This window comes from Nocardia brevicatena NBRC 12119 (assembly GCF_000308495.1).
In the GTDB taxonomy this organism is placed as follows: Bacteria; Actinomycetota; Actinomycetes; order Mycobacteriales; family Mycobacteriaceae; genus Nocardia; species Nocardia brevicatena.
Genome location: NZ_BAFU01000015.1, coordinates 1 through 87,353 on the forward strand (window position 1 = coordinate 1; position 87,353 = coordinate 87,353).

At 67.5% G+C, this 87,353-nt stretch carries 77 protein-coding genes and 3 pseudogenes; 48 read left to right on the forward strand and 32 right to left on the reverse strand.

What is annotated here, in order from left to right; all coding sequences use genetic code 11:
- A partial coding sequence (locus tag ON20_RS37755; RefSeq protein WP_218002418.1) for a hypothetical protein occupies positions 1 to 525 on the reverse strand: 525 nt, incomplete at its 3' end.
- Positions 526 to 938: 413 nt separating this feature from the next.
- Between ON20_RS37755 and ON20_RS02935 the strand changes: the two genes are divergently transcribed.
- From ON20_RS02935 to ON20_RS02950, 4 genes are all read left to right on the forward strand, one after another.
- The gene (locus ON20_RS02935) at positions 939 to 1,352 is read left to right on the forward strand and encodes a roadblock/LC7 domain-containing protein (RefSeq protein WP_040788536.1); all 414 of its coding nucleotides are present in this window, start codon (positions 939 to 941) and stop codon (positions 1,350 to 1,352) included.
- A 7-nt stretch (positions 1,353 to 1,359) separates the two neighbouring features.
- Entirely contained in the window at positions 1,360 to 1,734 is a 375-nt protein-coding gene (locus tag ON20_RS02940; protein ID WP_040833327.1) for a DUF742 domain-containing protein, read from the forward strand.
- Complete coding sequence (locus tag ON20_RS02945) at positions 1,715 to 2,317, forward strand: GTP-binding protein (protein ID WP_174361847.1); 603 nt, start codon at positions 1,715 to 1,717, stop codon at positions 2,315 to 2,317. The genes ON20_RS02940 and ON20_RS02945 overlap by 20 nt, the downstream gene beginning before the upstream one ends.
- Before the next feature lie 108 nt (positions 2,318 to 2,425).
- Complete coding sequence (locus tag ON20_RS02950) at positions 2,426 to 3,934, forward strand: carboxyl transferase domain-containing protein (RefSeq protein ID WP_051161517.1); 1,509 nt, start codon at positions 2,426 to 2,428, stop codon at positions 3,932 to 3,934.
- A gap of 342 nt (positions 3,935 to 4,276) precedes the next feature.
- On the opposite strand, the gene ON20_RS02955 is transcribed toward ON20_RS02950, so the two are convergent.
- A complete protein-coding gene (locus ON20_RS02955) occupies positions 4,277 to 4,828 on the reverse strand; it encodes a hypothetical protein (protein WP_040833331.1) in 552 nt (183 codons plus the stop codon).
- Positions 4,825 to 5,100, reverse strand: coding sequence for a helix-turn-helix transcriptional regulator (locus tag ON20_RS02960; RefSeq protein WP_174361848.1), 276 nt, complete (start codon positions 5,098 to 5,100; stop codon positions 4,825 to 4,827). The genes ON20_RS02955 and ON20_RS02960 overlap by 4 nt, the downstream gene beginning before the upstream one ends.
- Positions 5,101 to 5,200: 100 nt before the next feature.
- Here ON20_RS02960 and ON20_RS02965 point away from each other — a divergent pair, with 100 nt between their 5' ends.
- From ON20_RS02965 to ON20_RS02985, 5 genes are all read left to right on the forward strand, one after another.
- A complete protein-coding gene (locus ON20_RS02965; RefSeq protein WP_040833333.1) occupies positions 5,201 to 6,058 on the forward strand; it encodes an aldo/keto reductase in 858 nt (285 codons plus the stop codon).
- 129 nt (positions 6,059 to 6,187) lie between these two features.
- On the forward strand, positions 6,188 to 6,913 hold the full coding sequence (locus ON20_RS02970) for an enoyl-CoA hydratase (RefSeq protein WP_040833334.1): 726 nt from the start codon (positions 6,188 to 6,190) through the stop codon (positions 6,911 to 6,913).
- Positions 6,910 to 8,049: an MBL fold metallo-hydrolase gene (locus ON20_RS02975; protein WP_040833335.1), complete on the forward strand. Its 1,140-nt coding sequence runs from the start codon at positions 6,910 to 6,912 to the stop codon at positions 8,047 to 8,049. The genes ON20_RS02970 and ON20_RS02975 overlap by 4 nt, the downstream gene beginning before the upstream one ends.
- A 125-nt stretch (positions 8,050 to 8,174) precedes the next feature.
- The gene (locus ON20_RS02980; RefSeq protein WP_040833336.1) at positions 8,175 to 8,408 is read left to right on the forward strand and encodes an antitoxin; all 234 of its coding nucleotides are present in this window, start codon (positions 8,175 to 8,177) and stop codon (positions 8,406 to 8,408) included.
- Positions 8,409 to 8,539: 131 nt separating this feature from the next.
- On the forward strand, positions 8,540 to 8,725 hold the full coding sequence (locus ON20_RS02985) for an antitoxin (protein WP_040833337.1): 186 nt from the start codon (positions 8,540 to 8,542) through the stop codon (positions 8,723 to 8,725).
- Between the two features lie 106 nt (positions 8,726 to 8,831).
- Here ON20_RS02985 and ON20_RS02990 read toward each other — a convergent pair whose 3' ends face one another.
- The 3 genes from ON20_RS02990 to ON20_RS03000 all read right to left on the reverse strand — a co-directional run bounded on the left by ON20_RS02990 (position 8,832) and on the right by ON20_RS03000 (position 12,631).
- Positions 8,832 to 9,479 carry a DUF8020 domain-containing protein gene (locus ON20_RS02990; protein WP_040833338.1) on the reverse strand — a complete coding sequence of 216 codons (648 nt, stop codon included), beginning with the start codon at positions 9,477 to 9,479 and terminating at the stop codon, positions 8,832 to 8,834.
- Positions 9,480 to 9,740: 261 nt separating this feature from the next.
- Entirely contained in the window at positions 9,741 to 10,475 is a 735-nt protein-coding gene (locus ON20_RS02995) for a CbiQ family ECF transporter T component (protein WP_040833339.1), read from the reverse strand.
- Positions 10,472 to 12,631: an ABC transporter ATP-binding protein gene (locus tag ON20_RS03000; protein WP_218002421.1), complete on the reverse strand. Its 2,160-nt coding sequence runs from the start codon at positions 12,629 to 12,631 to the stop codon at positions 10,472 to 10,474. Before ON20_RS03000 ends, ON20_RS02995 begins: the two co-directional genes overlap by 4 nt.
- A 110-nt stretch (positions 12,632 to 12,741) precedes the next feature.
- Here ON20_RS03000 and ON20_RS03005 point away from each other — a divergent pair, with 110 nt between their 5' ends.
- The 3 genes from ON20_RS03005 to ON20_RS03015 all read left to right on the forward strand — a co-directional run bounded on the left by ON20_RS03005 (position 12,742) and on the right by ON20_RS03015 (position 15,646).
- Complete coding sequence (locus ON20_RS03005; protein ID WP_040833392.1) at positions 12,742 to 13,650, forward strand: cation diffusion facilitator family transporter; 909 nt, start codon at positions 12,742 to 12,744, stop codon at positions 13,648 to 13,650.
- Positions 13,651 to 13,692: 42 nt separating this feature from the next.
- The gene (locus tag ON20_RS03010) at positions 13,693 to 14,742 is read left to right on the forward strand and encodes an AraC family transcriptional regulator (RefSeq protein WP_040833340.1); all 1,050 of its coding nucleotides are present in this window, start codon (positions 13,693 to 13,695) and stop codon (positions 14,740 to 14,742) included.
- 283 nt (positions 14,743 to 15,025) lie between these two features.
- Positions 15,026 to 15,646 (forward strand): pyridoxamine 5'-phosphate oxidase family protein, encoded by a 621-nt coding sequence (locus ON20_RS03015; protein ID WP_040833341.1) that lies wholly within the window; start codon positions 15,026 to 15,028, stop codon positions 15,644 to 15,646.
- 46 nt (positions 15,647 to 15,692) lie between these two features.
- On the opposite strand, the gene ON20_RS03020 is transcribed toward ON20_RS03015, so the two are convergent.
- The 5 genes from ON20_RS03020 to ON20_RS03040 form a co-directional block, all read right to left on the reverse strand.
- On the reverse strand, positions 15,693 to 16,472 hold the full coding sequence (locus ON20_RS03020) for a metallophosphoesterase (protein WP_040833393.1): 780 nt from the start codon (positions 16,470 to 16,472) through the stop codon (positions 15,693 to 15,695).
- A 297-nt stretch (positions 16,473 to 16,769) separates the two neighbouring features.
- Positions 16,770 to 17,501, reverse strand: coding sequence for an RluA family pseudouridine synthase (locus ON20_RS03025; protein ID WP_040833342.1), 732 nt, complete (start codon positions 17,499 to 17,501; stop codon positions 16,770 to 16,772).
- 92 nt (positions 17,502 to 17,593) lie between these two features.
- On the reverse strand, positions 17,594 to 18,592 hold the full coding sequence (locus ON20_RS03030) for an adenylate/guanylate cyclase domain-containing protein (protein ID WP_040833343.1): 999 nt from the start codon (positions 18,590 to 18,592) through the stop codon (positions 17,594 to 17,596).
- 538 nt (positions 18,593 to 19,130) lie between these two features.
- Positions 19,131 to 19,835, reverse strand: coding sequence for a CocE/NonD family hydrolase (locus tag ON20_RS03035; RefSeq protein WP_051161489.1), 705 nt, complete (start codon positions 19,833 to 19,835; stop codon positions 19,131 to 19,133).
- A gap of 167 nt (positions 19,836 to 20,002) precedes the next feature.
- Positions 20,003 to 20,599: a class I SAM-dependent methyltransferase gene (locus ON20_RS03040; protein WP_040833344.1), complete on the reverse strand. Its 597-nt coding sequence runs from the start codon at positions 20,597 to 20,599 to the stop codon at positions 20,003 to 20,005.
- Between the two features lie 84 nt (positions 20,600 to 20,683).
- Here ON20_RS03040 and ON20_RS03045 point away from each other — a divergent pair, with 84 nt between their 5' ends.
- On the forward strand, positions 20,684 to 21,265 hold the full coding sequence (locus ON20_RS03045; RefSeq protein WP_040833345.1) for a helix-turn-helix domain-containing protein: 582 nt from the start codon (positions 20,684 to 20,686) through the stop codon (positions 21,263 to 21,265).
- Positions 21,266 to 21,510: 245 nt separating this feature from the next.
- On the forward strand, positions 21,511 to 22,074 hold the full coding sequence (locus ON20_RS03050) for a C40 family peptidase (protein ID WP_040833346.1): 564 nt from the start codon (positions 21,511 to 21,513) through the stop codon (positions 22,072 to 22,074).
- Positions 22,075 to 22,104: 30 nt separating this feature from the next.
- On the opposite strand, the gene ON20_RS03055 is transcribed toward ON20_RS03050, so the two are convergent.
- The 4 genes from ON20_RS03055 to ON20_RS03070 form a co-directional block, all read right to left on the reverse strand.
- Positions 22,105 to 23,271: a thiolase family protein gene (locus ON20_RS03055; protein ID WP_040833347.1), complete on the reverse strand. Its 1,167-nt coding sequence runs from the start codon at positions 23,269 to 23,271 to the stop codon at positions 22,105 to 22,107.
- 181 nt (positions 23,272 to 23,452) lie between these two features.
- A complete protein-coding gene (locus ON20_RS03060) occupies positions 23,453 to 23,944 on the reverse strand; it encodes a nuclear transport factor 2 family protein (RefSeq protein WP_040833348.1) in 492 nt (163 codons plus the stop codon).
- Between the two features lie 20 nt (positions 23,945 to 23,964).
- Positions 23,965 to 24,792 (reverse strand): TIGR03619 family F420-dependent LLM class oxidoreductase, encoded by an 828-nt coding sequence (locus ON20_RS03065; RefSeq protein ID WP_040833349.1) that lies wholly within the window; start codon positions 24,790 to 24,792, stop codon positions 23,965 to 23,967.
- On the reverse strand, positions 24,789 to 25,601 hold the full coding sequence (locus tag ON20_RS03070) for an SDR family NAD(P)-dependent oxidoreductase (RefSeq protein WP_040833350.1): 813 nt from the start codon (positions 25,599 to 25,601) through the stop codon (positions 24,789 to 24,791). Before ON20_RS03070 ends, ON20_RS03065 begins: the two co-directional genes overlap by 4 nt.
- A 174-nt stretch (positions 25,602 to 25,775) precedes the next feature.
- Between ON20_RS03070 and ON20_RS03075 the strand changes: the two genes are divergently transcribed.
- From ON20_RS03075 to ON20_RS39770, 12 genes and pseudogenes are all read left to right on the forward strand, one after another.
- Positions 25,776 to 26,393: a TetR family transcriptional regulator gene (locus ON20_RS03075; protein ID WP_083864541.1), complete on the forward strand. Its 618-nt coding sequence runs from the start codon at positions 25,776 to 25,778 to the stop codon at positions 26,391 to 26,393.
- Positions 26,394 to 26,513: 120 nt separating this feature from the next.
- Positions 26,514 to 26,795: an acyl carrier protein gene (locus ON20_RS03080; RefSeq protein ID WP_051161493.1), complete on the forward strand. Its 282-nt coding sequence runs from the start codon at positions 26,514 to 26,516 to the stop codon at positions 26,793 to 26,795.
- 74 nt (positions 26,796 to 26,869) lie between these two features.
- Positions 26,870 to 27,907, forward strand: coding sequence for an acyl-CoA dehydrogenase family protein (locus ON20_RS03085; RefSeq protein WP_281032838.1), 1,038 nt, complete (start codon positions 26,870 to 26,872; stop codon positions 27,905 to 27,907).
- Between the two features lie 14 nt (positions 27,908 to 27,921).
- A complete protein-coding gene (locus ON20_RS03090; protein ID WP_083864566.1) occupies positions 27,922 to 28,890 on the forward strand; it encodes a 3-oxoacyl-[acyl-carrier-protein] synthase III C-terminal domain-containing protein in 969 nt (322 codons plus the stop codon).
- A complete protein-coding gene (locus ON20_RS37760) occupies positions 28,887 to 31,718 on the forward strand; it encodes an amino acid adenylation domain-containing protein (protein WP_083864543.1) in 2,832 nt (943 codons plus the stop codon). The genes ON20_RS03090 and ON20_RS37760 overlap by 4 nt, the downstream gene beginning before the upstream one ends.
- 12 nt (positions 31,719 to 31,730) lie before the next feature.
- Positions 31,731 to 33,203, forward strand: coding sequence for a polyketide synthase (locus tag ON20_RS32740; protein ID WP_051161496.1), 1,473 nt, complete (start codon positions 31,731 to 31,733; stop codon positions 33,201 to 33,203).
- A complete protein-coding gene (locus ON20_RS32745; protein ID WP_157228656.1) occupies positions 33,109 to 36,087 on the forward strand; it encodes a condensation domain-containing protein in 2,979 nt (992 codons plus the stop codon). Before ON20_RS32740 ends, ON20_RS32745 begins: the two co-directional genes overlap by 95 nt.
- The gene (locus ON20_RS03110; RefSeq protein ID WP_040833352.1) at positions 36,084 to 36,926 is read left to right on the forward strand and encodes a 3-hydroxyacyl-CoA dehydrogenase family protein; all 843 of its coding nucleotides are present in this window, start codon (positions 36,084 to 36,086) and stop codon (positions 36,924 to 36,926) included. Before ON20_RS32745 ends, ON20_RS03110 begins: the two co-directional genes overlap by 4 nt.
- Positions 36,913 to 42,189: a non-ribosomal peptide synthetase gene (locus ON20_RS03115; RefSeq protein WP_051161501.1), complete on the forward strand. Its 5,277-nt coding sequence runs from the start codon at positions 36,913 to 36,915 to the stop codon at positions 42,187 to 42,189. The genes ON20_RS03110 and ON20_RS03115 overlap by 14 nt, the downstream gene beginning before the upstream one ends.
- 40 nt (positions 42,190 to 42,229) lie before the next feature.
- Positions 42,230 to 46,675, forward strand: a pseudogene (locus ON20_RS03120) (amino acid adenylation domain-containing protein); the annotation flags it as partial.
- Between the two features lie 83 nt (positions 46,676 to 46,758).
- Entirely contained in the window at positions 46,759 to 47,307 is a 549-nt protein-coding gene (locus ON20_RS39765) for a condensation domain-containing protein (protein ID WP_157228657.1), read from the forward strand.
- Complete coding sequence (locus ON20_RS39770; protein WP_040833354.1) at positions 47,268 to 51,152, forward strand: non-ribosomal peptide synthetase; 3,885 nt, start codon at positions 47,268 to 47,270, stop codon at positions 51,150 to 51,152. Before ON20_RS39765 ends, ON20_RS39770 begins: the two co-directional genes overlap by 40 nt.
- Here the strand turns inward: ON20_RS39770 and ON20_RS03135 are convergent.
- The 7 genes from ON20_RS03135 to ON20_RS03160 all read right to left on the reverse strand — a co-directional run bounded on the left by ON20_RS03135 (position 51,136) and on the right by ON20_RS03160 (position 56,041).
- Positions 51,136 to 51,393, reverse strand: coding sequence for a hypothetical protein (locus ON20_RS03135; protein WP_040833355.1), 258 nt, complete (start codon positions 51,391 to 51,393; stop codon positions 51,136 to 51,138). The two genes, ON20_RS39770 and ON20_RS03135, sit on opposite strands and share 17 nt — an antisense overlap.
- Positions 51,394 to 51,440: 47 nt before the next feature.
- Positions 51,441 to 52,028 (reverse strand): hypothetical protein, encoded by a 588-nt coding sequence (locus tag ON20_RS03140; RefSeq protein ID WP_157228658.1) that lies wholly within the window; start codon positions 52,026 to 52,028, stop codon positions 51,441 to 51,443.
- 187 nt (positions 52,029 to 52,215) lie between these two features.
- A complete protein-coding gene (locus ON20_RS03145) occupies positions 52,216 to 53,085 on the reverse strand; it encodes an SDR family oxidoreductase (RefSeq protein WP_040833357.1) in 870 nt (289 codons plus the stop codon).
- Positions 53,082 to 54,560 carry a carboxymuconolactone decarboxylase family protein gene (locus ON20_RS33930; protein WP_083864549.1) on the reverse strand — a complete coding sequence of 493 codons (1,479 nt, stop codon included), beginning with the start codon at positions 54,558 to 54,560 and terminating at the stop codon, positions 53,082 to 53,084. The genes ON20_RS03145 and ON20_RS33930 overlap by 4 nt, the downstream gene beginning before the upstream one ends.
- 40 nt (positions 54,561 to 54,600) lie before the next feature.
- Positions 54,601 to 55,038, reverse strand: a complete 438-nt coding sequence (locus tag ON20_RS03155; RefSeq protein WP_040833358.1) for a DoxX family protein — start codon at positions 55,036 to 55,038, stop codon at positions 54,601 to 54,603.
- 266 nt (positions 55,039 to 55,304) lie between these two features.
- Positions 55,305 to 55,427 (reverse strand): hypothetical protein, encoded by a 123-nt coding sequence (locus tag ON20_RS39775; RefSeq protein ID WP_281032835.1) that lies wholly within the window; start codon positions 55,425 to 55,427, stop codon positions 55,305 to 55,307.
- On the reverse strand, positions 55,403 to 56,041 hold the full coding sequence (locus ON20_RS03160; RefSeq protein WP_157228659.1) for a hypothetical protein: 639 nt from the start codon (positions 56,039 to 56,041) through the stop codon (positions 55,403 to 55,405). Before ON20_RS03160 ends, ON20_RS39775 begins: the two co-directional genes overlap by 25 nt.
- A 275-nt stretch (positions 56,042 to 56,316) precedes the next feature.
- On the opposite strand from ON20_RS03160, the gene ON20_RS03165 reads away from it, so the two are divergent.
- Both ON20_RS03165 and ON20_RS39780 read left to right on the forward strand, forming a co-directional pair.
- Complete coding sequence (locus tag ON20_RS03165) at positions 56,317 to 56,661, forward strand: hypothetical protein (protein WP_040833360.1); 345 nt, start codon at positions 56,317 to 56,319, stop codon at positions 56,659 to 56,661.
- A complete protein-coding gene (locus ON20_RS39780) occupies positions 56,658 to 56,783 on the forward strand; it encodes a hypothetical protein (protein WP_281032836.1) in 126 nt (41 codons plus the stop codon). Before ON20_RS03165 ends, ON20_RS39780 begins: the two co-directional genes overlap by 4 nt.
- A gap of 87 nt (positions 56,784 to 56,870) precedes the next feature.
- Here ON20_RS39780 and ON20_RS03170 read toward each other — a convergent pair whose 3' ends face one another.
- Positions 56,871 to 57,812, reverse strand: coding sequence for an NADP-dependent oxidoreductase (locus tag ON20_RS03170; RefSeq protein WP_040833362.1), 942 nt, complete (start codon positions 57,810 to 57,812; stop codon positions 56,871 to 56,873).
- Positions 57,813 to 57,948: 136 nt separating this feature from the next.
- On the opposite strand from ON20_RS03170, the gene ON20_RS03175 reads away from it, so the two are divergent.
- Positions 57,949 to 58,458 carry a MarR family winged helix-turn-helix transcriptional regulator gene (locus tag ON20_RS03175; RefSeq protein WP_040833363.1) on the forward strand — a complete coding sequence of 170 codons (510 nt, stop codon included), beginning with the start codon at positions 57,949 to 57,951 and terminating at the stop codon, positions 58,456 to 58,458.
- Between the two features lie 445 nt (positions 58,459 to 58,903).
- Positions 58,904 to 60,859 carry a GMC family oxidoreductase N-terminal domain-containing protein gene (locus ON20_RS03180; protein ID WP_040833364.1) on the forward strand — a complete coding sequence of 652 codons (1,956 nt, stop codon included), beginning with the start codon at positions 58,904 to 58,906 and terminating at the stop codon, positions 60,857 to 60,859.
- 22 nt (positions 60,860 to 60,881) lie between these two features.
- Here ON20_RS03180 and ON20_RS03185 read toward each other — a convergent pair whose 3' ends face one another.
- The 3 genes from ON20_RS03185 to ON20_RS03195 are packed head-to-tail and all read right to left on the reverse strand — an operon-like array spanning position 60,882 to position 64,001.
- Positions 60,882 to 61,256: a DUF742 domain-containing protein gene (locus tag ON20_RS03185; protein WP_040833365.1), complete on the reverse strand. Its 375-nt coding sequence runs from the start codon at positions 61,254 to 61,256 to the stop codon at positions 60,882 to 60,884.
- On the reverse strand, positions 61,253 to 61,669 hold the full coding sequence (locus tag ON20_RS03190) for a roadblock/LC7 domain-containing protein (RefSeq protein WP_040833367.1): 417 nt from the start codon (positions 61,667 to 61,669) through the stop codon (positions 61,253 to 61,255). The genes ON20_RS03185 and ON20_RS03190 overlap by 4 nt, the downstream gene beginning before the upstream one ends.
- Positions 61,647 to 64,001 (reverse strand): sensor histidine kinase, encoded by a 2,355-nt coding sequence (locus ON20_RS03195; protein WP_245546983.1) that lies wholly within the window; start codon positions 63,999 to 64,001, stop codon positions 61,647 to 61,649. Before ON20_RS03195 ends, ON20_RS03190 begins: the two co-directional genes overlap by 23 nt.
- Before the next feature lie 1,043 nt (positions 64,002 to 65,044).
- Between ON20_RS03195 and ON20_RS39785 the strand changes: the two genes are divergently transcribed.
- The 9 genes from ON20_RS39785 (at position 65,045) to ON20_RS03230 (ending at position 70,209) form a co-directional block, all read left to right on the forward strand.
- On the forward strand, positions 65,045 to 65,167 hold the full coding sequence (locus ON20_RS39785; RefSeq protein ID WP_281032837.1) for a hypothetical protein: 123 nt from the start codon (positions 65,045 to 65,047) through the stop codon (positions 65,165 to 65,167).
- Between the two features lie 45 nt (positions 65,168 to 65,212).
- Positions 65,213 to 65,389 carry an MHYT domain-containing protein gene (locus ON20_RS33940; RefSeq protein WP_281032839.1) on the forward strand — a complete coding sequence of 59 codons (177 nt, stop codon included), beginning with the start codon at positions 65,213 to 65,215 and terminating at the stop codon, positions 65,387 to 65,389.
- Positions 65,386 to 65,592, forward strand: a complete 207-nt coding sequence (locus tag ON20_RS32750) for an MHYT domain-containing protein (RefSeq protein ID WP_051161506.1) — start codon at positions 65,386 to 65,388, stop codon at positions 65,590 to 65,592. The genes ON20_RS33940 and ON20_RS32750 overlap by 4 nt, the downstream gene beginning before the upstream one ends.
- 14 nt (positions 65,593 to 65,606) lie before the next feature.
- Positions 65,607 to 65,768 carry a hypothetical protein gene (locus ON20_RS32755; protein WP_157228662.1) on the forward strand — a complete coding sequence of 54 codons (162 nt, stop codon included), beginning with the start codon at positions 65,607 to 65,609 and terminating at the stop codon, positions 65,766 to 65,768.
- A gap of 446 nt (positions 65,769 to 66,214) precedes the next feature.
- Positions 66,215 to 66,616 carry a TOBE domain-containing protein gene (locus ON20_RS03210; RefSeq protein WP_040833403.1) on the forward strand — a complete coding sequence of 134 codons (402 nt, stop codon included), beginning with the start codon at positions 66,215 to 66,217 and terminating at the stop codon, positions 66,614 to 66,616.
- A 5-nt stretch (positions 66,617 to 66,621) separates the two neighbouring features.
- Positions 66,622 to 67,407, forward strand: coding sequence for a molybdate ABC transporter substrate-binding protein (gene modA, locus ON20_RS03215; RefSeq protein ID WP_040833369.1), 786 nt, complete (start codon positions 66,622 to 66,624; stop codon positions 67,405 to 67,407).
- Between the two features lie 13 nt (positions 67,408 to 67,420).
- Positions 67,421 to 68,254 carry a molybdate ABC transporter permease subunit gene (gene modB / locus ON20_RS03220; protein WP_083864552.1) on the forward strand — a complete coding sequence of 278 codons (834 nt, stop codon included), beginning with the start codon at positions 67,421 to 67,423 and terminating at the stop codon, positions 68,252 to 68,254.
- Positions 68,251 to 69,300 carry an ABC transporter ATP-binding protein gene (locus ON20_RS03225; protein ID WP_040833371.1) on the forward strand — a complete coding sequence of 350 codons (1,050 nt, stop codon included), beginning with the start codon at positions 68,251 to 68,253 and terminating at the stop codon, positions 69,298 to 69,300. The genes modB and ON20_RS03225 overlap by 4 nt, the downstream gene beginning before the upstream one ends.
- A 459-nt stretch (positions 69,301 to 69,759) precedes the next feature.
- Entirely contained in the window at positions 69,760 to 70,209 is a 450-nt protein-coding gene (locus tag ON20_RS03230) for a hypothetical protein (protein WP_040833372.1), read from the forward strand.
- Between the two features lie 502 nt (positions 70,210 to 70,711).
- Here ON20_RS03230 and pgi read toward each other — a convergent pair.
- The 3 genes and pseudogenes from pgi to tal form a co-directional block, all read right to left on the reverse strand.
- Positions 70,712 to 72,396: pseudogene (gene pgi, locus ON20_RS03235) on the reverse strand (glucose-6-phosphate isomerase).
- Positions 72,393 to 73,412, reverse strand: coding sequence for a phosphogluconate dehydrogenase (NAD(+)-dependent, decarboxylating) (gnd, locus tag ON20_RS03240; RefSeq protein WP_040833374.1), 1,020 nt, complete (start codon positions 73,410 to 73,412; stop codon positions 72,393 to 72,395). Before gnd ends, pgi begins: the two are co-directional and overlap by 4 nt.
- Positions 73,324 to 74,550: a transaldolase gene (gene tal / locus ON20_RS03245; RefSeq protein ID WP_083864554.1), complete on the reverse strand. Its 1,227-nt coding sequence runs from the start codon at positions 74,548 to 74,550 to the stop codon at positions 73,324 to 73,326. Before tal ends, gnd begins: the two co-directional genes overlap by 89 nt.
- A 49-nt stretch (positions 74,551 to 74,599) precedes the next feature.
- Here tal and ON20_RS03250 point away from each other — a divergent pair, with 49 nt between their 5' ends.
- The gene (locus tag ON20_RS03250; protein ID WP_245546985.1) at positions 74,600 to 75,577 is read left to right on the forward strand and encodes a DeoR/GlpR family DNA-binding transcription regulator; all 978 of its coding nucleotides are present in this window, start codon (positions 74,600 to 74,602) and stop codon (positions 75,575 to 75,577) included.
- A 186-nt stretch (positions 75,578 to 75,763) separates the two neighbouring features.
- Here ON20_RS03250 and ON20_RS03255 read toward each other — a convergent pair whose 3' ends face one another.
- From ON20_RS03255 to ON20_RS36035, 3 genes and pseudogenes are all read right to left on the reverse strand, one after another.
- Positions 75,764 to 76,930, reverse strand: a complete 1,167-nt coding sequence (locus ON20_RS03255) for a M20 family metallopeptidase (protein ID WP_040833377.1) — start codon at positions 76,928 to 76,930, stop codon at positions 75,764 to 75,766.
- A 39-nt stretch (positions 76,931 to 76,969) separates the two neighbouring features.
- Positions 76,970 to 77,985: pseudogene (gene fgd / locus ON20_RS03260) on the reverse strand (glucose-6-phosphate dehydrogenase (coenzyme-F420)).
- Positions 77,986 to 78,406: 421 nt separating this feature from the next.
- Entirely contained in the window at positions 78,407 to 78,697 is a 291-nt protein-coding gene (locus ON20_RS36035; RefSeq protein WP_157228663.1) for a hypothetical protein, read from the reverse strand.
- A gap of 22 nt (positions 78,698 to 78,719) precedes the next feature.
- Here ON20_RS36035 and ON20_RS03265 point away from each other — a divergent pair, with 22 nt between their 5' ends.
- The 8 genes from ON20_RS03265 to ON20_RS33945 all read left to right on the forward strand — a co-directional run bounded on the left by ON20_RS03265 (position 78,720) and on the right by ON20_RS33945 (position 87,125).
- The gene (locus ON20_RS03265) at positions 78,720 to 79,715 is read left to right on the forward strand and encodes an LLM class flavin-dependent oxidoreductase (protein WP_040833379.1); all 996 of its coding nucleotides are present in this window, start codon (positions 78,720 to 78,722) and stop codon (positions 79,713 to 79,715) included.
- Positions 79,716 to 79,836: 121 nt separating this feature from the next.
- The gene (locus ON20_RS03270; RefSeq protein ID WP_040833382.1) at positions 79,837 to 80,298 is read left to right on the forward strand and encodes a YybH family protein; all 462 of its coding nucleotides are present in this window, start codon (positions 79,837 to 79,839) and stop codon (positions 80,296 to 80,298) included.
- 1 nt (position 80,299) lies between these two features.
- Entirely contained in the window at positions 80,300 to 81,133 is an 834-nt protein-coding gene (locus ON20_RS03275; protein WP_083864556.1) for an alpha/beta fold hydrolase, read from the forward strand.
- On the forward strand, positions 81,130 to 82,038 hold the full coding sequence (locus tag ON20_RS03280) for a DUF1028 domain-containing protein (RefSeq protein WP_040833383.1): 909 nt from the start codon (positions 81,130 to 81,132) through the stop codon (positions 82,036 to 82,038). The genes ON20_RS03275 and ON20_RS03280 overlap by 4 nt, the downstream gene beginning before the upstream one ends.
- A gap of 203 nt (positions 82,039 to 82,241) precedes the next feature.
- Entirely contained in the window at positions 82,242 to 82,523 is a 282-nt protein-coding gene (locus tag ON20_RS40410) for a hypothetical protein (RefSeq protein ID WP_368853916.1), read from the forward strand.
- A 605-nt stretch (positions 82,524 to 83,128) separates the two neighbouring features.
- A complete protein-coding gene (locus ON20_RS03290) occupies positions 83,129 to 84,214 on the forward strand; it encodes an S-methyl thiohydantoin desulfurase family protein (RefSeq protein ID WP_157228664.1) in 1,086 nt (361 codons plus the stop codon).
- 47 nt (positions 84,215 to 84,261) lie between these two features.
- Entirely contained in the window at positions 84,262 to 85,527 is a 1,266-nt protein-coding gene (locus ON20_RS03295; RefSeq protein WP_157228665.1) for a hydantoinase/oxoprolinase N-terminal domain-containing protein, read from the forward strand.
- A 119-nt stretch (positions 85,528 to 85,646) separates the two neighbouring features.
- Positions 85,647 to 87,125, forward strand: a complete 1,479-nt coding sequence (locus ON20_RS33945) for a PucR family transcriptional regulator (RefSeq protein ID WP_218002420.1) — start codon at positions 85,647 to 85,649, stop codon at positions 87,123 to 87,125.
- Positions 87,126 to 87,353 lie beyond the last annotated feature (228 nt).

An 87,353-nucleotide genomic window follows, 5' to 3' on the forward strand; every position in this document is an offset into this window, starting at 1 on the left:
CCGTTGTCCGGTCCGTTGCCGCGGATGGATGCCGGGTCCACCGGCGGCTTGCCTCGACGCGACCAGGGAACGGGCGGACTGCCCCGACGGGAGTCGGGCACGAACGGCATCCCGGCGCGCGATACGGGCGCGGCCGGCCTGCCGCAGCGGGATGCGGGCAGTGCTTCGCAGCCCCGCGAGCCGAGTGGCGGAATTCCTCGCCGCGAGCCGGCCCCGGGAGGCCTGCCGCAGCGCGGTCCCGGTGGCGGTCTGCCACAGCGTGGCGGAAGCGGTCTGCCGCAGCGTCCACAGTCGGCCGCCGCGGAGGCATCCACACCCTCCCAGGAGCTTCCGCCTTGGGACGTGCCGCAGGCAGGACCGAGTGGTCTGCCGCAGCGCGCGCCGGGTGCCACCCGAATGCCGGCACGTACCGAGAACGCGCCGGGGGTCGCTCTGCCGCGGCGGAGCGCCGAACCGGCGGCCGGTGATCGGGCCGGAACCGAGAGCGATGCCGGCGCGGCACGCGAACGGGGTCGGCACAGCCACCGGTCCAATCCGGCGAAAACGGCCTCGTTCTTCCAGACCCGGCTACAGCCGGCCGAGGAAAACGACGGTGTGATGGGCGGGACACCCATCTTCGCCGAAATGATGTCGGCCTGGCTGGCCGATCCGAACGCGGATCGGTCCCAGATGGCTGCCTCCTTCGAAGCTCCTGGTGACGAAGGATGGCAGGCGGCCCGACGAGCCAGCGAGGAGAAGCCGGAGACCAGGACGGCTGCCGGTCTGCCGCAGCGTAATCCGGGTGGTCGGCTGATTCCCGGCGGCGTCAGCGGTGCCGCCGAGCGCACGCCGACTCGAAATCCCGAACTCATCCGGTCAAGCTTGAGTCGTCACCAGCAAGGCGTTCGGGATGGCCGTGCAATGAGAGCAATGAACCTAACCGGAGACAAAGGAGACCGATGAGCCCCGATCTAGGTGGTACGAACCGTCAGCTGGATTGGCTGGTTTCAAACTTCGCCAATGAGGTTCCGGGTGTAGCCCATGCCGTGTTGGTGTCGGCCGACGGCCTGCTGATGGCTGCCAGCGCGCAGCTTCCGGTGGACCGGGCCGAGCAGCTATCGGCGGTTACGGCCGGATTGGCCAGTCTCTCCGTCGGCGTGTCGAACCTTTTCGAAGGTGGGACCGTGTTGCAGTCCGTGGTCGAGATGGAACACGGTTATCTGCTGCTGATGGCTGTCGGTGACGGGTCATATCTCGCTGTGCTGACCAATACGTCCTGCGATATCGGGCAGGTCGGCTACGAGATGGCGTTGTTGGTCGAGCGCGTAGGCCAGACCGTTCAGGCCACTCCACGCGTCACGATGGGTTCCTGATGGTGGGATGGACATAGAAGATCACCGTATGGGCAGCGCCGAGCCCAGTCTCGTTCGGCCTTACTCGCTGACCGCGGGCCGCACCAGACCCAAAGTCGAACTGGCGCTGGAAGCGCTCGTCGCATCGCATCCGACGGCCTTCGAGCGCCAGTTCGAGTTGTCCAATATCGAGACATCCATAGTCGAGTTGTGCAGGGAGTCGCCGTCGGTCGCCGAGCTGGCGGCTCGACTGGAGTTACCGATCGGGGTGGCGCGGGTACTCGTAGCGGACCTCATCGAAGCCGGGCATGTCCGCGTTTCGGCGACATTGAAAGACGATTCCAGCGACGATGAACGTCGCGAGCTGATCGAAAGGGTTCTCAGTGGACTCCGGCGTATATGATTCGACGGCGAATGTCGATACGCGCACGAGTAAGCCGACTTCGGCAAAAATCGTGGTAGCAGGGGGTTTTGGTGTAGGTAAGACCACGTTGGTGGGGGCGGTGTCGGAAATTGTTCCGCTGCGCACCGAGGCTCTGGTGACCAATGCCAGCGCCGGTATCGACAGCCTTGCCGGTATCGAGAGCAAGTCCACCACCACAGTGGCCATGGACTTCGGTCGGATCAGCCTTGCCGAGGACCTGGTGCTGTATCTGTTCGGTACCCCGGGTCAGTACCGCTTCTGGTTCATGTGGGACGACCTCATCCGCGGTGCCATCGGTGCCGTGGTGCTGATCGACACCCGCAGGCTGGAGGACAGCTTCGCCGCGGTCGACTACTTCGAAGCGCGTAATCTGCCGTTCCTGGTGGCGCTCAACGAATTCGACGACGCTCCGCGCTATCCGATCGAGGACATCCGTCAAGCGTTGGCGGTGCCTGCCGATGTGCCGATCATGTCCATCGACGCGCGGCGGCGGGAGCCGGCCAAACAGGCGCTGGTCGCGCTCACCGAGTACGCGCTGCGCAAGGTTACCCAGGGCTACTGAGACGGAACCCGGCCCCGGTAACGGCGGGCCGGACACTGCGTCGATGGTGAGGGGGCGGTGTCGTTGAGCAGCGCACCACGGCGGATCTCCGCTCGGGAGCTACTGTCCATGCTTCTGGACCCGGATACGTTCGTGAGCTGGGACCGGCCGCCGCTACCGGTGGCCGGGACCGAGCGTTATCGAGCCGAGCGGGTGCAGGCGGCCGAGGCCGCGGGCGCCGACGAGGCGGTGCTCACCGGCGAGGGGCTGCTACGCGGTCGGCGGATCGCGGTCATCGCCTGCGAGTTCGGCTTCCTCGCGGGTTCGATCGGGGTCGCGGCGGCGGAGCGAATAGTCGAGGCGGTTGAACGCGCGACCGAGCGGGGACTGCCCCTGGTCGCCTCGCCGACCTCCGGTGGTACCCGAATGCAGGAGGGCACACTCGCTTTCGTGCAGATGGTGAAGATCGCCGGAGCCGTAGCCGAGCACAAGGCGGCCGGCCACCCCTATGTGGTGTATCTGCGCAATCCCACCATGGGCGGAGTATTCGCCTCCTGGGGATCGCTGGGGCACATAACCTTCGCCGAACCCGGCGCGCTCATCGGGTTTCTCGGTCCGCAGGTGTACCGGGCGCTCTACGACCGACCGTTTCCGGAAGGGGTGCAGACCGCGGAGAACCTGTACCGCAACGGCGTGATCGATGGTGTCGTCGGGGTGAAGATCTTCCGGCGTATCGCCCACCGTGCGCTGAGCGTGTTCAGCGGGGTAGCGGACACCACCGTGGCTCCCGGATGGGAACGGTTCGACGCGGAGACCGCCCGGACACCCGATGCCCCCGCTCCCACCGTGGACGAATCCGTCGAGGCCTGGGATTCGGTGGTGATCTCCCGGCGTCCGGATCGTCCGGGGCTGCGTGACCTTCTCCGCCACGTGACCTATCGGGTCCCGCTCAGCGGTACCGGACAAGGCGAATCCGATCGCACGGTGGTGTTGGCGCTGGCCCGGTTTCGCGGTCAACCCTGTGTGGTGTTCGGGCACGACCGTTCGGGGCAACACGGTGAACACACCATGGGTCCGGCGGCGCTGCGCGAGGCCCGACGCAGTATGCAACTCGCCCGCGAGCTGCGGTTACCACTGGTGCTGGTGATAGATACCGTGGGCGCCGCCCTGTCCAAAGAGGCCGAAGAGCGCGGCCTGGCCCCCGAAATAGCCCGTTGTATCGCGGATCTGGTGACGCTGGATACGCCGACCGTCTCGGTGCTGCTCGGGCAGGGAACCGGCGGCGGTGCCCTGGCCCTGCTTCCGGCCGACCGGGTGCTGGCCGCAGCCCACGGGTGGTTGGCGCCGTTACCACCGGAGGGGGCGAGCGCGATCGTGTATCGGGACACCGATCACGCGCCGGAACTCGCGCAGGCGCAACGTATTCGGGCGGTCGACCTGCTCGCCGACGGAATCGTGGACCGGATCGTCGATGAAAATCCCGATGCGGCAGCGGAACCGGTGGAGTTCACCCGCCGCATGATCGCCGCGATCGCCCGGGAACTGGCCGACCTGCGCGGCCGGCCGGCCGCCGAACTCCGCGCGGCACGCTCGGCCAAATGGCGCCGCCTTCCGGTGGTGTTGTCGGAGCCATCCTGACCCGAGTCGCCCATCTCTGCGCGACTCCGTATCGGGCAGGGACGCTCCGACGAGCCCCACCGGTCGCTGACGTGGGCCTCACCGGCGTGAGACAGGGCCCTCGGCCTCGGCCTTCTTTCCGGCCCGCCCGCGCCGGCGCCGATCGGCCACGGCTCGAGCGGGTTGCGGCCGATGGCGCCGTGTGGTTGCTTTGCTCGCGGCTCTTGTGGCCGTGAAGCCCTCCGTCACCGTGATTCGGTGGCAAGTCGAGACAGGGGTTCGGTCTCGGAAGCGACCGGCACCGACACCTCGGGTGCGCTCATGTTCGGTCCCGCCATGAGGAGGGATGAACGGTGGCGGTGATCAGCTTTCCGGTTCCGGGTCGGGTTTGTTCCAGGCGAGGATCATGGCCGGTGCGCAGCCGCCGGCCAACAGGGTCGCCAGGAGCATCGTCCCGCCCGCGTAGGCGGTGTGGAAAGCGTCCGCCTCCGGCATGAGCGCGCCCGCCCATACCAGATAGAGCATCGGCGGTAAGCAGAGCGCCTGGGTGACGGTGAGGCCGATCGAGCGTGCGGTATCGCGCTGGGCGATCTCCAGTTCGTCGAGGGTTGCCGAAGGTGCGTGGTCCTGGCCTCGAGAGGCGATCCGCAATATGGTCCACGCGGGTAGGAAGACCAGCACGGCGGGCAGGGTGAGCAGCGCGGCCCACGCCAGGTCGAAGGCGCACAGCACACCGGCCACGAAAAGTCCCGCAACGGAGGCCGCCACCGCCACCACCAGGGTCCGTCGCCGGGCACGGGTACGCCAACCGGGCAGCATCCCGGACATCCGTTGTTCATGGGCCGGCCAGCGGCGTACCCGGTAGTCCTGGTAGCGGTCGAGCAGTGTGCCGCCGGTCTTGGTTGCCGTCGTCATATCGTTCCTTTCCCGCGGGAGTAGATCTCGGCCGAGAGCGGGGTGAATTGGGTACGGGAGAACACCGCCTCCACCGGCAGCCCGAACACCTCGCAGATACGCAGGGCCAGGTCCAGGCTGGGATAGTGGTCGCCGCGTTCGAGAGCGCCGATCGTCTGCGGATTGACGTTCACCGCCTCGGCCAGGGCCGCCCGGGACATTCGGTGCTCCGCCCGCAGTACCGCGATTCGGTTGTAAATCGGGAGGGTTTTCCCGCGTCGCACTGGGCTCACCTAATGGATCGTTGTAAAAACACAACAGTCTGTCAATCTCTGTCGGACACGTCACACCCTGTCGTTGACCTGCTGCGAAACCGCTTCTACCTTCGGAACGATGACCTTCAGAAGCGAGACCGGCGCAGTCCCCCCGATAGTGCTGAACGACGGGAACCTGATCCCGCAGCTCGGGTTCGGGGTCTTCCAGGTTCCGCCCGACGATGTCTTCGACGTGGTCACGGCCGCGCTGCGAACGGGGTACCGCAGTATCGACACCGCGGCCGCCTACAACAACGAGGAAGGGACCGGTCGCGCCATCCGAGAGTCGGGGATTCCGCGTGACGAGATATACGTCACGACCAAACTGTGGAATGCCGATCAGGGCTACGACTCCACCCTGCGCGCTTTCGATGCCAGTATGCGGCGGCTGGGGCTGGACTATCTGGACCTCTACCTCATCCACTGGCCGGTGCCCACCGCCGATCGCTACCCGGACAGCTTCCGGGCCTTCCGGGCGCTGCGCGAAGAGGGAAGGGTGCTCTCGATCGGCGTCTCGAATTTCCGCATCCCCGACCTGGAACGGTTGATCGGCGAGGTCGGTGAGGCTCCGGCGGTCAACCAGATCGAGTTGCATCCGCGGCTTATCCAGCGGGAACTGCGGGAGTACCACACCGAACACGCCATCGCGACCGAGGCATGGAGCCCGCTCGGTCAGGGCACTCTCCTGAACGACCCGGTCGTCACCAAGATCGCCGCCGATCGGGGGCGCACCCCGGCACAGGTACTCATCCGCTGGCATCTGCAACTCGGCAATGTGGTGATCCCCAAATCGGTGACACCCTCTCGGATCGCCGAGAACTTCGACGTTTTCGGTTTCGAACTGGCGCCGGAACAGATGCAGGCGATCCTCGCGCTCGACAAGGGGGAGCGCATCGGACCGGACCCGGCGACGTTCGCGTTCGGACTGGAGGACTGAGCGGCTCCGTGTGAGCGGTGGGCCTGCCCCTGCGTGGTCACGCTCCGCTGCCGCCTTCGGCGCTGACGGCCCACCGCTGTGGCAGAGTGAACGGTGACCATCGAAAACGTTCAGCTGGGGAGAGGGCACATGCTCGGTGTCAGCCGGGACGGCGACGTCGTCACGATCGAACTACAGCGCGAACAGCGGCGTAACGCTTTGAACCAGGAACTGGTCGAGCAGTTGCGTGAGGCGGTGATCGAGGCCGCCGAATACGCCCGGGCGATCGTGCTCACGGGCCGAGGTCCGGTGTTCAGTGCGGGCGCCGACCTGGACGGCGTGTACTCCACCGAGTTCCTCGAGGCACTGCTGGAGATGCTGCACACGGTCGAATCGACGCCGGTGCCGGTGATCGCCGCCGTCCACGGCGGAGCCATCGGTGCGGGCGTGCAACTGGCCATGGCGGCGGACCTGCGGGTTCTGAGCCCCGATTCGTATATCGCGATCCCCGCCGCCAAGCTCGGTGTCTCGGTGGATCTGTGGACCACTCGCCGGCTGGTATCGCTGATCGGCGGCGGTCCGGCGCGCACCATCCTGCTCGGCGCGGAACCCGTGGCCGCCGCCGACGCCTACACCTTCGGTTTCGCCAACAAACTGGGCACGGTGGCCGATGCCCAGGGATGGGCTAAGTCGATCGGCCGGCTCGCCCCGCTGTCGCTGCGCCATCTGAAGTTGATGCTCAACGACGACGGAACCCGGCAGCCGGAGAACGCCCAGCAGCGGGCCGCGCTGGAGGCCGCTTGGGCCAGCACGGACGCCCAAGAGGGTCGGCTGGCTCGCCAGGAGAAGCGGGCAGCGAAGTTCGTGGGCCGATGACCCGGCCGCGTACCGCGCTCGCCACCGCGGCCGGCGTCCTCGGACTAGGCTGGGTGGTGCGGGCGCTATGGGGTCTGCCGTCCTCGCTCGGCGCGCCCATCTCGGCCATTGCGCCGACCGCGGCGGGCGCCACCGGCTATCGCAACAGACAGTTTCACAACACCGAACCCGAGACGCCGATCGCGCCGAGTTCCATGCTGTCGCTGCTGTTCTCGGCGGCCACCCGCACCCGGGTCGGCCGGCCGGTGCGACCGGTGCCGCTGGTGAAACCGCAGCAACCCGCCGTGGCGGGTGATCTCGCGGTCACCTGGTACGGCCATGCCAGCGCGCTGGTCGAGGTGGACGGTTATCGGGTGCTCACCGACCCGGTGTGGAGCAAGCGGGTATCGCCGTCACAGTTGGTGGGACCGGCGAGGATGCATCCGGTGCCGATCCCGTTGACCGGGCTGCCGCGGCTGGACGCGGTGATCATCTCGCACGATCACTACGACCATCTGGACTCGGACACCATTCGGGCCTTGGTGCGGTCACAGCGGGCGCCTTTCGTGGTTCCGGTCGGGATCGGTGCCCATCTACGGGAATGGGAGGTGCCGGAGGATCGGATCGTCGAACTGGACTGGGGCGGCTCGACAACCATCGCGGCGCCCACCGCCGATCAGAGCGATCTGGTGATCACCTGCGCCGAGGCCCGGCATTTCTCCGGGCGCGGTCTGGCCCGCAATGCCACACTGTGGGCGTCGTGGGCGCTGCGGGGCCCGACTCGGCGGGTGTATTTCGGTGGCGACACCGGCTACACCAAGGCATTCGCCGCCGCGGCGGCGGAGTGGGGCCCTTTCGATCTGACCCTGCTGCCGATCGGCGCCTACGACGAGCATTGGCCCGATATCCATATGAACCCCGAGGAAGCGGTACGTGCCCACGCCGAGCTGTGTGGGGGCGATGCCGGTCACGGGCTGCTGGTGCCGATCCACTGGGCGACCTTCAACCTGGCCTTCCACGGGTGGTCCGAACCGGTGCGGAGGCTGGTCGCGGCGGCCGGAGAGGCCGGTACTCCGATCGCGGTTCCGAAGCCGGGAATGCGGGTAACCCCGATAGATCTCCCACCGGCGCGGCCCTGGTGGGAAGATGTGGGATAGCACTTTCGCAGCCGGTGGCCCGGCCGTGCGTCGACGCCGGAGGAGGTAGTGCGGCGTGACCGTGTCGCGGCACGGCGTCCCATCGACACTGCGATCGTTTACTCCGATACGGAAGGATCTGTGCGATGAGTCTGATGGACACTCTGAAGGGCCTCGTGGGCAAGGGCCAGGAGATGGCGGCCAAGAACTCGGGCAAGATCAACCAAGCGGTTGACAAGGCGGGCACCTTCATCGATCAGAAGACCGGTGGCAAGTACACGGACAAGATCGAGAAGGGCAAGGAGGCCGCACGCAAGGTGGTTCCCCCGGAACAGCCGGGACAGTCCGGCCCGGGCCCGGCGCAGGGGCCACAGGCCTGAATCGGACCGGCCGGGCGCCGGCACCCGTCTGGTCGGGTGAGTCGTGACGATCCGCCGAAGTTCGTGCGGTCGCCGGGATGTGGCTGTCGGTATGGTGATCCCGGTTACCGCTCGAGCGAGGAGTTTTCGACATGGATTTCAAGGGCTTGGCCGATAAGGCGCTCGGCATGGTGCGCAAGAACGCCGACAAGGTGGACCCGCTTATCGATAAAGCGGGCGACATCGTGGACCAGAAGACCGGTGGAAAGTACGCCGCCCAGGTGGACGCGGCGCAGAACGCGGCCAAGAAGGCGGTGCGTGACCGGACGCAGCAGTGAGCGGTCGGCGCCGGCCCGTTGTGTGTCCGGGTTCGTCTCTGTCCGGGCACGAAAAGGCGGCGGTGCCCCGGTTTCCGGGATACCGCCGCCTTCGGCTATCGGGTGATCAGTTGGCGTCCGTGCTCGCCCACTTGGTGGTGCCAGGGGGAGCGTTGAGGGTGTTGATCAGTTCGATTCCGGCGACGACCAGGGTCGGCCCGCCGGCGACGATCGTGCCGATGATGCTACCGATCGACGCCCCCAGGACCACGCCCGGAAGTGCCCCGACTCCGCCGGCGGCCGCTCCGACCAGCAGGCCGATCACACCGCCCAGCGCGAGTCCGATGAAGCCACCGACCGCCGTCGCCAGGCCGAACTGCGAGAGGAAGTCGTTCTGCGCCCGCTGGTTCTCCAGGGGGGAGGCGACCGGGGCCGCCGGTGCCGGGTGAGCCTTGGTGTGATCGCGGACCGCGGTCAGTTCCAGTACTCGTCCGGAGTCCCGAACGGTATGGGGGATCGGGAATTCCAGTCCGTTCTCGCGGAAGGTCAGCGGCAAGCTGACGAGGGTGTGCCCGGCCGAGTCGTTGATGTGCACGGTATCCCCGGCCACCTGGAAGGTGCCGTCGGTGAGCGTGGTGACGATACGGTCGCCGACCAGTGCCGCCTCGTACCGCACGTCGGGTGCCGGCGCCGGCTGCGCGTGCGAGATACCGGCGGTCGCCATGAGTGCGGCGGCCACGGCCAGCGCCGGCCCGGCGAGCTTGCGGAGAATCATTGTGGTGCTCTCCCATTCGTAGAGTTGCTGCGGGTGTGTCGTACAACAGCGGAAAGCTCCACGCCGATCCGGATGAAGGGCGATTGTGACCTATCTCATGGTTTGAGGGTCTGATATACGCCAAATCCCCTGATTTGAGGGCTTTTTCGGAAACGAATTTCGAGAAAAGGGAACTCCGGTCCTTGAAAAGGACGCTTCCTCTGCGTTTTCCCGGGTTGTCGCTGGTCGGCGACGTGTAAAGCTCGTTCGCCGAACATGATTTCAGAGGGCGAACTCCACCGCCACCGCCCCGAGGCAGACCAGGAGCACCACGCCCAGCGCCACCGCGTCGCGCCGGCCGGGCGAGGTGGGTTTTGCGGTCAGCTGGCCGGTGCCGCCGCGCGCGGTGATGGCCTCGCCCAACTCGCCTGCGCGACGGGTGGATACCGCCATGGCGGCGGTCAGGATATCGATCAGCGGATCGGTGGTGCGGTGCAGCAGATCGGGTTTAGGGCGCAGCCGTCGCGCCGCCCGCAGGATACGGATCTCCTCCAGCAGTAGCGGAAGCCCGCGCAGGGTCAGCGCGACGACCACCGCCAGTTCGTCCACCGGAACCCGCAGTCTGCGCAAGGGGGCGCCGAGAGTGGCCAGCGCCGGCGCGATCTCGCCCATCGGTGTGGTCCAGGCGATGAGCATGGATGCCGTCAACAGGACCAGGGTGAAGACCACCACCTGCAGATAACGCAGTATTGCCCCGCCGCTCACCACCACATTGACCACCCCGCCGAGCACGATGAGCGCCCAGAACACCCACGGAAGCCGGGGCAGGGCGCCCAGCGGGAGCCGGGCCAGGGCGCCGATCAGGATCAGAAAGCCCACCGTGATACCGAGGACCGGCCAGGTCGGCAGCAGCATGAGCAGCACACTGATCAGGAATGCGCCGATCATCTTGGTGCCGGCCCACAGGCGGTGCACCGGGCTGTCCACCGGCACCTGGCGCAGCAGAACCGCGCTCATTGTCGACCTCCGTGTTCTCCGGCGCCTGGGACGCCGTTGTCGAGGCGCCAGGCCGTGCCCGGCCGGGAGAATCGCGGCGGGTCCGGCGGGCGGACGGGTATAGGTTCCGTATCGGGCTCGGGCTCCGGTAGTGGTAAGGGGCGGGCGTCGGGAATGACGCCGGCCTTCAGGTAGACGGTGCGGTCGCAGATGGCGGCCACATCCTCGATATCGTGCGAGATGACGATCAAGGTCAGGCCCGAATCCCGGAGTCGGGCGAGCAACTCGACGATATCCGCCCGGCCCCCGGGATCCAGGCCCGCCAGGGGTTCGTCGAGTACCACGACATGCGGTCGACTGGCGACAATGGCGGCGAGCACCACGCGTTTGGCCTGGCCGCCGCTGAGCTCCTCGATGGAGCGCACGGCTATCTCCCGGTCCAGTCCGACCGCGTCCAGGGCTTGGCCGACCGCGCCGGAGCCGGTGCTCTGGCCGCCCCAGTCGGCGATCTCCTCGCCGACGGTGTGCCGCTGCAGTTGCAGGCGCGAATGCTGGAAGGCCAGTTCGACGCGGCCGATCTGTGCGGTGACCGGTTTGCCGGCCAGTTCGCAGCGGCCGGTGGTGGGGTGGACGAGCCCGGCCATGATCCAGGCCAGGGTCGATTTGCCGGAGCCGTTGCCGCCGACGATCAGCAGTGCCTCTCCGCGGCGCACCGACAGGTCGACACCGTGCAGGGCGGGGGCCTCCCACGGGGTGCCGCGGTTGTAGGTGTGGCGGATGTTGCGCAGTTCCAGAATTGGCTCGCCCATCGCCTGTCGGCGGGTATCGCGGACGGGCTTCGGCCAGGCGGGTAGGCGTTCCACCATCCGGCCGCCCTCCAGGTGCACCACGCGGTCGGCGGCTTCGGCATCGGCCTCGTGATGGGTGACCAGGACGACGGCCATCGGATAGCGGCGCGGTAGTCCGGCGAGCAGCGCCACCAGTTCCCGGCGCCCGTCCGGGTCGATCATCGATGTCGCTTCGTCCGCGATGAGCAGCGCGGGACGTCGGGCCAGGGCGGCGGCGACGGCCAGCCGCTGCTGTTGGCCGCCGGAGAGGGTGGCGGTTTCCCGGCCGCCCATACCCGCCAGGCCGACCTCCCCGAGCAGGCCGTCGATATCGACGTCGGCGGCGATGTCGGCGGGCAGACCCCAGACGACATCGTCGGCGACCAGGACGCCGAGGGTCTGGCTTTCCGGCCGCTGCAGCACCAGCGCGGTCCCGCCCAGATGGCCGAGCCCGGCCGAGCCGGGGCGTTCGGCCGTGCCCGTGGTCGGGGGCAGGCCGGCCAGCAGGCGGGTGAGGGTGGATTTGCCGGAACCGTTGTGGCCGACTACGGCCACGAATTCGCCGAGCGTGACGGACAGGTCGATATCGGCCAGCGCGTCGGTGTCCGTGCCGGGGTAACGGTAGCCGGCGCCGTGCAGGGTGACCGGGAGCGGCGCGATGGGGCGCGGATCGAGCGGGGCGTCGAGGCGGTCGCTACCCGGTAGCCACGCGAGACGGTCGAGCACCGAGCCGAGGACGAACCAGGAGCACAGGGTGGTGAGCACCGTGCCGAAGGCCACCGAACCGCCGATGTAGAGCCACCACCAGCCCAGAACGGTATCGGTGAGGTTCGTGATGCCGTGGCCGAGCGATTCCAGTCGCAGGTGGTTATCGGCGATCTCGGCCACACCGGCGGCGGTGTTGCGCAGCGCGTCGAACATGAGGGTGCGGGTGGCGGAGAAGAGCAGCAGGAATCCCACCGAGAACGCCGCCCACGCCGCGGCGGCCGGCAGGGACAGTCCGAAGACCGCGGCGATACCGCGGCCGCGGCGCTTCACTCCGCCGACGATGCCACCGATCGTCGCCGTAGCCACCATGGCGGTCGCCGGCAGCAGTCCGGCCGCCACGAAGGTGACCAGGGCCGCGGCGATGGCGGCGGTGAGTACCACGCGGAATCGGTAGCGGTGGGCGAGTAGCCCCATCGGTACCGCCGCGACCAGTTGCAGCGCCGCCGCGAACGGTACGACCGCGCCGACGGTGACCAGTCCGACGGTGACCCCGCCCAGTACCGCGCCGGTGGCCAGTTCGATGGGGCGCAGCGGCCCGTGTTCGGCCGGACCGCCGCGCGCCGGCGCGCCGGCACCGTGCACCGTGGCGCCGCCGGGACCGGTGGATTCGGACAGATCACTCACGGGCTCAAGTCTGCCGGCTTAATCCGATACGGGTTGCATTCATGCGCATCTGCGCATATGTTAGGCGGGTGGCACACGATCATTCACACGGGGTGAGTCCGGAGAGCGCATCCGGGAAACACCTGGCTCGGCTCGCTGCGGCGCTGGTCATCGGCGCCGGGTTCATGGTGGTGGAATTCGTCGTCGCGGTCGCGACCGGATCGCTGGCGGTGCTCTCGGACGCCGCCCATATGCTCACCGATGTGGTCGGCGTGGGGATGGCGCTGTCGGCGATCCTGCTGGCCCGCAAAAGCCGACCCACCTACACCCGGACCTTCGGCTACTACCGTGCCGAGGTGATCGCCGCGCTGGCCAATGCCGTCCTGCTGTTCGGGGTGGCCGGCTATGTACTCGTCGAGGCGGTGGTCAGATTCGGGGATCCGCCTGCGGTGCCGGGGGTGCCGGTGCTGGTGGTCGGCGTGGTCGGGTTGGTGGCGAATCTCGTCTCGATGCTCCTGCTGCGCGACGGGGCGCGGGAGAGTCTGAACGTGCGCGGCGCGTATCTCGAGGTGCTCGCCGACGCGGTCGGCTCGTTCGGTGTGCTGCTGTCGGCGGTACTCACCCTGACCGCCGGCCTGCACTACGCGGATATCGTCATCGGTGTCGCCATCGGGCTGTGGGTGTTGCCCCGGACCTATCTGCTGGCCAAGCGCTCGCTGCGCATTCTCTTCCAGCACAGCCCGGAGGAATTGGATGTCGAACAGGTGGCCGCCGAACTGGGCGCCATCGAAGGCGTGACCGATGTGCACGATCTGCACGTGTGGACACTGACCTCCGGTATGGAGGTGGCCTCCGCGCATATCACCGCCGAGTCCGCGAGTGAGGACATACTGCGCGCCGCTCAGCACATCCTGGCCGAACGTTTCCACATCCACCACGCCACTTTACAGGTGGAGACCCCCGACGCCGCGCGTCGTTGCGCGGAACTGTCCTGGTGAGATCCCGGCCGCCGGATCGACATATTCGGCCATAATGACGGGGTGGTGGTGGAGAATCCGGTAATCCGGGACTGGGATTTCCCGCGCGGAATCGCCAGTGTTGCCCTCATGGTCGGATATGGCGTCGAGCACGGCGCCACCACTGCCGATCTGCTCGCCGGTACCGAACTGACCGAGGAACTGCTCCGCAATCCGGACGTGCAGATCGATGCGCACACCGAACTCGCGGTGATCCGGAACCTGGTCCGGGCACTGCCCGACCGGCCCGCCATGGGTGTCGAGGTGGGGCGCCGCTACCGGATCACCACCTTCGGGATCTTCGGGTTCGCCTGTGTGAGCAGCCCCACCCTTGCCGAGGCCATCGACTTCGCGCTGCGCTACCTGGATCTGAGCTTCACCTTCTGCCTGCCGGTGGCCCAGCTGCGGGACGGGGAATTCGTCGGCCGGATCCACGACGAATCGGTACCCGTCGATGTACGGCAGTTTCTGGTCGAACGCGATGTGATGGCCATGCACCAGGTGATGAGCGATCTGCTCGGTCGACACCTCGCCCTGACCCGGGCCGAATTCCGATTCCCGGAACCGCCCTACGCGGACCGGATCGCCGAGGTCACGGTGGTACGGCCGCGCTTCGGACAGCCGCGTAACCTGGTCGCGCTCGATCCGGCCATCCTGGGCCGGCCGTTGCCGCAGGCCAATGAGCACACCCTCGCCATCTGTCTGGCCCAATGCCGGGACCTGGTGCATCGGCGGCACGCGCGCACCGGTATCGCGGCCGAGGTACGCGCCCGGCTGGTACCGCGCGGTGGCGCCGCTCCACCGCCGATCGACGTGGTCGCGGCCGATCTCAATATGAGCACCCGCACGCTGCGCCGCCATCTCGAGGCCGTGGGCCCCGGTTATCGGGCGCTACTGGACGAGGTGCGCCAGGCGCTGGCCGAGGAAATGCTCACCACCACCCCGCTGTCGGTGAGCGATGTCGCGATCCGGCTCGGCTACGCGGAGGCTTCGACCTTCATCTACGCGTTCAAGCGGTGGACCGGCCGAACGCCCGCCGCCTACCGTCGGGCATGCACCGGGCGATATCAGTAGTCGGGATGGCCCGGGCGAGACCGAGACGGTTGCCCGCATCGGTTCGTCGGCGGTCGCGTGGACGGAAGGGTCGTATCCGATCGGCCCGGCTGCCTGGTCATGGGCGACCTGTCCTGCCCGTTGGTTGCGTGGAACGGCCGCTGCACGCCAGGAGCAGGACGAGCTGTTCGCTGGTGGGAAGTGTCGGGCATTGCGAGTCCTGAGGGCACCGATTAAATTGCAGAAAAATTCGGTAAATCAGCCCGTCGCGTGGCGGGCCGGCGGGTTCTCGCCGACTGATGGGATGCGCATGTCGGTTATGGGTAGCGATGGCGAGCACGCCTTACAGGAACGTTTCGGCTCGGATGAGCGAGCGCAGCGATTCTACGACCAACAGGTATTGGACCGGCTCAATTCGCGGATGATCGATTTCGTGCGCCGGATGGAAATGGCGTTCATCGCCACCGCGGACCGGCGCGGAAATTGCGATTCGAGCTTCAGAGCGGGACAGCCGGGCTTCCTGCAGGTGATCGACGACCGCACCCTCGCCTATCCCGAGTACCGCGGCAACGGAGTAATGGCCAGTCTGGGCAACATAGTGGAAAATCCCCACATCGGTATCCTTCTGATCGATTTCGTTCGGGACCTGATCGGATTGCACATCAACGGCTCTGCCCGCATCGTCGAGGACGTGACGCTGCGGGAGCGGGTGCCCGCTCTACCGAGCGCGCACCACGCGGCACGGGGCGAACCCGTGTGGGTGGTTGTCGAAGTCGACGAGGCATATATCCACTGCCGTAAACATATTCCCCACCTGGTACCCGCGCCCTACTCCACGCGAGACTGGGGCACCGACAACGTGCGAGCCAAGGGGGGCGACTATTTCGCCGCCAAGGCGACGAAACACCTGCGGCCGCAGCCGTGAACAGTGGAAAGAGCACGACCAGGTGGTCGCACCCCGCAGGGTGAAGCTAGTAGTGCGGTGTGTTGATCCAACCGCCCATCGGGACACTGCGGAAATGTGTGGTCATGCGGTGGTCGGTATCGATGACGTGCAGGGCTATCGCCGGGTCCGGTGCGTAGTCCATCACCCGGTCGGGCAGTCCCAATTCCCATGCCCCGCCCAACACCGACGCGGTACTGGGTCCGACCAGCAGCGGGCGACCGGCGAAAACGCTGCTCACCGCCGAATGGGCGTGACCGGCGAGCACTCCGACGATCCGCTCCTCGTCGGCGATGATCTCGGCCAGGCGTTCCGGTTCGGCCAGCGCGATCTCGTCGATGATCGGACTGTGCAGTCGCACCGGCGGATGGTGCAGCGCCAGCAGTATCGGCTTCCCGGTGGGCGCCTCGCCGAGGACCTTGCACAGCCAGCGGAGGGTCTCGTCGGACAGGCGGCCGCCCGACTGTCCGGGAACAGTGGAATCCAACAGCACCATGGTCAGCTCGCCCACCCGGTGCACCTGGTGGATCGGATCGGCCGAGGAGCGGACGCCGAGCAGAAGCTCGCGGAAGGCGGTGCGTTCGTCGTGGTTGCCGGGGATGAGGAAGACCGGGATATCCGCCTGGAGCGCTATGCGTGCCTCGGCGTACTGGTCCGGCTGCCCGGACTCGGTGATATCACCGGTCACCACGATGGCGTCGGGTCTGTGCCGCAGTTCCGCCAGATACGCCATGACCCGCTCCGCGCGTTCGTAGTTGCGGGCGCCGAGATCGAAATGCGTGTCGCTGACCTGAGCCACCAGAAGCATGGTCCGTTCGCTTTCTCTGGACATGACCAAGGCTGCCGCACCGTGTCCATCGGCCGTGCCGCGCGGTGGGGGGTATTCGCGGTGTGTCCAGGTCGTGTGTTTCCACGCGCCCGCGCCTCACGCCTTCGGCGCGGCGCCGCGGATACCCGAGATGGACCGCGAACCAGAGCTCGATTGGTGAGCACTCTTACCAGGCTAGTTCCCTGGTATACGGAACGTCTGCGTGAGCCGCGTCATCGCGTGCCGGCCGAGGTATGGGTCGACGATGCCCGGCCGTGTCGTACGGGCGTCACCGGCTCATATCGGGAGCGAGGCCGGTGGGAACGGCTCCCAGAACCCGGGGTCGGCAGGTGCCTCCAGGGTGAGCCTGCCGTCCGGCCGCCAGTCGGCGGTGAGGTCGAGCCGCCATGAGTGCAGGCGAGTGCGGGTCTGGGCACCGGACCTGTCGAACAGCGGATCACCCAGGATGGGATGACCGACCCAGGCCAGGTGGACACGGATCTGGTGCCTGCGGCCGGTGGCCGGGTACAGGGCGAGCGCGGTGTGTCCGTCGTACCGGGCGAGCACGGCGAAATCGGTGCGCGACGGGTAGTTCTTGGTCGGCAGCAGATCGGCGTCGGCCACGAACCATCGGTCGCCGTCACGCCGGATGCGTTCGCGCGGCGCGGCGATCCGAACCCGGTTCTTACGGCCCACACTCAATGGCAGATCTATCACACCGGTGTCCGGGAGGCGGGTCTGCGAAGAGACGACGGCCAGATAGGCCTTGTATGCCGTCTGTTTGTTGAATTGCCTGGTCAACTGCCCGTGTGCGCCCAGGTCCTTGGCGAGTAGTACCAGGCCCGAAGTGACCTTGTCTATCCGGTGCACCGGATAGAGGGTTTCGCCGGCCGCCTGGGCGGCTCGCACGATATCGGTGTCGTGCCGTTCCCCGGTGACGGAGATCCCGGCGGGTTTGTTCAACGCCAACACCGCCTCGTCCTCGTCGAGACGGCAGCGGGCGCGCAGGTCCGGCCAGTCGATATCCACCGCATGAGCGTAGGGCCCCAGCTGTGGTCCGAGAGGAGTGGCTCTGCCGGGGCGGTCGCCGTGTGGCCGAGGGGCGTGTGCCCTTCCCGGCCCTACTCGTTACGACGGAGCACGTGCGGGCGCAGCCGGTTGAACCCGCGCACCCGCACACTGCGTAGATGCCGGATGGCGAATTCGGACTCACCCTCCAGCTCGGCCGCGGCGCCGTCATCGACCAGGATGGTGCCGGGCCGGGCCACGCCGGTCAACCGGGCGGCGATATTCACCACCGAGCCGTACAGGTCGCCGAACCGTTGCAGCACCGGGCCGTAGGCCACGGCGACCCGCAGCTCCGGGGTGGTGCCGACGGTCATGGTCGACTCCTGGACGGCCAGCGCGATCCGGGCGGCCTCGACGGCGGAGTCGGCGGCGAACATCACCTCGTCGCCGACATTCTTGATAACCCATCCGCCGTTCTCGGTGACGGCCGCTGTGGTGGTCGATTCGAATGCCTCCAACAGGGTCGCCAGCTCGTCCGGGTGCAGATGGCGGGTGAGTCGGGTGTAGCCGACCATATCGGCGAAGCCGACGGCCAGCACCCGGGTCGAATCGGGGGTGGTGCCCACGCCGTCGAGCGCCCGCGACAGCGCCGCGTCCAGGTGCCGGCGCCAGGTGTAGGTGTGCAGGTCGTCCAGGGCGGTCAGCACCGATTCGGTGGCGGTACGGGCGACCTCGGCCGGGTCGTCGGCCGGGTCGGCCGCGGCGACGCGGCGGCCTATCTCGTCGAGCACCAGATCCACCTGCCATTCGGCCAGCCGTGCCATGGTCTGCCCGATGGTGCGCGCGGTCGCCGCCTGCTGCCGGATATCGGAGGTGGCGAGGGCACCGAGACCGCGAAACCGGGTGAGAGCGGCGATATCGGCGTCGGTGTAGTTCTGCGCGGTATCGTCGGCGCTCGCCGGAAAGCCGAGCGCCACCCACAGTCGCCGCGTCAGTTCCGGTGCGACACCGGCTCGTTCGGCCACTTCGAGCCGGTTGTATCGACGGGTGCCGGCGAGCAGGCACGTCTCGACCACCGATTGCACCTGCCGGGGGATTTCACGTGACGCCATGGCCGCAACCTTACGGCTGGGGTCGAGGTGGCGGCCGGCGTTCTCTGTCCGCGCGGCATCGGCTTCGACGGGATGGTCCGCTCCCGCTCGACCGCCTCGCGCCCCGCATCGGTCGGCGGCCGGGGCGCACGCTGTGATCTCGGTCGGCCCCGAGGGCTTGTAACTTCAGGTGTTACAGGCTCTCGGGGGAGAGGTCCATTCTTGCGCATCGAGGCGAGCATGATCCGTGCCTCGCCGGCCGCCGTAGACGAAGGTCGGCACGCTCGCCCGCTCCGGCCGGTCCGTGATGCCCTGCCGGAACGCGCTGTCCGCGTCCGGCGCGCCCCGCAGAGCGGGGCCATCTCCTCGAGCGACGGGGTGAGCAGCGCCTGGGCGAGCAGGTCGAAGTTCGTCGCCGGTTCGGCGAGTCGTTTCCAGTCGAAGGTGCCGTCGAGCATCGACGCGATATCGGGAATCAGCTCGGCCCGGTTCACCGTGGACGGCCACATCGGTAGGAAGGTGACCCCCACGCCTCCGCTCGGGGCGACGATATCGCGCATCAGATCGCTGCCTGGCACGACGGGAAGATGGCCTTCAGCGGGGCGGGCGCGTTCTCCGCGGCGCGTAGCCGGTTGATTCCGGCGTAGGAGCCGCCGCTCATAGCGACCTTGCCGTTCGACCACGGCTGCCCGGCCGCCCATTCGATGACCTCGCGGGTGTCCTGCTGTTCCCGGGCGCCGAGGGTGTCCCCTCTGCCTTGGGAGTAGCCGGTACCCCGGACGTCCACCGCGACCAGGGTGTAGCCGGAGCGCACCGGTTTGCGGTCCGGCCCGAGCACGGTGGGGACGGTGCCACCGTCCATGGCGTGGTCCAGTTCGCCGAATCCACTGAGCGGGGTGCCGGAGAGGTTGATTCGGCCCACCGGGTCCATGGCAAGTGGTTGCAGGCCGGGGCGGTTCACGGCCGCGTCGATCAGGCCGGCGCGCATTTTCGGGTACGGCGTCATGGTCACAACGGTGGGCAGGGGCCGGGTCTCCACCTGCCCGTCGGCCGTCATGGGCCGGTACACATCGGCCTCGAGCAGCACGCCGTCACTCATGGTGATTCGCATGTCCCGTTCGATATGTTCCCGCGGGTACGGTTGCGGGCCGTCGTGTGTAAGGGTCCACTGCTGCGCGGGTTCGGCTCCGGACACCACGGGTTCGGTGACCCCGCGGATCCGGTGGTGAGTGATCGTGGTCACTCCGACGAGTGCCGCGGCCATGGCCTCGACGGTGAGGGTGGTAGCGGCCTTCGCCCCCGTGGACCGGCCGTTTCTGCCGCATGAACTTCCTCCGCGTCGTGGGTCCGGATGCTGGGCACAGGTGCCGACAATAGCAATCGGCTCTTGATCCATCCGGTATCGACGCGCCGGGTTCGCGGCCGGGCGGATCAGTCCGCCCGGTATGCGCGCAGCACCAGATCCTTGACGTGGGGGGTGCCGGGTGGGCCGGGACGGGTGCGATCACGTGTCTCGTGCACCCGAACGGTCCACGAGTCGTCGAGGAGTTCGACGATATCGGCGGGCAGGTAGTAGGCGTAGGGGTCGAAATCGTGTTCGTGGTGGTGGTCCGGCGGGAAGTCCGCCGGATTGTGTGCGACGAACAGCAGGGTGCCGCCCGGCGCGACGGCGGCGAGCAGCCCGCGCACGGTGGTGTGGTCCGGTTCGCGCTCGATGGGGAAGTAGTGCGCCGACACGAGGTCGAAGGAGCGGGGCGGGGGCGGTACGGCGGTGAGGTCCGCGTGCGTCCACCGGACGTCCGGGTGGGCGGCGCGGGCACGCTCCAGCGCGACGCGCGAGACGTCCACCGCGGTTACCTGCCAGCCCTGTTCGGCCAGCCAGCGGGCGTCGGCACCCTCGCCGCAGCCGATGTCCAGGGCGCGGCCCCCCGGTAGGTCGCGTGCCTCGGCGATCAGTACGTCGTTGGGTAGGCCGCTGAACAGTTGTTCGCTGCGGCCGTACATCTCGTCCCAGAATTCCTGGTTCACTCCGTGCTCCCTTCTCGTGTAGCGCCAGGATGAGCCCAGATGCGCGGACTTGACAAAGAAATTTGCCAAAACTGCAATGGGGACATGATCCAGGACTTCGGTGAGGTCATCGACGCGGTCGGTCCCAGGCTGCGTGAGCTGCGTCGACGCGGGGGGATGACCCTGTCCGCGCTCTCCGGACTCACCGGGATTCCGGTGAGCACGCTCTCGCGGCTGGAATCCGGGCAGCGCAAACCCACGCTCGAGTTGCTGTTACCGCTGGCCAAGGCGCACCATGTGCCGCTGGACGAGTTGGTGGACGCGCCGGAAACCGGCGATCCCCGGGTGCACCCGCGTCCGGTTACCCGGCACGGGCAGACCTACATTCCGCTCACCCGCAAACCCGGCGGCCTGCAGGCGTACAAGCAGATTCTGTCCGGGCGGCGCGTTGACCGCGAACCCGATCTGCGGACGCACGAGGGCTACCACTGGCTGTATGTGCTCAACGGTCGGCTGCGGTTGATCCTCGGCGATCGGGATATGGTGCTCACGCCGGGAGAGGTGGCCGAGTTCGACACGCACCTGCCGCACTGGTTCGGCAATGCCGACGAACATCCCGTCGAGTACCTGAGCATCTACGGCCCGCAGGGGGAGCGCTTCCACATCCGGGCGAGTTACCGTCCGTGACCCCATTCGTCTGTCGCGTGCGGGGCGTATATCCAGCACTTTTGCAATGGTTACTGTTTCGTTATCAAAATTTGCCGTGTCGTATTCCGATAACGATCGCGATAGGGCGAATTATTGCTGCGGATTTTGCAGGACAGACAGATGCTGTGGTGTTTCCCCAACGCTGTTCGAGAAGTCGGTGAAATCCGCACCGAAATTCCCTGCGGCTCACCGGCACTCGACCTGAGGACGGAGGACCGCAAGATATGGATTCTGTACCGCTAAATCTCCACCCGCGTACCGCACTGGCCATCGTGGCCGCGACAGTGGGAGCCGCATTGTTCGCCGCGGCGCCGACAGCAGAGGCCCGACCGATCAATGTGATCGGTGTGGGGACGATCGAAATCCCCGAAGAAATCCCTCTTCCCGCCGATTTTCCCGGCACCTGGAGTATCCCCGCGCCCGGCGTGTTCGTCGCCCCGCAGCAGACCCTGGGTGAGCGCGCCGTCAGCGCAGCCCGCACCAAACTGGGGTCCGGATACCGTTTCGGCGGTGTCGGACCCGACGCCTTCGACTGCTCCGGCCTGGTGCAGTGGTCCTACGGTCAGGCGGGACGGCAGCTCCCACGGACCAGCTATCAGCAGCTCGACTCCGGTACCCCGGTGCCGCTGGATCGGCTCCAGCCCGGCGACGTGGTGTCCTTCTATGACGGCAGCCATTCGGCGCTGTACGCCGGCGACGGCATGGTCATCCACGCCGCGACCTACGGTCAGGGCGTCGAGCTGGCACCGATGTCGTCGATGCCGGTGGTGGGAGCTCGACGCTTCTGACCGCCGTCGCACCGCGGGAAGCGCTCTGGCTCAGAACATTTCGATAATGGTGGCGTTCGCCAGGCCACCCGCCTCGCACATGGTCTGCAGACCGTAGCGGCCACCCGTCTGTTCCCGGTGGTTGACCATGGTGGCCAGGATGCGGGTGCCGGAGGCACCGAGCGGGTGGCCGAGGGCGATCGCGCCGCCGCGCGGGTTGAGCTTGTCCGGGTCGGCGTCGAGCTCGGTCCGCCACACCAGCGGCACCGGGGCGAACGCCTCGTTGACCTCGAAGGTATCGATGTCATCGATGCTCAGGCCGGCCCGCTGCAGCACCTTGCGGGTGGCGGGCACCACCGCAGTGAGCATGAGCAGCGGATCGTCACCGACCACGGAGAAGGAATGGAACCGGGCCCTCGGCCGCAGGCCCAGCCTGTTCGCGGTCTCCTCGCTCATGATGAGCGCGGCCGAGGCGCCGTCGGTGAGCGGCGACGAATTACCTGGGGTGATGGACCATTCGATTTTCGGGAACCGCTGCTCATACTTCTCGTCGGCGAAAGCCGGTTTCAGACCGGCCAATTTCTCGACAGTGGTGGCGGCGCGAATTGTTTCGTCCGCGGTCAATTCACCCGCGGCGACGATTTCATTCGAAAAACCACCCGCTTCGGCGGTTTCCGCGGCCAGCCGGTGGGAGCGGGCGGCGAATTCGTCGAGGGCGACGCGGTCGAATTTCCAGCGGGCTGCGATGACCTCGGCCGAAATGCCCTGCTGTACCAGCCCTTCCGGGTAGCGGTGCGCGATGGGGCCCTGGTTGGGGTCCTGGCCCTGGGCATTGGAGAACATGGGAACCCGGCTCATGGACTCCACTCCACAGGCGATGGCGATATCGTAGGCGCCCGATATCACACCCTGCGCCGCGAAATGCGCGGCCTGCTGGCTGGAACCGCACTGCCGATCTACGGTGGTGGCCGGGACCGATTCCGGGAAACCGGCCGCCAGCACCGCGGTGCGGGTGATGTTCATCGACTGTTCGCCGCTCTGCGTGACGCAGCCGCCGACCACGTCGTCGATCAGGGCGGGGTCGAGATCGTTGCGCTTGCACAGTTCGCTCAGTACACCGGAGAGCAACGTGGCGGGATGGACCTGTGACAGTCCGCCGCCCGCCTTTCCCTTGCCGGACGGGGTGCGGACCACGTCGACGATGACTGCGGACGGCATAGTCTCTCCTGACTCTCGGACGCTGCGTCGCGTTGCTGACCGTACGATAATAAGTTAACAGCCATTCGCGTGTGTACCTGCACCGTCATGGGGATGGCAGTGACGGATACCGCCGCTTGGATGCGTCGAGTGGCACGGTGGCGGATCGGCGTGTCCGTCCCGTCGGTCCGGGCATTCTCGGTCAGGTGGCGTCCGCGTCCGGAACATTCGCCTCCAGCAGACGGCGCGCTTCGGGCGTGCCGTCGAGGGCGCGGGTCGTACGGTGGGTGACCCGCCGTACGACCCGCGGCGTACGGACGAGTTCGAAGCGGTTCGCCCCCGCACGCCATACTCGGAAGTGGCCCTCCCGGTGACGAACCAACAGGGACTCGCAGACCGCCACGGCGTGATCACCATCGATGACGACGTGCGCCGGGCCGAGGAAATGCGAGCACCCCGCGGAGATGAGGGACTGGTGGGCGTCGGATTCGACCATCGCGCGTATGTCGGCGCGGCTGCGCATATGCCATCCCTCGACATCGTATTCGCCGTCCTCGACCCACAGGTCCGCTACCGCCTCGGCGGCTCCGGTATCGACATAGGGGCCGTAGGAGGCGATAAGCCGAGTTATGTCCAGTTCATCCTCGAGTCGCCGCACCCGTTCCTCCAGTCGGGTCAGCCTGTCGTTGTCCATGGTGGTGTCCTTCGTGGGTCTCAGAGTGGCTCGGCCAGGGTTTGTAGTGCGGCGAGCTGATCGCAGTAATGCTCGGAGTCGGATGCCCGGACGGTGCAGGTGACGACGGTGGCGCCGATATCCCGCAGTCGGCTCAGGCGGCGCCGTACACCCGCGCGATCGTCGATCGGATCGAGCGCATGCCCGGAGTTCAGCACGATTTCGAAGCCGTCCGGCAGTTCCACCGCGCGCAGGTGCTCGGTGAGGGCTGCGGTGGACAATCCGAACGGAACCCAACCGGTGCCGGATTCCACCGCGCGGCGCAGTGATCGGCGGCTGCGACCGCCCACCCAGATGGTCGCTGTGGTGGAGCCGGCATGCGGTTCGATGACGAACCCGTCGACCTCTCTTCGCCCCCAGGCGGCGCGAAGAGACGCCAGTGTGCGATCGGCGACGCCGCCGCGCTCGTCCCACTCCGCTCCCAGCAGGGTGAACTCCTCGGCCAGTGAACCGACGCCGACGCCGAGAACGGCGCGGCCGCCGCTGAGCCGATCGAGCGTGCCGTAGCGCTTCGCCAGTGCGAGTGGGTGGTGGTAACCGAGTACGACGACCGTGGTCGCCAGCCGGATACGCGAGGTGTGCGCCGCCAGGAAGGACAGAGTGGCCAGCGGATCCCAGTAGGTCGATCCGCGGGTCGCCGCTGCCCCGGCCGGCACGCCCATGTGCTCGGCGCAGGTCAGATGGTCGAATCCGAGCGCATCGGCGGTTTCGGCCACCCGCACGAGTTCCGCGGCTCCGGCCGTGGTCTCCCAAGGGGAGGCGACGCCGGGAACCTGCACCACGATCGGGGTGGACAGGCCGATTCTCACCGATGTTCCCCCGGAGACAGACCGATCAGACGACGCATCGTCCGATCGGCGCGCAGCACGGTCGCCGCACGGTCGGGGTCGTTGCGCTGCGCCGCCAGACGTTGGTGGGCCGCGACGATGTGCACAGGTCCGCGGCCGAGCATCGTCAGCCCCTCCTCGGCGACCTCGTCGGGCTCGGACACCGGCATGCCGGGGATATCGAAATCGAGGCCGACCCGTTCCATCGCAGGTGTGCGCGTCACCCCGAGAACCAGTTCGAGCACGTCCACGTCGTATTCCCGGAGTTCGAGCCATAGGCTTTCCGCGAAGATCCTGCCGAAGGCCTTGACGCCGCCGTACACCGTGTGGTTCCGGGAACCCAGGAGCCCGGCCAGTGATCCGACCAGCAGGATTCCGCCGCGCCGCCGGGCCCGCATCGCGGCGCCGAAATGGGTGACGAGCGCCAGCGGAGTGGTGACATTGAGGTCGACCACCTGTTGGAATGCGGCCGGGTCGCCGTCCAGGTAGGGGGCGCTGTGCGTGTTGGCGCCCGCGTTGTGGATCAGCAGGCCGACTTCGAGGTCATCGGCCGCGGCTGTTACTTCCGCCGCCGACGATGGACGGGAAAGGTCGGTCGCCAGGGTGCGTACCTCGACGCCGAGGGCGCGGCACTGCTCGGCAGTGGTATCGAGCGGATCCTGTCGCCGCGCCACCAGCAGGAGATGGACGCCCGCGGCGGCCAATCGCAGGGCGAACGCGCGCCCGACGCCTTCGGAGCCACCGGTGATCACCGCCCATGGGCCGTACCGTTGCGGGTCGATTTGGGTCATTCCGCGCTCTCCGTTCGGGATCGGTGGTGCGGTTCGGGGCAGCGCTGACCCCGAGGTCGAGCCGCATCGGGAGGGTGGGCGAGAGACGGGTGGTGAAGAGTCGGCATGGTCCAGTTGTACAACTCGAACCAACAAAATACTAGAGTGAATTCTAGTTTTCACGGAGGTGATGCTGTGCCGCGTATAGCGGAGTCACGGGAGCCGGGTAGGGCGTCCACGACGAGACAGCACGCGCGTCGACACGCGATCCTGCGCTCGGCCGTACGGCTCGGAGAAGAGCACGGCCTGGAGCATGTCCAGATGTCCGACGTCGCGGCGGCCGCCGGAGTGGCGCTGGGGACGCTGTACCGCTACTACCCGTCCAAGCACCACTTGTTCTCCGGTGTGTTGGAAGCCGCGGTACGGGATCTGCCGGTTCCGGCCGAGAAACCCGACGACCCGGTCGCCGCGGTCGCCGATTACCTCGCGAGAGCGATAACCGGACTGCTGCGCCGGCCCAATCTGGCCAGAGCCATGCTGGTGTCCGCCAACGCCGTGCGCTCGTCCGGTACGGTCGCGGTGGACCCCATGATGCGCGACCGCATCATCGCCGTCGCGGGTATCGCCGAACCCACGGCCGAGGACCAGCGGCTCGCCCGCCTGGTGGAACAGTGCGCCTACGGCATCCTCACCTGGGCCACGGCCGGCCAACTCGAGATGACCGAAGCCGCAGCCGATATACGCCGCGCCTGCGCATTGCTGCTCGTTCCCTGGGCACAGGATCGAAAAGAGCAACCCGGCGCCGGGCCGTAGCAATGACCGCGGCCAAGGGTCCGCCGCCGCGGCACCGAGGACGAGTCCCATGACGGTACTTTTTCTGCCCCTACGACCGTGGTCTTGAGGCCCCCGGTCCGGCCGTGTTCCGATCGGGCGGTGCAGCCTCCGCTCGACCACAGCCGGACCGACGCCCCACCAGAACTCGTAGAACAGCTGCGCGCCTACTTCAGCGCGATGACAGCGACCCCACTACGACCGGACGACGACATCTTCGAGCTCGGGCTGGTGAATTCCCTTCGCGCGCTGGAGATCGTGGCCCATGTCGAGCGGACATTCGCCCTCGAGGTGGATGTCGACGATCTGGAACTGGACAACTTCCGCACCGCCGCACGGGTTGCCGCGTTCGTGACGAAGAAGCGGGGAGCTGCGGACCGTTGACCAATATCGGAGATCTGATCACGGCGGCGCGCACCGACGCGGCCGAGTGAGACCGGGTAGGACTGCCCGACGATATCGTCGGCGCGGCCGCACGGGCAGGGCTGCTCGGGTTGGATCGCCCACGGGAACGGGGTGGCCACGGCCTCGACCCGCACGAACTCGGAGAAAACGCCGCCCGGCTCGGTTCGGTATGCACCTCGTTGCGCAGCCTGCTCACCGTCGGCGGCATGGTGAGCGCGGCCGTGGACCGCTGGGCCACGGCCGCGCAGCGGGCGCACTGGGTGCCGCGGCTGGCCTCGGGGGAACTGATCGCCGGACTGGCCGCCACGGAGCCGGGGGCCGGCACCGATCTCGCCGGCGTCGAGACGGTCTTCGAGGACACCGGAGCCGAGACGCGGGTGAGCGGGCGCAAACTCTGGGTGAGTTTCGGTGTGGTGGCCGATGTGCTGCTGGTGCTCGGCCGGGCCGAAGGCGGACTACAGGCTGCCCTGGTAACCACCGACCAACCCGGTGTGACCGTCGAACCGGTGGTCGACCAGCTGGGTATGCGCGGGGCGCGGATCGCGCATATCACCTTCGACCGGGCGCGAGTGCCCCGCGAGCAGCTCATCGCCCCGGCCGGTTTCGGCCTCGGCCATGTGGTGGGAACCGCGCTGGACCACGGCCGGTACACCGTCGCCTGGGGATGTGTGGGGATGGCGCGCGCCTGCCTGCACGACGCGGCCCGGTACGCGGTGCGACGGACACAGGGCGGTATCCGGCTCTCCGAGCACGAGAAGATCCGCGCGGGCCTGGGACGCTGCCGAGTCGAGGTGGACGCCGCGCAGGCATTGTGCGAACGCGCGGCGCGCTATCGGGCGGCCGCGGACCCGGCCGCGATCATGGCCACGGTGGCCGCGAAATACGCCGCGGCCGAGGCGGCGTCCGAGGTCGGCGCGCACGCGGTGCAGGTGCTCGGCGCCGCAGGCTGCGCCCCGGACAGCAGGGTGGGGCGTTTCTTCCGGGACGCGAAGATCATGCAGATCATCGAAGGCTCCCGCGACATCGCCGAACTGCACCTCGGCGATCAGCTGCTCACCGAGATCGCACAGCGGGAAGGCGGGGAATCGTGATCGGGATCGGACCCGTGGCAACGTGGTTCCCGGAACATACGCAGCGGGTGCCGGACCTGCCCGAACTCGCCGAACTGCCATCCACGCGGCGCGGACACGCGCTCTCCCTCGGAATAGAAACCGTGCGCTGCGCCCACGGTGCCACGGAGGCCGACCTCGCCGAGCGGGCCGCCCGCCAGGCCCTGCGGCGGGCCGGTCTCGACGCCGCCGCCCTGGACGCGCTGCTGTTGGTGCAGGGCCGGGCCCCGAAGTATCTGCTCACCTCCGAGGCGACCCGGCTTCAGCAGACGCTGGGTGCCGAACGCGCGTTCGTCGCGGGGGTCGGAGAGTTGGGCTGTGTCTCGGTATCGGCGGCGCTGCGGCTCGCGGCGGCACTGCTGCGCGGCGATTCGCACTGTCGGACCGTGCTGGTGGTCGCCGCGGCCCGCACGCCGACCCGCGCCCGCTACCGCAGTCCCATGACCATCCTCGGCGACGGCGCGGCGGCTGTCCTGGTGACCGCCGACGGCGTGGATAGTCGCTATGAGCTCATCGATATCACCGTGCGCAGCGACGGCCGCTATGCCGACCTGTTCCGCATCGACTACCGGGACGTGCCCAGCGAGCACTGGGTCGAGGAGTGCGCCGACGAACCGACCTATTCCTTTCGGCTCGCGGTGGAGAGCAGTAAACGGTTCACCGCGATCAACGCGGAAATACTGGCGCGCAACGGCCTTATCCCCGGGGACATCTCGGCGGTACTCATGCAGAACCTGTCCGCGGGGGCGTTCGCCTTCTGGTCGGAATCCCTCGGCCGGCGGATCCATCCCCGCTGCGCCGAGAACCTCGCCCGCTACGGACATCTCGGCTCGGCGGATGTACTGATCAATCTGGACGACGCCGCGGCGACCCTCGCGCCCGGCGCCACCATCCTGCTGCTCAACAGCAGCCCGGTGGCGGCGTGGAGCACGGCAGTGCTGCGGAGAACGGATGTGGGGGTATGACGGCGCAGCCGGTGGCGGTGAAGTGCCTGGTCTGGGATCTCGACGATACGGTCTGGGACGGTGTGGTGCTGGAACGTGATGGCGCGGCACCCAAACCGGAGGTGCTGCGCACCCTGCGGGTTCTGGACGAACGCGGCATTCTGCACGCCGTCGCCGGCCGGGGCGAACTGGCGGCGGCGACCGAACATCTGCGCCGGCACGGCATCGAGGACATGTTCTCGGCGATCCAGGTCGGCTGGGGTCCCAAATCGGACGCGGTGCGCGGGATCGCCGAGTCACTGGGAATCGGTATCGACACGGTGGCGTTCGTGGACAACGACCCGGTCGAGCGCGCCGAGGTCGCCGCCGCGCATCCGGAGGTCCGGTGCTATCCGGCCGAGCAAGTGTCCGAGCTGCCCGAACTGCCCGAGTTCGTGCCGGCGGCGATCACGGACGAGGCCCGCCGGCGCCGCGACTACTACCGCGCCGAACGGGCCAGACGCACCGGCGAACGGGAATACGCCGGATCCGATACGGATTTCCTGGCCTCGCTGGGGCTCGTGCTCGCTGTGCGCCGGGCGACGGCCGCGGACCTCGACCGCGCCCACGAACTCACGGTCCGCACCAACCAGCTCAACACCACCGGACGCACTTTCGATATCGAGGAACTGCGCGCGCTGTGCGGGTCGGCGGAGCACGAGGTGCTGGTCGCGTCCCTGCGCGACCGGTTCGGTGGATACGGGACCATCGGCCTGGCGGTGACCGAACGGCGCGGCACCGATTCCGCGCTCCTGTTGATCTTGATGTCGTGCCGGGTCATGTCGCGCGGGGTGGGTGCGCCGTTCATCCGGTATCTGGTCGAACGGGCCCGCGCGGCGGGGCTGCGGCCGGTCGCCGAGTTCGTGCCGACGCCGGCCAACCGGGTCATGCTGGTGACCCTGCGGTTCTCCGGATTCGCCGTGGTATCCACGGACGAGGATCGGATGCTGCTCGCCCACGATGCGGCGCACCGGTTTCCGCCCGCCGACCACGTTCGGGTGGCGGGCGAGCCGACGCCCGGCGATCCGGTGGCCGCGCTGTTCCGTCAGGTCGAGCGAGTGCCGGAGCGGACCGCGGTGGTGGTGGGCGAGCGCCGCGCGACATACCGCGAACTCGACGAGGCGACCGCGACGCTGGCCCGACGGCTTGTCGCGGCGGGCGTGCGACCCGGGCAGGTCGTACTGGTGTATGTGGTGCAAAGCCTGGACACCGTGGTCGGCATGTTCGCCGCGTTGCGCGCGGGCGCGGCCTGGTGCGTGGTGGAACCGGACCATCCGGCCGTCACCTTGCGAACCCTGCTCGACGATATCGACTGCGGTGCGGTGCTCGTGTCCGGACAGCGCCCGCCGGCGCTTCCCGAGCAGGTGGCGACCGTGGATATGCGCACCCCGGTGACGGCGAGCGCCGAACTTCCCGAGACCGTCCCGGCGCAGGCGCCCGCCTATGTGATCACCACCTCGGGATCGACCGGAATCCCCAAGGCGGTCGTCGTATCACGGGCCAACCTGGCGTCCATGATCGCGTCACGGGATTACGAGCACTGTGACGGTGAACCACCGGTGACCTTCTCGGTGATGTGCCTGCTGTGGGACGCCTGGTTGATGGTGACCGCCTGGGGCCTGACCATCGGGGGGACCAATGTGCTTCCGGACGGTCCCACGCTCGGGAACGCCGACGCACTGGCCGAACTCGTCGACCGGTGGCGGCCGACCCATCTCGGCGCCACGCCGGCGATGTACCGACTGCTGCTGCCGCGGCTCCCCGAATCGCGGGACACTCTACGGTTGGTTGCCCTCGCCGGCGAAGCGGTCCCGGTAAACCTCGTCGCGCGCCACCGAGAACTGTTGCCGCGGACCCGGTTCGTCAACGAGTACGGCCCCACCGAGGCGACGGTCACCTGTATCGCCCACGAGGTGGCGGAGCCGCCCGAGCGGATCGTGCCGATCGGCACGGCGATGCGCGGGTCCGCCGCGTATGTGCTCGACGACAGGTTGCGACCGGCCCCGCCGGACACCGTAGGGGATCTGTACCTCGGCGGCGAGCAGGTGGTATGCGGCTATGCGGCCCGGCCCGCGGCGACCGCCGGGGTTTTCGTCGCCGATCCGTTCGCCGCCGCTGCCGGGGCGCGCATGTACCGCACCGGCGATCTGGCCAGTGTCGACACCGCCGGCGCGTTCGAGTTCCACGGCCGGGTCGACGGCCAGATAAAGGTGCGCGGTGTGCGGGTCGAACTGTCGGCGGTGGAGTCGGTGCTGGAGAGCCATCCGGCGGTCCGGGAAGCGGCGGTTATCGATTCGACCGGGCCGGACGGGTCGATGCGGTTGGTCGCCTTCTGTGTTGCCGCCGACGGAATCGTCGAACCGCCCGGCAACCGGGAACTCATCGCCTTCTGCCGGGCGCAACTCGTCGCCCAGTCGGTTCCGGTCCGGTTCCGGTTTCTCGACGCCATCCCGATCGCCGTGGCGAGTACCAAACGCGACTACGCGGCGCTACGGCACCTGGCGTCCGACGATGCGCCCGCCGGTCCGGTCGTATCCCGGGACCGGTGGACAGACGAGGAACGCGCGGTGGCGCTGATCTGGGAAGAAGCGCTCGGCCACGCCGATTTCGACCGCACCGACAACTTTCTCGATATCGGCGGCGATTCCCATCTGATCGTCCACCTGCATCTGCGTCTGGAAGCGAAATGGCCGGGCGCGATACGGGTTGGCCAACTGTTCGACCTGACCACGATCGAGGCCCAGGCCACCGCCCTGTCGGCACCCCGGCCCCCCGACGACCCCCCGACGCCGCTGGCGTTCGAGCTGTGAGCGGAGTATCCGGTGTACACCTACCGTGACGACGATATCGCCATCATCGGAATCGGCGCCCGATTCCCCGATGCGGCCGACCTGCACGAATTCCGCGCCAACCTCGCCGCCGGCCGCGACTCGGTGGGGCCGATGCCCGCCGCTCGAAGCGAGGCGACGGGTATCGGCGATCCCGCCGACTTCCTGCCGATGGGGCATCTGGTGGATGTGCACGGTTTCGACCACGCGTTCTTCGGGCTGTCTCGACGGGAGGCGGCGCTGATGGACCCGCAGCAGCGGATCGCGCTCGAACTCGCCCACCGGGCCGTCGAAGACGCCGGCTACAGCGTGGCGACCCTGCGGGAAGCCGATACCGCAGTGGTGTTCAGCTCGCCCACACCCGCCTACCACGGGATGGCCGTGGATTCCGGGCCGCTCGGCATGCTGGGCAATCTCGGGTTCGGCACCCCCGCACGGATCGCCCATCTGCTCGGGCTGAGCGGCCCGTGCTACGCCGTCGACAGCGGCTGCAACGCCTCGCTCATCGCCGTGCACCACGCCTGCCGTGAACTGCGCGCCGGGGAGGCCCGGTACGCGCTGGCCGGCGGGGTGAATGTGCGGGCCAACGGTTCACGGGCCGGTGGGGCCGTGTTCTCCGAGATCGTGTCGCCGAGCGGCCGCTGCCGGGCCTTCGACGCCGGAGCGGACGGCGCCGCCGGCGGTGAGGGCGGCGCCGCGCTGCTGTTGAGGACCCTGGCGCGGGCCCGCGCCGAGCGTGCGCCGGTGTACGCGGTGATCGGGGGGAGTGCCACCCTGCACAGCGGGCATTCCTCGGCGACGATCAGCTCACCGAGCGCGTCCGCGCAGATACGGGTGATCGAACGGGCCTGGCGGCAGGCGGCGGTGTCCCCGCGCGAGGCCGGGTATCTGGAGGCGCACGGTTCGGGGACACGGCTCGGCGACGCGGTGGAGTTGGAGGGTATCGCGGCGGCGTTCGGTCCGGGTCGCGCCGCCACGCTGCCGATCGGGTCGGTGAAGACGAATATCGGTCATCTCGACCACGCCGCCGGAGTCGCGGGGCTGCTGAAGGCGGTGCTCAGCGTCGCACACGGGGAGTTGTACGAATCGCTGCACTTCGAGCGGCCGACCGAGGCGGTGGATCTGGCGGCCTCGGGTATCGAGGTGGTGACCGAGACCAGGACGTGGCTGTCCGACGGCCGCCCGCGACTGGCCGGGGTCAGCTCGTTCAGTCTCGGCGGCGCGAACGCGCACTGTGTGATCGCGCAACCGCCGGCCGAGCCCGGACCGGATCGGCCGCCCGCTGCGCCGGCCCGGTTGGTGGCGGTGTCGGCCCGCGGCGCCGAGGCGCTGGCCGAACTGTGCGGCGGGCTCGCCGAGGCGCTGCGCGGCGGTGACCACGGGATTGATGATGTGGCGTTCACCCCTGAATCAGGGCCGCTCCCACTACGACCACCGGTTCGCGGTGGTGGTGGGCAGTACCGATGAGCTGGTCGCGGTGCTGGCCGCACGCGCGGAGCGAGCGCAGGCCGATCCCGTGCCGGGCGTCCCGCCCGCGGTGGCCCTGCTGCTCGCGCCGGATTCTGTGCCGTCGGGGGTGTTGGTCGATCCGCTGCCGGATCTGTTGGCGGCGCAGGGGCATACCGCCGAGGTGCTGGCCGGGCAGTTGGCGGTGCACCGTGATCTGCGGGCGTGCGGTGTCGAGATGGCGGCCGTACTCAGTGCGGGCGCGTCCCGGTTCGCGGCCCGCCATCTGCTCGGCTCCACCGAACCGGTGAGCGCCGCCGAGGTCGCCGGCGCCGAGTTCTCCATCGACCCGGAGCGGCTCGTCGCGGCGGTCGGATCTCTGCGTGCCGCCGGACCTGTGGTGTTCCTCGAACCGGGCACGGGCGGGCGCCTCACCGCGTTGTTGCGGGATCGGTTCGGCGACGAGGTCGATATCGTCTGCGCGCCGAACCCCCTGGACCTCCTCGCCGCGTTGTACCGGCGGGGAATCGATATCGATTGGTCGGCCCTGCATCCGGAGGGTGGCCGGCGGCTTCGGCTGCCGGGTCATCCGATGCGGCGCACCCGCTGCTGGGTCGATCTGCCCAGCGGGCCGCAGCCGCCGATCGCCCCGGCGAAAGGCCCGGTCTCCGCCGTCGACGGGGGCCCGCGGCAGTGGCTGCGCGCCACCCTGCGCGAACTGCTGCACACCGACACCGAGATCGACGCCGACGCCGACTATTTCGAGTTGGGTGGCAATTCGATCATCGCCGTACAACTCGTCGACCGGGTCGAGGAGGCGTTCGGTTTCCGGCCGAAACTCCTGGACGTCTACGAACGGCCCAAACTCGCCGACTTCGCCGAACTGCTGGTGGCCGCACCACCTCCCGCGGCCCGGCCCGATACTCCCGAATTGGTCGCGCACGACGAACCGGTGCTGTCGTTCGGGCAGGAGCGGATGTGGTTCCACCACCAGTTCGACCCCGGCACAACGCTGTACAACTACCCCTACGTCAACCGGCTGCGCGGACCGATCGACAGCGCGGCATTACGCGGGGTGTTCGAGGACCTCGGCGAGCGGCACGAATCGCTGCGCTACAACATCGTGGCCTCCGACGGTGTCCCGGAACTGCGTATACGTGCCGGTCTGGGCGATTTCTTCCGGGCCGTGGACGTATCCGACGGCCCGGATCCGGTGGCCTCGGCGCGGGAGTTGGTGCGCGTGGCCGCGCGGTCGCCGTTCGATCTGGCGAACGATCCCCTGCTGCGGGTGCTGCTGGTCACACTCGGACCGGACGACCATGTGCTGCAGATCACCTGCCATCACATGGTGACCGACGGCGCCACCCCCACGATCCTGGCCCGCGAACTGCCGGAACTGTACGCGGCCCGGCTCGAGGGCAGGCCGCACCGCCTGGCCCCCCTGCCCTACCGCTACCGTGACTACACCTGGTGGCAGCGGCAGCTGTTGGCGAGTTCGGCCCTGGACCACGAACTCGCCTACTGGACCGAGACACTGCGCGGCGCGCCCCGGCTGGAACTGCCCACCGATTTCCCGCGGCCTCCGCGCATGGGATTCACCGGCGACCTGTTGCCTTTCACCCTTCCCGGGGCGCTGCTGACCGAACTGTGGGCGCTGGCCCGTCGGGAATCGGTTTCCCTGTTCGTGGTGCTGTTGGCCGGACTGTATCTGACGCTGGCGCGCTACAGCGGTCAGCGCGATATCGTCGTCGGCACCCCCACCTCCGGGCGTAGTCGACGCGAACTGGAGGGCATGATCGGGTTCTTCAACAGTACTGTCGCCCTGCGGGCCCGGTTGGCCGGCGAACTGTCGCTGTCGGAGTTCCTCACGCAGGTTCGCGGGGTGGTGCTCGGAGCGCTCGAACACCAGGAGATCCCGTTCGACCGGGTGGTGAACGCACTGGGCGGCGGGCGGGACCTGAGCCGCACCCCGGTGTTCGACGTACTGTACGTACACCAGGAAATACCGGATATCGCGCCGATAACCGGGACCGTCGGCAGCGGTTTCGATACCGAACACAGCCCGGCGAACGCCTTCGGCGGTCTGCCCGCGGACACCGCGAAATTCGATCTCACCCTGGTGACCTACGCCAATACCGGCGGCGCGAACCACCACGATATCGGCGCCTGTGTGGAGTTCAGCACCGAGCTGTTCACCAGGCGGACCGTCGAGCGGATGGCCGATACCTACCTGTCCGTTCTCGACACCATGGTGACAAGGGACGACCCGTCGCCGGCCGAGCTGCTTCGTGACGCCGCGGCGCCGGCAACGGCCGGCGGGAACGCTGTCGGGGCACAGGCGGCTCGGAACGGGACGGTATCCCTGCCCACGGCCCTCGAGGTGCCCACCGATCGGCCGCGGCGGCCCGGCGGGTACGGCGTCGAGCGGGTCGCCGGGGTGGTCACGGCGTCGAACGATATCGACGCCGCCCTACTCGCGGCGTGGGTGAGCCTGCTCGGCTGGTACTCCGGTCGCGACGAGGTGCCTCTGGGGCTCGCGGCGCCGGGATGGACGGAACCGCTGCCGGTTCGCATCGATATCGCCGATGAGCCCAGCTGCGCCGACCTGGTCGCGCGGGCGGCGGCGGTGTGGGCGCGGACACGAATCGGCGCCGTTGACAGGAGAGCGGCGCCCGACGACCCGTCGACCGTGTGGTGCGGCGCGCTACCGGAGACCGGCACCGGCACCGAACTCGCCCTGACCTGGTCGGCGGGTGCGGACGGGCGGGTGGAATTCACCATCGGATACGCACCGGAGCTGTTCGATCGGGAAACCGTCGACGATATGGCCCGCGACCTGTGCCGGCTGTTCGCCGCGGTCACCGCCGAACCCGGAGCCTCGGTGCTCGAGGTGGTGGCGCGATGAGGCCGGTCGGTGTGGTGGGCGCGGGCACGATGGGGACGGGTATCGCGCAATGCCTGGCGGTTGCGGGCCGCGCGGTCGTCCTGGTCGAAGACAACGACGACGCGGCCGGTCGGGCGAGAACCTCGCTGCGGCAGGCGCTGCGGCTGACGCTGCTGCTCGGCCGCGGCGACCGTGCGGCGATCGCGGACGCCGCGGGGCGGATCCGGTGGGAAACGGAGCTCGAGGCATTGCGCGAGACGGAATTCGTTATCGAGTGTGTCACCGAAGAACTCATGTCGAAGACCGCGGTGTTCGCCGAACTCGACCGTGTCTGCCCGGCCGACACGGTATTGGCGTCCTGTACCTCCGCCGTCCCCATCGCCCATCTCGCCGCGGCCACCGAACGGCCGGATCGTGTACTCGGCCTGCACATCATGAACCCGGCGCCGTTGACCGACACGGTGGAGGTCGTCACCGGCGCGCGGACCGCCGCCGGAGTGCTCGACCGCGCCCTCGCGCTGGTCGAAGTCATGGGCAAACGCGGCATCGTGGTCCCGGACCGTCCGGGTTTCGTGATCAACCGGGTGCTCATGCTGTCCATCGCCGAGGCCGCGGCCGCACTCGACGACGGGGTGAGCGCGGAAACGGTGGACGCGCTGTTCGAGGGCTGTCTCGGCCATGCGACCGGGCCGCTGCGCACCGCCGACCTCATCGGACTCGACAATGTGGCCGACACCATGGCCGTGCTGCGCGCGGAACTGCGCGACGACCGCTACACCGCGCCGCCGACGTTGGCCGCGCTCGTCGCCGCGGGACATTACGGACGGAAGACGGGGCGGGGTTTCCATGACTACCGATGACATCGTGATCGACGAATTCGCGGCTCGGACGGCCGACCGCGCGTATTGGGCCGAGCGGCTCGCCGGCGCACCGCGGCCGGAGGAGCCGAGGGTGGCCCCGATAGCGCACGAAGCGCTGCCGTTACCGGGGTCCGCCCGGTTCGGGCGGCTGGCCCGCTCGGGCGGCGGCGCCGGCGCGGTCGTACTGGCCGCGTTGGCGGTCTACGGACAGCGGTTGGGCGGGGAACCCGAGCTGACGCTCGGCCATCGGGACGAGTTCGGACTCGTCCCGATCCGGGCACGGGTGAGCCCGTATACGAGTTTCGAGACGGTGGTCCGGGAGATCGGTGTCGAATTGCGTCGTGCCCGTCGACACCGTTTCCGCGCCGACTTCGACGATCCGTGGCCCGCCCGGCACGTCCGGCGCTGGGCGCTGTCCGCCGAATGCACCGACGGACGATGGCATATTGGGGTGCCCGGTGCCCCGGAGGCGTTCGTGCGGCTGTTCCACCGGCTCGTCGCCGAATCGGGAAGCGCGGTGGGCGGCGTCACCGTGTCCGACGCGAGGGAAACCGCGGGCGGCGGTGCCGGTGTAGCGAACGGTCGGCCGGACGTGGAGGGCGGTCGCGCCGTCCCGGACGAGCCGGTCACGCTGCCGGCCGCATTCGAGGAGCAGGTGCGGCGCACCCCGGAGGCGATCGCCTTGCGTACCGCGAGCGAAACAATGTCGTACACCGAACTCGACGCCCGCGCCAACCGGTGGGCGCGTCGGCTGGTCCGTGCCGGCGTCGGGCCGGAAACGGTGGTCGCCGTGGCGGTTCCGCGATCGGTGGAGGCGGTCGTCGCCGTCTACGCGATCGTGAAGGCCGGTGCGGCGTTCCTGCAGCTGGATCCCGAGCTGCCGCCGGAACGCCTCGCGCATATTCTCGAGACCGCCCGGCCGGTGGCACTGCCGGGACTGTCCGATGGTGCCGACGCGCCCGTACGGGTGCTGAGGGCCGAACATCTCGTCGCGCTCGATCGCCTGGCCGCCGCCGAGGACGATTCCGCGCCTCGTTTCGCGCTGCGCGGCGACAATCTCGCCTATGTGATGTTCACGTCCGGCTCGTCCGGGCGGCCCAAGGGCGTGGCGGTCACCCATACCGCGATCCGCAACCAGTTGTCGTGGATGCAGCACCGTTTCGGCCTGGGCACAGGCGATATCGTCCTGCAGAAGACCGCGACCACCTTCGATGTCTCGCTCTGGGAAGTGCTGTGGCCGTTGCAGGTCGGCGCCCAACTGGTCATCGCGCCGCCGGCCGCCCATCTCGATCCCGCCGAGACCGCCGACCTGATCCGCCGGTTCGCGGTGACCACGGTGCAGTTCGTGCCGTCGACGCTGCGCCTGTTCGCCGACGAGCACACCGTGGCGCCCGGTGTGCGCCGGATACTCGTGGCCGGTGAGGTGTTCGCGCCCGAACAGGCCCGCTGGGCCGCGGCCGGACCGGCGGAGGTGGCCAACCTCTACGGACCCACCGAGACCTGCGTGGCGGTCACCGCGCACCGGGTACGGGCCGACGAGACCGAGACGGTGCCGATCGGTGCCCCGGTGTGGAACATCCGCTGCCATGTGCTCGACGCCGCGCTGCATCCGGTGCCCGAGGGTGTCGCGGGCGAGTTGTATCTGTCAGGTGTGCAGCTGGCGCGCGGGTATCTGCACCGTCCGGGCGAGACCGCCGGACGGTTCGTGGCCGATCCGTTCGGCGCCGCCGGTGGGCTGCTCTACCGGACCGGCGATATCGTGCGCCGGCGCGACGGCGAGCTGGAGTTCCTGGGGCGCAACGATTTCCAGGTGAAGCTGCGCGGTCTGCGGATCGAATTGGGTGATGTCGAAGCGGCGCTGCTCGCCGACGACGCGGTCTCGGCGGCGGTGGCCGTCGCCGGCGACGGCCGGCTGCACGGCTATATCGTTCCCGCCGGCGGCCACGCCCCGGATCTCGATGCCCTCCGGCGGGCGCTCGCCGAGCGGCTGCCCGCCTATATGCTGCCGCACACCCTGACGGCGCTCGACGCCCTTCCGCTGACCCCCTTGGGCAAAACCGACCGGCGGGCACTGCCGGAACCTCGGGTCGATACGGCTGCCTACCAGGCGCCGGAGGGTCCGGTGGCCGAAACACTGGCCACCGTCTACGCCGAGATTCTCGGGCGGGAACGGGTCGGCGCGCACGACTCGTTCTTCGCGCTCGGCGGCGACAGCATCATGTCGATTCTGCTGGTGTCGCGGGCCAAGGCGCGCGGTATCGCGCTCACCGCACAGCAGGTGTTCGAACACCGCACGCCGGCCGCGCTCGCCGCGGCGGCCCAGGGAGCCGCGGTGACGCCCGCGCTCGAGGAACTGCCCGGTGGCGGGGTCGGCGAGATGCCGCTGCCGCCGGCGGCGTCCTATCTGGTCGAACGCGGGGGCGGTTGGCGTCGCTTCGCCCAGGCCATGGTGCTGGAACTGCCCATCGGGATCACCCGCCCGCAGTTGCTCACCACCCTGACTGCGGTACTGGACCGACACGATATGTTGCGCTCCCGGCTGTACCGGGACGCGGGCGGACGCCGGCGGCTCTTCGCGGACGCGACGGGGTCGGTACACGCCGACGAGATAGTACACCGGGTCGGTTTCGACCCCGCCATCGACACCGACGCGTTCACGGCGCTCGCCGCCGCCGAGTTGGACACCGCGCTGGGCCTGCTCGACCCGGCCGAGGGCGTGGTGGTGCGGTTCGTCTGGCTCGATCCCGAGACGGAGCGAGGCGGCAGGTCGGGCCGGCTGATATTCCTCGTGCACCACATCGCCGTGGACGGCGTGTCCTGGCGCATTCTGGTGCCCGACCTCATCGCGGCGTGGGCACAGGTCGCCGCCGGCCGCACGCCGATACTGCCGGACGTGGCCACTTCCATGCGCCGCTGGACGCATGCGCTGGTCGACGAGGCGCGGCGGGAGAGCCGCACCGCGGAACTGGCGTATTGGCGCGAGGTCGTCGACGGTGACGATCCGCCGCTGGCGGACCGACCGTTCGATCCGGCCCGTGACCTCGCCTCCACCACGCACTACACACAGGTGGAGTTGGACGAACACGAGACCGCCGCCCTGGTATCCGCCCTTCCGCAGCGCTATTACGCCGGGGCAAACGAAATACTGCTCACCGCACTGGTGCTCGCGGTGGCGAGTTGGCGTCCGCGTGAATCCGTGCTGGTGCGGTTGGAAGGACACGGTCGAGAGCCCGATATCGCGCCGGGGGCGGATATCTCCCGCACCGTGGGCTGGTTCACCGCCCTCTACCCGGTTGGGTTTCGGCTCGGCGGGCTCGATATCGCCGACGCCCTGTCCGGTGGCGCGTCGCTCGGGGAGGTCGTCAAAACGGCCAAGGAGCAGATCCGGGCGGTCCCCGGGCGGGGTATCGGGTACGGGCTGTTGCGCTATGCGAACCCCGCGACGGCGGCCGCCCTGCCGCGTGAGGAGCCGGGCCAGATCGTCTTCAACTATCTGGGAAATATCGCCGCCACCGCCGTTCCCGACGAGTTCACCGGGGTCGGCTGGGTTCCCGCGAGTGATCTGTCCGCGCTACCACGCACCCCTGACCCGGATATGCCCGCCGCCGGGGCGCTCGAACTGGATCTCATTGTGGTGGCCGGGCGGTTACGCGTGACCATCGGCCATCCGGAAAGCCTGCTCGCTCGCGTCGAGGCCGCGGAATTCGTCGAACGTTTCGGCGGTGCGCTGCGAGTGATGGCAGATCATGCCGAGCGGGCGGTGGGCGGGCATACTCCGTCGGATTTCCCCCTGGTGCCGGTCGGTCGGTCGGATATCGAGCAGTGGGAACATCGCTATCCCGGGCTCGTCGATATCTGGCCGCTCGGGCCGATGCAGTCCGGGCTGTTCTTCCACGCCCTCTACTCTGGGCGGACGGTCGACCCCTATACGTTGCAGTTGGTCGTCACCCTCACCGGATCGGTGGACGCCGGTAGGCTGCGGGCCGCCGCCCGCGCCGTACTGGCGGCCCATCCGAGCCTGCGTACCGCGTTCCACGCCGACCACGTCGGGACACTGGTGGCCGTGGTGCTCGATTCGCCCGCGCTGCCGTGGACCGAGATCGACATGGACCCCGGCACCGATATCGATGCGCTGCTCGAGGCGGATCGCACCGCTCGGTTCGATTTCACCCGCCCGCCACTGATCCGGTTCACGCTCGTGCGTTTCGGCTCCGAAAGCGCGAAACTCGTGGTGACGAGCCATCACATCGTCTTCGATGGCTGGTCGGTGCCGATTCTCATGCAGGATCTGCTGACCCACTATGCGATGACCGAGCGCTTGGACGACGGGCACGCGGAATCCGGCATCGGCGGTGACGCCCGGGCAGCCCTGCCGCCGCGACCCTCCTACCGCGACTATCTGGAATGGCTCACCCGGCAGGACCGCACCGCCGCGGAACGGGCGTGGCGCGCCGCGCTGTCCGGTGCGGAGCCGACGATCCTCGCGAGCTCCCCGATTCCCGGCCCGTCCACCGCCGCGCCGCTGGAACAGATGGTCGAGCTGGACGAGGCGGACAGCCGTCGAATCGCGGATATCGCGGCCGAACTGGACGTCACCGTGAACACGGTGCTGCAGGCGGCGTGGGCGATCGTGCTGGGCGCATTGACCGGCCGCACCGATATCGTGTTCGGGGCCACCGTATCCGGACGGCCCGCCGACCTGCCCGGGGTCGAGACGATGGTCGGCCTGTTCATCAATACGGTGCCGGTACGGGTGCGCATCGATCCCGCCGAGCAGGTGACGACGCTGTTGCAGCGGTTGCAGGAGGAGCAGGCCGCTCTGGTGGCGCACCATCATCTCGGTCTCACCGCGATCCAGGCGTGCGTCGGCGACGGGTCGCGGGAGCTGTTCGATACGCTGCTCGTCTTCGAGTCGTACCCGTTCGATCCCGGTCTGGTATCGACCGCGTCGCACGACGGCCTGTCCATCGCGGGCTTCGAATCACATGAGGCGACGCATTTCCCGCTGTCGCTCTCGGTGTGGTCGGGGGTGGGGGCGGTGCCACGCGTCGGCGCCGCGAACCGGCTCCGGATCACCGCGAGCCATTGGCCCGCCCGGTTCTCCGCCGATACCGTCCGCGTGATCCTGGATCGGTTGACGTGCGTGCTGATCTCCATCGGTACTCGGCCGGCGGACCCGATTGTGTCGTGTTTCGCGCCGGCAGGCGCTCCCACCAGGTCGGTGTCCGGTATCGGACCCGGGTTGGATGCGGAGGACCGATGAGGCGTTGCAGCACCACCGCATACGGACCGGAGGTCGCCGGATGACGATATGGCCCCTGACCGCCGGCCAGCAGGAGATCTGGTTGGCGCACGAACTCGATGACACCGGGGCGCGCGCCATAGTCGGTGGGTACGTCCACATCCACGGACGGATCGATCCCGGGATATTCGAGCAGGCGGCGCGGATCGTCATCGCCGGCAGCGAAACGCTGCGGGTGCGCATCGACGGGAACGTGCAGACCGTGGAGGAACTGCCCGATTGGCCGCTGGAGCGTGCCCGCTTCCGCACGGTCGACGAGGCCGAGCGGCGGTTGTACGCCGAACTGAACCGTCCGTTCGATCTCGGTAGCGCGCCGCTGTTCGAGCAGCGACTGCTGGATGTGGGCGATGCCGGATACCTGTGGTCCGTGAAGGCGCACCATATCGTGCTGGACGGTGCGGCGTTCGTCGCGCTGCTGCGGCGCGCCGCGGCGGTCTACACCGAGCTGGGCGCCGGACACGAGGTCGCCGGTGGGGTGTTCGACCGGGTGGAGGCCCTGGTCGCCGAGGACAACCGTTACCGTGAGTCCGAGCGGTTCCGCGCCGACCGCGAGTTCTGGTCGGGCCGGCTGGCGGATATGCCGGAGGCGCCGATGTTCGCCGAAGGACCCGTCCATCCGGGCCCCACCACCTATCTCCGCCACACCGGGAACCTCGCGGTATCCGCGTGGCGGGAGTTGCGCGAGCGGGGCGAACGGTGGGGAGCGGGATGGCCCGCGTTGGTGCTGTCTGCGGCGGCCGCGCTGTTGCACGCCGATACCGGCGCGCGCACGGTCGGGCTGGGGCTGACGGTTCCGGCGAAACGGTCACGCACCGCGCTCGGAATGACGGCCAATGTCGTACCGCTGCGTCTCGATGTCGACCCCGCCGATACCGTGCTCGCGCTGGCGCGTGCGGTACGGGCGGAATCGCTGACCGTGCTGCGTCACCAGCGTTACCGACTGGCCGATATGCTCGCCGACGTCTCCGCGGCCGGCGGTGAGCGCCGCATTGTGGGCCCGGTGGTGAATATCCTGCCCCAGCAGCGGAATGTGATGTTCGGGCCGTATCCGGCGACCCTGCACGATATGTCGGCCGGACGCACCGACGATTTCACGGTCAGCGTCTACGAGGGCCTGCCGCGGTTGCGCGTGGCCTTCGACAGCACCACCGCGCGGTTCCGCGAAGCCGATCTCGCGGCCCACCACGACCGGTTCCTCTCGGCGCTGCGGGCGCTGGCGCAGGCGCCCGACGAGCTGTCCGTGGGCCGGCTGCAGTTCGATATCGCGGCCGACGAGGAACGACCCGATTCGACGGTGTTGTCGCACGGCGCGAAGGCCCCGGCGGGGACCGCGGTGACGCGGCGGAACTCCCCGGAGGTTGCTTCCGAGGACAGCGAGGCGCAACGGACGCTCGTCTCCTGGTTCGCGCACAGCGTACGCGCGCACGGCTCCGAACCGGCGCTCACCCGCGGTGCCGAGACACTGACCTACGCGGAACTCGACGAGAGGTCGGATATGTTGGCCCGGCGGATCGCCGCCGCCGGCGCGGGGCCGGGCGCATTCGTCGCCATCGCGTTACCGCGGTCGACCGAGCTGGTCGTGGCCGTTGTGGCGGTCCTGAAATCCGGTGCGGCCTATGTCCCCGTCGATCCGACCAATCCCACCGAACGGATCCGGGCGATCCTCGACGACTGCGCGCCTGCGCTCGTCGTCACCACCTCGGCGGTGACCCTGCCGGCCGTGGCCGCGCCGGTCCTGGCCGTCGACGAACCGCGCGAGGATGTCTCGGCCGCGCCGGTGCGGTCCCCGCGGCCCGACGATCCCGCCTACGTGATCTACACTTCCGGATCCACCGGGAAACCCAAGGGCGTTCTCGTCTCGCATGCCAATGTGGTACGGCTGTTCACCCGAACCGAGGAGTGGTTCGGGTTCGGTCCCGCCGATGTGTGGACACTGTTCCATTCCGTGGCGTTCGACTTCTCGGTGTGGGAGATCTGGGGCGCGCTGCTGTACGGCGGACGACTGGTGGTCGTCGACGCCGACACCGCCCGCTCGCCCGCGGACTTCCGGGAACTGCTCGCCGCCGAGGGCGTGACCGTGCTCAACCAGACACCGTCGGCCTTCGGCATGCTGGTCGACGCCGACGCGTCCCGACCCGCGTCCGAGCTCGCGGTGCGCTGGGTGATCCTCGGCGGTGAGGTGATCGAACCGCACCGGGTGGCCGCATGGTACGAACGCCACCCGGACCGAGCGGTGGTCAATATGTACGGCACCACCGAGACGACGGTGTTCACCACCGGATATGTGGTCGACGCGCGGACGCACGCCAACCTCATCGGCCGGCCCATTCCCGACCTGAGGGTGTCTCTGCTGGACGCCGCTCTGCGTCCGGTGCCGGCCGGGGTGCCCGGCGAGCTCTATATCGCGGGGCCGGGTGTGGCCGGCGCCTATCTGCGTCGGCGTGGTCTCACCGCCGCCCGGTTCGTGGCCGATCCCGCCGGTCCGCCGGGGGCGGTCATGTACCGCAGCGGTGATATCGCCCGCCGGGTCGACGGTGTGCTGGAGTATCTGGGGCGGGCCGATCGGCAGGTGAAGATCCGCGGGTTCCGAATCGAACGCGGCGAGGTGGAGGCCGCACTGCGCGCACTGCCCGAGGTGTCCGCGGCCGCCGTCCTGGTCGACGACACACCCCGGCTCGTCGCCTATGTGGTGTCCGAGCTGGACACCGGTGTGATCCGCGACCGGATCGCGGCGACACTGCCGGCGCATGCGCTCCCGTCCGCCGTGATCGCCGTCCCGGAGCTGCCGTTGACCGGCAACGGCAAACTCGACGAGCGGCGGCTGCTCGCCATCCGGCCGGGTGGGGCAGGCGGTGAGTTCGACCGTCCGCGCACCGACCTGGAGACGCGGCTGCATCGGTTGTTCGCCGAGGCGCTCGACCGTGACGACTTCGGCGTCGACGACCGGTTCTTCGCTATCGGCGGGGACAGTATTCTGGCGATCCGCCTGGTCAACCGGGCGCGCGCGGTCGGGTTGGCGATCAGCGCGAAGGATATCTTCGAATACCAGACGGTGCGCGCGTTGGCCGGGATCGCGGTCCCGGTCTCGGACATGGTCGCGGCGGAGGACCCGTCCGCGGCGTACGGTGCGATGCCGGCCACGCCGATCATGGAACGGCTCGCCCGGTCGGGCACGATCACCGACGGCTTCGCGCAGTACGCGGTGGTTCGGCTGCCCGCGGCGGTGACCGAACCGGTACTGCTCGCCGCGTTGCAGACGCTCATCGACCACCATGACGCACTGCGTATGTGCGCCGAATGGACGTCGGGGGACGAATGGCGGGTGGAGATTCCGGAGCCGGGATGGGTGCGCGCGGAAGATCTGCTGCGCCGAGTCGTGTCCACCGGCAGCGCCGCGCAACGGGATATGGAGCGGCTCGCCACGCAGCGACGCCTGGTGCCGCGGGACGGCGTGATGGTGCAGGCCGTCCGATTCGCGGGGACGGACGGCGATCTGCTGCTGCTGATGATCCATCACCTGGTCGTCGACAATGTCTCCTGGCGGATCCTGCTGCCCGATCTGGAACGGGCGATCTCGGGAAGCCACCTCGACCCGGTGCCGACATCACTGCGTACCTGGTCGAAAAGGCTTGTACAGCAGGGGGTTTCGGAAGAGGAAGCGCGATGGTGGCGCAATGGTGTCGGGTCCGCGGCCACCACCATCGGTCGGCGTCGCCTGGATCCCGCCCGTGACCGTATGGCGGATGCCGTCGGGCTGACCGACCGGTTGGACCCAAACCTGACCCACACGCTGCTCACTGCGGTGTCGAGCCGGTTCCGCACGGGTACCACCGAGATCCTGCTCACCGCGCTGTCGGTGGCCCTGGCGCGGTGGCGGGGCGCGGAGCCGGTGCTCGTCGATATCGAGGGGCACGGCCGCGATACCGTGCCGGATCTGGACACCTCCCGCACCGTCGGCTGGTTCACCGTGATGTACCCGGTGGTGCTCGACGCCGCCGTCACGGACTGGGACGGGATGCTGTCCGGAGGGCCGGAGCTGGTGCACGCGGTGCGCGCGGTCGAAAAGCGGTTGCGTGCCGTGCCGAACCACGGAATCGGATACGGATTGCTGCGCCGCGCCGAGGCCGGTGCGGAGCTCGGCCCGGAAGCCCCCATCGGCTTCAACTACCTCGGCCGATTCGATGTGGGCGGCGCGTCGGCGGGACTCGAATCGTTCGGCAGCCCGACCGGCCCGGAGGCGGCCTGCGTGCACGAGCTGGACCTCATCGCCTACGTGGACGGCGAGGGAGGGCTGCGCACCCACTGGACCTGGCCCGCCGACCTGTTCGACCGCGCGGCGGTCACCGAACTCACCGAGCTGTGGGCCGAGGTGTTGTCCGCCTTCGCCCGTCACCACAGCCGTCCCGGCGCGGGCGGATACACCCCGTCGGACTTCCCGCTGGTACGGATCGACCAAAGGCGATCGACCGGCTCGAACGGCACCACGGCGCGTTCACCGATCTGCTGCCCACCACGCCGATGCAGGCGGGAATGCTGTTCCACTCGCTCTACGAGACCACCTCCGATCCGTACGCGGTGCAGATCCTGCTCACCCTGCGGGGCGACGTGGATTCGGACCGGCTGCGCTCCGCCGCGCGCACGGTGCTGCGCCGTCATCCGCAGCTGACCGGCGCTTTCGTGGTACGTGGAGTCGAACGGCCGATACTCATGCTGCCGGTCGACCTGCAGCTGCCGGTGCGCATGGTCGAGGCCGCCGGCCCCGCGGCGGACGAGACGGTGGAGCGGTTGGCCCGGGAGGATCTGCGGGCGCTCGATCCCGAGGTCGCCCCGGTCTTCCGGATCGCTCTCGTCCACACCGGGCCGCGGCAGTGGCGGCTCGTGTTCTCGTTCCACCATGCGCTGCTCGACGGGTGGTCGACCGCCCTCTTCCTGCGTGAGCTGTTCCAGAGCTATCACGGGGTCGAACTCGAACCCGCGCCGTCGTATCGGACCGTGCTCGAACGATTCGCGGCCGAGAACCACGAGGAGGCGCGTCGGGCATGGCCGAGGAGCTTCGTGGCATCGAACCCACCCGGATAGGCCGCGCGGGGACGGACGGCCCGGCCGAGCTGCACACGTTCTCGCTCGACCCCGCGGTGTCCGCGGCGCTCGCCGAAACGGCGGCGGCGCACGGGTTGACGCTCAATTCCCTGGTGCAGGCGGTCTGGGCGCCGGCGCTCGGGCACCTCACCGGCAGCGGTGAGGTGGTGTTCGGGGTGACCGTCGCGGGGCGCGACACCGGTATCGACACCGAACAACTGGTCGGGATGCTCATGAACACGGTTCCGCTGCGGGTCCGGGTGGATCAGGGGATATCGGCGGTCGAACTGGCCACGCGCATACAGTCCCGGCGATCGACGCTGCTCGAACACGATCACCTCGGACTCGGCGATATCCTCGCCGCCGCCGGGGAGGTCGGCGAACTGTTCGATACGGCGCTGATCTTCGAGAACTTTCCGCTCGATATGGCGGCCTTCGCCGATCCGGCAGCCGAGTTGTCGGTGGTCGCTGCCGAGTATCGCGACCGCACCCACTATCCGCTGGCGGTCACCGTGTTCCCCGGGCCGGTGCTGAGTTTCCGCTTGGGTATCCGCCCGGGACAGCCGAACCGGTTCGGGACGGTCGACGACATATGGTCGGTGATATCCGGCCTGTGCGCTGCCGTCGCGAACCGGCCGCACGACCCGGTGGGGCGGATTCGGCTGCCGGCGCCGGAGGTGCTCGGGTGGGGTTCGGGCGCGTCCGTGGAGATCGCGGACCGAACGGTGGTCGAGGTTTTCGAGGCGACAGCGGCCGAGTACGGTGCGCGGACCGCGCTGTGGTGCGCGGGAACCGTGCTCACCTACGGCGAATTGAACGCCCGCGCCAACCGTCTGGCCCGGCGACTGGCCCACCGGGGGGTAGGCGCCGACACCCCGGTCGGGATCGCGCTGCCGCGCTCACCCGAACTGGTGGTCGCCTTCCTCGCGGTATTGAAACTGGGCGCGGTATGCCTGCCCATCCACGACGGTTACCCACCCGAACGTGTCGAATGGCTGCTGCGCCATACCGGAGCCGCGCTGATCCTGCGCGATCTCGGCGCGGACGAGAGCGCCGCGGCGGGGCTGCCCGAGACGAACCTCGGGACGGTCGTGGCCCCCGACGCGCCGGCCTGGCTGATGTTCACCTCGGGATCGACCGGGGCCCCCAAGGGGGTGCGGATCACGCACCGGAACATCGTGGCCCGCGCACTCGACCGGATCGGTCGCGGCGACGAACATCGGCGTCTGCTCCTGCACTCCCCCTACACCTGGGACATGGTCGTCTACGAACTGTGGATGCCGCTGTTGACCGGACGCAGCGTGGCGATCGCACCGCCCGGCCCCTTGGCCGCGGACGACTACCGCAACGTGCTCGACCGCGGTTCGGTCACCTCGCTCCTGGTCTCGGCCGGGCTGTTCCAGGTGCTCGCCGAGGCCATTCCCGCGGACCTGGCCCGCGTGGAACATATCGCGACCACCGGTGATGTGCCGGCGCCGGCGGCGGTCGCCCGGGTCCGCGCCGCCCGCCCGGAGGTGGCGGTGACGAACCTGTACGGCCCGGTGGAGGCCACCGCGTTCGCGCTCGCGCACCGGATTCCGCACGAACCCGTCGACGACCGGCCGGTGCCGATCGGAGTCCCGGTCGACAACACCGGGGTAGCCGTGTTCGATACCGCACTGCGGCCGGTTCCGGTCGAGGTGGCGGGGGAGCTATACCTGTCCGGGGCGGGGGTGGCGGGTGGCTATCTGCGGCAACCCGGGCTCAGCGCGGCGCGGTTCGTCGCGGACCCGCACGGCCGGCCCGGCGCCCTGATGTACCGCACCGGGGATCTCGGCCGCTGGGACCGGGACGGTCGGCTGCATTTCCTCGGACGGGTCGACCGGCAGCAGAAGATCAACGGTTTCCGGGTCGAGCCGGGCGAGGTGGAGGCCGCCATTCGGCGTGAAGCCGGTATCGCCGCGGCCGTTGTCACGGCACGGCAGGCGAAAACCGGGAAATCGCTGGTCGCGTATGTGGTGGGGCGGGACCGGCCGGTCGATCCGGTCGGATTGCGCGCCCGGTTGGCCGAGACGCTGCCGTCCTACCTGGTACCGGCCGTGGTCGTGCCGCTCGACGAGCTGCCGCTCACCTCGAACGGGAAGATCGATATCGCGGCCCTGCCACGCCCGGAACACACGTCGTCGGGTGCGGCGGGAACGCAGCGGCAACAGATCCTGGCGAGCGTTGTCGCCGGTGTGCTCGGTGTCGACGAGATCGGGGTGGACGACGATTTCTTCGCCCTGGGTGGTAACTCGCTTTCGGCGATCCGGTTGGTCGACGCGGTGAACACCACCTTCGAGGCCGGGATAACGCTGCGCGATCTGTTCGAGACCCCCACCGTGGCCGGTCTGGACCAGCGGCTCGACACGGCCGATCCGGCTCGCCGCCGGCCGGCGCTCGTCCCGCGCCGGCATACCGGGCCGGTTCCGCTGACGCCCGCGCAGCAGCGGCTGTGGACCCTCAACTACCTGGCCGGCGGGCAGGCGGAGTATCTGATGTCGCAGGCCGTCGAGATCGACGGCCGGTTGGATGTGGGGGCGCTGCGCGCGGCCGTCACGGACGTGATCGCGCGACACGAGATCTTGCGGACCGTACTGCCCTACGCCGGCAACGCGCCGGTGCCCGCCCCGACAGCCGAGGGCGGCGAAACCGGGGCGGAAGCGTTCGGGATGGACACCTGTTTCCGTGTGGACGACTGCGCCGCGGAGAATCTCGACGCGGTACTCACCGCCGAACTCGGCCGCGGTTTCGACGTCCGGGCCCAGCCGCCGTTGCGCACCAGGCTGTTCCGGCTCACCGAGACGCGATATGTGTTCCTGTTCGTCCTGCGCCACATCGCCGGCGACGTCGAATCCCTGGTGCGGTTGTCGCACGAACTCGTCCTCGCCTATACGGCCCGCACCGCCGGCCGGGCACCGGAATGGCCCTCGCCCGCCGTGCAATTCGCCGACTACACCCTGTGGCTGCGGGAGCTGATGGGCGAGGAATCGGATCCAGCGGCCCGCGCCGCGGCCCAGGCACGCTACTGGCTGACCGAACTCGCCGGGCTGCCCGGATCGCCGGTACTGCCCACCGACCACCCCCGAACGGAACGAGTCGACAATCGCGCCGGGGCGGTGCCGCTGTCGCTCGACGCGGACTCCCATCGGGCGATCGCGCGGACTGCCCGGGAGTGCTCGGCCAGCACCTATCTGATCCTGCACACCGCTCTCGTCTGCGTCCTGGCCGAATTCGGCGCGGGCCACGATATCCCGGTCGGTGTCGCGGTGAGCGGTCGCGACACCGACGCACTCGACCAGTTGGTCGGTTGCGCCGTGCACACCGTGGTGCTGCGGGCGAACACCTCCGGCAGACCCACCTACCGGCAGCTGGTGGGACAGCTGCGCGACCGGCTACTCGGCGCCACCGAGCACAAGGAATTCCCCTTCGACCGACTGGTGGCCCTGGTGAACCCGCCGCGTTCGCGCCACCACTATCCGCTGTTCCAGGTCGCGACCACGTTCTACCGCGATATCGTGGCGGACCGCCCCTTCGGCGACGCGACGGCCCGCCTGCTGCCGCTGCCGCCGCAACGTACGGAGTTCGACCTGCTGCTCCAACTGCGTGACGGATACATCCCCGGCCAGGGGCCGGCCGGTATCGGCGGCGAGCTGATCTACGCGGCGGAACTGTTCGAGCGGTCGACGATCGAGAAGTTCGCCGACCGGATGTGGGAGACGCTGGCGACGATATGCGCCGATATCGACGCCCCGATCCTCACGTCCGGCTCGGACGGCGCGGTGCCCGTGCCGGTGCCCGACGGTGCCCTCAGCGAACGCCCATAGCCCGGTCGAGGTCGGCGACGGTGGTGGCGGCCCAGTCCGCGACGGTGGAGGTGTAGCCGTCCACACCCGAGGCGGTGACGTCGCGAGCGGTCATCGTCCAGGTGGTCGGCCGGCGCGCGTCGACGTGGGTGCGGTCGCCGGCCGGCGCCTTGCGCCCGACCTTCGTACCGCGGATGTGCCGGCGCATCTCCTCACGCAGGTCCCGGATCGGCTCGGCATGCTCGAACCCCGGGACCACCACGGCGGTAGAAGAATGCCGAAGCGGCGAGGGGAAATGATTACACGGCGTTATGTCGTATACGGGTCGATGCCGAGACTGTGCGAAAGTGTTCCGAGGCGACTGCCGATCGCGTCGCGGTGGGCTCGACGAACAAGCGCGGCAACGGAATCGAGTACCACTCGGTCCATTCGTGTGCGCTGTGGGTCGACCATCTCGGCCTCGGAGAATGCCCGTACCGCGTCCGCGTCGTTACCGGTGCTCGTCAGTGAGTGTCCGAAGTCGATCCAGAAGTAGACGACGCGATTCGGAGCACGTACCGGTCTCGGGTCGACGGAGCGGGCCACGTTGACGGCCTCTTCACTGTCACCGAGCTCGGCGGCAATCGATACATGCCATATGGACGCGCTGGTCGGTCCGAACCACAGCAGGCCAAAACCGCCGTCATCGGTTTCACCGAGTGTCCGTGCCTCCGAATACGCCTCGTTCAGCAGATCGAACGCGCTGCTCGACTGTCCGGCCACCGCGTGGGCGATCGCGCCCCGGCACAGCAGGTTCCCGTAGGCCTGTCGGACCCGTACATCCCGGGTCCAGGGCTGCATTTCGGCCGCTGTTCGCGTGGCCAGCCGTGCGGCCAGAGCGGCATTTTCCGGCGGCATCGCGTTGAGCAGAGATATCTCCGCCAGAACCTTCTGACTGATCCCACCCCGACGCCTCCGCTAGTACCGGATGCGCTCTCCGGTCGTTTGCATTCTCCGAGCGTAGGTCGTTCTGGAAGTACGCACCAGACCGCTGTAGCGGAACGCAGTGGAGCGCTGGGATTACCGATACCCCGGTCGGGAACAGCTAACCGGACGCCTGCATATCGGCCACGATCGCCGCGACCCGGTCACTGGCCTGGGTGGCCCACTCCGGGTGGGTGGTGACGTAGAGGCGATCCGCTTCCACGGCCGACAGGATGATTTCCGCGGCCCGGGCGGCGGGCATGATCTCGTCCGCCAACCGGGTGACGGCGCCGAGGGCGGGCGCGAACCGCTCCCACTGTTCGGGGGTCAGCGAGCCGAACCATCCTTCGCCGGGCTGCGGTGGGATGGAATCGCCTTCTCCGAGCATGGATCCGACCCCGTCGGTGAGCCCGCGCAGCATCCGGGTGTCGACCGGCCCCGGGCACACCACCGTGACACCGATCCCGGGCGACAGTATGCCCAGTTCGCCGTGGAGTGCCTCCGTCAGGGAGACCACGGCGTGTTTGCTCGCGGTGTAGGGCGCGTTGAACAGGCCGATGGAGACGCCCGCCAAGGACGAGGTGTTGACGATATGGCCTTGTCCCGCCGCGATCAGGTGTGGGACGAAAGCGCGTATCCCGTTGACGACGCCCTGCACATTGACCGACCAGACCCGTTGCCAGTCGTCGGGTTCCACCAGCCAGATCGGTCCCCCCACCCCCATGCCGGCATTGTTGAACACCAGGTCGACCCGGCCGAAGTGCCGCAGGGTGGTGTCGGCCAACCGTTGCACCTGTGTCGGATCGGCGACATCGGTCGGTACCGCCAGGGTGTCGGACCCGAGTTCGGCGGCGGTTTTCGCCACCGCGTCGCTGTCGATATCGGCGAGCGCCACTCGTATCCCGCGGGCGCACAGTGCCTGCGCCACCGCGCGTCCGATTCCGTTGGCGGCGCCGGTCACGACCGCGACCTGTCCGGCTTGCAGTTTCATTTCGTTTCCCTCCGTTGACGGTCGGTCGAGGTTTCCGCGGAATCCCGGGCGTTTCGCGCGCCTTCGGGAGCGGTCGCACGGTCGAACAAGGCGACCAGTTCGGCCGCGTAGAACTCCACATCCCCCACTTGGCCTTCGGCGTATCGGATCGCGATGGTGTCGATGGCCGCACGCAGCGCGACCGCCATCACATGGGGGTCGAAATCGCCGAACGCGCCGGTGACCTGGCCTTCGCGCAGGCCCTGTTCGAGTGGGGGGAGTGGTGAGTCCGCGCCGGCGTCGTCCAGGAAGGGTTCCCCGAGCGCCGCCCGTGCATTGCTGTTGAGTTCGATCAGGGCCCGCAGGACGCCCGTCCGCTCCCGCATGAACTCCATGTTCGCGGTGATATACGCGGCCAACTGCTCCCGGTGGCCGGGCGCGGCCAGAATGCGCGGCAGGATGAATTCCGTGGCGGCGTCTTTCGCCGCCACCACGACGGCCCGCATCAACTCTTCCTTACCGCTGAAGTGGTAGGAGATCAGCCTCGTGCTGCTGAGGCCGGCATGCTTCGCGATCTTCGCGAACGATGTCTGTGCGTACCCGACCTCGGCCAGCACCTCGATCGTGGCGGTCACGATCTGCCGGCGCCGCTCCGCGGCGGCCGGAGACAGTGGCGCGGACCCACTTGTTACTTGCACGAGTAAGAAATTACTCGTGCAAGTAACAGTCTGCAAGGGGCTACCGCTACATTCCGGGGCACGCTCTGGGATGGCAGGCGGTGCGGCGACGGAGGCATCACCCCACTCGTCTCCGGCTTCGCCGACCGGTACCTGCGATGGCTCGAGCCCCCACAGCGGAGCCGGTCGGAGGGGAACCGGCCGCACCGCGGATCGTGAGTATTCGTCGGACCGCTCGCCGAGCGGTTCGTCGTGTTCGGCGAGCAGTCCGGCGTGATCGAGGCGCCGGTGGTGGCCGAGCCACCGGGACGAGACCGGTGACCACCGTTCCGCGGGCGGGCGCCCGGGCAGCGGCTTACCGATGACGGCCGGCGGGAGGATGAAGTTCACCTGGCCGATCACCATCGCGAGGGTCGCCATGGCCTTGTCGTCGTAGTGTTCGGCGGCGCGGGCGTAGAGCTCGTCGGGCACCCGCTCGCCGTGCGGCGCAGGTCGGAGGACCGCTTCCGCCAGCGCGAGCGCCGCACGCTCGGCTTCGGTGAAGTAGGGGCTGTCCTGCCACGTCGCCACCGCGGTGATCCGCTCCTCGCTTTCCCCGTCCGCGCGCAGGTTGCCCGAGTGCAGGACAACGAGGTAGGTACTGCCGACGATCTGGCCCGCACGCAGCTGGACCAGGCCGATCGTGGTGCGCGGGACCGAGCCGTTGCCGGTGGCCTCGAAGAGTGCCGCGCCGACCTTGCCGAGCTCCGGGACGAGCTGCTGCGGATTGGGCAGGCGGGAACCGGTCGAGGCCTGCGAGGCGGTCGAACAAGCTTGCATGGCTGTGGTTTTCCTCTCTTCGGGTGTGATGTCCCTGAGATCAGGCGTGCTGGTGACGCGGGGCGCCGAGCCTCCACAGCGGGGCGAAGGTGGTTCCGCCCTGCGGCAGCCAGGCGCGGGCGGCGAAGGTGGCGGTGGCGAAGAACAGCGGCATGGCCCACTTGTCCGGGCCGTCGCCGGCGGCCAGGTGGGATGTGGCGGCGCCACCGTAGACGAAGACCAGCCCGGCGTAGGCCCATTCCTTCGTGTGGGGATGGCCGGGAGTGAGGATTGCCGCGAGCGCCGCGGTCTTGGCCACGCCGAGGATGGTCGCGAAGTACATGAGGTAGCCGAGGTGGTCGAACGAGTCGCGGACGTAGGAGATCCGGGCCAGATCCCAGTACGCGCCGATCGCGGTTTCGGCCAGTACGGCGGTCACGGGAACCCAGCGCGCGAGTTTCCGGCCACGGGAGATCATCGAAGTAGTGCGGGTGGACATGGTCGTATTGCTCCTCGAGGTGAAGAGGGGTGGTTGCCGGAGGCGGCCGAGGCGATCGCGGTGCCGGTCGCGGCGCGGTGGATGGCCGCGGCCAGTCGAGCGTTCTCGGGGGCGTTGAACGCGAAGGTGGCTCGGCGGCGGGTGTAGCCGTAGGTGAGACCGCTGTGCGGGTCGGCGAATCCGTCCGAACCGGCGTGCCCGAAAGCGTGGACGCCGAGGAACGGATGCAGCAGGCTCTTGGCCTCGAAACCCAGCGTGTAGGGGGCCTACGCGCCGCGCACCAGATCCGCGCCGCTGGAATGGATCGTGGAAATGGTGGCGATGGTTTCCAGCGACAGCAGTGGTGGCCGGCCGTCGACGCCGGTCAGGGCGCTGCGTGGAATGAGCATAGGGGACATAGCTGTTCGGACCGTGATCTCGGCGGTTCGTCCATCGGTGACACGGACGGCGTCACGGTTTCGGACGGTATCTCCACCTCGGGCGTTGGTTCGGTCGGTGGGGCGGACGTGGCCGGCGAGTAGTGGTCCGGGTCCTCGTCGCAGGGCAGTTGCTTCGGTGTCAGGGCGCCGGTGAACAGGATCAGTTGCTTTCCCGGCTTCAGGATCAACGAGGGAGTGGCCGCCTCGGGATCGGATTCGTCCTCCTCCGCACCAAGGTATTCCGCGAACTGGCATCGGCTCAGCGTGGTGTCTGTACCGGTCTGCACCTCCACGGTCACACAGCCATCGCACTTCTTCGCGATCTCGGTTCTCACCTCCTGTTCGATCGCGACGATGGGCGCACCATAGCTGAGCGTGATCGGCGGAATCTTGAACGGCGCTCCGGGCACTTCCGCGGCATCCGTCTTTCCCGGCAGCCCAGGGGGACCCCCTTCCGGCGGCGTTTCGGGGGTGAGCAGGCCGGCCTGCCGTGTCGTATCCGCGCTCCGTTCGGGCATCGACGTCGCACATCCCCCCACCACCAGAGCCGCGACCACGCACACCAATACTCGCCACATCGACATGGCTGCCTCCTCGCCCGAAGACGTCGGCCGGCGCGGAAACCTGTGTCTCCAACAGCATTGGACGCCACGCCCACCTTCCGGGGCTTGAACATCATCGCTCGTGCCCGATGTCGTCGCAGGCCGATTACCGAACAACAGGGATAAACGTGACGCCCAGGCCTTTACACGGGACGCTCCGCTGTTGCAGCGTCAACTCACGCGCCGGCGGAATCCGACAATAGCTGCCGCCGGGACGGCACCATTGGCGACAATTGCTTATGGGGCAAAAACTTTGGGTGTCCACCCGCAATGGGTTCTGGGTTCGTGCCGATCAGGTGGTGGCGGTCGGGGTCGTCGAGGTCGGTACCCAACTTTCCGAAAGTCCGGGGAGTTTCGGTGAGTGTGACGTGGTCGTGAGACTGGCGGTCCCGGCAGGGGAATGGGAAACCGACGAATCCGGTACCAGCGGCAGAATGAGGCCCGCCACGTATTCCTTGGCCCGGCTCCCCGACGCGAAGTTCGCGAGGGAGGTCGCCAGTGAGGTGATGGTCCGTCTGGCCCAGCACACCGATGACGCCGCCACTCTCAAGGTCACGCTCGATGGCACGGTGGTCCTCGCCCCGCTTCCGTCGGTCGAATGAACGTCCGGGCTCACGAGGGAGCGCGGTCGGTGCCGGTCATCATCGAACAGGCCACCGGCGCCCCGGTCGACGGCCTGCCGATGGTGCACCTCCAACTCGACACCGGGGTGGAACCCCGCTGACCGGCCGGCCCGCCCGGCGCCCGGTGCTGTCGGCAGGCCCCCCGATGGGTCGGCGGCCCGGCCTCGGGACTCCGGCCTCTCGCCGGGTCAGGCGGGAATCAGGATGGTCTTGCCCCGCAGGCGGCCTGTCGCGGCATCCTCGTGCACGCTCGCGAGGTCGGCCAGCGGTCGGCGGTCGGCGACATCGATCCGCAGCGTCCCGGCGTCGACGCGGTCGACGAGACCCGCCAGTTGCCGGGCATCGCCGCGGACGAAGACGCGAGCGGTACGCACCTGCCGTCCGGGGTTCTCCGGGGGAGGTGTCGTGGTGCTGAGCAGTGTTCCTCCGTCGCGGACGAGATCGACGAGACCGGCGGTCTCGGCGGGTGAGGTGGCCACCAGGTTGAGTACGACATCGAACGTCCCGCCGTCCACGGTGAGGGAGGGGGTTGTGTGATCGAGGTGGCCGATGATCCGGTCGGCTCCGTAATCGCGGAGCCGATCCGCGCTGCGCGTGCTCGCGGTCGCGGTGACGACGGCTCCGGCCTGTTTCGCGAGTTGGGTCGCATAGCCGCCGACCGCGCCCCCGGCTCCGTTGATCAGGATGGTCTGTCCGGGTTTCGTTTCGGCGAGTTCGAACAGCGCCTGCCAGGCGGTGAGGCCGGTGGCGGGCAGGGCGGCGGCGTCGGCCAACTCCACCGTTCGCGGCGCCGCGGCGAGCGCCTCGGCCGGCGCGAGCACGTACTCGGCCGCGGCGCCGTCGGCCGTCATCGGTAGGAACGCCACCACCGCATCATCCACGTGCAGGTTGCCGGCGATATCGGGGCCGAGTTCGGTGATCGTCCCGGCGACGTCGACGCCCGGTATGTGCGGCAACGCGATCGGGAACACCTCGGTGAGATAACCGGCGCGGATCGCCGCGTCGACGGGGTTGAACGAGGTGGCGGCCACCTTCACCAGCGCTTCGCCCGCACCCGGGACCGGTCGCTCGATCTTCTCGTAGTCCAGGACGTCGCTGTCGCCGTACCGGTGATAACGCACTGCCTTCATGACTTCCTCCTCCGGATATTTGCTTCGAGTTCGAAGCTTACAGTCAGGGCCAACATGTTTCGATATCGAAGTAATTCCGGTATTGGATGTGAAGCGCATCACATATCTCCGATATCGAAGCACTTACGATTGGCGAGTGACCGACGCCCTCGAGCCCGAACAGTTGGGTACCTACTTCGTGCTCATGGAATCGGCCGGCCTGCTCCAGCACGCCGTGGAACAGCAGCTGCGGGCCGCGGGCGATCTCAGTTACGTACAGTTCCAACTGCTCGCCCGGCTCGCCGCCGCGGAGGGCAGGCTGACCATGACCGAACTGGCCGATGGTGTGGTCTACAGTCGCAGCGGACTGACCCACCAGGCCGGCCTGCTGGAGCGGGCAGGGCTCATCACCCGGGCACCCAGCCCCGACGACCAGCGCGCCACATCGGTCACCATCACCGAAGCGGGTATGGCCCGCGTGAACCAGGTCCTGCCCGGCCATATCGAGGTCGTGCGGCGCATGCTGTTCGAGCCGCTGCCGGCGCGGGATGTGCGCACCCTTGGCGCCATCATGACCCGCGTCCGCGACCATATGAGAGCCCGACCGCCCCGCTCGGCAACTTCTCGCAAGCGCCGCACGTCGAGTGCTCGGACCGAGGATGAATGAAAGAGCGGCGTCGGCGCCTGCCGGGTCGTAACTCGCCTCCTTCGGTATCGACCGTGACGATCGGGCTCATAGCGGTTGCCGGCGATATGCCGGATCCGAGCCGAGCATTCTCCGGCAGCGGAATACGGCACACCCTCTCGGCGCCGACGGAGCGAGTATGGGCGGCGTACCCCGCATGCCGACCCCGCTCACGCTCGCCGACAACCGGAGCTCGACACCGTCCCGGTCGTGGAACGGACCCGGATCGCATGAGCGAAACACCGTGACCTCCAGCGCCTCTCCATCACCCCGACCTGCGCCGTCGACAACCCGCGCATCGTTCACACCGGCGATGTAATCGGATATTCATAGTTGAATTGATCTTCTGCCAGTACTTATCACAGATTTGTGAGCGCGGATTCACGCTGCGTGATAGAACTTCGGGCAGTGTGAAGGGTGGATACTCATGGAACCGACGGCCAAGCAGCGCACGGTGCTGGGCATGATCTGCGACACCTTTGTCCCCGGCGACGGGTCGACACTGCCCTCGGCGAGCGAACTCGGCGCCGTCGACACCGTCTTCCAACTACTGGGCCGCAACCCGCGGGAAGCGGAGCGGAAACAACTGGCAAGGCTGCTCGACCTGTGGGATTCACCCCTGATCGGCCTGTTGACCGGCAGCGGACCGCGCCGGTTCTCCACCCTGCCGCAACCGGATCGGGAGCGGGCGCTGCTGCGGCTCGGTGATTCCCGCAGCGGCGCGGTCCGGGCGATCTTCCAGGCGCTGAAGCAGGCGTCGCTGCTCGCCTACAACGTCACCACGGGACCTACCGGCGTCAATCCGCTGTGGAAAGAGATCGGTTATCCCGGCCCGCCCGGCCTGCTGCCGCCGGCGCCGGCGCCGGCGCTGACCGTCCACCGTCCGACCGGGTCCGACACCCTCTCCTGCGATGTGGTGATCGTCGGGTCGGGCGCCGGCGGTGGGACGGCGGCGGCGGTACTCGCCGAAGCGGGCCTCGACGTGATCGTTCTCGAACGCGGCGACTACTACGACGACCGAGACTTCGGTGACGGCGAGCTGGCGGCCTTGCGGCAGTTGTACGCGCCCGGCCCGTCCGCCACCGCCGAGGGACAGGTCACCCCGGTGGCGGGCACCTGTCTGGGCGGTGGAACGGTCGTCAACTGGAGCACCTCACTGCCGACACCCGACGGTGTCCGGGCCGAGTGGGCCGACCTGGGGGCCGAACAGTTCGGCGCGGACGAGTTCACGCAGGCGCTGGAAGCCGTTCGGTTGCGGCTGGGAGTGAACGAGCGCCGATCGACGCTCTCCGTCCGGGACGGCATCCTCGAACGCGGGGCCCAGGCCCTGGGCTGGACGGTGGATACGCTGCCGCGCAATGTCTCCGCCGCCTGCGACGCCGGTGTCGAATGCGGACGCTGCGGATACGGCTGCCGGGTCGGCGCCAAACGATCGGTCACCAAGACCTGGCTGGCCGATGCCGCCGCACGCGGAGCGCGGCTGATCGTCGATGCCGACGCACGCCGGATCACGGTGCGCAACGGGAAAGCCGAAGGCGTTTCGGTGCGTACCTCGAACGGAATCGAATTCGAGGTACGCGCCCGAGCCGTGGTGGCGGCGGCCGGGGCCATCCAGACCCCCGCCCTGCTGCGGCGTTCCGGCCTGACCAACATGAATATCGGCTGTTACTTGCGGCTGCATCCGGCGGCGGCGGTATTCGGTGTGTTCGACGAGGAGATCCGCCCCTGGGAAGGGGGCCTGCAGACCCGGATCTGCCGCCGGCACGCCGACCTGGACGGTAAAGGCTACGGGGTCATCTACGAGACCGGGCCGATACATCCGGGCCTGGCAACCGGTTTCATGAGCTGGCGCGGCGCCGACCTGCACCGCGGCACCATGCTGGACTTCGGGCATTCGGTCGCCATCGGCGTCATCACCCGCGACCGCGACTCCGGCAGCGTGGGCGTCGACCGCGCCGGCGAACCGGTCGTGAAATACCGCCTGTCCGGCTATGACGCGGCCCACCTGCACACCGGAATCGACGGTGCGGCCCGTATTCTCGAGGCCGCCGGTGCGCGCCGCGTCTTCTCAGGGCACCAGGCCGGAGTCTCCTACGAGCCGGGGATCCGCGGCTCGCGCGAGGAGTTCGCCGCCGCCTGCCGGGCGGCCGGCTACCGTCCCGGACGGTGCGCGATCGCCGCCCTGCACATCATGGGCTCGGCCCGGATGGGCGGTTCGCCGCACACATCGGCCACCGATCCGGACGGCGCCACCTGGGACGTGCCGAATATCGTCGTCGCCGACGCTTCCTGTTTCCCCACTGCCTCGGGTGTCAATCCGATGGTGACGATCGAGGCGATCGCCTATATGAACGCCACACGCCTGGCCGCGCGGCTGACCTGAGGGAAGCGGACGGCCGGTATCGTCAACGCCCTTGGAGATTGTTCACGATCGCCCGCAGGATATCGAGATCGGCACTACTGTGCGAGGCCTGCACCGCGGACCGGACGGCCAGCCGGCCGTCCTCGATCAGGTCACCGATGAGAACCTTGGTCAGCGTCAGGGGAAGGCGGAGTTGCGCCGACACCTCCGCCACCGATTGCGGGACGCTGCACACCCGGACGATGGCGGCGTATTCGGGATCGGTTCGCCGCAGTGTCGTGCCGGGCGCGACATCGACCACCAGGCTGTCCATATTCAGTTCCGGCCGCGCGGGACGACCCCGGCCACGGGTCACGGCATAGAGCCGGACCAAGGGGCCCGACTCCTCGTCGTACCAGGGTTCGCGCGGATGGCTCACGGCTGTCTCGACCCGTTGGGCTGCGGACGTGCGTCGACCCCCAAATGGGTGCCCACCCGCTGCACCGTCTGGTTCATCTGATACGCCACCATGCCCATATCGGCGGTCTCGGACGCCAACAGCGCCAGACAGGCGTTCGTGCCGGCCGCGGTGATGAACAGTACCGCCCGGTCGAGTTCCACCACCGTCTGGCAGACACCCCCGGCGTCGAACTGGCGGCCGGCACTACGGGCCAGACTGTGGAACGCCGACGCCATGGCGCAGAACCGTTCGGCATCGGTGCGGTCCAGCCCGGACGAATGGCCCCTCATCAGTCCGTCGGTGGTCAACAGCACCGCCGATTCGGCGTCGGGTAACCCGTCGACCAGTTCTTCGACGAGCCAGCCGAGGTCAGTGCGCGGAGAAGTGGTCATTGTCGCCTTCTTGTGGGGAGGGATCGGTTGCGGTCGAGTCGGTAGTCGGACGCCGGCCCTGCCGGGTTCCGTGCTCGATCGCGGACATCAGGTTCCGGGCCTGGTCGGCCGTTCGCGGTCGGACCGCCTCGATGACGGAGGTGTCCGGGTCGTCCGCGGGACCGGTCCGGCGGCGGCGCGGTAGCGGCGGGCGTGTGGGCGAGTTCGGCGGTGCGGGTGCCGCATCCGGGGATATCGGCGCGGCGGCACTGTCGTGAACCGGGTCGGTGCCCGCGGGCACGGATTCGACGGGCCGGATTCTCGGCGTCGTGTCCCGTTTGCCCAGGGGGTTACCGTCCGGGCGCGGGCCGGGAACGAGAGGCGGGTGCTCGGCGGCCCCGGGACCGTCCGACTCCGTGAGGGCGACCGGGAGCAGCACGATCGCCTGGATACCGCCGTAGATGGACTCGCCCAGCCGCACCGAGATGCCGTGCCGCGCGGCCAGGGTCGCCACCACGAACAATCCCAGCCGGGTGTCGTCGGAGAGCGCGGCCACGCCGAAGTCCGGCGGTTCGCCCAGCAGCCGGTTCCGTTCGGCGAGCTCCGTCCGGGACATGCCGAGGCCCTGGTCGATGATCTCGATCGCCACCCCGCGGCCGACCACCGTGGCCGTGACGTCGACACGGCAGTCCGGCGGGGAGAACGCGGTGGCGTTGTCCATCAGTTCGGCCAGCAGATGGATCAGGTCGGCGACGGCGTTGCCGAGGATACACACGTCCGCCACGCGCCCGGTGTGGATCCTGGTGTAGTCCAGGCTTTCCGCGACCGCGCTGCGCACCAGTTCCAGCAGCGGCACCGGTTTGCGCCACCGCCGGCCCGGCTGTTCGCCGCCGAGGATGATGAGGTTTTCGGCATGGCGCCGGGCGCGGGTGGCCAGATGATCCAGCCGGAACAGCAGCTCGAGCTGGTCGGGGTCTTCCTCTTGGCGCTCTGCCTTGTCGAGCAGGGCCAGCTGCCGGTGCACCGTGACCTGGCTGCGGTGGGCGATATTGAGGAACACCGTGTTGAAACCGGCGCGCGTGGTCGCCTCTCCGACCGCCGCGGACACGGCCGCCACATGGGCGCGGTTGAACGCATCGGCCACCTGACCGAGCTCGTCGGTGCCGAAATCCAGCCGTGACACCTCGGCGCTGGAATCGACCGTCCCGCCCGTGTCGAGGCGGCGCATGATCTCGGGTAGCCGTTCGTTCGCCAGTCGCAGGGTCTCGTCGCGCAGGCGGCGCATCCGTGCGATGTATCGGTTGGCCAGCACCAGCGCCGCCAGGAACGCGAGCGCCGTGATCAGCAGGACGAGCGCACCGCCGATCACCGATCGGAGGGCGGTGTCGGCGCCCTGTTGGCGGGCGATGGCGTGGGCGGCGTTGCTCTGGTCCTCCCACAGTTCCAACAAGGCCGAGATCACCTGCCCTGAGGCGTTCTGCCAGGCCGCGACGTTCACGGGCGGAGTGGGCGGTTCATCGGTCGCGCGGGAATCCGGTGTTCGCGCGGTGGCCTCGCTCGCGGGAGCGGAGTCGACACCCGAGAGCGGACCGCGCAGCATGACGGCGTCCTGTATGGCGATCACCTGCCGGTAGGCCGGCCCTTCGGTAATGGCCCGCAGCTGCTCGGCCCGCGCCCCCTTCAGCACCGTGCCGGAATACGCTACCTCACCGCGGAATTCGCCGACGTAGCGGTTGAACTCGGTCAACCGGTCGGGTGTCGGCTCCCCGAGTGTGAGCGCCACCGCGCCGAGGGTGTCGGCCTTCGACAATGCCTCGGCGGCACGCAGCGGCTCGATACCATGGCCGAGCTCGATACCGATACCGGCGTCGGGCGCCACCCGGGCCGCCAGGATGGACGCCGAGACGATGGTTTCGATGACCCCGCTGAAGAAGGTGAACACCTCCTCCCGGGATACCCGGCGCGTATCCACTCCTCCGCGCAGGACCGGAACCGTCTCGAAGAGCGTTCGGTAGCCCTCGAGTTCGGCGGTCGATCCCTCGGGGTTCAGTTCCCGGGCCGCGTCGCCCTTGGCGTTGACCGCGGCCAGCGCGGCGTCGGAGCGCTGCCGAGCGGCCGCGAGCTCGTTCGCCGCGCCGGGATCGCCCGCCAGGTACAACAGCGACAGCCGACGCTCTTCCTCCAAGGACCGCACCATCGAGATCGCGGGTGAAGTCGTACTGCTCGCCAGTTCCGCCCATTCCGTAGCGGCCCGACCGACTCGTACCAGGTAGGCCGCGGCACCGACGCCGATTGTCAGCAGGGCGATGCTGGTGATGAGGACGATCGAGAGCAGTCGGGTCCGCACACCCACTCGCCCGCGGGTCGCATCCTGCTTCGGATGGAATCTCGGAATGCGGAATTCGATCGGATTCGGCCGGTCAGCCACGGTAGACCCACTCGTCCCCGGGCCTGCGCGTATCCGAAACCATCGGCATACGGTCCACCGCCCAAATCTTCTCGGCACTGTCGCTACCGGACAGCGCGCATTACTTCTTCGGTCCAGAGATTAGCGAAAAGGCCGTCGATCGGCCTCGGAACGAATAAAGGCACCGGGGTACTCGGCCGGTGGAAACGCAGGTCGCATGGGCAGGTGGGTCGCCACTCTCTTCGTACGGCCACACCCCGCCCCTCGGCCTGGTACCGCCCGTCTCCGCGTGTAGCCGGGCGGGCAGTGGACGAGCCGGTATCGCCCGTGAGCGGTGGGGAACGCCGGTCCGGCGCGGATACCGCGGCCACCGGGCACCTCACCGATCGAGCAGTGCACGGTCGGGAATTACCCACGGCAGCAATGGCTTCGCTACGATCATGCCCGCGGTGCGACCCGCCGCGGGGGCGCTCCACGACGGCCCGGGCCGGTCCGGTACCGATCTGTTTGCGTCGTGGCCCGTCCACCACCTCGCCGATGACGCGGTCCGTCCGGGACGGGGTGTCGGAACCTCGGCCGAGGTAACGGGTCGGCGTATGCCGATTCCGGTCAAAGCTTCGCTGGGATAGGCTTTGGCCAGTTCACAGCTATACGATAGCTACCACTACCGAGTTGGTCGGGTTTCATCGAGTTCGGTTTCGCGGCGAGTGCGGGTTCGCGGTGCTCGGCCGCCGCCCCGAGTATCCACGGTCTCTGATCCCTCTCGGGGGAGTGAATTTGATACGTATATGTTTCAGTTCTACTGCGCCGATCCGATTTTCGCCCAGTCGACAAACGCAATATTGCGTAATCAAAATGTCGTCGAAATAGTGATGTGATTTAAAACACTCCAATTCGGGCAAATTGACAGCACATGCCCTCCATCGGTGTCGTACCGTCCGAAGTGAACGATCTCGGTCCGGGTTTCCCGACAGGACCATGGATGGGCCATGCTTCACCTCGAACATTTCGCGTTCGGCCTGCCGACACCCGCCTTGGCGTACTCCATGCCGGTTACCGGCTGCGCCCTCGGTCTGCACTGCACGAAACAGGCGCGGCGCGGACGGCACTGATTCGCCTGGCCGGCCCTGGCCTCGATCACCATCGGCGGCACCGGCATCTGGGTGATGTATTCCGTTGCGATGCCGGGCCTTTCGATCGAAGGCGCACAGATCCGGTTCGATGTGCCACTCATCGTGTTGGGCGCGGCCACCTCGGTCGTGGTGGTCGGTATCGGACTGTATCCGGTGAGCAGGCCCGGGTCGGGCTGCTCGGCCTGGTCGCGGGCGGTGTGATCACCGGTCTCGGGATCGGGGCCATGCACTACGCCGGGATGTACGCGATGAAAACCGACGCCCATATCGGCTACGATCCGGTGCGCGTGGCGCTCCCGTTGCTGATCGCCGTGATCGCGGCAACGGCAATCCTGTGGTTGAGCTTGCGGTCCTGGAGTTTCCTGTCGTCCCTGGCCGCCGCCTGGGCATGGCCGCGGCCGTGACCACAATGCACTACATGGGCATGTCCGCAATGCCCGCGCACCCCGTCGCCGATACCGCGGAGCCGGAGGACGCCGACGCGCTCCAATTGCCGGGGCCGCTACTCGGCGCGATCGGCGTCGTCACGGTCGTACTGCTGCTCGGCGTCGGCATGGCGCTGACGAAACCGAATATGTAGGCGAAGCCGGACAGCGCGAGCCGGAACGAGTCGGCGGGCGGCTACTCGGTGTGATCGGCGGCAGCCGGACTCGAGTTGCCGGCCATCCTGCGAAACCCGGTAGGCCTGGGCTCGATATTTCGCCTCAGGGCCCGCCGGCGTGCGGAAGTCGGTTGGGCCGGTCGGGTGTGTACGGGGGTGCGAGGTGGAAACGACGGCAGTCGGCGCATCGTCGGGCCGCGGATGCGGGAGTGCCGGTGTGGTGGAGGACGGCGTGGGTGGGGACGACCTCGAGGGTGTAGTCGCGAAGGGTGGCGTGTCCGTCGAGCCGATTGCGGCTCCTCGAGCGTATGGGCCGACGATTTCCCGCAGCGGGTGTCCACGTCCTCGGGCGGATGGTGGTGCCTCCGTGGAAGTAGCAGCGAATCGCACTTGCGATCCGCACACACGGAAATATGCTCAATATTGTGACGAATTTGCGGATCAGTGATGCGGCGACGCTGCTAGGGGTCAGTGATGATACCGTACGCCGCTGGATCGACCAGGGCCGACTGGCCGAGGTCCGGTTGGACAACGGCCGCAAAGGCGTGCGCGGTGCAGACCTCGCCGAACTCCTGCGCAGCCATTACGCCGAGACCCCCGAACCCGGCGTCACCGTCGCTGCCTCGGCACGCAACCGGATGCGCGGCATCGTGACCCGCATTGTCAAGGACACGGTCATGGCGCAGGTCGAGATGCAGGCCGGACCGTTTCGGCTGGTATCGCTGCTGAGCCGCGAATCGGTCGACGAACTCGGCCTCGAGGTCGGCAGCATCGCCGTCGCCTCGGTCAAATCGACCCATGTGGTGGTCGAGATACCGGAAAGCTGACGAGGATGGGATCATTGCGCACTCTCGGCATCGCCGCGACCGTGACGGCGGTCGTCGTGGGGCCGGCGGGCTGCGGCTCTGCCGACGAGAACACCCCGGCCACAGCGGACCGGATCTTCGGCACCGTCACGGTCTTCGCGGCGGCGTCACTGACCGAGACCTTCACCGAACTGGGCAAGGAGTTCGAAACAGCCCACCCGGGAGTGAAGGTGGTGTTCGGCTTCGGGGCCAGCTCGGCGCTGGCCGGACAGATCGAACAGGGCGCACCCGCCGATGTGTTCGCCTCCGCGGCGCCGGCCGATATGCAACAGGTCGTCGATGCCGGGGAAATCATCGGGCAGCCGGTGGCCTTCGTCGGTAACCGCTTGGAAATCGCGGTACCCGAAGGCAACCCGGGCCACATCACCGGACTCGCCGACTTCGGCAAGACCGAGCCCCGCATCGCCCTGTGCGCCGAACAGGTGCCGTGCGGCGCCGCCGCGAAGAAGGTCTTCGAGATCGCCGGTATCACCCCGCAGCCCGATACCCGGGAGAAGGACGTCAAGGCCGTCCTCACCAAGGTGACATTGGACGAGGTCGACGCCGCGCTGGTGTACCGCACCGGCGTACGGGCCGCCGGTGGCAAGGTGGAGGGCATCGATTTCCCGGAATCGAACCAGGCGGTCAACACCTACCCGATCGCACCGCTGGCCGAGGCCCCCAACCCGGCCGCGGCCGCGGCATTCGTCGACTTCGTCACGTCCGACAAGGCGAAGCAGGTCTTCACGGCCGCCGGATTCGACACCCCGTGAGCACGGTGATCGCATGCGCCCCCGAATTCCCGTGATCGCGGGCCCGGCGCGGCGGCGGGCGGCTCGCGGACGACGACCGATCGTCCTGATGCTGCCCGCCATGTGCGCGCTGGTCTTCCTCGTCATCCCTCTGGTGGGTCTGCTGGTACGCGCACCCTGGCCGACCCTTACCGAACGGCTGTTCAGTTCGGAAGTCGGCGAGGCACTACGACTTTCACTGACCTGCGCGACTCTGGCGACCGCCATCTGCCTGCTGCTGGGCATCCCCCTGGCCTGGCTGCTGGCCCGCGCGCACCTGCCCGGCCGTGGACTGATTCGGGCGCTGGTGACGGTGCCGCTGGTGTTGCCGCCCGTGGTCGGGGGTGTCGCATTGCTGCTGGTATTCGGCCGCCGCGGACTGCTCGGGCAGTACTTCTACGACTGGTTCGGAGTGTCACTGCCGTTCACCACTCCCGGCGTCGTGGTCGCCGAAGCGTTTGTGGCCATGCCGTTCCTGGTGATCTCGGTCGAGGGCGCGTTGCGCGCGGCCGACACACGCTACGAGGAAGCGGCGGCGACGCTGGGCGCCTCGCCCTGGTACATTTTTCGCCGCGTCACCCTGCCGTCGGTACTTCCCGGTGTGGTCGCGGGCGCGGTCCTCTGCTGGGCGCGGGCCCTCGGCGAGTTCGGTGCGACCATCACCTTCGCCGGTAGTTTCCCCGGCAGGACGACCACCATGCCGCTCGCTGTCTACCTCGCACTCGAAACCGACCCCGATGCCGCGATCGTGCTGAGCCTGGTCCTGCTGGCCGTCTCCGTGGCGGTGCTGGTCACCCTGCGGGAACGCTGGATACGAGGATCGGTATGACATTGCACGCCGAATTGCGGGTCGAGCGCGCCCGATTCCGTCTCGATATCACCATCGATGCCGAACCCGGTGAGGTGGTGGCACTGCTGGGTCCCAACGGGGCGGGAAAGACCACCGCTCTGCGTGCCCTGGCCGGACTCACCCCGCTCACCGAAGGAACCATCGCGGTGGCCGATCAGGTCTGGGACGCACCACCCTCGGTGTTCGTCCCGCCGGACCGCCGCCGGACCGGTCTCGTCTTCCAGGACTACCTGCTGTTCCCACACCTTTCGGCATTGGAGAATGTCGCCTTCGGCCTGCGCGCCCGCGGCGCGCGCCGCGCCGATGCCCGCGCCCACGCGGCCGAATGGCTCGACCGCGTCGGCCTGCGCGATCGCGCCCACGCCACACCTCGCACCCTCTCCGGTGGTCAAGCGCAACGCGTGGCGCTGGCCAGGGCCCTGGCCACCGACCCCCGGTTGCTGCTGCTCGACGAACCCCTCGCCGCCCTCGACGCCGGTACCCGGCTGCAGGTGCGCGCCGATCTCATCCACCACCTGCGCGACTATTCCGGCCACACCGTTCTGGTCACCCACGACCCACTCGACGCCATGGTGCTGGCGGACCGGCTCGTCATCCTCGAAGACGGCGCCATCGTCCAACAGGGCGCACCCACCGAGATCGCCCGCCGGCCACGCTCGGAATATGTCGCGCACCTCGTCGGACTCAACCTGTTTCGTGGCACCGCCGCCGGAACCGGCGTCGATATCGACGGCGGCGGGCATCTCACCGGCACCGACCGGGCGACCGGACCGGTATACCTCGCCTTCCCGCCCACCGCGGTAAGCCTGCACCCCGGACAGCCCTCCGGCAGCCCCCGCAACACGTGGCCCGTCACCGTCACCGGCCTGGAGCAACACGCCGATATCACCCGCGTCCGACTCGACGGCACCCCGCCCGCCCTCGCGGATATCACCTCTGCCGCCGTAGCCGATCTCCGACTACAACCCGGCACACGATTGTGGGCAGCGGTCAAGGCCACCGAGATCCACATCTACCCCGCCTGAATCTCGGCGCGGCGGTTCCTACGCCTCGAGATCCCTACGTTCCCGGTTCACCGCCTACAGAGGTGAACCCTCTTTCCTCTCGGACACGGTGAGTCGAGCGACGAACCCCGGTTCGATTCCCGGGCGGTGCGCTACGGCCGGACTCCCTCGAACGCATCGATACCATCACCGTGCCGAAGCGCCGATGGTCGCCACGGCGGACCGCTGATATGTCTGTTGTCTCGTTCGGTGTTCAGGGGCCCGAAATCAATTCGAGCACCGACTCCAAGCCGTGATCGCGATACTGCCCATGCCGTGGACACTGCGAGTATGCTCCTGGCGAGTTACATAGCAATCGTTTTGGCCAAGAGATCTTGTAAAGGTACTCTTGCGGTCCGGCATCAAGAAGAAACGTATTGGATGTCCGGATCGGCGCATTGCACGTCATTTGTCCAACTATCGGAGTCACCGAGGAGTTATATGAAGCACATTGCGCGGAAAGTTGCCGGAGTGCTGGCAACCGCCGGAATCGTCCCTGTTCTATTGGCCGGTGCGGCACATGCCGACCCCGGAACCGTGTACTTCAGCAGCGGTGCCATGCAGTGCTCGATTACCGGTGACGGAACCGTCGGCTGCGACCTGGGGAGTCCCATGCGGCTCCAGTACAGTTTCCTGCCGATCCCCATCCCGGTAAACGACATCGTCATCGACCAACCACTGTTACCCGCACATCCCACCTTCGCCGCGGGTGCGCGGTACACCCTCCCCGGTGGTAACCCGAACCTCTCCGGTGTTCGCACCGCCGACGGCCAATGGGGGCCGATCATCGAACACGCCGGCGCCAAATGCGAATCCGGTTTCCACGGCAGCTTCACCTGCACCACCAAAGGCCATTCCTTCACGGTCTACAGCGGAAACATTTCCGCCTGAGCCACATTCGCCGTCGGCCGCCCTGGAGAGTATCGACCAGGGCGGCCGACGGCATACGGTCCGGCCTATCGTGCCGCATTCCTCCCGGCACCGATCACCGAATGGCTCGGGTCGGCGGGAGACACATTCCAGGGGTATTGCTACGCTCAGGGAGTCAACCTGCGGCACGCGACGCGGGTTTATTATTCATGCTCATTACCCGGTGATTTGCGGTGAAGGGCTTGATGGAGCTGCCTGCCCGGAACGACCCGTCCGTCGGCGACCCTACGGTCTCGCCCAGCTCACATACGCCGGCGCTGCCGACCCACTCGCCGGAAGACCCGGTCGCCGATGACCGCGTGCCGGTGCGTGCCGGGCCTACCTCCGCCTCCGCTCGGCTGCGCGGTCTGTGGATGGGCTTCGGCGGTTGCGCTGATCACACGGGGCGACGTGCCGGACGATGATATTGCCGAATGAGTTGCGCGCGTTCACTCGTACGGTTTCCTCGTCGTCCCGCGGCCGGTCAACCGGTCGCATGTGATTCTGCGCGGTCCCGTGCCGGGCGTCGACCCGCCATATCGCGATCACCGTCTGTTCTCCTCCCGGCCGCCATGCGTGCCAGGCGATAACGATCGATCAGTGCATTCGTCGAACTATCGTGTGCCAGAACGGCTTCGGAGTCGATTTCGCCCATGATCCCGGTGGCGAGGACTTTGCCGAGTTCGACTCCCCATTGGTCGAACGAGTTCACATCCCAGACCCAGCCCTGAGTGAACGCCTTGTGCTCGTACATCGCGACCAGTTGGCCGAGTGAATACGGCGTCAGCGCGCCGACCAGGATCGTATTGCTGGGCCGGTTGCCGGGAAAGCCGCGATGGTCGCGCATGTGTTCGGGCCCGCCGTCGGCGGCCGGTCGTCCGAAGGCAAGGGCTTCGGTTTGTGCAAACAAGTTGGCCATCAGCAGGTCGTGGTGGCCGGGGAGATCGTGGCCTGGAGTGAGCGCGCCGATGAAGTCGCATGGAACTATGTCGGTGCCCTGGTGGAGCATCTGGTAGAAGGCGTGTTGTCCGTTGGTCCCCGGCTCGCCCCAGATGATGGGGGCGGTGGCGAGGGCCACTGGGTTGCCGGCACGGTCGGTGGATTTGCCGTTGCTCTCCATGTCCAATTGTTGGAGGTAGGCGGGCAGCCGCGACAATCGCTGGTCGTAGGGCAGCACGGCATGGGTTGGTGCGCCCCAGAAATTGCGGTTCCAGATGCCGATCAGGCCGAGTAACACCGGAATGTTGTTCCGCAACGGTGCCGTGCGGAAGTGTTCGTCCATCGACAGTGCACCGGCGAGGAATTCACGAAATCGTGCGGGACCTATCGCCAGCATGAGCGACAGCCCGATCGCCGACGGGACGGAGTATCGGCCGCCGACCCAGTCCCAGAACTCGAACATATTGTCCGGGTCGATACCGAATGCGGAAACCGCATCGGCGTTGGTCGAGACAGCGACGAAATGGCGCGCCACCGCATCGGGGTCGTCGATGCCGGCGAGTAGCCACTGTCTGGCCGATCGTGCGTTGGTCAAGGTCTCCACGGTGGTGAAGGTCTTCGACGAGACCACGAACAACGTTGTCTCGGGCCGGAGATCCCCCAGTGTGCGTGCGAGATCGTGGCCGTCGGCGTTCGAAACGAATCGGAAATCCACGGTGCCGGTAGCGAAGTCGCGCAACGCGAGGTAGGCCATCGCCGGTCCGAGGTCGGAGCCGCCGATGCCGATGTTGACCACCGCACGGATCGCCTCGCCGGTCACCCCTTTCCACCGGCCGGTCCGTATCTCGAGGGCGAAGTTCTCCATGTGGTGCAGAACGCGGTGCACGTCGGGTATGACGTTGTGCCCGTCGACTTCTACGACGGCGTCGGCCTGCCGACGCAGCGCGGTATGCAGGACGGCGCGGTCCTCGGTGATATTGAGATGCTCGCCTGCGAACATGGCAGCGATAGCAGATGTCAGCGATCGTTGGTGGCCAACCGCATCAGCAGCTCGATGGTCTTCGAGGTGACGAGGTTCTTCGAGTAGTCCAGCACGACCCCGTCGTGTTCGACGGTCATAGCGGGGCCGCGGGTGGTATCGGCTTCGAAGAGGTCTGTCAGACGCAGGTCGTCGAGTTCGGTGCGATGTGTTCGCAGATCCGTCCATGCGGGCAGTGATGTCGGGCTCATGAGGCGACCGCCTGCTCCGTGTGTCCGCCGAATGCCTTGCGCATCGCCGATAATGCCCGGTTTGTGTAGTCCGCGCTGCCACGGGAGGCGAATCGCTCCAGCAGGGCAGCGGTGAGTACGTGTGCGGGGATTCCCTCGTCGACCGCGGCCTGGACTGTCCAGCGTCCTTCGCCGGAATCGGCGACCCGGCCGGAGTATTTCGTCAGGTCGGGATCGGAAGCCAGGGCGGCCGCGGTGAGATCGACCAGCCAGGAGCTCACGACACTGCCGCGGCGCCACACCTCCAGGACCGCTCGCAGGTCGAAGTCGTAGGTGTAGAAACCGGCATCCGGCAATGGTGCGGTCTCGGCGTCCAGCGTGCGGGCGCTCTGCCCGATGTTCGCCCCACGCAGGATGGCCATGCCTTCCGCCAGCGCGGCCATGAAGCCGTATTCGACGCCGTTGTGGATCATCTTCACGAAATGACCGGCGCCGGCGCCACCGCAATACAGGTATCCGTGTTCTTCCGGTGCGGCCTCACCCACACGCCCCTGGGTCCGCGCGGCGGTGTCCGCCCCCGGCGCCAGCGCACGAAATATCGGGTCCAGTCGATCGAAGACAGCGCGCTCGCCACCGATCATCAAGCAGAATCCGCGCTGTTCACCGTGTACGCCACCGCTGGTTCCGACGTCGAGGTAGTGGATTCCTCTCTCACCCAGCTGCCGCGCACGAGCGACGTCGTCGCGGTAGAACGAGTTTCCCCCGTCGATGATCACATCGCCCGACGCCATCAGAGCGCCGAGTTCGGCGACAACCCCTCCGGTCAACCCGGCAGGCACCATCACCCACACCACGCGCGGAACGTCCAATCCGGCAACCAGCTCTTCCAACGAGCTCATGCCGATCGCGAGATCCGATGCGATCCGACCGGCCGCCTCGGGATCTTTGTCATAGACGAGGCAACTGTGGCCCGCACGAACGAGCCGGCCTGCCAGTCCGGCACCCATTCGGCCTGCGCCGACCATGCCGATTCTCATTCGCATCCCCACCGGCATTCACACCACAGCGGACATGATGACGGGAGAGGCCCGACTCCATTGCCGCCAGTACCGCCTGCCATGCCTCCTGGAACTGGGCGATGCCCTCACCTTCGAGCTGCCGGCTCACTTCTGCCATGTCGATTCCGAGGCCGGCAAGCCCTTCGAACACGTCGCGTGCCCGGTCATAGCCGGCTCGCACCTGGTCACCGCGGACAACACCGTGGTCGACGAGCGCACTCAACGTCCCCGCCGGGACGGTGTTGACCGTCTCGGGTGCTACCAGGTCGATCACGTACCGGGTGTCGTCGTAGGACGGATCCTTCACGCCGATGGAAGCCCACAGCAGTCGTTGCGGATGCGCTCCGGCCGCCGCCAGGCTCGACCATCGAGGGCTGTGCAGGCTGCGTTCATAAGCCTCGTATGCCAGCGTCGCGTTGGCGATCGCCGCATGTCCACGCAGCGCACGTGCCGCTGTTCCACCGAGCAGGTCCAGGCGCCGGTCGACTTCGCTGTCGACGCGGGAGACGAAAAACGATGCCACGGAGTGGATGCGGGTCAGGTCGAGGCCATTGCCGCGAGCCCGCTCCATTCCGCCGAGGAAGGCGCCTTGCACCCTTCGGTACTGCTCGGCAGAGAAGATCAGCGTCACGTTGACGCTGATGCCGCGGGCCAGGCACGAGGCGACCGCGTCGAGCCCGGCGTCCGTGGCGGGAATCTTGATCATGGCGTTCGGCCGGTCGACGATCGACCACAGCAAGGCCGCATCCGTCTCGGTCCGGTGCGAATCGTGTGCGAACGCGGGGTCGACCTCGATGGAGACCCGCCCGTCCCGGCCACCACTGGCCTCGTAGACCGAGCGCAGCACATCGCAGGCTGCCCGAGCGTCACTGCAAGTAACCGCTCGTGCCGCGTCGGCAGTGGCGAGTCCGTGACGCGCGAGTTCGTGCAACTCCGCGTCGTAGTCATCGGAGCCGAGCATGGCGTTACGAAAGATCGATGGGTTGGTTGTCACGCCGGCGACACCGACCTCTCCCACCAACCGGGCCAGATCCCCAGAGGTCAAACGCTGTCTGCTCAAGTCGTCCAGCCAGATCGAGACCCCCTCGTCGGCCGGCACCCTTACCGGATTTCTCATCCTCAGCCTCCTGCCAAGCTCTCTTCGCGCACTCCAATTGCGCGAAATCATGCAGAAAATGCGCGATATTTGTCAAGTATGCGCGGATTCAGGCTTCATTGATTTTGTTTGCGCGGATACGCGCGATGGCGTGATCGGACGCTACCCTCGTCAGCAACCTGCGTTCAGCGTCCATACGGTGCGGAAGCCGCGATCACGAGAAGGAGACAGCGCCTTGCCGGCCAGTAGCCGCCGACACGACATCCTCAATCGCCTGTTCACCGACGGGTATGTCGACGCGAAAGAACTCGCGCACGATCTTGGGGTTGACGTGTCCACTATTCGTCGCGATCTCATGGCGCTGGAAGACGCCGGGCAGGTACAGCGCACCCACGGCGGTGCCCGCCCCGCCCCCGGTGCCGTCGCCGAACTTCCCTACGCGCTGAAGCGCGCCGAGTTCCTCGCCGAGAAATCCGCGATTGCAGACCTCGCCATACAGCAGGTCCGCGATGGCGACACTGTCGTTCTCGACAGCGGATCCACCACGTATGAGGTAGCGGCGGCCCTACGCGTTCGTGACGGCCTGACAGTCATCACCAACGACCTGCGCATCGCGAAATTCGTCGCCGACATCCATCGCTTCCGCTTACTGGTCACCGGCGGGGAACTGCTCGGATCGGTGTACACCCTCGTCGGAGATCGTGCCGTCGACTTCCTCCGCGACTATACCGCCGACTGGTGTTTCCTGGGCGCCGACGCCATAGACATCGACGCCGGCATCACGAACACCAACACATCCGAACTGGCGATCAAGCGGGCAATGATCGCCTCCGCGGCCACGACAATCGTTGTCGCCGACCACTCGAAGATCGGCCGAAGGACTCTCGCACGAGTCGCGGAAATCAACGAAATCGACCTGATCGTCACCGACCACGACTTACCGCTCGAAGCGGCACAACCCTACGGCGACAAGCTGATCCGATCCGCCCGACCATCCGTGCCGGCCCCACGACCGACCAGCGAACCATCGGACGGTCAGCGCAACTGACCGACACTGAACATCGGCTGCAGTCCCGCTTCTCCGCGGGTGCGGCGACGGAGCCGGAATTCCCGCTGCGTCGGCACGGGCGAACGCGTCTCGAGCGACAGTCATTATGCGAATATCTGACCAGGCATACACCCGCCTTCCGGTGGCCATTATCGTCATCGGCGTTCGCGGACAGAACTACTCCGGCTACGGGGTGGGCCGTAGCTGCGAGCCATCGAACGTGGCATACATTCGAGCGAATGTCCGAGCGGCAGCGGCAAGGTCCGCGATCGGCACATACTCGTCGGCAGCATGCGCGACCGACATTGACCCCGGACCGTACACAACCGTCGGAATTTTCAGATTGTTCCGAAGAAAGCGGGCATCTGTCCCCAGTTTCAGTCCTCGCACGGTGCTCTGTCGACTCGCACCGAGCACCGAATGGACGAACGGATGGTCCGATTCGATCTCAGAACCCTCGGCGAAGGCCATCACTTCGACCCCGTAATCGAAATCACCGACTTCGTCAATAATATCCGTCATGGCTTTCAGGGCCCTTTCAACGGTCTGTCCGGGAAGCACCCGCCGATCGACCTGAATGCAGCATTCCGATGCGACGACATTGGCTGCGGCACCGCCCCGGATCTTCCCTACATTACAGGTCGGTTTCCCTACCAGAGGATGTGTCGGCTCGGGGAAGTCCGCCAAATGCAAGGCGGATACAATTTTCGCAGCATCTGCGATGGCCGAGCGTCCGCGTCCAGGATCGCTACCGTGTGCCGCGCGCCCGCGTACGACGATCTCCACCAACAATGTGCCTCGCTCTGCGACACACACCCCCAATTCTGTGGGCTCGGGGACGATCGCGGCGTCGGCGTGAACCAGATCGCCGGCGACCAATGCCGCAGTTCCGAGACTTCCACCGGTTTCCTCGTCGGCAACGAGGTGGAAGATCAGATCCGCGGCGGGCCGCACGCCTGCATCCAAGCAAGCCAGCACACCTTCCAGCGCCGCAGCGACCCCGCCCTTCATATCGCAGGCGCCGCGGCCATACAACAAGCCGTCGCGAACCGTGCCTGCGAAAGGGGGAAACGTCCAATCTTCTTCCGCTACAGGGACCACATCGATGTGTCCATTGACAAGGAGGGTGGCCGCACGGCCGCTACGAAGTGTCGCCAGTACGGATACTCTGCCCGGCTGCGGTTCGAACAGTTCGACCTCGGCACCGAGCATACGCAGCCACCGTTGAAGCGTCTCGATCACCGGCGTCTCGCCACCGGGCGGATTGCGAGTATCGCATGCGATCAGGTCCGCGGTCAGCCGCGTGACACGCTCTGTATCGACGGCCGCTGCCGCTGCAGCATCAGGATGCATCGTGATCCTCTGTATGTTGTGGAACTCGTCGTCTGTTCATCAGGAGCTCAGCTGTCGCAGGCGTGGGGCGAGGTCGGAGCCGAACAGGTCGAGGAATCGCTTCTGATCATGGCCGGGAGCATGGAATACGAGGTGGTTGAAGCCGACGTCGATGTAGGACTTGATCTGATCGACCGCCTCGTCGGGGTCGGATGTAACAATCCAGCGGCGGGCGATCTGCTCCAAGGGGAGCGCATCGGCCGCCGCTTCCATCTCGATCGGGTCGGAGATGCTGTGCTTCTGCTCGGACCGAGTGACAGTGGCGCCCAGAATCGCGTGTTCTCCAGCGCTGCCACGGGATCGGTGTCGTAGCTGATTTTGATCTCGATCATCCTGTCGATGCCGGCAGCCTCGCGTCCGGCCTTTGCTGCGCCCTCCTGGACGGCCGGCAGCAATTTTTGGGTGTACAGATCCATGCCCTTGCCGGAGGTACAGATGAATCCGTCGCCGTCGCGACCGGCGTATCGGGCCATGAGCGGCCCTCCGGCGGCGATGTAGATCGGAATGCCGTCCTCGGGCACGTCGTAGATCGACGCGCCGCGAGTGCTGTAGTACTCCCCGTCGAAGTCGACACGATTGCCGAGCCACAGCTCGCGCATCAATCGGACCGACTCGCGCAGCCGCGCGAAGCGCTCCTTGAAGTCCGGCCACTCTCCTCGAAACCCGGTGGCAATCTCATTGAGGGCCTCGCCACTCCCGACTCCCAGCATGATGCGTCCGGGGTAGAGGCATCCCATCGTGGCGAAGGCCTGAGCGACGACCGCGGGATTGTATCGGAACGTGGGTGTCAGGACCGATGTCCCGATTTGTACGTGTCGGGTACGTTTGCCGACCGCAGCCATCCAGGCCAGCGAGAACGGTGCATGGCCGCCTCGATGGCGCCAAGGTTGGAAGTGATCGCTGACGACAACGGAATCGACATTTCGATGTTCCGCATGAACAGCGAGTTCCACGAGCTCGCGCGCCCCGAACTGCTCGGCCGATGCCTTGTATCCGAGCTTGAGCTGGGTGCCCATACTCTGCCTTTCGTCTGTGCGGGCCGCGGCGATAGCAAACCCGCCTCGGTTCCGGCGCGTCCTGTGGTCGAAAATTCGTCGGAAAGAATGAGCTCTATCTGATGTATCCAACCGGCACCGGAGCCGAGCATGAATTTTCCGGCTTCGAACCTCGCCCGAGTGTAGGCGGGTCGGTGCGATACGGACGCGTGCGTCTAATTCCTGTTATCGCGCTACCGAAGCGCAGCCGGTAAAACGAACATCCATCGATCCTGGGAGATCGGATAGGTACTTCGGAACTTACACCCTGTGGTGGTGGCTGCCAAGACATGAGGAGGCCAGAATTTTCGGCTCTTCGCTTGTTGCGGGCCGGATCCGACCTCGGCTCGAGGCCTGTCGCAGATGCTCACTTCGACTCCTGGGCACTGTGCCCATCTTCCGGTCAGAAATGGGCGAAAGTGACAGTGTCAATCATCACGCCATGTCCTACTGTGCATAGAACAAAGCCGAAAGCGGTGCCGGCGGGGCCTCCGAGGCATCGGTTGATGGCGCGGTCGAAGCGTCGCGGTGTGTCAACTCGGCAACCAACGGAGACAGGCGGATCGCCGGCCATCGAAATATGAACAGAATACGCCTTTTGGAAACATATCTCGGGATCAACGAAATGGTGTTCGCTGTTTCGAAATGCCGTGTTGTATTCGACGGCATGACAAATCGGGATGAACTGCGACACTGCGCAAAGCTAGGGATTACGTATGACATTCATCAGCTCCGGACGTATCGGACTGCTCGTTGCCAGCGGCACTCTGCCCGAGAACATCGCGGCGATCTCGAGGAATGCGGAAAGGATGGGCTTTCACGAGCTTTGGCTTCCCGAGGACTACTTCTTTCTCGGCGGTATATCGGGCGCTGCCATAGCGCTGAGCGCCACCGAGAAGATTCCGGTCGGCATCGGCGTGATGGCGTCGACGGTGCGGCATCCGGCCGTCACGGCGATGGAGATCGCAACCCTGTCGCGCGCCTATCCGAACAGAGTGATGCCGGGCATCGGGCACGGCGTCCCCGGATGGATGGGGCAGATGGGGTTGACGCCGCGTTCCCCGATGACCGCCCTCCGTGAGTCACTGACCTCCATCCGTGCGCTCCTGGCCGGGGAGACGGTGTCTGTAGAGGGAAAGGCGTTCACCTTTCGTGACGTGACACTGACCCACGCTGCCGGCACACCCGTTCCCCTCTATACGGGAGTCTTGGGCGACAAGGGGATCGCCCTGACCGGTGAACTGGCCGACGGCCTCCTCGTCAGCGCGCTTTCACCCGTCGAGTATGTGGCCGCCGCGAGAGCCAAGCTCGACGCGGCGGCAGGCGAAGCAGGCCGCGACAGGAGTCCTGTCGTCACAGTCCTGTTGCTGGCCAATATTACCGATAACGAATCCGAGGTTCCCGCGGTACGACAGCAGATGCGCCAACTCCTCGCCTTCTACATCGCGGCAACGGGACCCTGCCCGCTGTTCGGCGCGATCGGTGCGAACGATCAGATCAGCGACATGCTCTCCCGGGGAGGCGCCGAAGTGGTCGCCGAAGAGATGCCGGACGCGTGGATCGATGCCTTCGCCCTCGTCGGAACAGCAGACCAATGCCGCAAGCGGATCACCCGGTACTTCGACGCAGGGGCCGATTCGGTAATCCTCTCTCCGGTTCCGGCCGATAGTGCCGACAGAACACTCGCGGTTCTCGAGCGAATGCCGGCCTGACGAACGACGGTCCCACCGCACCGTTCCGTCCCTGATCCTGGTTACTCCCTCGCCGCTGAGCTGCCGGCGCTCCCGATCTATTCGCAAACAAACCCGCCCGTCCGATCAACAGGAGAATCCGATGACCTCTTCCGTCGAAGATACCGAAGCCGTCGAAGCCGTTCACACAGCCTGGTTCGACTCGAACGTAGGGCTGCAAATCGAGAAGATGGTGGACCAGTTTCCCCAAGGGGAAGCGTATCTCCAATTCAACCTGAACGGACTGACGTATCGGGGGCCGCAGGAAAAAGCCAAGCTCTGGGCCGGGCTCAAGCGGCAGGGGAGCAACATCACCTCGATCGAGGGAGTCGGCCCACGCACCGTACACGTCGAAGGAGACGTGGCCTGGATCGCCGGCGAGGCAATCGCACGCATTCATCTCGAGACACCGACCGGTGTACTCGAGGCGCCCAGTGACGTTGCCTTCCGGTACACGGAGATCTATCGAAGGGACGACAACGCCGGAACGCCCCGGTGGACCATCTGGCATATGCACTGCAGCCCCTCGGCGCCCGCCGGGACGCCCAGGTACGGGGATGAATAGCATGACGATCGAAGGTAATACCGCGTTGGGGAGTCCAGCTGTTCAGGTAGAGGGTCCCGCGGGCAGAATCATCACATATCCGTCGTCGGGCACCCTTCCGGCGAGTGGTGCGGTGGTCTTCGTCCACCCGATCAATACCTCTGCGGCGATCTGGGACGATGTACGAAACGAGATTCGACGGCCATCGCTTGCGGTAGATCTTCGTGGTCACGGATCATCGGCTCTGTCCGGTCCGTTCACAGTCGACGATTATGTCGCCGACGTTCTCGCCGCAATGGACGCACACGACGTCCGATCGGCTCATTTCGTAGGCGGGTCGCTCGGTGGCACGATCAGTGCGTCATTGGCGGCGGCGCAGCCCGACCGCGTGCTCGGCGTTGCGGCGTTCGGCAGCACACTGGGCACCGGAATGGGTGGCGACGCAATCGAGGAGATGGTTCAGGAACTGGAGGCGGCCGGCTCGGCCGCATACTTCACCAAGATCACTCCAGAGGTGCTCGGGCCTGCCTTTCGAAACGCCCGGACTATCCGGCGCGCCCTCGACAGTATCGGCATTCGCCCGGTTCCGGTGGTCTCCGCGATTTTGAGAGGTGCATTCGGCGCCGACGTCCGCGACCGCGCGCCACACGTTCGATGCCCAGTACTGACTGTGGCAGGAACGTTCGATCCGACGTGCCCCGTGGAAATGTCGATCGAGTTCGCAAAGGCAACAGGAGGGGTTCACGAGACGATCGAGGGAGTGGGCCACCTGCCGATGATCGAGGCGCCCGACCAGGTCCTTCGAGCGCTGAATGCGTTCTGGAAAAGAGGGATGACCCCGAGGGAGCCGCGATGACGTACTCGATTGTTGCGCGCGACAGCGAGACCGGACAACTCGGTGTCGGCGGGCAGTCCCATTTTTTCGGTCTCGGACGTCTCGCGGGGTGGCTGGAGCCGGGGGTCGGTGCGGTCGCGACGCAAGCGTTTGTCAACATCGATTTCGGCCCGCTCGCGCTCCAGGAGCTCCGCCGTGGAGGCGACTGCGCGAATGTGCTCGGTGAACTGCTCGAATCCGACGATATGAGACAGTACCGGCAGTTGGCGATTATCGCTGCGGACGGCTCTGTCGCGGCGCACAGCGGCGACCATTGCGTTCCGGAGGCTCGGCACCGGATCGGCGACGGTGTGGTCGTTCAAGGAAACATGCTCGCGTCGCCGACGGTGCCCGACGCGATGATAGCCGCCTACGAAGACGCGGAAGGGGACCTCGCCGACCGTATTTTGGCGGCGCTCGCGGCCGGCGAAGCCGCCGGCGGCGACGCCCGGGGAAGCCAGTCCGCCTTTCTCCGCGTCGTATCCGGGGTGAGATCGTCACGTCCGTGGCAAGAGTCCATCGTCGATATCAGGGTCGATGATCACGACGATCCCGTAGGAGAATTGGCCAGACTACTACCGCGAGTGCGCGCATTCGATTCGGTCGGTGCGGTGATGTTCGCACCACGAATCATGCTCGGCGCCTTCCATGGGGTTTCCGAGCGCGAACTCAACGATGCACTGGACCAACTCGCCATTGCCGCGGAAATACTCGGCGACAACCACGAAGCCGAGTTCTGGCGCGCAGTGCTGCTGGCCCGTGCAGGGCGATCAAAAGATGCTACCGCCGCCTTCGCCGATCTATTCACCGTCGCCGACCATTTGCGCCCTTTCTTGAGGTCTGTATGCGAGGCAGGAGTCGTCGACGACGTCGAGCGATACCTATGATCCGGGCTCGGCCGGAGTGGCACGGTTTGCGATGGGAGTTCCGGTGGTAATCGCGCAAACAACGGCCAGGCCATCGGGGGTTTTCGCCGGTTTCGCCGCGGGCCGGGTGGTTCGGTGCTCGGCTCGGCTGTCGATTGGGTTGATTGGCGTGCCGGAGGTTGGGGTCACGCCGACTGCGGGCCCGGGCACAAGCCGCCGGAACCGTGCGTGACGACATCACCGGCGACGACGTCGTCGCGTTGCCGGCCGGCACTACACAGGGCGCGGTGCGGGGCGTACGGGACCCCCACCGGCGACAGCGCGTCCTGTCGATCGTCTTCGCCGGGCTCGCCGCGCCCGCTACCCCGGTGCGCACACCCCCACCGACCCCAGTTCGTACCGGTCCCGGCATTCCGATGCCGGTCGGTGGCGAATGCCTCGATATGCATGGTCCTCGACCGCAGGACCAACCCGGCACTGTCACAGATAACGGCTGTTGTCTGTGACAGCATGAGGCCCGCTACGGGTTCGAACCGGTGCGCGAAGCGGCCCCGTTATCTGTTTCGGCGGTATCCACCACCGCCCGGCTGCTGCCCCGGCCGATGAGAGCCGCCCCCGCGACCCGGCGCTCGTCACCGCCGACCCGGACCCGGCGAGGCCGTCGCCGACCGCGATGCCTGCCCGACACCGACTTGGCCCGGCTGTCCTATGGCCAGACCCGCGACCTGCCCGGCACCACCACCAGTGGACCCGACGCCGGCTGGGATCTACACGAAATCCGCCACTCGGGTCCGACTCACCTCGGCGAGGTCGGGTCGGTCTGCTCGGGCCGATGGCCAAATCCCCCCACCGCAAGGCCGACAGCCTGCGCCGCTATTCCAACCCTTACTCCCGGCCATGCGCGGCGTCACCGGCCTCCTCGGCCCCGGCCAAGCCCGGGAGCAGCCTCACCTGCGGTTACGCTATATCCGTTGTTTTTGCGCGAGTACTACGGGAACCCCGAAAGGCGACCAGGTCGTGATTTCGTAATCCTTCATCCAGTTCGGTGCCGGTCCGTTGACGGACCGAGCGCAAGACACAAGAATGGCCTCGTTGACACGTATGTGAGGGAGTGCGGTCGGCGATGGGCAAGAGCATAGGGACGAATGAGATCGAGTGGCTGGCGCTCGGTGCGTCGTTCCTTGCTTCGGGCGGGGGCGGTGCTCCCTATCACCCGGTTCTGATGGCACAAGAAGCGCTGTCCCGACGCGGATCGGTCCAGCTCGTCGGTCCGGACGAACTTCCGGCGAACGCTTTTCTGTTACCGGTTATCGTCGGCGGTTCGCCCAGTGCGGTAGTCGAGTCGCTTCCGAGTTTGGAGCAGATTCATCGCCTGCGAGAGGTAGTGCAAGAGGTACTCGGAGCGCCGTGTGAGGCTGTATTGCCGATCCAGATCGGATCGGTCAACACCGTGTTCCCAATGGTCGCCGCCGCTGAGCTCGGGCTGCCCTGTGTAGACGCCGACCTCATGCAGCACTGCTTCCCGTCGCTTGAAATGACCTTGCCGGCTCTGAGTGGTCTTCCGATGGCGCCGATCGTGATGGTGGACGCGATGGGCGCCTTCAGCATCATCCAGGCCGGCACAGACCAGGCGGGAGGGAGGCTGCTCCGAGCGACCCTGGCCGAGATGGGGATGGTCGCGTTGATCAGCGCGTACAGGGTGACCGCAGAGATCTGTACCCGTTATGGCGACGTCGGCTCCGTCTCGCGGTGCATAGCATTGGGCAAACTGGTCGACACGCTGAGGGGCGGCGAGTCTGCTGCATTCGATGAGTGCCTTCGGTTCTGTGGCGGAACTGTGGTGTTCGAAGGCGTGGTCATAGAGCGGCATCACGATATCGGCTCCGGTGTTCCACGTGGAGTCGTCACCGCCGTCAGCGAGTCGGCCGGCCGAAGCATTCTGCGGCTCGATCACGGTAGCGGGAACGTGGCAGCCACTGTCGACGGCACTATCGTCGCCATGGTCCCGGACATCATCACCGTTGTCGACATCGACAGCGGCGACGTCGTCCAAAGTTCGGACATGCTCCCGGGACAGCGTATTCGGGTTCTCTCGATCCCCAGCGACGAGAGGTGGCATGCCCCCGGCGCGAGTCGGATCATCGGTCCGGCAGAGTTCGGACTACCCGATATCGTGCCGGCGGGAGAGGATCGGTGATACCTCCGTTCACCGTAGGAATCGCGCTGGGAGACAAGGTGAGCGCGGTGGCGACCGATGAGACAGGAACGGTCGTTTCGAGGTCGGAGTCCGAGCTGTCGGGCGCGAAAGCCATCTCGGATGTGATCGACCGTATCCATATTGATCGTGTTGAAAAGGTAATGGTGGCAGGGATTTTCGACTCCAACGGGTTCCCGCGGCCTGCCGAGAAGATAGGAGTACTGCGAATCGCGGAACCCTCGAGTACGTGCATTTCCCCGATGTCCGGGTGGCCGCGACGGTTCGCGCACAGTGTGGCCGGGTGCGTAGCGACGGTGTCGGGCGGACATAATTTCGATGGGAGCCCGCGGAGTCCGCTGGATTCCGATGCCGTCGCTCGTTTCGCCCTCGATTGCCGCGACAAAGGAATCCGTGCTGTCGCGATAGTCGGCACCAACTCGCAGTCGGCGCCCGGCCACGAGCAGCAGGCCGCTCATATCGTAATGGAGATCGTAGGGCCGCATACGCATCTGGTGCTGGGAAGTACGATGCCGGGGATCGGGGTGATCGAGCGCGAGAATACGGCTGCCATCGAGGCCTCATTGGTGTCGGTTGTCCTTCGCAGGGTGGACGCGATCTCATCCAATTTGAAGCGGCACGGGATCGACACCGAACTCCATGTGGTGGCGGGAACAGGGACCCTGATGTCGGTGGCCGAACTGATCGCTCATCCTTCCAGGGTCTATCAGTCCTATGTGGCGAGTGCACTGATCGGCGTTGCACACGAGTTCGGGCTGGACCGCTCGGTCGTGCTCTACGTCAATGCCGACAACGTTCGAGTGTTCACCATATCTGATGGTATTCCACACCAGACTCATTCAGGTACAACAGTTTTCGGCATCCCGACCACTGTTGCCGCCCTGCGAGGTGTGGTGCTGGACAACAGGAACCCCGAACGGATTGCCGAGTGCATCGAACGAATCCAACTGTGGATGGGTGACGTTCCGGTTGTGCGCATCTTCCCGGGCGATACCACCGGCAATGGGCGATTCGACCTACCGTGTGTTACGGACTCGGCGCTGGGGGGCTGGACGGCGGCCACCGGGGCCGCGGCGGCTCAGGTTGGAGGGTTCACCGACCGAGTTTTCAACTTCGCGGACTCTACCTATGGCGAGGCCGTTCGGATCGCAAAGTCAGAGGCCATCGATGCCGCTGTACGCGCCGGGGCGGACCCGTTGCGTGTCGAGGTCGCTCGGTTGACCGACACGCCGCTGACGTATGTCGCCAGCAACAGTATTCGTCTCAGCGCCATGGCGAGGGGGCCCTTGCTGTGAACAAATCACCGATCACCGTTGGACAGCTGCTCGAGCTGGGAGCGATCCCTGAGCATCACCTTGTCGGAGGTCGGTCCGGTTTGGGCAGGCATGTCGCCCGAGTTATCCCATGCACCGACGTGCACGATCTCGGTCGTGTCCAACCCGATTCTCTCGTCGTGTTCTCCCGGGGAACGATCGGACTGAATAATCTGTCGACCGACCTGGCGATCAGACTCGCGCGCAGTGTCAATGCTGCCGGGATAGTAACTCAGGCGTCGACACGACCTACAGCGCTGGCGACGGAACGCTTGGCCGACACCTTGTCGATTCCGTTGATCGCAGTCGCCCCCATGTATCTCGACCAAATCGTTGCAACATGCGATCCCTATGTCAGGGCACCAGAAATCCATGCCCTCCGAATACTCGGTGAGACCATCGATCGTTTCCTCGTGCCACCCTCCGACTCCCGTGCACTCATCGATAAGCTGCGCAAGGTTCTCAATGTCCCGGTCGCTCTCGTCGACAGCGAAGGCCACCTTGTCGCCGGAGATTCCGGGAGCCGAAGTCAGGCAAACACGGCCGAAGGCCGGGAGGCGATGTCAGTTATGCGCCCCCTCCCAGGAATGTTCAACAATGCGGAGGGTGACATCGTTCTGCTTCAGCCGATCCGGACCGACCGACGGGCCCCGGCGAACTTGTGGCTCATAGCCGTGACCAGAGCACTTCCCGAGCGACTGTGCCGGCCTCTCTTGCACGCCATGGGCGTGGCGGCATTGTCTTATGCCGGCCACGTTGCGTCGCGGACCGCTCGAATCGAACGTGAAAGCAGACATCGTTCGATGTTATTGGCGGAGTTGATCGAATCCGAAGAAGTCGCAGCGAGCACACTCGAGAAGGCCAGCGCACTGCGGTGGAGGCTCGGAGGATGGCACACGGTTGTGTACATCACGTGGCGGGATAATCGGCCCGAGCCGGACGGTCACGCGGTTTTCGCAGCTCTGGAAGACGTTGTCGAGCCGAAATTCACAGCCACCGTGATCGAACAATCCGACGGGTATGTGTTCTGGACCACGAGTGAAGTGTCGGACGCCGATTCTCGGTCCGACGGCCTCGAGAAACCCGGCTTCATCGATGCTGTGCGTCAGCTGATGGTCTCGATCGACCCACAGGATAAATGGGGTCTTTGCGCGGGCATAGGTGGCAGTGAGTTCGGTGCAGCCGGGATCAAACGCTCGCTCGCCACCGCCCGCAAGGCGGCTTTGGTCGCACAGGGCCGGGAGGATCCGCACCCGGTCGAGCACACTATGGCGGTCAGCGCTGCCGGCCTACTGGCAGGCTGGTTCGGCAAACAGTCGCTTCGCGAGGCGGCCACCGAGATTCTGGGTCGGCTTCTGGCGGCGGACCCGAACCGTGAGCTGCTGCGTACATTGCGTTGCTATTTGGATCACGAATCATCGGCCACGAACACTGCCGAGCAATTGGGCGTGCACCGCAATACCGTTCTTCTGCGCCTCGAACGCATACGAGCCCTGTTGGATGTCGACCTGGGTAGCGCCGATGACCGGCTTGTCCTACAACTTGCAACTCGGGCCTTGGTCCCGCAACGGAACACCTGACCGGCAGTTGCGCGCACAGGGTCGAGGAGGTCGACCGCGGCGCGATCGGTGTCGGTGGGTCGGTCGGGTAGACGAGCCCCGTAACACGGTCCGCCAGGTGATCGACGAGTTGCAGAGGCCGGCTACACGACGGCCAAGGACATTCAGCGGCACCAGGCCGGTGGGCCGGAGCGGTCGACGTGGTCGGCGCCCTGCTCGGCCGGTACGCCCGCACGCCGGAGGTGGAGG

Bases quoted from the DNA above. Each gene is read 5' to 3' on its own strand.
- ON20_RS02985 (WP_040833337.1), top strand. From the start codon at position 8,540: ATGGATTTCAAGGGCTTGGCCGATAAGGCGCTCGGCATGGTGCGCAAG.
- ON20_RS02950 (WP_051161517.1), top strand. From the start codon at position 2,426: ATGCTTCTGGACCCGGATACGTTCGTGAGCTGGGACCGGCCGCCGCTA.
- ON20_RS37760 (WP_083864543.1), top strand. From the start codon at position 28,887: ATGACGGCGCAGCCGGTGGCGGTGAAGTGCCTGGTCTGGGATCTCGAC.
- ON20_RS02990 (WP_040833338.1), bottom strand. From the start codon at position 9,479: ATGATTCTCCGCAAGCTCGCCGGGCCGGCGCTGGCCGTGGCCGCCGCA.
- ON20_RS03190 (WP_040833367.1), bottom strand. From the start codon at position 61,669: ATGACCACTTCTCCGCGCACTGACCTCGGCTGGCTCGTCGAAGAACTG.
- ON20_RS03045 (WP_040833345.1), top strand. From the start codon at position 20,684: ATGATCCAGGACTTCGGTGAGGTCATCGACGCGGTCGGTCCCAGGCTG.
- ON20_RS03265 (WP_040833379.1), top strand. From the start codon at position 78,720: ATGACATTCATCAGCTCCGGACGTATCGGACTGCTCGTTGCCAGCGGC.
- ON20_RS03030 (WP_040833343.1), bottom strand. From the start codon at position 18,592: ATGGCGTCACGTGAAATCCCCCGGCAGGTGCAATCGGTGGTCGAGACG.
- ON20_RS03225 (WP_040833371.1), top strand. From the start codon at position 68,251: ATGACATTGCACGCCGAATTGCGGGTCGAGCGCGCCCGATTCCGTCTC.
- modA (WP_040833369.1), top strand. From the start codon at position 66,622: ATGGGATCATTGCGCACTCTCGGCATCGCCGCGACCGTGACGGCGGTC.
- ON20_RS03020 (WP_040833393.1), bottom strand. From the start codon at position 16,472: ATGCTTCTGGTGGCTCAGGTCAGCGACACGCATTTCGATCTCGGCGCC.
- ON20_RS39770 (WP_040833354.1), top strand. From the start codon at position 47,268: ATGGCCGAGGAGCTTCGTGGCATCGAACCCACCCGGATAGGCCGCGCG.
- ON20_RS03015 (WP_040833341.1), top strand. From the start codon at position 15,026: ATGCGCATGTCGGTTATGGGTAGCGATGGCGAGCACGCCTTACAGGAA.
- ON20_RS33930 (WP_083864549.1), bottom strand. From the start codon at position 54,560: ATGCAAGCTTGTTCGACCGCCTCGCAGGCCTCGACCGGTTCCCGCCTG.
- ON20_RS03140 (WP_157228658.1), bottom strand. From the start codon at position 52,028: ATGCCGCCGGAAAATGCCGCTCTGGCCGCACGGCTGGCCACGCGAACA.
- ON20_RS02965 (WP_040833333.1), top strand. From the start codon at position 5,201: ATGACCTTCAGAAGCGAGACCGGCGCAGTCCCCCCGATAGTGCTGAAC.
- tal (WP_083864554.1), bottom strand. From the start codon at position 74,550: ATGAGAAATCCGGTAAGGGTGCCGGCCGACGAGGGGGTCTCGATCTGG.
- ON20_RS03280 (WP_040833383.1), top strand. From the start codon at position 81,130: ATGACGTACTCGATTGTTGCGCGCGACAGCGAGACCGGACAACTCGGT.
- modB (WP_083864552.1), top strand. From the start codon at position 67,421: ATGCGCCCCCGAATTCCCGTGATCGCGGGCCCGGCGCGGCGGCGGGCG.
- ON20_RS03180 (WP_040833364.1), top strand. From the start codon at position 58,904: ATGGAACCGACGGCCAAGCAGCGCACGGTGCTGGGCATGATCTGCGAC.
- ON20_RS03115 (WP_051161501.1), top strand. From the start codon at position 36,913: ATGACTACCGATGACATCGTGATCGACGAATTCGCGGCTCGGACGGCC.
- ON20_RS03170 (WP_040833362.1), bottom strand. From the start codon at position 57,812: ATGAAGGCAGTGCGTTATCACCGGTACGGCGACAGCGACGTCCTGGAC.
- ON20_RS03060 (WP_040833348.1), bottom strand. From the start codon at position 23,944: ATGGACAACGACAGGCTGACCCGACTGGAGGAACGGGTGCGGCGACTC.
- ON20_RS03055 (WP_040833347.1), bottom strand. From the start codon at position 23,271: ATGCCGTCCGCAGTCATCGTCGACGTGGTCCGCACCCCGTCCGGCAAG.
- ON20_RS39780 (WP_281032836.1), top strand. From the start codon at position 56,658: ATGAACGTCCGGGCTCACGAGGGAGCGCGGTCGGTGCCGGTCATCATC.
- ON20_RS03155 (WP_040833358.1), bottom strand. From the start codon at position 55,038: ATGTCCACCCGCACTACTTCGATGATCTCCCGTGGCCGGAAACTCGCG.
- gnd (WP_040833374.1), bottom strand. From the start codon at position 73,412: ATGAGAATCGGCATGGTCGGCGCAGGCCGAATGGGTGCCGGACTGGCA.
- ON20_RS32755 (WP_157228662.1), top strand. From the start codon at position 65,607: ATGGGCATGTCCGCAATGCCCGCGCACCCCGTCGCCGATACCGCGGAG.
- ON20_RS02955 (WP_040833331.1), bottom strand. From the start codon at position 4,828: ATGACGACGGCAACCAAGACCGGCGGCACACTGCTCGACCGCTACCAG.
- ON20_RS03270 (WP_040833382.1), top strand. From the start codon at position 79,837: ATGACCTCTTCCGTCGAAGATACCGAAGCCGTCGAAGCCGTTCACACA.
- ON20_RS02975 (WP_040833335.1), top strand. From the start codon at position 6,910: ATGACCCGGCCGCGTACCGCGCTCGCCACCGCGGCCGGCGTCCTCGGA.
- ON20_RS02935 (WP_040788536.1), top strand. From the start codon at position 939: ATGAGCCCCGATCTAGGTGGTACGAACCGTCAGCTGGATTGGCTGGTT.
- ON20_RS39785 (WP_281032837.1), top strand. From the start codon at position 65,045: ATGCTTCACCTCGAACATTTCGCGTTCGGCCTGCCGACACCCGCCTTG.
- ON20_RS03275 (WP_083864556.1), top strand. From the start codon at position 80,300: ATGACGATCGAAGGTAATACCGCGTTGGGGAGTCCAGCTGTTCAGGTA.
- ON20_RS03070 (WP_040833350.1), bottom strand. From the start codon at position 25,601: ATGACCCAAATCGACCCGCAACGGTACGGCCCATGGGCGGTGATCACC.
- ON20_RS03160 (WP_157228659.1), bottom strand. From the start codon at position 56,041: ATGTCGATGTGGCGAGTATTGGTGTGCGTGGTCGCGGCTCTGGTGGTG.
- ON20_RS03250 (WP_245546985.1), top strand. From the start codon at position 74,600: ATGCAGAAAATGCGCGATATTTGTCAAGTATGCGCGGATTCAGGCTTC.
- ON20_RS39765 (WP_157228657.1), top strand. From the start codon at position 46,759: ATGCTGTTCCACTCGCTCTACGAGACCACCTCCGATCCGTACGCGGTG.
- ON20_RS03255 (WP_040833377.1), bottom strand. From the start codon at position 76,930: ATGCATCCTGATGCTGCAGCGGCAGCGGCCGTCGATACAGAGCGTGTC.
- ON20_RS03110 (WP_040833352.1), top strand. From the start codon at position 36,084: ATGAGGCCGGTCGGTGTGGTGGGCGCGGGCACGATGGGGACGGGTATC.
- ON20_RS03050 (WP_040833346.1), top strand. From the start codon at position 21,511: ATGGATTCTGTACCGCTAAATCTCCACCCGCGTACCGCACTGGCCATC.
- ON20_RS39775 (WP_281032835.1), bottom strand. From the start codon at position 55,427: ATGCTCATTCCACGCAGCGCCCTGACCGGCGTCGACGGCCGGCCACCA.
- ON20_RS03035 (WP_051161489.1), bottom strand. From the start codon at position 19,835: ATGGCCGCGGCACTCGTCGGAGTGACCACGATCACTCACCACCGGATC.
- ON20_RS02980 (WP_040833336.1), top strand. From the start codon at position 8,175: ATGAGTCTGATGGACACTCTGAAGGGCCTCGTGGGCAAGGGCCAGGAG.
- ON20_RS03145 (WP_040833357.1), bottom strand. From the start codon at position 53,085: ATGAAACTGCAAGCCGGACAGGTCGCGGTCGTGACCGGCGCCGCCAAC.
- ON20_RS02995 (WP_040833339.1), bottom strand. From the start codon at position 10,475: ATGAGCGCGGTTCTGCTGCGCCAGGTGCCGGTGGACAGCCCGGTGCAC.
- ON20_RS02940 (WP_040833327.1), top strand. From the start codon at position 1,360: ATGGACATAGAAGATCACCGTATGGGCAGCGCCGAGCCCAGTCTCGTT.
- ON20_RS02970 (WP_040833334.1), top strand. From the start codon at position 6,188: ATGCTCGGTGTCAGCCGGGACGGCGACGTCGTCACGATCGAACTACAG.
- ON20_RS03230 (WP_040833372.1), top strand. From the start codon at position 69,760: ATGAAGCACATTGCGCGGAAAGTTGCCGGAGTGCTGGCAACCGCCGGA.